Below are 96455 nucleotides of genomic sequence, written 5' to 3'. Positions count from 1 at the left end.
TTAAATATTCCTCCCAGGTATCATTATCTAATTTTCTATACATAAGTAAACCTCCCATTGATAATCTTTTACTTAAGTTTATCAATGAGAGGATATGTTTTCTAGATACTTAATTTTTTACGCTTACGATAAAACTAGGTAATGTAGATATTTTGAAAAATGCTTCTATAACCCAGCATTTACCGTAGATTCTTATTGTTTCTTCATCTGTTAATGTTGTATCTGTAGAAATTAGTGCTAGGTATTTTATAGAGTTAATTCTATTATTTACAAACGCTATTTTTGTCATTATAGGCATATCCTATTCATCTTCACCAAGCTGTGCGATTACAGAAGCTTTAACTTTAGCCTTACCATGTTTTTTCTTTATGTCAGAATACAATGATTTGAGATTATACTTTTTACCTTCATAGGTATAAAAAATTTTGGGCATTGCTTTAACAATTGCTATTGTATGAAGATTTAAATTAAGTGTGTTGATTAATATTTTTGAGTAAGTAAACTAGCTATCAAGTAAAACATAACTTGCTGACAGTGCATAAGCTGCTGCTTGTTTTAATAAGTCAATCATACATCAGGAGATTTTTTTACGGATTCTTCTCTGGTTTTATATCCATTAGATCTTTTATCTACTGAATGTTTAATAGAGCAGATACGATTATTTTCTTTCTCTGAACTCAGTAAAGTAAAAGCTAAGGGTAAGGATGTATTTCCACCAGACTAGCCTAAGGTTAGCAGTCTGAAACCTTTTTTATACTTTCTATCAACATGATCAAATACGTTTGCTAGCAATTCCACTGATTTACTTCTTGCTCTAGTGTAAAATGAATCATCGATGATAAGTACATTAAATCTATCATTAGTTGTCAATAGATCAACTTTATCTTTAATTATTGAAGACTATAATAAGATCAAAAATTTTCTCCAGTTATAGCTAGTAGAATTCAAAAATCTACTTTTGTATTGCTAGAGTCCAACGTTCTAAATAGATTTTTACCAGTAAATATTAGCATAAAAATAAATTTAAAAATCATTATACATGAAAGCCCTTTTTCCTTACGGAAATTAGATTCTCTTAAAAGAGAATTAATCTTATTATTTTTGAAAAATCTATTTATAGTGGAATTAAACTTTTTTCCAGTATATGGTATAGTTGTATTCATGGAGAATATTACTTTCTTGGTTGTTGTTTGTCGTGATTCAATTATACCAAATGGAGGAATGTTCTTCTATTTTTTATACTATAAGTGCGAAAGTTGAGTTCATAATTAAAGGGAGTCTAGTTTCCTGTTAATTAGAATGATTTTTATAGTATCTTCAAAAGAGTCAGAGAATTTTATTTTCTGGCTTTTTGAATTTAGTTATAAAATTTAATATGCTTTGAGGAAAAATTTTAAAGTAAAACTGTGACTTTAATTTAAAACAAATTATTGCTTATATTAAAGTTATACTATAAAATTACGATATATAATTATAAAAAAGAAATTAATTTGAGGTGGATTATGGATAATTTCACAAAAAAAACTTTAGGGGTTTTAGAGGAATTTAAAGATATAAATAAAAAATATTCTTTAGAAAAAAGTAAAGATAATAAATATGTAATAAGAATAAATAAAGAAGGAAAAAGCATATATTTAGGAAGTAAATATAATGTTCAAAGGGACATAGATAAATTTTTAGAAGATTTAGAGAATATAAATCCTTCAAGTATAATAGTGGTTTTTGGATTAGGTTCAGGAGAGCATATAAAGGAACTTTTAAATAACTTAGAAGAAAATAATAAAGTTTTAATCGTAGAGCCAGATATAAATGTGTTAAATAAGTTTTTAGAAGTAGAATCTGCAGAAAGTATAATAAATGATGATAGAATAGCTTTATGTTTATATAAAAAATCAGTAATAAGAGATTTATTTAGTCATAACATAGATGCTACAAGTGTAAAAAATAATATAAAATTCAAAGTGTTTTCTAATTATGATAAGATTTACAGTGAAGAATTTTTAGATATTTTTAATGATTTAAAATTAATTATGGAAAATTCATTAATGGACAATGCTACAACAAAGCATTTTTCAGAAACCTTTACAAAAGCTTTTATAAATAATTTAAAACATATAGTGGAAGCTACCCCTATAAATTATTTTAAAAATGAATTGAAAGGCAAACCTGCCATAGTGGTTTCAGCAGGACCATCATTAGAAAAAAATGTGCATAAATTAAAAGCAGTTCAAGATAATTTTATAATAATAACAGGGGCTAGAAGCTTAGGTACATTAATCAAAAATAATATAATTCCTGATTTTATATGTATGGTAGATCCAATAGAATTTAATTGTAGATTTATAGAAGAATATTTAGAGTATAAAATCCCATTAGTTTTTTATGAAAATACTAGTTACCAGGCTATGAACCTGCATAAAGGTTCTAAGGTGTTATTTTCGGAGAATCCATTGACATCTATTATATTAGAATATAATGTGGATGGATTAATGGTAGGAGGTTCAGTAGCTCATACTTGTACATCTTTTGCAGCTTACATGGGATGCAGTCCTATTACGTTTATAGGTCAAGATTTTGCTTATACAGAAGAAAAACTTCATGCAGATTCTTCTGTATTTAAAGAGAATAATAAAGTGGATGATAAAATAGATTTTATAAAGGTTAAGGATGTTTTTGGTAATTTAGTAAAAACAGATAGAAAATTAAATGCTTATAGAGTTAATATGGAAGAAATAATAGGAAGCTATAGCAATATAAGGTTTATAAATAGTACTGAAGGTGGGGCGAATATGGAAGGAACTAAAGTTCAACCATTAAGTAAAACCATAGAAGTATATGGAAAAGAAAAAATAGAAAAGGAAAAGATACAATATATATTAAGTAACCATATTATTGTAAAAAAAGAGATGATAATAAAATATTTAGAAGAAAGTAAAAAAATATTAAAAGAAATACATGAAAAATCAGAAAGGGCATTAGATTATTCTAATAATATGTATGTAGCTTTTACTCAAAATAAAAATATTAATATAAATAAAACAAATGAAAAGTTAGATAAAATAGATGATTATATAAAGGAAAACAGGGAAAGGATTTTACTTATAAATTCATTATTATTTGAAGTTATAGAAAATGTACTATGTAATCCTGAATATATGCTAAATTCTAAAGATAGTGCAAAAGAAAAGGACATAAAGATTGCAAAAAAAAGTAGAACTCTATACAAGGGAATAAAGGATAAAACAAAGGAATTTATGCCTATTTTAAAAGAGGGAATAAAAAGTCTAAAGGAGGAAGAAGTGTAATGGAACAAAAATTAGACGTTTTAGAAACGGCAACAAACTATATAAACAATTTAAAAGAAGCGATTGATAGTATATTTAATTATATTTCTGAAGGTAAAGAAAGTGAAGCTTTTGGTTTAATAATAGATTTCGCAGAGGGAACAGAATGGTTATCTCAGGTTTTAGTTTTAACCAAAGATATGCATGAAAAAGATCTAAATATAGGTAGATTAAATGATCTATTAAAAGAAGTAGTAGAAGCCATAGAAAATGAAGATTATATACTAGTGGGAGATTTATTTAAATATGAAATATATGAATTTTTAGAAGAAATTCAGTCTAATATTTAATATTAATCTATGAATAATCTTATCATTACCTACGATTTAACAATAACAATATAAAGCGTATAACTTTTATTATGTAGTATCATGTGCTTTTTATTTCAGACTAGATAAGGAGGAAAAATATTTATGTTAAATGAAAAAATTATATTAGTAACTGGTGGTACAGGTTCTTTTGGAAAGATGTTTACGGAAATGGTTCTTAAAAGATATAATCCTAAAAAAATAATAATATATTCAAGAGATGAATTTAAACAAGATTTAATGAAAAAAGAATTTTTATTAAAGTATCCAGATAAAATAGATAAACTAAGGTTTTTTATAGGTGATGTAAGGGATAAGGATAGATTATATAGGGCATTTAATGGAGTTGATTATGTTATACATGCAGCTGCTATGAAACAAGTTCCAGCTTGCGAGTATAATCCTTTTGAAGCCATAAAAACTAATATAGATGGTGCTCAAAATATAATAGATGCAGCACTAGATAGAGATGTTAAAAAAGTTGTTGCTCTATCTACAGATAAGGCAGTAAATCCAATAAATTTATATGGTGGAACAAAATTAGTATCAGATAAGCTTTTTATTGCTGCTAATGCATATTCAGGAGAAGATGGAACTATATTTTCAGTAGTTAGATATGGAAATGTAGCTGGCAGTAGGGGATCTGTAATTCCGTTTTTTAAATCTTTAATAGAAGGTGGAGTTACAGAGCTTCCAATAACAGATTTTAGAATGACTAGATTTTGGATTACTCTAGAACAGGGAGTAGATTTAGTATTTAAAGCTTTAGAAGAATCTAAAGGTGGAGAAACTTACATATCTAAAATACCTTCATTTAAAATTACTGATTTAGCTGAGGCTATGCTTCCAAACTGCAAATTAAAGGAAGTAGGTATAAGAGAAGGGGAAAAACTTCATGAAGTAATGGTAACAAAGGATGATTCAAGATATACCTATGAATATCCTAAGCATTATATAGTATATCCACATTTTGATTGGTGGAATACAGAAAAGTACTTTACATCAGGTGGAAAATTAATAGAAGAAGGTTTCGAGTATAATTCAGAAAGTAATTGTGAGTGGCTTACCATAGAAAAATTAAGAGAAGAAATATCAAAATTAGGATTCTAAAAAGTAATAATATATAGATTAATATATATTATTTATTTGGAAAGTGGTGAGTTTATGAAAGTAGTATGCATTATGCAAGCTAGAATGGGGTCTACAAGATTACCAGGTAAGGTATTAAAAAAAATATGTGGAAAAACAGTATTAGAACATGATATTAACAGATTAAAAAAAATTAATAATATAGATGAAATTGTGATAGCAACTACCACTCTTGAGAAGGATAATGCTATAGTAGAGGAATCAGAAAGATTAAATGCAAAATATTTTAGAGGTTCTGAAGAAGATGTTCTATCTAGATATTATTATGCAGCTAAAAAATATAATGCTGATGCAATAGTCAGAGTTACTAGTGATTGCCCTCTTATTGATTGGGCGGTTAGTGAAAAAATAATACAGTGTTATTTAGATAATATAGATAAATATGATTATGTAAGTAATACCATAGAAAGAACCTATCCAAGGGGATTAGACACAGAAGTATTTAGCTTTAAAGCTTTAGAAAAAGCATTTAAAGAATCTAATTTAGAGAGAGATAGGGAACACGTTACTCCATATATATGGGATAACAGTAATATTTTTAGGTTGTATTATTATAAGAACGATATAGATTATTCAGAATTAAGATGGACATTAGATACTGAAGAGGATTTTGAGCTTATTAATAAAATATATAAATTATTATATCCCAATAAAGGTTTAGAGTTTAAACTTGAGGATATGTTAAACTTATATGACATAGTTCCTGAATTATATAGTATAAATAAGGAAGTGTCCCAAAAACAAATATAAATGTTAATAGTTATTTTAAATATATAAATATATATTAAAAGAGGATTTTAAAAATGAATATAAAATTAAGAAAAGCAATTATAGATGACTGTGTTTTATTATTCAAATGGGTAAATGATGAAGATGTCAGAAATAATTCTTTTAATACTAATAGTATTAAATATGAGGAGCACTTAATATGGTTTAAGAGAAAATTAAACTCACATAATACTTATATATTTATATTAGAAGAAGATGAGAAACCTGTTGGACAAGTTAGAATAGACATTAAGGATTTAAAGTGCTTAATTACTTATAGTATTGATAAAAAATATAGAGGAGGAGGTTATGGTACTAAAATATTATATTTACTAGAACAGGAAATAATAAAAAGTAAATTCAAAATAAATATATTAATAGGGTATGTTAAAAGTGATAATATTTCTTCACAGAGATGTTTTGAAAAAAATGGTTATGAAAAATATATTAAAAAAGACTATGTTGAATATAGAAAAATTTTTGGTAATAAACTTAATATTATAGATGGTTAATATAATTTAAAGATTAATATATGATAAAACCATTAAAGAACAATTTAATTTACTTAGAGTTATAGATAATGAAAGATATCCAGCTTATTTTATGCTTAATGGTAAAAAGTATATTTTAAAAATATACAAGGAGGACTAGTTATGTATAGTAAAATAAATATTAAGGGAAGAGTTATTGGAGATAATGAACCTTGTTATATAATTGCTGAAATGTCAGCAAATCATGCTGGAAGCTATGAGAGAGCTATAGAAATAATAAGAGCTGCAAAAGAATCTGGTGCTGATTGCATCAAAATTCAAACATACACTCCAGATACCATGACTATTAACTGTGACAATGAATATTTTTCTATTAAAAAAGGTACATGGAGGGGCGAAAATTTATATAAGTTATATGAAAAGGCATATACTCCTTGGGAGTGGCAAGAAGGATTAAAAAAGGAAGCAGAAAAAATAGGAATAGATTTTTTGTCTACTCCATTTGATAAAACTTCAGTAGATTTTTTAGAAAGTATTAATGTAAATTTTTATAAAATCGCCTCCTTTGAATTAGTTGATATCCCACTAATAAAATATATAGCATCTAAGAATAAGCCTATTATTATGTCTACAGGTATGGGCACATTAGGTGACATTGAGGATGCTATAAATGCAGTTAAGTCACAAGGAAATGATAAATTATGTTTATTAAAGTGCTCTAGTGCATATCCAGCTATAGCAGATGATATGAATTTAATGACTATGAAAAATTTAAAAGACACTTTTGGAGTATTAGTTGGATTATCAGATCATTCTTTAGGATCTATAGCTGCAGTTACAGCGGTGGCTATGGGAGCTAAAGTTATAGAAAAACATTTTTGTTTAAGTCGAAAAATAGAAAATCCAGATGCTTCTTTTTCCATGGAGCCATTAGAGTTTAAAAAAATGGTAGAGGATATTAGGGCAGCGGAAAGAGCTATAGGAAAAGTGGATTATAGTTTATCTAGTAAAGAAGTTGAAAGTAAAATCTTTAGAAGATCTATTTTTGTTGTAGAGGATATAAAGAAGGGTGAAAATTTTACAGATAAAAATATAAGAATCATAAGACCAGGGGATGGCTTAAAACCTAAATATTATGATAGTGTAATTGGAAAAGTATCAGCTTGTGATATAAAAAGGGGAACACCACTTTCATGGAATCAGGTAATTTAATATGAAAATTGTAATAGCTACTATTAAATCATGGAATATAAAACAGGCTAATAATTTTAAAAGAAATAATGAACATTTACATGATATATTTATTATTACAAATAAAAATGATTTAACATACGAAAAAATATATGATATAAATCCAGATTACATTTTCTTTCCTCATTGGTCATGGATAATAGAAAGTAAGTTATATAGAAATTTTAACTGCATAGTTTTTCATATGACAGACTTGCCTTTTGGTAGGGGTGGAAGTCCGTTACAGAATTTAATAGAAAGAGGTTTAAAGGAAACTAAGATATCAGCTATTAAAGTTAATGAGGGAATTGATACAGGGGATATTTATTTTAAGAGAAAACTTAATTTGAATGGTACTGCTGATGAAATATTAATGCGTGCTTCTGAAATTATTTTTAATGAAATGATACCTGAAATTATTAACAATAAAATAATTCCTGAAAAACAAAAGGGTGAAGTTATAGAATTTAAAAGACGAAAATCTTCTCAGAGCGAAATTCTTACGGAGTTTGATTTTAACACAATATATGATTATATAAGAATGTTGGATGGAGAAGGATATCCAAAAGCTTTTATTCAGTTCGGAAAATATAAGCTTGAGTTTTCAAGGGCTAGTTTAAAAAGTAACAAAATAATTGCTGATGTAGAAATAATATGTGATGAGGATGATTAATATGAAAAAAATACTAGTAATAGCAGCTCATCCTGATGATGAGATATTAGGTGTAGGAGGAACTGTTTTAAAACATACAAAAGATGGTGATGAATGTTTTGGTATAATCTTGGGGGAGGGAATGACTTCAAGATATGATAAGAGGGAATTGGCTGAGAGTCATAGGGTAGAAGAACTTCATGAAGATACCTATAAATCAGCAGAATTTGTTGGATATAAAAATGTATATATAGAAAGTTTACCTGATAATAGATTTGACTCAATTCCATTATTAGATATAGTGAAAATTATAGAAAAATATATAGAAAAAATAAAACCAGATATAATATACACTCATTTTGGTGGAGATTTAAATATAGATCATAAGATAACCTTTGAAGCGGTATTAACGGCTACCCGACCTATTGGAGAAGAGTATGTAAAGGAAATATACGCATTTGAAACAGTTTCTTCTACAGAATGGAATTTTAATAATAATACTAATTTTAACCCAAATTACTTTATTGATGTAACAGAAACTTTGGATGAAAAGTTAAAGGCTATGGAATGTTATCAAAGTGAATTAAGAGAATTTCCACATCCTAGGTCTAATGAAAATTTGAAGCATTCCGCCTTAAAGTGGGGAAGTGTAATAAGTAGAAAATATGCAGAAGCATTTGAAGTTATAAGAATAATAAAATAGGTGAGTATTGTGAAAATAGGAATAAGAGCAGATGGCGGTTCTAAAATTGGTATGGGACATGTTATGAGAACATTAGTTTTGGCTAAGGAGTTATGCAAAAATAATGAAGTTTTTTATATATGTAAGCACGATAAAAAATTTTCAGCTATATATAATCCAGGTGTAGATAGAATTAGGGATTCAGGTTTTCCTGCTAAGGAAATTAAGGAAAATAATATTTTAGAAGAATTAAGCAACATAAAAGCAGATATTCTTATTACGGATAGTTATGATGTGGATGAAATTTATTTTAATGAAACTAAGAAAATGTTTAAACATACTGTTTATATAGATGATATGAATAAGCATTATTTTAATATAGATGTTTTAATAAATCAAAATATAAATGCAAGAGATTTAAATTATAAGGTAAATCATAATACAAAGTTACTTTTGGGACCTGAATATACTATGATTAGGAAAGAGTTTAGAAATTTACCTGAAAAACTTATAGGAGATAAAGTGGAAGATATATTAATAACAGTAGGTGGGGCTGATCCTAATGATGTAACTGGAAGGATATTATCCTATGTTCAAAAACTAGATTTTAAGTTCCATGTAGTTGTTGGACCCTCATTTAATAATATATCTAATTTAAAAAAATATGAAAAAAACAATATAAAATTATATTTTAATGCAAATATGTTTGAACTAATGCAAAAGTGTGATTTAGCCATATCAGCTTGTGGAAGTACATTGTACGAACTTTCAAGTTCTGGAGTACCCACTTTAGGCATTATTATAGCAGATAACCAAATTGGAATAGGTACAAAGTTTCATGATATGGATATTGTCGATAATTTAGGATGGTATAAACAACTTAATAAGGAGAAATTTTTATTTCAGTTAAATAAAATTATAAATGATAAGAATATGAGGCAAAGAAAAAGTAAATTGGGTAGAAATTTAATAGATGGCAATGGTGTAAAAAGAATAAAAGGTATATTAGAAGAATTGTATATACAAGTATAATTTACAAAGTTATAACTCAATATTGGAAGTTTATATAGGAGAAGGAGTGGTATTATGAATATTTTAAATTCTTAAAAAAGGTCTATAAATGTTATGGGCTTGATATATCTTGATTAAGGGTAAAATATGCAAAAGTTTTTTGTATTAATTTAGAACAAACTCTTTAGCTTTGGTAATTTACCAGAGCTTTTTTTATGTGCCCAGCATGGGCACAATCTAATGGGTGAAAGTCGCTAACATGCCGTAAGCGTAAAAAATTAAGTATCTAGAAAACATATCCTCTAATTGATAAACTTAAGTAAAAGATTATCAATGGGAGGTTTACTTATGTATAGAAAATTAGATAATGATACCTGGGAGGAATATTTAAATAAATTTAACTCTGTTAAAGATACAATAACAGTGAAAGATTTCTGTGCTGAAAATAACCTTAATAAGAGTCAATTTTATTACCATAAAAAAAGGGTAGAAAAAGTAAATGAAAGTAATGAAAGTAAAGAAACTATTTTTCAGGCTATTTCTTTGAATAGTAAAATTGATAATATTAAAGAAGATAAATCCACATTAAAAGAAGTGAAAATTAATGTAGGCAATGCTAATATACTTATTCCTGTTAGCGAAGCTACTTTAATAACAGCAATAATTAAGGAGTTAATTCTAAGATGTTAAATATAGATAAGGTAGAAAAAGTCTATCTTGCCTGCGGCTACACAGATTTAAGAAAAAGTATTGATGGATTAGTTATGATAGTGCAAAATCAATTTAAGTTAGATCCTTTTGATAAAGCATTATTTGTTTTTTGTAACAAGCAAATGGATAAATTAAAAATTCTTCACTTTGATGAAGGAGTCTGGCTATATTATAACCGTTTAGAAGCTAATCGTTCACAAATTAATATTAATAAAACAGAAGATATTAGGAAGCTAGAGAATTTAAATTTATTGATTTAAATATAACTTATTATATTAATTTAGATTCAAATAAGAGGACATTAAAAAAACATATTATAGCTAATAAGAAAAATATAACTTATATTGAAAATATAGCTATCCAAGTTTTTGTTAATAGTAGATTTAATATATTAGGTGCTAAAAAAACCAAGGAGTTTTACAAAATTTGGGCTAAAAATCGGTTTTAGGTAAGTTAGATGATATTTGTCTAATTGAAAAAAATAAAAAGAATGAACTAGAGGGATTTGTAACTATTAAAAGGTATAAAGAAATTATTTGTTTTTATATAAATAATAATTAGTGTTTAATTGTTAAATGATAGATATTCACTTTTATGTTTAAAAAGATTGGTTACAAAAGTTGGTAATTGAGGTTCGGAATGAATCATAGCGTAAATAGAAACTTATTACATATGACTAATGGAAATAGGCGTTTGAATTCATTAATTAAATACTAGTTAAAAAATAATTAAAGAAAATTGATCTAAAGAAATCAAAGGTCTAAATTGTATTTTTATTATAGAAGGTGAAATTCAAATGAAAAACCTTTCAAACAAACAAAAAATAGCGTTTATATTTTCTTTAATTTTCTTTTTTACTTCTGTAGCTGTTAAAATTAGAAATTTTAACAGCGCAAGGAGGTATATGAATAAAGAAAAAGCTTTTATGAAGCAGAAAAATAATCCCAATGTAAACCCTAATAAAAATCTTCAAAACAAAGAAGAAGTTAAAAATAGAATAGCAGATATTTGGAGTACTTTAGATGAAGCTACAAGTTATTTAAAAAATAATATAGATAATAAGGATAAAAGAGAAGAGATATCAGATTTAATAGATGATTGCATAAGTGCTTTAAATAGTATAGAAAATACTTCAACAAAAATAAAAGATAAAAATGCTGTTGATGCAACAAAAGATATTAAAAAAATAAAAGAAGATTTTAAGGAACTTAAGAAAGCCTTTACGGAATATAATTTAGATAGATGTAAAAAGATTTTAAATCAAAATAAAAAATAAGGGTAGATTCGAAATGTAATAAAGAACTGATTTTTAATAACACATAGAATAATAGGAGAGTGGGTGTTTTTATGGCTATAAACTATGAAATATCAGAATATATGCATAATAGTATATATTCTAATGCGTTAAATGATAACGCATATAGTTGTAGAAAAGCTAATATATATTTTTCAGAACCAGAATTAGGTATAAATGAAGAAACAGGGATTTTGTTATTTATTGCAGGATATGGTGGAAATGCTATTTCTAATGTCTATAAAAAAATGAGAGAGGAATTTGCTGATAAATACAATTTAGTTACAATACAATCTGATTACTTTGGTTATGAATTTATGCAAAGCAGTAAAAATATTAACATACCGGAAATAGATAAAAAAGAGTTAAGTAAGTTTTTTTCAAATGATGAAATAAAAGAAATTTACAATGAAAATAAGCTGGATTTTAATAAATTAATAGAAATAGGAAAAAAGTATACTATAACTTTAAATGCTAAAGAAAGCTTATCTAATGAGAGTTTATATAATTTTAATGACATGGGAATAATGCAGGCTCTAGATAATATAGTCGCTGTATTAAAGGTGATGTCTATACTGTATGAAAATGGGTATGAATTTAATACAAAAAAAGTTATTATATATGGTCACTCACAAGGGGCTTATTTAAGTTATTTATGCAACAGGTTTTGCCCTACTTTATTTTCATGTATAGTAGATAATTCATCATGGTTGTATCCTCAATATTTAATATATAATAGAATTTGTTATTATTTTATTGATAAGTTAACTTTAAATGTTGAATTTGAATATTTAGCACGAAGATTAAATTTAAATAATAAAATTTTAGAATTAAATTATTTGTATTCTGATTTTGAAAATAATTGTAAAATAATATCCTACCACGGAGTTACCGATAATTTAATAAGTAATGTTGAAAAGAAAAATTTTTGTAGCAAAATAAGACAATGTGATTATAATGAAGTAACAGAAGAAGATGTAGATGGTGAAATTTTCAAGTCTACTAATCATGGATTGGATGCAGATTTTTTAAAGCTGTTTGATTATACCATGGAAAATATAGAATTTGAAAAAGATACATTTTTTAATTTGCCACAAGAAGTACTTATTAGGACAGATGAAAAAGATTATTGTGTAGATTATAAAGATGTGTTACCTTTATTTACAATAATTTAAAATAATTTTATTGAGTATTTAGATTATTAAGGATGGTGCTCTTAATAAAGGCTGACCCTAAATTATACTTTAATAACTGTGAAAGAAATCTTATTAAGATGTAGAGTGGTATCTATGATAATAAATCATAATATAAATGATATAATTGCATATAGAAATATAATATATCATTCATTATTAAAAGATTTTAAATAGTAAAGAAATCCTATTTAAAAACAGTAAGGTACAGATATTAAGATAGCCCTAAAGTTTACCTCCTTTTCCTACGATAAAAATATGTAAATAGAATTTTTAAGGAAAGGATTCCTAATTTATATATTGCAAGGAGGTGTAAGTGTGCAAGTAAGTAGCAATTTATCCGCATTAAACTCCTTTAATAGAGTTACTAAAAATAAAGGGGTTAAAAGTGAGTTAACAGAGAAAATTTCTACAGGCAAAAGAATAGTTAGAGCTGCAGATGATGCGGCAGGACTTGCCATATCTGAAAGTATGAAGGCGCAAATTAGAGGAATGTCCATGGCTGAAAAAAACATTCAAGATGGAATTTCACTAATTCAAGTTACAGAGGGGGCTATGGATGAAATTGATAAAGTTCTTAATAGAATGAAAGAAATGGCCGTACAAGCTTCTAATGATACTTTAACAGATGAGGATAGAAATGCCATAGAGAAGGAATTTTCTCAACTAAAAGATAATATTGACACTATAAGTAGAGACACAGAATTTAATGGTATAAATCTTCTTGGAGGGGATAAAGGCATAATCCTTCAAATAAAGGATACCCCATATATTACATATGAGGTTAAACTTAAAGAAATGTCAACCAATACTTTAGGTATAAAAGATGCTAGTATAACTACAGGGGAAAAGGCTAGTGAAGCTAATGCAAAGATTGATGAGGCTTTAACTAGGTCAATTGCTCATAGAACCACTTTAGGAGTTAGTATGAATAAGCTTCAACATTCTTACAATAATGCTCAAAACTTAGGAAGTAATTTATCAAAATCTTTATCTGGTATAGAAGATATAGATATGGCAACAGCTCTAATGGGAAGTGTTAAGGAAAAAATCCTAGTTGACTATAATCAATCTATGCTATCTGTTGCAAAACAAGATAATGAAAAAGTTAATGTAATACTTAATAAATGGCTTTCTTATTAAAATAGAAAACCCCTAGGATGTAAAATACATCTTAGGGGTTTAAATTTATTTATTATCCTTCTATAAAGTCTTTTACCTTATCTAAATTTTCCTCTGTAGAATCAACTACATGCTCAAAACTATTACCTAAGCCATCTTTTATAATATAAGTTTCTCTTTTATGACTTTTATTTATTCCTAGTCCATGATTTTTAAGTTTATTAATTTTATTTTTTATGTTTTCATAGAAAGAATTAATAGGAGTTTCTTCATTTTTTTTAGATTTAACTAATTGGTATGTTAAAAAGGTACCGGTAGCCATTAATGTACCTAATAATAACTTGGTTTTATTGTTTTTCCTATTTTTCATTTTTATTACTTGGTTATGAAAATCTTAATAAAACATAACCTCTCCTTTCTCATATTTTATTAGAAGTATATCCATTAGCTATTGAAATTAACCAATACTATGTACAGAAAAATAAAATTTTTCAACTATAGTATGTGCTTTTTATAAGCACATATTCTATTTTTTTTAAAGATATAAACTATTGCTTTAATTAACCGAATATATATTGTGATGAAATAGTTAATTTTAATATTTAAACTTAAATAGGGAAAAATAGGAGGGCACTAATGTTAAATAATTTTAAGGTAAAAACAAAGGTTTTAGTTTTAGCATTTTTTATGACTATAGTTATAACTATGGTAGGTGGTATTGGGTATAAGGGATTACTAAGCACAGACAAAAGCCTAGAGAAGATATATAAGGAAAATTTAATTTCCGTAGGAGAATTAAATGATTGTAGAAATCTATCAAGAGCTATTGAAGCAAATATATTATATATAGTTATGTCAGAGGATAGTAATTTGCAAAATGAAAAGATTAAGGATATTAAGAACCGAGAAAAACTTTTCTCAGAAAATATTAAGAACATAGAGGCTGCTGGTATAGATAGTGAAGAAAAAAAGATACTAGGTGGAATGAATAAGGCATGGGATGAGTATGGCAAGCTGAGGGAAGATATTATATCTGATTCATTGAAAGGAAATAAGAAAGAGGCTTTAAATAAGATAGTTAATTCTCAAGCTATAATAAATAATTTTCAGAATAGTTTAAGAGAACTTGCAAATTATAACGTTAATCTTGCAGATAAGACTTTTAAAGAAAGTCAATCAAGTTTTAAAAGCTTGATTAAAAGTTTTATAAGTATATTTTTAATTGCTATTATAGCTAGTGTATTATTTTCCATATACATTGGTAATAGTATATCAAAGCCTTTAGGTAAAGCTGTAGCATATTTAGAACTTCTTGCAACTGGAGATTTTAGTAGAAGTGTATCTAAGATATATATTGAGAGAAAAGATGAAATTGGGGATCTTGCAAAAGCCATGGACAAAATGCAAAATTCTGTAGTTCACACTGTAAGGAGTGTAAAAGAAGAATCTTCATATTCCATGGAGAAAACTGATGAGGTATTTATTCTAGTAGAAGATGTTAAAACTAATATGGATGATATTTCTGCTACAATACAAGAACTTTCTGCAGGTATGGAGGAGACTGCAGCTTCTTCTGAGGAAATGAGTGCAACTTCTCTTGAAATAGAGAGTTCTATAAGTAGTATAGCTGAAAGAGCTAAGGAAGTTGCTGAAAGATCTGTAGATGTTAGTAAAAAGGCTAATAATCTTAAAATAGAGGCAGAGGATTCTAAATCAGATACTTTTAAAATATATAGTGAAAACTCAATAAATTTAAATAAATCTATTGAAAAGGCTAAGGCTGTTGAGAAGATTAATGTACTATTAGATGCTATACTTCAAATAACTAGTCAAACTAACCTACTTGCCCTAAATGCTGCCATAGAGGCTGCAAGAGCAGGAGAGGCAGGAAGAGGATTTGCGGTTGTTGCAGAAGAGGTTAGGAAACTTGCTGAAGAATCTAGTACTACTGCTACAGAAATTCAAAAAATCACAAAGGATGTAGTGTTTTCTGTTAAAGAACTTTCTAGTAATGCAGAGAACATATTGGAATTTATAAACACAAAGGTAGTTAAGGACTATGAAAGTTTTGTAGAGGTAGGGGAAGTTTACAGCATGGATGCAGAATATTATAGAGAGGTTTCAGAGGAGATTAGTGCAACTAGTGATGAGCTTTTAATGTCCATAAAAAATATAATAGAAGTAATTAATAATGTAACTGTGGCAACTAATGAAGGGGCACATGGAGCCACTGATATAGCAGGTAAAACCCTAATAGTTTCAGATAAAAGTAGGGAATTAGAAGAAAGGGCAAGAGATTCTAAGGATAGTTTTGATAAACTTAGTAAGTCCGTAGATGTATTTTCAATTTAAATAAAGCTAAAAATAAAAGTACCCTATAGAATAGACTTTTTTATTGTCCACTCTATAGGGTGTATTTTATTATTTTTTTCTATGCGTTGCTTTTGTATTATTTAAATATATTATAACTAGGATTTTTATATTTTAAAATGCCCAATTACCATTTTTGAATATTTGAATTGTTTTTCCTTCTTTTGTAGTAGCAACTATGTCTAAATCCTCTGTTCCTACCATGAAATCAACGTGAGTTAAGGAATCATTAACTCCAGCTTTTTCTAGCTCTTCTTCATTCATCTTTGTTCCATTTTCTATGCAAACTGAGTAAGCTTTACCTATAGCAAAGTGACAAGAAGCGTTTTCATCATATAGAGTATTGAAGAATATTATATTTGAATTTGAAATTGGAGAATCAAATGGTACTAGAGCTACTTCTCCAAGGTAATGAGAACCTTCATCAGTTTCGATTAAGTGCTTTAATGTAGAAAGACCATTTTTAGCAGTAAAGTCTACTATTCTTCCATCTTTAAAAGTAAGGGAGAAGTCTTCTATTAAATTACCACCATAGTTTAAGGGTTTTGAACTTACTACAGTTCCATTAACTCCTGTTTTAAGAGGCATTGAGAATACTTCTTCTGTAGGCATATTAGCAAGGAATTCTATACCATCTTGTGTATGCTCAGAACCACCAAGGAATATATAACCTTCTGGAAGTTCCACATTTAAGTCAGTTCCTTTATTGTTTTTATAATGAAGAGTTTTTATTTTAGCTGCATTTAAGAACTCTAATTTTTCTCTTAAATTTTTCTTGTGTTCTTCCCAAGCCTTAACAGGATCTTCTTTATCTACTCTAACTATTTTAAATATAGTATCCCAAAGTTTTTTCATAGCTTCTTCTTCTGAAACACCAGGGAAAACTTTTTTAGCCCAAGCTACTGTAGGTATAGATATTACTGACCAAGGATTTTGGTTGCTCATTAATTTTTCATTAAATTCTTTTATTGCAATTCTTCTTGTTTTTTGAGCTTGTGCTAATCTATTTGGATCTACTTCTTTCATAAGTTCAGGGTCAGATGCATGGATGCTTATAAAAGCAGCACCCTCTCTTACATTTTCTATATATAAATCTCTTTCATAGCCAGGCATTGTTTCAAAAACCTCATCTGGAGCTTTCATAAATCTAATCTTAGAGAATTTTTCATCACTCCAATTCATAACTACATCTTTAGCACCAGCTTCATAAGCTATATCGGCTATAAGTCTACTAAATTCTGCACATTCAATAGGAGTATTTATAACTAATTTCTGACCTTTCTGAATATTTACCCCTGATTTAACTGCCAATTCTGCGTATTTTCTTAAAAAATCTTTATTCATAACTATATTGCTCCTTTCAAAAAGTATTAATAATTATTATTATGCACTATTATTATTCTACATAAAATGAAATATTCCTTTCAAAAAAAAATAATTATGAATAAAAAAAGTAATTTACATAAAATATATAAAATTTCAAGTAATTAAACAAACAGAGCACTTCTCTATGAAGTGCTCTGTTTTAAATTACTATAATTAATTAGTAGCAGGAATTTCTTCTTTGTTTTCAGTTTCTTTTTTAGCTGGCCAGTTATATTTTTTAAGGAAAACTTTAAATAATATAAGTTGTGCTATAAAATAAAGCGTACCAGCTATGTAGTAAGGAAGTCTATAACCATCCATTGTTAGTCCAAAAAGACTAAATGCAGGTAGTGACATTACTACACCAGCTACGGCAGAAGATACGGAAGATAATCCTGTTCTAAAGGTAGATTGAAGTCCTGATACTGTAGCTCGTTTATCAGGTTCGACAAATTCCATTATAATAGTATACATAATTGGCATATTTAAGTTCATAAGTCCAGATCTCATAAAGAATGCAAAAGTAAGCATTGGAATCATAGCGCTGCCAAATTTATCGCAGTTAACTATAATAAGCATAAATGGTATTGAAAGCAAAGATGACACGCCAAGGGTTGTAATTCTTCCAAATCTTTTTTCAAAGAATGGGCAAAGCAACATGCCTATAACCATGGCAAAATATTGAACAGACATTACATTACCAATAGTTACTGGATCAAGCTTTAATCCATCTTTAAAGAAGTTAGAGAAAAATGGAGTAAATAATCCTAAACCTAAACCTATAAGTCCAACATACACTAAGTATATAAGAACATCTTTATTTGCGATTTCTTTAAATGATTCCCCAAGTGATTTCTTTTTTTTGTTTTCTTTCTTTTTTTCAACTTCGATTTTGATGTTGGATAGCATAAGTAGTGGAATAATTGAAATCATTGATACTGCACAAACTAATATAAAGAAATATTTATATGCAGCAAATTCTGGAATATTCATGCCAGATTGTATAGCTACAATTATTCTTCCAGATAAGCTAGATGTTATTGCAACTATAAGCCAGTAACCAGCAAACATTAAAGAGTAAATAGTTGATCTTTGTTTTTCCGTAGTGGAAGCATTAATAAGTGGTGCACTAAGTACATCAGTAGCAGCAGCTGGTGGTCCTTGAAATGCTGTGAATACTAAAAGTAAAATGAAACTCTTAGTATATAAAGTTAGCACCATAAATAAGGTGTTAAAAATAGTTCCGAAAATCATCATTTTTTTGAAACCAAACTTATTGTTAAGAATTCCTACTGGGATAGCAGAGATTGCAGAAAACAAAGTTGATACTGCCATCATACTACCTAATTGAACAGTTCCAAAAGATTCTTGAATTAGAACCATATAAGCTGTCCAGTAAGCTCCCCCTTGTAGTGCCCAAAGAAAGTAAGCTAATAGAAATAGCTTTGCATCCTTTGAAGAATTTTTTATGTCGCTTATATAACTTTTTATAGCTGACACAAATAAGCCCCCCCTTTTAAATATTAAATGTAGTTTAAATATTTTAATAACAAACCAATTACAATTATAAGTATGTTTTGGTAGTTCATCAACAACTTTCATAGTACAGAATATGACAAAAAAGTTATAAAAAAATTTAATTGGGATATATTTTTATTTTTTTTAGATAAATAGAATTAAAAAAGTTTCAAAATAAAATCTTAAGCTTCAAGATACTCAAAAAAATTGCAAACAAAAAAGGTAATCTTTGATTAAAACAAAGATTACCTTTTATTAATTTCATTAAAAACAAAATAACTATTTGATTTTTATATAGGTAACAAGTAAATTTTAGTTAGTAGCTGTAGCTTCTTGCATTTCTTCCTTTTCGGATTTTTCAGGCCAGTTATATCTTTTATAGAATACTTTAAATAATATAACTTGAGCTATAAAATAAAGTGCACCAGCTATGTAATATGGAACTCTATATCCATCCATTGTTAATCCCAAAACACTAAATGCAGGAATTGACATTACCACACCAGCTACAGCTGAAGATACTGAAGATAATCCAGTTCTAAAAGTTGATTGAAGTCCTGATACTGTAGCTCTTTTATCAGGTTCAACAAATTCCATGATAATAGTATACATAATAGGCATATTTAAGTTCATAAGTCCAGATCTCATAAAGAAGGAAATAGTAAGAACTGGAACCATAGCACCACCAAACTTATCACAGTTAGCTATAACAAGCATAAATGGTATGGAAAATAATGAAGAAAATCCAAGTGTTGCAATTCTTCCAAATTTCTTTTCGAAGAATGGGCAAAGTAGCATACCGATAACCATGGCAAAATATTGAACAGAAATAACGTTACCAACAGTTACTGGATCTAGTTTTAGTCCAGATTTAAAGAAGTTTGAGAAGAATGGGGTAAATAACCCTAATCCTAAACCTATAAGTCCAACATAAACTAAATATATAAGAACATCTTTATTTGCAACTTCTTTAAATGATTCTGAAAAGGATTTTTTTTCTTTCTTTTCTACGATTTCGATTTTAATATTTGAAAGCATAAGTAGAGGAATTATTGAAATCATTGAAATTATACAAGTTAATATAAAGAAGTATTTATATGCTTCTAACTGATCAATATTCATACTTGATTGAATACCTACAATTATATTTCCAGATAGCTTGGACACAAGTGCAACTATACACCAGTACCCAGCAAACATCATAGAATAAAGTGTAGATCTTTGCTTCTCAGTAGTAGTAGCATTAATAAGTGGTGCACTAAGTACATCTGTAGCAGCAGCTGGTGGTCCTTGAAGCGCTGTAAATACTAGAAGTAATAGAAAGTTTTTAGTATACAGTGTAACTATCATAAATAAAGTATTAAAAATAGCTCCAAAAATCATCATTTTTTTAAATCCAAATTTCTTATTAAGAAGTCCTATTGGTATAGCAGATATGGCAGAGAATAAAGTTGATATTGCCATCATGGAACCTAATTGCACTGTACCAAAAGATTCTTGAATTATAACCATGTAAGCAGTCCAATAAGCTCCCCCTTGTACTGCCCAAAGAAAATATGCTAATAAAAATAACTTAGCATCTCTTGATGATTCTTTTATGTCGCTTATATAGCTTTTTATAGCTGACATAATAAGCCCCCCTTTTATAAAGTTTTTGTAGAAAAATATAATTTCATGTAAAATTATTATACTTATAAAATTTGAATTATGCAAATGTTTTCTATACTTAAATTATGTTAAAAAATCTTACTAAATTAAAAAAAAGGTTATATTATATAAATAAGTTTAATCAAATACATATAAAACAAATAAATATATACTTGAATTAATTTTTGGTGTATTAAAAAAACTATAAATATTCTAATTTTTCTAAAACGATTTAAAACAAAGTTTTTATTTTAATTTTTAATATAAATAACTATTATAGTCTTATAAATACACATAGTTTGATATAATTAAGAATTTATTTTAAGTTATAAGTGAAAAGTCTAAAAATATTTACTAAATAAAATTATTATAATATTTAAAAAATGAAATAAAAAATTTTTAAGTTGCACTTATAAAAATATTAAATAAAATTACAAAAAACTTAAATAAGTTACACAAAGAGAATATGAGTTTTCTAAGTAATTATAAGATAATTGACTAGTGTTTAAATCTTTAATTGAAATATTAATTGTACTATATACAAAATTAAACAATTTGTAGTATAATTCATAATATAAAGACATTTTTTTAACAAAAGTTTATATGGGGGAGATTTTATGAGTAAAGTATTTAGTGGGAAAGATAATAAAAAGGGGGGATCTCTAAAAACTGTAATAACTATTAATTCACTACTTCTTTTTATCTTAGGGATTGTTTTGTTAACTTTCCTAAATGCCAAAATAGCAGTAAAGAGTATAGAAAAAGAAATTGATAGAAGTGGAGAGTATTTGAGCAGGGAATTGGTAAGTAAATTGGAGCAGGGAAAAGAAAGTGAAGAAAAGGTTGAAGAATTATTAGGAAAAAGGGCACTTGCTGTAGCTTATACAGGGGAAAATCTTATTAATTCTGGGAAAAGTGACAAGGAAGTAAATAGTAAGTTAGAGGAACTTACTAAAAAATTAGATTTAGTAGAATTTAATATTTCTAAAGATGGTCAAAATATTTATTCTAGCGACCCTAGAGGTATAGGATGGAAACATCCAAAGGACCATCCTATGCAAGCTTTATTTAGTGGTAAAGAAAAATTTATAATAGAACCTATAAGGAAAAATACTATAGGTGGAGGACTAGTAAAGTTTGCAGCTGTAACCTTATCCAATGGATATTTTGCTCAAGTAGGTATTAAGGCTACAGATGTAGAAAAATTAAGAGAAGAAGTAGGAATGCAGAATATTATTGAAAAATCTGCTAAGATTTCAGATAAGATTAAATTTTTTACTGTTTTTAATTCGGATATGAAAATAATTGCATGCAATGATAAAAAGTATATAGGAGAAGATAGAAAAGATAGCCCTAAGAAAATAGCTGTACAAGAAGGGAAAATTTTTAGGAATAAGTTTTTTGATAAGGATATAGGAGAAAATGTATATAGTATAACCTCTCCTCTTAAAGTAGGGGATAAAATTATAGGTGCTATGGATATTGAACTATCATTACAGGATCTAAAAAATGCTAGGAATTCTTTAATTAAAAGTTCTGTAATTTTAGCCATTTTAGTTTTGGGGGTTCTAGGGTCTATAATAATGTTAATTCTTAGGAAGCAATTAAAGCCACTTAATGATTGTAATAAACAAATAGAGTTGATTTCAAATGGAGACTTTTCTCAAAACATTTTATCTAAATATGAAAATAATAAAAATGAAATAGGGGAAATTGCATATAACATTGAGAAAATGAGAAATAATATAAGGAATATAGCTATAAAATTAAATGAATCTTCAGAAGAGATAAATATGTGTTCTCAAAACCTTTCCGGAATTAGTAATGAGTCTGAAAATACAGTAAGAGATATTTCAGCAGCTATTGAACAAGTTGCTTTAAGTGTTTCTAATGAAGTTAAAGATGTTGAAGAAATTGCTGCAAAGACAGAGGCTTTAGGAGACCATATTGAAGAGAATTATTCTCTAGTAAATGATCTTTATGTTTTTGCACAAAGTTCTAGTGAGATAAGTAAAAATGGTTTAAGTATTATAGGAGAATTAAATGAAAAGGCTATAGAAAGCAATGAAAATATAAATTCCATTAATGAGGTTATTTCAAATGTTAGTAACTATGCTCAAAATGCAGAGTCTATAGTTACTATTATAGATAGCATAGCAGATCAGACAAATCTTTTAGCATTAAATGCTAGTATTGAAGCAGCTAGAGCTGGGGAAGCTGGAAGAGGCTTTGCAGTAGTTGCAGATGAGATTAGAAAGTTATCTGAAGAGACATCAAAGGCTACAGGACATATCAAAGAATTGATAACAAATATACAAAATATTTCTAATAATGCTGTTAAGACCACAGAAGAAGTAAGTAGAATTGTAATGGAAGAAAATGAATCTATAGTAAATACTGAAGAAGTTTTAAATAAGCTTGTAGAGATTCTAAGTGAAATAGGAATAAAGACAAATAAGGTTAAGGAACTTTCTGATTCTATAAAAGACAGTAAAGAGTACATAGTAACTTCTCTAGACAATATAACTGCTGTTACAGAGGAAACATCAGCTAGTACTCAAGAAGTTTCGGCTTCTGTAGAAACGGAAATGAATAATATAGTTAAAATTGCAGAACTATCTGATGATTCAAAAAGAATATCAGAAGAGTTATATAAAATAATGAGCAATTTTAAAATATCCTAGGACACCACTCTAGCTATGAGTTATTAAATATATGTAGTTATCATATACTATAGTATAATAGGTAAAATAGTAAGTTAAATTAAATAATAAAAACATAAAAATCTCTATATTATATAGGGATTTTTATGTCTAAAATTTTCAGGTTTATTATAAATTGAAACTATGGTATAATAATATGAAGATTTTTATTTGTTTTATAAGGGAAGGTGAAAGAAATGGAATTTAAAAAACGTATAAGTGATAAAAGAACAGTAAAAGTTCTTTCTATTAGCTTAATTATTTTCTCTACCATATTTGTATGTGAGAATATATGTAAATTCCATAATAGTGATAATAAGAGTCATTATGTTTATGCACTTCAGTTAGAAGATAACTCTAATGCCGTAAATAGTAATGGGATGAATTTAGTAGACAAAAATGAAAATTGCAAAAAGGATCCTAAACAAGTGGAAGAAGCTATTTTAAAGATAAAGTACCCTATAGTTAATACTTCTTATCTAAAAAATGAAAAGAATTTTGCTGCAAATTGTGATGAAATTAATGTAGTAGCAAATAAAAATAGAAATTTACCTAGAAGCTATGAACCATCAGATTTACTTCCTGTAAAAATAAGATTTACATCAATTAGTTTTAATAAGGAAAATATGCTTAGAAAAGAAGCAGCTATATCTGTTGAAAAACTAGTTAATGATGCTACTATAGAGGGAATATATTTTAAGGGGGTATCAGCTTATAGATCCTATGAAAATCAAGTTGTTACTTACTCATATATTGCAAACTCTAAAGGATATGATTATGCTGATAGGTATTCAGCAAAGCCGGGGCAAAGTGAGCATCAGACTGGATTATCAATAGACCTTGGAATTAGAAGTATGGGATATGACTTAAATCAAAGTTTTGCTAATACCAAAGAAGGTAAGTGGTTAAAAGAGAATTGTTGTAAATATGGTTTTATAATTAGATATCCAAAAGAGAAAACTCATATAACAGGATATTCTTTTGAACCTTGGCATATTAGATATGTAGGTGAAGAACTTGCAACCTATCTTACAGAAAACAACTTAACTTTAGAGGAATTTTATAATATACATTAGTTTGAGTTTATACATAAAATATACAAAGTATTTTTTAAAATAAATATTTATTAATCTTAGTATGAATAAAACCATGCATAAAGGGATAAATTGATTCCTATATATGCATGGTTTTTTGATGTTTAGTTTACCATGCATTATGAAATAGGGATTTTTTAAGGGGGTTTAAAAGTATATTTTAAAAAAAATAGTAAAAGCTAATATTGAACTAAAGATTAGGAGTGGGTAAAGTGGATATAAATTTTAAAAGGCTTCTATACTGTTTTATATGTTTTGGTTTATGTGTAACACTTATAGGGTGCCATGGGAATGTATCAGAAGAAATTAAAAATGGTAAGAAGGAAGATGTATACAAAAATAAGAACATGGATATAAGTTTCAACATACCGAAGACTTGGGAAGATAAGTACAAAATAATTCATATGAAAGATTCTTCAGGAATTAAAAAAGTTATTTTTCAAAAAAAAGATAAAAAATATAAAATTATACTGCTAGAACTTTGGTTAGTAAATGAAAATCAATTAGATGAGTGGAAAGATGTTAGGAAACTTAATGTTATAAAGAAAACTGATAAAGGCATAATTGCCTATTCTAAACCTAGGTTAGAAAGTATAATAGAAAATATAGGTTCTAACGTAGGAAGTAAAAACAAGGAACTGGAAAAAGGGATAAGAGAGATGTATTTATCTAAAGATGACATAATGCAAAGAATTAATTAAATATATTTTTAAACATTAGGGAATATGTTCCATGTTTCATGATTAAGATTTAATAAAATACAACTTATACAAATAAAAAGTTGCAATATACTAAAAATTTAAACAAATATAGATCATAATATATGAGAAGGTCTAAATTTTTAGAAATACAATGTAGAAAAATATCGTACGAAATAAAGTGTAAATAGGAATTAAAAGTGTTAAAAATCTTCTAAAAGTATTTACATTATAGGAAATAATGTATATAATTTTTATTAAACACTAAAATTATATTTTTAGGAGGTGGTTTTACATATGATTTAAAAAAATAAGAAGGTAGATTATAAGAATTTATATATTTAAAAAATCTATTTTCTTAAAATTCGAAATAATAAGTTAATAAGGGTTTTGGTTAAAAGGCTTAATTTGAAAAAATAAGGGGGATATTTATGAAAAAGAATATAATTGAGATTCTAATAAAGAATTATTCAAAAGAATCCAAGTTAGAGTCTTTACGTAGAATTACTAGTGTATCAATTTTAGTTGCAATGCTTACAGCTAACACAGCTAATGTGGTTTTAGCTAAGGATGCAAAAAGGGTAACAGATAATAATATAAATAAAATAGAGAAGCTAAAAAATGCTCCAAGTATAGAAAAAGAAAATAAAGAAAATAATGAAGTTGAACATGCTCTTACGCTAGAAGAGGCACAGGTTAAAGATGTTAAACCAGAAGTTACTTTAAACAAAGCTAACAGTTTAACAGCTTCACCTAGAGCAGTTGCAGCGGCTGCTAAATATGACTTTAGTTATTTAAATACTTTAAGTTATAGTCAACTTACAGAGTTGCTAAAGACAATTCAATGGAATGATATTAATGGTTTATTTGAATATAGTACAGGTTCAGCTACTTTCTTTAAGGATAAAAATCGTGTACAAGCTATAATAAATGCTCTAGAACAAAGTGGTAAAACTTACACTTCAAGTGATATGAAGGGAATACCTACTTTAGTTGAGGTATTAAGAGCAGGATTTTATTTAGGGTTCTACTATGATGATCTAGCTTATTTAAATGATAGGGCTTTCCAAGATAAATGTATACCTGCAATGCTTGCTATTCAAAATAATGTGAACTTTAAACTTGGAACAGCTGCACAAGATGAGGTTATAACATCCTTAGGTAGATTAATAGGAAACGCATCTTCTAATGAACAAGTTGTAAATAATTGTGCTAAGATATTAAAACAATTTATTCAAGGCATGGATGTATATGCTGAAAACTATGCTAAGGGTACAGCAGTTCATACTCTTATGAAGGAAATAGAATATGATTTTAGCTCTGCAACTTACAATAAAAGTCCAAAGGATATGCCTTGGTATGGAAAAATAGATCCATTTGTAGAGGAACTAAAAAACTTAGCTCTTTATGGCAAGGTTACAGAAGGAAATGCTTGGGTAATTAATAATGGGATATATTATTTAGCTAACATAGGTATTTATGCTAATAAAGATAATGAAATAAGAAAAAACCTTACAGATGCTATGAACATGTATACAAAATATGGTGAACAGTATTTTAATGCAGTTGATAGATTATCTGTTATGTATAATGGTATAGATTCCAATGGAAATAAAATAGATATAAATAAAATAGTTAAGGAAGGTACAAATTATTATCTTCCAAAGACTTATACTTTTGATAATGGAAGCTTTGTTATAAAAGCAGGCGCTAGAGTTTCAGAAGAAAAAGTAAAGAGACTTTATTGGGCTGCAAAGGAAGTAAAATCTCAATTCCATAGGGTTATAGGAAATGATAAAGCTTTAGAACAAGGGAATACTGATGATGTTTTAACAATGCAGATATTTAATGATCCTAAGGAATATAAGATGAACACTTATTTAACAGGAATTAGTACTGATAATGGTGGTATATATATAGAAAGCCAAGGAACCTTCTACACCTATGAGAGGACACCAGAAGAGAGTATATATAGTTTAGAAGAACTATTTAGACATGAATTTACTCACTATTTACAAGGAAGATATTTGGTTAGAGGTATGTGGGGTGAAGGGCCTTTCTATGAGAAACCAAGAATTACTTGGTACGAAGAAGGAACAGCGGAATTCTTTGCAGGTTCTACTCGTACAGGAGGAATAGTACCAAGAAAATCAGTAACAAGCTATATACCAACAAATTCAAGCAAAAGATTTAGCTTAAATCAAACTGTAAATGCAACCTATGATAATGGAGGCGATGTATACACTTATGGATTTGCTCTTTCTAATTATATGTATGCAAAAGACATGCCTACCTTCGCTAAAATAAATAAGGCTATATTAAATAATGATGTAACTTCTTATGATAGATATATAAAAGAATTAGCTAATGATAGCAGTAAAAATCAATCATATCAAGCTTATATGCAAAGTTTAGTAGATAATTACAATAATTTAACAGTACCACTAGTTTCTGATGATTATTTAAAAGATCATGGATACAAGAAAGATTCAGAAGTTTATGCTGATATTACAAGAGCTGCTTCTCTTAAAGATGTAAAGACTTCAAAAGAAAACTCTCAATTCTTTAATACATTTACTTTAAGAGGAACTTATGTTGGTGAAGTTTCAAAAGGAGAAAGAGAAGATTGGAATAACATGAGTAAGAAGCTTGATGATGTCTTAAAATCTTTAGGACAAAATTCATGGAGTGGATATAAAACCTTAACTGCATATTTTACAAACTATAAGGTAACAAGTGATAATAAAGTTCAATATGATATAGTATTCCATGGTGTTTCAACTGATAATGGACAAACTGGGAATGAAAATAAAGCACCTATTGTTAAATTAACAGCTCCAAGCACAGGAATAGCTGGAAGAGAAGTTTCATTTAGCAGTAATGGAACTATAGATGAAGATGGAAGCATAGCTTCTTATTTATGGAATTTTGGTGATGGAAAGACAAGCAGGGAAGCAAATCCAGTCCATGTATTTGAAAATGCTGGGGACTATACTGTAACTTTAAGGGTTACAGATGATAAGGGAGCTATGACCACAGAAAGTGTAAGCTTAAAAATAGTTAAAGAAGATACTTCAACTCCTACAGATAAAGAAATGGAACCTAATAATGATTTTAACAATGCTAATGGCCCAATAATAAGTGGAACTAGTGTAAAAGGAATCATGGAAGGAAGAGACACAGAGGATGTATTCTATTTTGATGTAGAAAAAGATGGTGAGGTAACTATAGAGGTGCCTTATACTGGAGACTCACAATTTACATGGCTTGTATATAAGGCTGGAAATGACAACTATTTATCACATGGCTTAGATAAAGGCAATACAAAAACCAATACCTTTAATGCTACTAAGGGAAGATACTATTTATACCTTTATAAATATGATGAAAGTTCTAAAGTATCTTATTCAATAAATTTAAAAGGAAATACATCAACACCAAATCCAAATCCAGAAGAGCAATTTATATATGAAAAAGAAGAGAATGGTTCTATGGATAAGGCAAATATAATTCCTAATTTTAATAGTACTGTTCTTGGTGGATTTGACTATAATGACTCAAATGATTACTATGTCTTTGATGTTAATGAATCAGGCAATGTAAATATAGAGGTTACTAAGCTAGGTAATTTCGGAGCAAACTGGGTTCTTTATAGAGAAGGAGATAATCGAAACTATGTTTCATATGCTAAAGCAGATGGAAATAAATTGGTAAATGGTGTTAATTTATCTAGAGGAAAATACTATTTATGTGTATACAAGACTTCTGGTACTGGTGACTATGAGGTAAGAATACGTAGATAATAAAAAAGTTAGAGTCTCTTAAATTTAAGAGGCTCTACTTTTTTTAAAATACAAAACTCTCCTAGACTTTATTGCATGACTATCCTCTAGTACTCACATCTTCTTCAAAGTGAGCGAAATGAGCAACTAAATACTGGATAAGAAGTTCTAATCTTCATAGGAATAAAGATTTCTTCTGAAGATTAGAACTCTATTTATCTCAAAAATTTAGGGGATGCATATATTAATATTGATATATTAAATACAGGAGGATGATAGAATGATATTTGCGATAGATCCAGGTCATGGAGACATTGGTGGTAATCTAGGGGGTGATGGAGGGGCTATTGGATATTTAGATGAACAAAAAGAAGTTTTAGATATAGCAGAAAAAGTTATAGCTAAACTTATTAAAAGAGGGCATAAAGCTATAAATGTGAGACCTAATAGTGCAATTAGTGTTCGTGATTCCCTTCAAAAAAGATGTGATGGAGCATATAGTGCAGATTATTTGGTAAGTATACATCTAAATGCAGGTGGTGGTCAAGGTAGTGAAGTATATGCCATGTCTAAAGAAGGATATAAACTGGGTGAAAATGTATTAAGTAATCTTGCTTCTCTAGGGTTTAAAAGTAGAGGTACTAAGGATGGTAGTAATCTTTATGTTATAAGACGTTCAAGACCAGTGGCTATTTTAATAGAAGTATTTTTTATAGATAGTATGGAGGATTATGGGAGATATAAATCCTTAGGTTCTGATGCCATAGCAGAAGCTATTGTAAGAGGTTTATTAAAGGAAATTAGTGGGTCACAGTCAGGAAATTCAAGTGAAAATCAAAACAATAACGATAATAAAAACACAGCGCCTAATATAAAAGAACTGCAAAAAGAGTTTAATAAACAGTTCCATGCAGGTTTAGTTGAAGACGGTATATATGGACCTAAAACTCAAGAAGCTGCTAATAGAATATTAGTACTTCCTGGAGCTAGAGGGGAAATTACTAGATGGATACAAAGAAAACTTATATATTTAGGATATAAGGTAGGAAGTTATGGTGCTGATAGTATATACGGTACAGGTACTAGGGAAGCAGTTAGAAAGTTACAATTAGACAAAGGATTGTCAGCCGATGGTATAGTTGGGCAAAATACCTGGAAGGCATTATTAAGTAAGTAAACTATAAAAAAGAAACTTCTCTTAATTATTAAGCATAGGCTTTTAGAGAAGTTTCTTTTTTTATTTTGATTGTTCTTTTAAAAGGTCTCTAATTTCTGTAAGTAGCTCTTCCTCTTTTGAAATTTTAGAAACTGCAAGTTCTTCTACATCTTCTTTTTTTCTAAATCTATTAATCAATCTTACAAATAAAAAAATTGAAAAAGATATAATTAAAAAATCAAATACATTTTGAATGAAGTTACCATAATTAAGAATTATAGGTTTTTCAGAAGCTAATCCATTTAAAGTTAATTTTAAATTTGTAAAGTTAACCCCACCTAAAAGTAATCCTAAAAGAGGCATTATAACATCACTTACTAAAGAAGAAACGATTTTTCCAAAAGCACCACCGATTATAACACCTATTGCAAGGTCAACTACATTACCTTTCATAGCAAACTCTTTAAAATCTTTTAGCATTTTATCCACCTCGATTTAAACAATTATTATTAATAAATAGCAATTATAATTTCATAATGCAATTATAATTTAACATGTTTTTGATGAATTTTCAACCATAAAAAATAAGAGATTAAAAAATGTTTTGTATGGTATAATATTATTGAATTTTACAATTTTCATACTATGTGGAGTAAATCTATCTTAAATAAGAGGTGTATTATAATGAAGATTTTTTTTATGTCGGATATTCATGGATCCTCACATTTTTTAAATAAAGCAATTGAATGTTATAAAAAAGAGGGAGCGCAATATATGGTGATTTTAGGGGATGCACTATATCACGGACCTAGAAACCATATTCCTATGGGATATAATCCAAAAGAGGTAGCTGAAAAGTTGAATTTTTATAGAAATAATATAATAGCAGTAAGAGGAAATTGTGATAGTGAAGTGGATCAAATGCTTATTAATTATCCAATGATGAGTGATTATAATATTATTTTTTTAAATAATAGAAGAATATTTTTAACTCATGGACATTTATATAATAAGGATAATATGCCGCCTTTAGTAGAAGGAGATATTTTTATTTATGGACATACTCATATTCCATTGATTGAAACTTTTAATGGAATAACAATGATAAATCCTGGTTCCATTTCTATACCTAAGGGAGAGAGTGAGAATTCTTATGGTATTTTGGAAGAAGGGGTCTTTACTATAAAAAATTTAGAAGGTAAAATTATACTAGAGGAAGAAATTTAAAGAATATATAAGGAGGGTTTTTAAATGGATATTTTAGAAAAAGTTTTAAACACTTTAAAGGAGTCAGAAGAACCGATGAAAGCAGGAGAAATTGCAGAAAAATCAGGTATAGATAAGAAAGAAGTAGATAAAGCTATTAAAAAGTTAAGGTCAGAAGAAAAAATAGTTTCTCCTAAAAGATGCTACTATACTATTGCATAAATAAATTTAATGTGGTAGTATAAGTTTAGTAATTTTAGAGAAAATTAAATATAAGATTTAGGTTCTATTAGTAGATTAATAGGGAAAGTGGTTAAAATCCACTACAGCCCCCGCTACTGTAATAGATGATGAAACTCAAAAAACCACTGTATGTAAATATGGGAAGGATGAGGAGTAAAGTGATTCTTAAGTCAGGAGACCTGCCTAAATTGTTAAAGTAACCTTCGGAGGGAAGAGTAATACTTATTTTATATCCTATTTAGTATATATTTGCTTTTTATAGGCTTATGAAATTAGAGTCCTAACCTTTATCAGGTTAGGATTTTTTTAATAGGTTTTTATAAGCTTAAGTTAAAGTTTACATATAGGAAAATAAGGAGGAGAGAATATGAAAAATACTAAAAAAATTGGGGTATTTATCTTTTTTCTATTAACCCTATTAACTACCCCTGCATATGTGCAAGCTATGCATATAGCTGAAGGCTATTTGCCAGTAAAATGGGTTATAATTTGGTTTATAGCTTCAGCACCATTCTTTATTCTAGGACTTATAAATTTAAAGAAAGTTTTTAAAGAGCAACCTAATAAGAAAATGTTAGTTGCCTTAGTTGGAGCTTTCGTATTTGTACTTTCAGCCCTTAAAATACCATCTGTTACTGGAAGTTGTTCGCATCCAACTGGAGTTGGTCTAGGTGCAGTAATGTTTGGACCTACAGTTATGACTGTACTTGGAGTTATAGTACTTTTATTCCAAGCACTTCTACTTGCACATGGTGGATTAACAACATTAGGTGCTAATACTTTTTCTATGGCTGTTATAGGGCCCATTGTAGCATATTTTGTATACAAATTGTTTAAAAAATTTGGAGCTAAGCCTTCAGTTGCAGTTTTTGCTGCTGCTGCTTTAGGGGATTTACTAACATATTTAGTAACAGCAATACAATTAGCACTAGCTCATCCAGATCCAGTAGGTGGATTTATGGCATCAGCTACAAAATTTTTAGGAATATTTGCAGTAACTCAAATTCCACTAGCTATTGCAGAAGGACTTTTGTCTGCTATAGTATTTAATTTATTAATGGAATATAAAAAGGAGGGAATAATCGATGGGGAAATCTAAAAAAAGAAATATTATATTATTTATATTAGTTATTGCCATTGTTATACTTCCTCTAATTATAAATTCTAAAGCAGAGTATGGTGGAGCTGATGATGCAGCAGAAGAAGCTATAACTGAAATAAGTCCAGGATATAAACCATGGTTTAGCAGTATTTGGGAACCGCCAAGTGGTGAAATTGAAAGTCTTATATTTGCTGTGCAGGCTTCCCTAGGTACAGGTGTGATTTGTTATTATTTTGGATTTTTAAAAGGAAAGAAGAAGGAACGTGAAGCGCAAGGAAAAGTTATAAACTCTAAAGAAGAAAGAGCAAAATAAGTATAGACTAGTCCATGGACTTTCCATGGACTTTTATATTACATTATTGAGATTTAAATTTAAATTGTGTATAATAGATATCAAAAGATAATAATTTTCATTTAAGGGTGGGGTTAGAAATGGAAACTTCGATGAGTACAAATATAATTACAAGAGATAGAATAATTAGACTTTTTACTGTTCTATTTGGAAGTCTTCTTTATGCTATTTCTGTAAATATGTTTATAACACCTCATAAGTTAATTGCAGGAGGGGTAGCAGGAGTAGCTTTAATACTTCAATATGTAACTAAAATTTCATCAGGGTATTTTGTCTTTATTATAAATATTCCACTATTTATTATTGGAATAAGAGAGCTAGATAAGGAGTTTGGTATATATAGTCTTATAGGAATGATATCCATGTCTATTTTTCTAGTTATTACAAAGGATATTACAACTGTATATGTAATGAAGGATGTGTTTTTATCCTCACTTTGTGGTGGTGCACTTTGCGGTATTGGTATGGGAATAATTTTTAGAAGTAAAGCTTCTGAGGGTGGAACTGATATTATATCTATTATAGTAAGGAAAAGGTATGGACTTAAGATTTCAACTATTACCTTTATAATAAATTTAATCATAGTTGCAGCTGGAGGCTTTTTAGGTACTGTTGAGATTGCAATATATACCATAATATCTATGTATATAAAATCTATGGTTTTAGACAAGGTTATAGAGGGCTTAGATAAGAAAAAGCTTTTATTTGTTATAACTAAGGATCCAGAGGGAGTTAAAAATATTATTCTTACAAAGTTAGGAAGGGGAGTTACTTTCCTTCATGGTGAGGGTGCTTATACAGGTGAAGATAAAAAGATTATTTATTCTGTTATGTCTTCTAAGCAATTAGCAAGGTGTAGGATTCTTATAAACACTATAGATCCAAAGGCAGTAATTACTATTATGGATGTTTCTGAAGTAGAGGGAAAAGGTTTTAAAAAGTCATCATTTTAATTTTTAAAACTCACTCTGTTCAAACATTAAAACTTTTTAACGTAATATTTACTACAGAAATAATGAAATTCTAAAAACTTATTCATATGTGATTACGTAACAATCATATCAACAAAAATATCTAACAAAGCTTAAATTAAAATTATAGCTTTAAATTAATATTTATGGTTTTAAATAACTTGTATTACTTAGTAGTTAATTTACAGATTGCTATTAATTTTACAAGTTATTTTTTTGTGACGTTTAATTGGAGTAATCATATTATATATAAGGAGCAATTTAAAAGGGGATTATATGTTTAGAATTGAAAAGGAGAGTTTTAATTTTAAAACTGTACGAGGATTATCAGAAAATCAACTTAACCAACATTACAAATTATATGAAGGTTATGTAAATAAAACTAATGAAATATGGGGCATATTATCAGAAGATAAAAACCTTGGAGAGGGAAATCAGACTTATAGTAAAGTTCGTTCTTTAATGAGAGGACAAAGTTTTGCATTAGATGGGGTTAAACTTCATGAATTATATTTTCAAAACATATGTAATAGTGGAAGAGGTATTCCTTTATATTTTTTAAAAAAGATAAATGCAGATTTTGGGAGTTATGAAAGATTTCTAGAAATATTTAAAAAGACGGCACTATCTGTTAGAGGATGGTGTATGCTGTGTTTAGAACCTAAGGATTGCAGATTGCATGTATATGGCTTAGATGCTCATGATAATGGACCAGTTATATGTTCTATACCTATAATTGTTTTAGATGTATACGAGCATGCTTATATGATTGATTTTGGTATTGATAGAAAAAAGTATGTTGATGTTTTTATGGATACATTAAATTGGGATATTGTAAATAGAAGGCTTTTAATGGGAGGGAAAATTTTAAATGCCTTGAGAAATTAGTATCATTTTAAATTAGTAAACATAAATTAGTAGTGTAATTTATTTAGGGAGGTTAAATAATGTTAGAAGATTTAAATAAATATGAAAGTCTTGAGTTAGATATGGAAGAGTATGCCATGGTTCCTATTCAAATGAATTTAACTTTCGAAGATAATGAATTTGGTGAACTCACAAGGTCATGTGAAAAGGATGAGGAAACATATTATGAGGGAGAAGATTCTATGAACACATATTTTGAAGAAAATAATTTTCTTGAAAGACAGTTTGAAGAAAAGGACTTTCCTCAAATAGAGTTAGAAGAAAATTACTTCCATGATGAACTAGAGTATATAAACTATCCCTTATTAAGTGATGATGAGTTTCTTAGAATAGAAGAACCATATAATTATGACATTAACATGGAGCAACAATATAGCTATGATATTAATATGAATGAAGAGCCACGTAACTATGATTTTAATATGGAGGAAGAACTTTTAAGAAGTGATGAAGAAATAGTACCTAATTTTGGGGTTCCTTTTTTTATAGAGGAGAAATATTTAGAAGAAGAAGTAATGCATAGAAATGGTAGCGAAGAAGAAATGGAAACCGTGAATAAGGTAAATGAGATATTTAAGAATATAGAGTTAGAGCACCCAAGTGTTACAAGAAAATTAGTTAGATATGGAGTTCCATACAATGAAGCAACTATGATAGTTAGAAAAGTTATTAAATTGACATTGGCGTAATAAAGTTAATGGTTTTTGCATAGGTATTATAAGGGAAAATAGCACTATAGTTTATTTTAGGTAAATCTAAAAGGATTTAAATCTTTTATAAATATGGTGCTATTTTTTTTATTTGTTATTATTTTAATTATAAAATTTAAGAGGAAATTAATCGAATACGTAGAATTTTATAATTAAAGGTAGGAGGTATGAACTATGTTATATATGGTTTTAAATTCAGAAGATATAAGGATAAGTAGTATAGAAAAAGAAGATATAATGTATATAGATAAGGAACTTGGTAGAGACAAATTCTTTATAGAAAATACTAATGTTTATAGCATAGACGACCTATATGAAAGGTTTTTAGAATACTATCTTACGGAAGGTGAATTTTTTCTTAAAATAGAAAATAGCAAAGGTGATTTTTTAGGTTTTTTTAAAGGTAGAGTAGAGTTTAAGGATTATAATGTTGTATGGATAAACTGTTTCGTTATAAAGGAAGAGTATAGAGGAAGAGGATTAGAAGATAAAATATTAGGTGTTATTCTTAAATTTTTAAGGAGTACATATGATGTTAAAACCATATATACAGGTGTAACTAAGGAGGAAAAAAGAAATTTGGCACTTTTCAAAGAAAATGGATTTTATATACTAAGAGTTTCTAAAGAGTTTTATGAAATAAATAATAAGAAGAAAGATATGATAATTTTAGCTAAGGATTTTAAAATATAATTTTGTAAAACTTTAGTAAAGAGTAATAAAGTGATTTATCCTTCATAAAATTGTAATAAGATTAATTTTACTATGGAGGGATAAAGATGAAATATACAAAGTATAATATAAGGGGTGTTAAAAAACCTCAAAAGAATAATAATTTTCTTCTATTAATAGTATTTTGTATTTTGTTGGTTTTTTTATTAGCTACTTTACTAAAAGGACTACTATTTAAAGGTAGTTTAGGAGATAAATTACCAACTTTAAGTATAGACAATTTGAAAAAAGAGTTCAAATTAAAAAAAGATATTCTACAACCTAAAACAGAAGAAAATAAAACTACAAGAATGAATGAGACTGAAGAAAATGATACTAAAAAAGATAATAAAAAGGATATTAGTTCAAATGAAGAAGTAAATAATACTAATGTAGGATTAGAAGAAAATAATATAAAATTTTATTCTGTACAATGTGGAGTTTTTAAAAATGAGGAAAATGCAAAAGCAGTTTTAAATTCAGTAGATAAGATAGGACATTCCTTTATTGTTAAAGAAGGAGATTTATATAAAGTTATAAATGGAGTTTTTGAAGAAACCTCTTCCAATAAAGTCATAGAGGATTTGGGTAAATCAGGTATAGAAGGAGCTAAAATTAAATTTCAGATAAAAAAAGATGGTGGGAACATAGAGAAAATTGGTAAAGTTGTTGATGCTTTTATTAAAGTTCTTAATAAATTAAATGAAAAGGATGTAAAAGAAATAAAGACAGAGGATATAAAAAAGTGGGTAAGCACCATAAATGGTGGAGATAAAAATAGTTCTAATTATAAAAATTTAGAAAATATAAAAGCTTATATAGGAGGGCTTCCTAAGGAATTGAAAAAGAGTGATTTAAAAGAGAATTATGAGTTTTTGTATAAGTTTTTAACAGAATTAAATAAGGAAAATAGATAAAATAGGATAGCTTGTAGCTATCCTTTAATTTTTATTACTGAAAAATTACAAAAGCTTTACAAATATAAAAATTTTATAAAATGAATCCTCATATACTTGTTTATAAATTTATTAAATGATAAACTATATAAGATGTAAAATTAAAACTTATTGATAAATGAGTATCCTTAAGTATTTTAATTGTGCTAATAAATTTAAATTTAATAAATATATTTTATATTTTAAGGTTTTTGTCAATAATTTATTAGGAGTGATAAAGTGGAAATAATACTTGCTTCAGCTTCTAAAAGAAGACAGGAATTATTAAAGGAATTAATTTCTGAGTTCACTATAGTGAAAAGTGACTTTGATGAAGAGAGCATTCCTTTTCATGGTGAACCTTCAAAATATGTAGAGGAAATTTCAAAAGGGAAAGCTTTAAGTGTATATGAAAGTTTAAAGAACAAAAAAGGAAAACTAATAGTGGCTTGTGATACCATAGTTTACCATAATGGGGTAGTATTAGGTAAACCTAAAGACAAAGAAGAGGCCTTTATTATGTTAAGATCTTTAAGCGGAAATACTCATGAAGTTTACTCAGGGTTTACTGTTTATAATACAACTACCGATGAACTGATACAGGAGTCTTTTTCTACTAAAGTAAGGTTTATGAAGCTAAAAGAAAAAGAAATAGAAGACTATATAAACACTGGTGAACCTTTTGACAAGGCAGGTGCTTATGGTATTCAAAGTGGAGCTTCAAAGTTTGTAGAGTATATTGAAGGATGCTATTTTAATGTAGTAGGACTTCCTTTAAATAAATTATATAGGGTGTTTAGGGAAATGGGAGTAATTTCTTAATTAGTTGGGGGTAATTTCTTAAATTGAAAGGTGAGAAATTTATGGAAAATTTAACTTTAAAAGAGTTACCTCAGAATGAAAGACCAAGGGAAAGACTATTAAGATATGGACCTCAAAGCTTATCCAATAGTGAGCTTATAGCTATTATTTTAGGTACAGGAAATAAGGGAGAGAATATTTTATCCCTAAGTTCTAGAATAATAAAAGAAAGAGGAGGATTAAATGGACTTTTAACCTCCACTAGGGAAGATTTCTTAAAGCTTAAGGGAATAGGAAATGCTAAAGCTTCTCAGCTTATGGCTATAGTTGAAATATCTAATCGGTTTAGAAGCTATAGATCAGGAGAGGAATATAAGGTATGTTCTCCTAAAGATGCAGCACAATATGTAATGGAAGAGATGAGGGGGTTAAGTCAAGAAGTACTAAAAGTCATAATGCTTGATACTAAAAATAAAGTTATACATGAAAAAAATGTTTCAATGGGATCTATTAATTCTTCCATAGTACATCCAAGAGAAGTATTTAAAGAAGCCATTTTAAAAAATTCAGCTTCTATAATAATATTTCATAATCATCCTTCTGGAGATCCCTCACCTAGCAGTGAGGATATTAATGTAACTCATAGAATTAAAGAAAGTGGGAAGATTTTAGGTATAGATGTACTAGATCATATAATAATTGGAGATGGACGTTTTATTAGTCTTAAAGAAAAAGGAGTATTATAAAACGAAAGGAGAAAAGTTATGGGATTATTCGGGATTTCAAAGGATATGGGAATAGATTTAGGAACTGCTAACACACTTATATATGTAAAGGGAAAGGGAATTGTTTTGCGAGAACCTTCAGTAGTTGCTATAAATTTAGATAACAACAAAGTTTTAGCAGTGGGGAATGAAGCAAAGGAAATGATAGGGAGAACTCCAGGTAATATTGTAGCCATACGTCCTATGAGAGATGGTGTTATAGCTGATTTTGATGTTACTGAAAAGATGCTTAATTATTTTATAAAGAAACTATGTTCAAAATCTGCTTTTGCTAGCCCAAGAATAGTGGTTTGTTACCCTTCAGGAGTGACGGCTGTAGAGAGAAGGGCAATTGAAGGTGCTACAAGAAGTGCTGGTGCTAGAGAAGTACATCTTCTAGAAGAACCAAGAGCAGCTGCTATTGGAGCAGGGCTTCCAGTAGATGAGCCTACAGGAAGTATGATTGTAGATATAGGTGGTGGAACTACGGAAGTTGCAGTTTTATCTTTAGGTGGTATAGTTACTAGCCAATCTTTAAGAATTGGTGGAGATGAACTTGATGACTCTATTATGGCTTATATAAGAAAAAATTATAATTTAGCTATAGGAGAGAGAACAGCAGAACAAATTAAGCTTTCTCTTGGAACTGTATTTAGAAAAGAGGAAGAAATTAATGAGGAGATAAAGAGTCTAGTTGTAAAAGGAAGAGATTTAATAACAGGACTTCCTAAGAATGTAGAGGTAACTGAAGAAAATGTAAGAGAAGCACTTAGTGAGCCTATAGTATCTATAATAGAAGCTATAAAGGTTACATTAGAGAAGACACCACCAGAACTAGCATCAGATATAATGGATAAAGGTATTACTTTAACTGGTGGTGGAGCATTAATTAAAGGATTGGATAGCTTAATACACCATGAAACTCATATGCCCGTAAGAATAGCAGAATCACCTCTAGACTGTGTTGTAATAGGCGCAGGAAGAGCTTTAGATACTATAGGATTACTGGATAAGAAAAGAAGATAGGCATGAAGTTTTTAAAGAAAAATAAGTTAATAATTATTATAGTAATTTTATGTGTAGGTTTTTTTGCTTTAATAAGCTATACGGGGAAAAAGGATAAGTCTGATGTATTTAGCAATGGTGTAGGAGTTATTTTAAATCCTGTTCAAGAAGTTTTATATAAAGTAAATTCTAAAATAAGAGAGACATTCAACTTTGTATTTAACTATGGAAAAGTTAAAGAAGATAATAAAGCTCTTATAGAAGAAAATAACAAATTAAAAACGAAGCTTATTGAATATGAAGATTTAAAAAGTCAAAATATAAGACTTAAAAAAATGTTAGACTATAAAGAGGATAAAGATAATTATAACTATGTTGGATGTGACATAGTTGGTAGGGTTGGAAACAGTTATTTAGAAGGATATACTATAAATAAGGGTACAAATAATGGGATAAAGAAAAGAATGGTTGCTATAACTTCAGAGGGGCTAGTTGGTCAGGTTACATCTGTTGGAACGAACTGGGCCATTGTTCAAGTTTTAGGGAATGAAAACATTTCAGTAGCAGCATTTAACCAACGCTCAAAAGAAAACAATGGAATAGTAAAGGGGTATAAGGACTCTAATAACAATGTTCTTGCTAGAATAGAAATGTCAAATTTAGAATCAGATATAAAAGAAGGAGATAATATACTTACATCAGGGCTAGGAGACATTTATCCTAAAGGGCTTACCATAGGAAAAATAATTAAAATTGAAGAGGACAAAGGGCAGTTTATAAAGTATGGAATAATAAAACCAGCAGTAAATATGAATAAGTTAGAGGAACTATTTATAGTTGTTTCAAAAGAAACAAGAGAAATTAACAATAAAAATTAAATATTAAGGGGATGCAACTATGAAAAAAGTATTTACAGTTATAGGTTGTGCATTGATATGCTTAGTATTAGATAATAGCTTAGTACCTTTTTTGGGGGTTAATGGATACTATCCTAGTCTTCTTTTAGTTTTTGTTATTTCGTATTCTATATTAAATGATACAAAAGATGCCATTATCTTAGGGAGCTTTAGTGGACTAATGCAGGATGTTTATTTTAATGGTACATTAGGGGTGAATGCATTTTCAAATTTAATAGTTTGTCTTTTAGCAAGTCAGATAGGTAGAACAATTTTTAAAGAAAAATTTCTAATGCCTACTCTAACAAATTTTGTACTTAGTATAACTAAAGGAGTTATACTGTTATTATTGTCTTTCTTTATAAGAGAAACTATTTCCCTTAAGTCTATTATTTTTATTAGCATATATAATTTTATTATAGCTATATTTATGTACAGGTTTTTATTTAAGCTTTCAGAAAAACCATTTATGAAAAATTATTGGAAATTTTAAGGGTGATATAGATGAAAAAAAAGAAAAAACCTTATAATAGATATAATAGTTTTTTGATATGTCTAGTTATTATTAATATAGCTATTATATCTAAGCTTTTTTATCTTCAAGTGGTAAAGGGGGAATTCTATAGTGAAAAGGCAAATTCTAATACTCATAAAATGATATTAAAAACTGCTCCCCGTGGACAAATTCAAGATAGAAATGGAAATATCTTAGCTACAAGTAGACAGAGTTTTATGCTTATTTTTACAGAAACAGAAGAGAGTAAGAAGAGTTTTTATACAACTATAGATAAGGTTATGGAACTTTTAAAAAAAAATAATGCTACTATAGAAGATGATTTCCCGCTTAAAATAGACCCTTTTAGATTTGAGTTCAATGTATCAAGTGAGAGTTCAAGAAAGTGGAGTGAATTAAGATTCAAAAAAGATAGAGGACTAGATGAATATATATTAGAAAAAAAGTTCAAGAAAAAATTTAAGGGCAAAAAGTTAGATGAACTTAAGGAAGAGGAGAAAGCTCTTATTGATGAGGAGCTTAAAAAAGTTTCACCGGAAGAGGTTTTTAACATCCTAGCCACGAAGAGATATGAAGTCTGTGATCTTGTAAAAGAGGATTATATAAAAGAAAAGTGGGACTCCATTCCTGATAAATCTAAAATAGATAAAAAAGATTGGGAAAAAAACACGAACAAGAAATGGAAAGAGTTACCTGATGACTTTAAGGTAAAATATTTAAACAAGAAATATGACCTTAAGACTATAAGGGATTATGTCTTAATTAAAGATAAAATGAAAATGCAAAGTTTCTCTGGGTATAAACTAGTTATTATAGCCAATGATCTAAAAGAGGAAACCGCATATATTTTTGAACAATTACAATCAGATTTACCTGGTATATCAATATTAAAACAACCGATTAGAGAGTATCCTAATAAAGAGCTTGCATCTTCAGTTTTAGGATATATAAGAAAAGTAAACTCTGATGAAAAGAATAAATATGAAGAAAAGGGTTATGATGCAAGTTCAGATTATATAGGAGCTGCAGGTATAGAGGAAAAATATGAAGATTTACTTCGTGGAACTAAGGGACAAGAGAGTATAGAGACTAATAAATACGGAAGAAAGATAAAGACATTAGGAGAACAAACTCCTTATCCTGGAAACAACATTCAGTTAACCTTAGATAGAGATCTTCAAAAGATTACAGAAAAAGCTCTTGATGATCAAATGGAAAAGTTGCAAAAACTAAAGGATAGAAAACCAAGTGGAGACAAAGATGATGCTGATAAGGGAAATGCTACTAGAGCGGCGGCTGTGGTTATAAATGTAAAAAATGGAGAAATACTTGCTCTTGTAAGCAGGCCAGGGTATGATCCAAATTTATTTACAACACCAGGAAAGTTGTCATCAGAAGAATATAAAAAATTCTTTAGTCCTGATCTCGAAAAGTTTGGACGTGAATATATAAGAAAACGAGGACTATTAAACTTAAAAGAGTTTAATAGTAAAAACATTTCTTCTATGAATGCTAAAGAAAAAGAGGAATTTCTTTTAAATCAATTATTTCCACTAGCTAAAGGAATAGAAGGAAATACTACAATTAGAGAAGATACTTATGATATATATCCAAAACCTTTTTATAACTATGCTACAAAGTCACTAGTACCTCCAGGTTCTATATTTAAACCTGTTACAGCAGTAGCGGGGCTTGAAGAGGGAGTTATTAGTGAAAATACTGTTGTATATGATGCAGGTCCTTATAATAAGAGATATAAAGATTATAAAGGTGCCAGCTGGATGTATAACTTGTATAGGGGTAGTCATGGAAGTCAAAATCTAACTAAGGCATTAGCTGATTCAAACAACTATTATATGTATGAAATTGCAGATAGACTTTTTGTAAAAGGCGGAATTGAAACTAAACAAGGATTAAATCTTCTTGCTAAATATGCTTGGAAGCTTGGACTTGGAGCAGATCCTGAAAAAAACCCTAATTACTCTACAGGTATAGAGTTAGATGAAAGTTTTGGACAGGTATATAATTTTGAAAGTGGTAAAAGGACATTATCAGTTCTATATATGTATAATCTTTATAATTATTTATCTCAAGGTACAGCTTCTATTTGGGGGATAAACTTTAAAGGAATAAATATAATTCCAAATGATAAGGAAGACCCTAAGGTGAATGAGATTAAAAAGAAGCTTACAGAGAAAATAAAAACTCAAATGGTTAATGATAATAAAAATATGAAACAATTTCAAGGGGAAATAAGAAAGAGTTTAAAGGAACTAATAAGTTCTTCTAAGGAATTTAGTTCAAAGGGATATACAGATAAAGATATAGAAGGAATGATAAATTCTATACAGTCTTCAGTAAATGATGCTACAGGAGAAATTAAGAGTGGTACGAATCTTTATAATGCATCTATAGGTCAAGGGTTAAATCAATTTACCCCAGTACAACTTGCAAATTACGTTGCTACCTTGGTTAACGGAGGTAATAGATATAAGGCTCATATAATTAACAAGGTTATAGACCCTGATGGAAATATTATAAAAGATTATTCAAAAAATCTTGAGCTTATTGAAAAAGCAAACATAAGCCCTGAAACTGTAAGATCAGTAAAAAAGGGAATGCAAGAAGTTACTGCGGAAGGTGGTACTGCTGCTGGCATATTTAAGGATTTTCCAATTCCCAATGGTGGTAAAACAGGATCAGCTACCTTTAGTAATACTCAGAATGAAATAGGAAGGACTGCTTATGGTAATTACGTCGGTTTTGCACCTTTTGATAATCCTGAAATCGCAGTAAGTGTGGTTATGTTTGATGGCGGGCACGGTTCTTATGCTGCAGAAGTTGCAAAAATAATATATGAAGGATACTTTAAAAATAAAATATTAAAACAAAACTCTAATTATAAATTTACGTATCCGGATATTTTAGGTATAAAAAAAGAGGATAATAATTCAGATAAAAAAGTTAAAGATTCCAAACAAGAAAACACTGATGCAAACAAAAATCAAAATCAAAATCAAAATCAAAATATAAATAACAATAAAAAAAATAATAATAATGTAAATAGCAATAACAATACTAATACCAAAACAGATAACGAAAGCACTAAAGAACAAGAAAATAAAAATCCATAGATATATTAATATAAAAATAGCACTATATGTGCTATTTTTATTGTATTAATAAGAAGGATTTTAGTCATCTCTGTTGAACTATATCTATGTGGTTGTTTTGGAGGTCTTTTATGATTAAAAATAATGGAATTATATTAAAAGGTAATCGTGAAGGCTTAAATATTATTATAAATATGGATGCTTTTAATGATTTTAATGAAATGTCTGAAGTACTTGTTGCAAAGCTTTCAAAAGCAAAAAGGTTTTATAAAGGAAGTACTTTAAAGATTACTACAGAACTAAAATACATAAATGATAGAGACTTAAGAAAATTAAAAGACATATTATTTGAAGAGTTCTTAATTAAAGATTGTATTTTTGAAGAAATTGAAGAAGATAAGAGTAAGATTTTTAATGGTATAACAGAGGGAAGAACTAAGTTTATTTCAAAAACCATAAGAAGTGGACAAATAATAAAGTATGCTGGAAATGTAGTTATTATTGGGGATGTTAATCCCGGAGCTGAAATATATGCAGAGGGGAATATTGTGGTATTAGGTGCTTTAAAGGGACAAGCCCATGCAGGAACTAGTGGGAATTTAAAAGCTTTTATTGCTGCTTTAAAATTACAACCACAGATAATTCAAATAGGAAATATGATAACTCGTTCACCAGAGGATGATATTAAGCCTCTGTATCCAGAGATAGCTAAAATTAAAAAAAGGCAGATAATAGTAGAGCCGTATTTACCTAACAAATACTTGTAGACAGGGAGTGAATTTTATGGGTGAAGTAATAGTCATTACATCAGGAAAAGGTGGAGTAGGAAAAACTACAACTACAGCAAATATAGGTACAGGATTAGCTTCCTTAGGGAAAAAGGTAGTGGTTGTTGATGGAGATACAGGACTTAGAAATTTAGATGTTTTAATGGGATTAGAAAATAGAATAGTATTTACTATTTTAGATGTTATTGAAGAGAGATGTGTTCTAAGAAAGGCATTGATTAAGGACAAAAGATTTGACAGCTTATACTTACTTCCTACAGCTCAGTGTAGAGATAAAGACGATATTACAGCGGAAGATATGCTTAAAATTATTGAAGAATTAAAAAGTGAATTTGATTATATTTTAATTGATTGTCCAGCAGGGATTGAGCAAGGATTTGAAAATGCAATAGCTGGGGCGGATAGAGCTATTGTTGTAGTAAACCCTGAAATAACTTCTGTTAGAGATGCAGATAGAGTTATTGGTAAACTTGATGCAAAAGAAATTTCAGAACATTATCTAGTAGTTAATAGACTAAATTATGAGATGACAAAGAATGGAGATATGCTAGGTGTAGACGATATAATAGAATGCCTTGCAATCAAACTTATAGGTGTGGTTCCAGAAGATAAATCAGTTACTATTTCTACTAATAAAGGGGAACCCATTGTATTGGATTTAAATTCAAATGCGGGTAAAGCCTTTAGCAACATAGGAAGAAGACTTATTGGGGAAGAAGTTCCAATTCAAAACTTTGAGGAAGAATCTTCAGGGTTTTGGGGAACAATAAGACGAATTTTTAAAGGAAAGTAGGAGGTAATACATGGAATTATTAAAGTTTTTTACAGGGAAAAACAGTCCTAAAGATGTAGCATCAAATAGATTAAAATTAATATTAATTCATGATAGGGCAAATGTATCACCAGAGCTTTTAGAAAAAATAAAAGTGGACTTACTAGAAGTCATTACAAAATATGTTGAAATTGATACTGAAGAGTTAGATGTTAAAGTTACAAGGACAGAAGAGGTTGAAGGAAGTTCTCCTGCATTAATTGCTAGTATTCCTATAAAAAAAATTAAGGAATAATTTTTTATGGCTGTGGAATTCATTAATTTTAGATGAATTTCCACAGTCCTTTTCATATAGAATAAAATTTGTGGTATAATCTATTTGTAAAATAATTTGGAGGTACATTTGAAGATGTTTGAAAGGCTGAAGATGAATTCGAAGTTGTGGAAAGAACTAGATTATACTATGTTAATCACTAGTATATTAATAGTTTTATATGGGGTTATAAGTATTTATAGTATAGTTGGCAGTTTAAATGCTAAAAAACAGATAGTTTGGCTTATACTATCTTTAGTAGTAACGTATATAATATTAATTTTTGATTATAAAATTTTTAGTAATTATACTCCTGTATTTTATTGGTTCACAATAATTTTACTAGTAATAAATGATTTTTTTGCAGGAACTGTTGTAAATGGTGCTAAGGGATGGATAATTGTAGGTCCTATAGCTGTTCAGCCTGCGGAGTTTGCTAAGTTGTCTTTGGCCATGATGCTTGCAAAGAAAATAGATGATATGGATGGAGAGATAAATGATATTAAAAATTTTTTCATCTTAGTTGCATATACTTTAATTCCTATGGTTCTTATAGTAATTCAACCAGATATGGGCATGACAATGGTGTGCTTTTTCATGGTATTAGGTATATTTTATGTGGCAGGATTAAATTCTAAGGTTATTATAAGTGGACTTACCAGTTTAGTCTTAATCATAGTAATAGTTTGGAATTCATCTATAATGCCTTCTTATTGGAAAGGAAGGCTTAGTTCCTTTATAAATCCTGAAAAATATGAGAGTACTTATGGACATCAAATTATTCAAGCACAAACAGCTATAGGTTCTGGACAAGTTTTCGGTACAGGGTTTTTAAAGGGAAAGCAGATGAAAATTGTTCCTGAGGCGCATACGGACTCTATTAGTGCTGTTATTGGGGAACAGTGGGGATTTATTGGAATGCTAGTGTTACTAATTTTGTATGGAATTTTAATATATAGAATGATAAAAATAGCCGCCAGTTCAAAGGATAAGTTTGGATCTATTATATGTATTGGCATAGCCTCTTATTTCTTATTTGCCATAATTCAAAATATAGGTATGAACATAGGAATAATGCCAGTGACAGGTATAACTCTTCCCTTAGTTAGTTATGGAGGAAGTTCACTTTTAACTAACTATATGGCTATTGCATTAGTTTTGAATATAGGTATGAGAAGAAAGAAAATTAATTTTTAATATAAGTTTTTTTAAACTTCAAAGTGATTTTAAAATAGATTTCTATTTTAATCATTTTGAAGTTATTTTATTTTGTGGTTACATTCTCGAACATTGCCAGTTCTTTAAAATGGTAGTAAAGGGGTAGTCAACAATAACTAGTTTTAAGGTTTACTGGGGTCCTAAACTTATTTTGGAGTTTAGAACTTTTTTTATCTTTAAGTTATAGCTCAATATTCCTAAAGTATCATATATTAAAGATTCCTTAAATATAATAGAAGGAGAAAAAAATTAGGGGGCGATACATTGGGAAATTACAATATTCTTTATAAGGAATATTATAGAAAAATTAATAATAAAAAAACTCCAATTAGAAATGGCGTGGAGACTAATAAATTTAAAAAAGATGATAATGACTTAAGGACTTATAGATTTAATAATTACAATGAGTATAGTAGGTATAATAAAGAGATACCTTATTTTAAAAAGAATTATATAGAAAAAGTTATAATAAGACATCTTATAGGTACTCTATGTCTTTTTATTATTTTTATAGGGTTAAAGTTAGTGGTAACTCCTGAAACTAAAGATATCTATGGTTTTTGCAAAAATGAGATAACTAGGGAATATAGCATAGAGGATGTAGTTAAAAGCGCAAGAAGCATAGATTATAGAAGGCTAATGAAAATTATTGAAGAAGGAACAGAAAAAATTAAATCATTTAATTTAGAAGAGAAATTAGATTTTTTAAAAATAGATCCGTAAAGACATTAATTTATTACTATATTGGGGGGGAGAGGTTATAAAGTTTACAAAATCTTTTTTTATATATATTTTTATATTGGTTATTATTGGTTTTAAGAGAGAGATATTAAGTTCTCTCATTTTTGTTTTAATTCATGAATTTACCCATTATATAGTAGCTAGATTCTTGAATTTCTCTGCCTACAATATAAAAATTCTCCCCTTTGGAGCAGTTTTAAGTCTTAAGGATATAGATGAGGCTGAACCTTTAGAGGATTTACTAATATCTATATCAGGTCCTTTAATAAATATAGTTTTAGCAGTTATTTTTTACTTTTTACATTTAAAGTTTAAGAGAGAAATTTATAATGTATATTATGTAAGTAATATAGTTCTTGGAGTATTTAACTTAATACCAGCATATCCCCTTGATGGTGCTAGAATTTTAAGAAGTCTTTTAAGTTTAAAGACCTTCTATAAAAAGGCAAATAAAATTACTTTAAATATAAGTATTTTTATTGGAAGTGTAATGTGCTTTGTATATTTTTTATGTTTTTTTAAAGGAATATACAGTATAAATTTGGGGCTTATTTCTCTATTTATTATTTATACTTCTATAAAAGAGAAAGAAAGGGTGGCATATATAATAATGGGTGATATCATAAAAAAAAGAAGTAAATTTTTTAAAAGAGGATATCTAGAAAATAAAAGCATATCACTCTTTTATAAGAAGGATTTACTAAGGGCCTTAGAACTTGTAGATAAGAATAAATACAATAGTTTTTTTGTTCTAGATGAGGAATTAAAATTAATTGGTATAATATATGAGGATGAAGTAATTGAAGGACTTAAAAATTATGGTAATATAACTTTAGAAGAATATTTGCAAATAGAAAAATAGATATATACCTATAAATAATAACTTGTAAAAGTAACACAATATGATAAAATTAAATGATGTAAAAAACATAAGGAGGAATCTAGATGAACAAAATTTCTGATCACATCTTATATAAAGTAGAAAAGCCTGCTAGATATATAGGTGGGGAATTTAATTCAGTAATTAAGGATAAAAAAAACGTAGATATTAGATTTGCTTTCTGTTTTCCAGATGTATACGAGGTTGGAATGTCACATTTAGGAAGTAAAATACTTTATTATACATTAAATCAAAGAGAAGATACTTATTGTGAGAGATCTTATGCTCCATGGCCAGACATGGAAAAAGAACTTAGGGAAAATAATATACCATTATTTACTTTAGAAACTAAGGATTCCTTAAAGGAATTTGATATTATTGCTTTTACTCTTCAATATGAAATGAGTTATACAAATATATTAAATATGTTAAGTATGGCTAATATTCCTTTAAGATCAGAGCATAGAAGGGAAGAGGATCCTATAGTATTCTTTGGAGGCCCTTGTGCTTATAATCCAGAACCACTTTATGCTATTGCAGATTTCTTTGCATTAGGTGAAGGGGAAGAAGAATTAAATGATGTGTTAGATGTTTTTAAAATTTATAAAAAAGAAAATAAGGGGAAACAATGGTTTTTAAGAGAAATAGCAAAGATAGAAGGAATATATGTTCCAAGTCTTTATGAAGTTTCTTATAAGGAAGATGGAACTATAAAGGAGTTTAAACCTAAGTACGAGGATATTCCAAAGACTGTTAAAAAAAGAATAGTAACTAATTTCTCTGAAGCTCCATTTCCGGATAAGTTACTTGTTCCATATACAGAGATTGTTCATGATAGAATAACTGTAGAAACTTTTAGGGGATGTACTAGGGGCTGTAGATTTTGTCAGGCTGGTATGATATATAGACCTGTTAGAGAAAAGACTACTGAAAAGTTAATTGAACAAGCAGAGCAGCTTATTAAGAATACTGGTTATGATGAGATTTCGTTAATTTCTCTAAGTATTTGCGATTATTCAAATATAGAAAATTTAATAAAGGAACTAATAGATAGATATGGAGAGAAGAAAATTGGTGTATCCCTTCCTTCTATTAGAATAGATTCCTTGTTTGTAGAAGTTTTAAATGAAATACAAAAGGTTAGAAAAACAGGTTTAACCTTAGCACCAGAAGCGGGAACACAGAGAATGAGGGATATTATAAATAAGGGTGTCACAGAAGAGGATTTGATAAAATCTGTAAGTTTAGCCTTTAAATCCGGTTGGGCAACTATTAAATTATACTTTATGATAGGACTTCCTTATGAAACTATGGAAGATGTAGTTGGTATTGCAGAACTTGGAGAAAAGGTAGTGCAGCAGTATTTTAATCTTCCTAAGGGAGAGAGAAAGAAGGGCTTAAGGGTTACTTTAAGTACATCCATATTTGTACCTAAACCATTTACTCCTTTTCAATGGGCACCTCAAGATAGAATGGAAGATGTTAGAGGAAAAATTGATAGTTTAAAGAAAAATATAAAGAGTAGGGCTATTGCATATAACTGGCATGAATCTCTTGTAAGTTTTGTAGAAGCTGTATTTGCAAGGGGAGATAGAAGACTTTGTGAAGTGCTTATAAAAGCTCATGAAAAAGGAGCTAAGTTTGATGGATGGAATGAATATTTTGACTTTAATCTTTGGCTTGAAGCTTTTAAAGAGTGCAATGTAGACCCTGAATTCTATGCTTATAGAGAGCGTTCTTATGATGAAATTTTACCATGGGATTTTGTAGATGTAGGGGTTACTAAGGAATTTTTAATTAGGGAAAATGAAAATGCTAAGAAAGAAAATATAACCCCAGATTGTAGGGAAAGATGTGCAGACTGTGGTATAAATAGAAACTTTAAAGAAGGGAAGTGCTTTGAGGGTGCGTTACTTAATAAAATATGGCAAAAATAGCGAAGTAAAATTCATATCTCACTTAGATTTAATGAGAACCATTCAAAGGACTATAAGAAGAGCGGAAATTGATGTAGAGTTTTCAAAGGGGTTTAATCCACATATGTCACTATCCATAGCACAACCTTTAGCTGTTGGAGTTTACTCTAAGGGAGAGTATTTAGACCTTGTCCTACTAAGTGAAGAGAATGAAGATGAGTTAATAAAGAAGCTAAATAAAAATGCTCCTCGAGGTATAGAATTTTTAGAGGCTTTAAATATAGGCGATAAAAAATTACCTCAATCCATGGCTGTAGTAGAGGGCGCTTTATATGTTTTAAAATTTAACTTAAAAAATAATAATAAAGTTGAAGAGGAATTTAATGATTTACTTAAGGAAGATAAGTGGGAAGTTTTAAAAAAAGGAAAAAAAGGCGAGAGGATTATAGATTTAAAATCTTTAATCAAAGATATGAAGTTTTGGGAAAAAGAAGGGGAATTCATATTAAGAATCTTAGTTAGTTGTGGTTCTAGGGAAAATTTATCACCTCAAATTTTAGCGGATTTCCTAAAAGAAAAATGTGGATCAATAGATAAGGATAAATTTGTGGATATTAGAAGAGAAGAGATGTTTTCTATTCAAAATGATAAATATATTTCCTTATTAGATTATTATAAAGATGCAAAGTAGTGATATTATGCAAAAAGTTTATATAGAAAAAAATGAAGATTTCCTAAGAATAGTTATGCTAGATAAAGAGGGGGATATATCCCTCTTTATGATAGACAAAGAAGATGGAACTCCTAAGGTTGGGGAAATTTATTTAGGTATGGTTGAGAGTATAGCCCCTAGAATAGAAGCTTATTTTATTAATATAGATAAGAAAAGGAATTGTCTTCTTCCTTTTAGTAAAGCTCACAAAAAACTTAAAATTGGAGATTATGTAATTGTAGAAATTATAAAAGAAGAATTAGAAGAAAAATGTGCTAAGGTAACTTCAAAATTTTCTATAGGTGGGGAAGCTCTAGTAATCACTTCTGGTAAAGGCAGGGTATTTTATTCAAATAAAATACAAAGTAAATCTTTTAAAAGCAAGACAAAGGACTTAATAAAAGAAGAAAAGTTAGATATTGTATATAGAAAAAGTGCTGAAAATTTAGTGGAAGAGGAATTAATAAATCAATATAAGATACTAAAAGAAAGTTTTTATAATATAGTAAATAAAGGAGAGTATTCTTCTAAAAAAGGATTATTATATAAGAGTTATGGTATTTTAAAAGAGTTTTTATCCACATTAAACTTTGAAGAAAGTTATGAGATAATTCTAAACCACATGGAAATAAAAGAGTTTTTAGAAACTTACAAATCCATGTTAGGGGAAGAATATAAGAGAAAGATTAAAATTGAGTTTTTAGAAAAAAAACATATCTTAGATGAAAACTCAGTGGAAGATAAAATCTTAGATCTTGTACAGAATAAAATTTATTTAAATAAGGGAGCAAATATAGTTATAGATAGAACAGAGGCTATGACTGTAATAGATGTGAACTCCGGTGAAGAAGGATTTAATGGTTCTATAATAGGAAAGAAGAATATAAATTATGAAAGTGCTAAAATTATTCCAAAGGAAATTTTAAAAAGAAATTTAAGTGGAATGATAATAATAGATTTTGTTAATAATAAAAATAAAAGTGAACAAGAAAAAATAATTTCTATTCTAAAAGAAGGTTTTAAAAATGATAGAAATAAAACTTTTGTATATGATTTTACAGAATTAGACTTAATTCAAATTTCAAGAGAGAGAAGGGGAAAGTCTGTATATGAATATCTTCTTCAAAGGTCTAATGATAAATTTATAAGATATGAGAAGCTAGATTTTAACTATTTACTATTTTATATAAAAAATAAACTAAGTATTTTAGAAGCTTCTAAGGGGGATCACATTTATATAGAGGTTCCATCGTACTATGAAATAGAAGTTGTAAGGAAAAGAGAATATATAAAAGAATACTTAAATTTAAATAGTCTTAGCATTTACATAGATTTTAAAAGAAATTTAGATAAGATAAATATAAGGAAAATAATTTTAAATAAAGAAAAAGCAAAGTTAGAAAAATTTAAATTATAGATAGAAGTTTATCTTTACAAAGAAAAAAATTTGTGATAAAATGGCTTTTGTAGGCCGCACACAATGGTTTTTAAAACATTATTTTACTAATGTACCTAAGTGGCGAGATTGGATAGAGGAGGTGCTTTCGATGTATGCAATAATTGCAACTGGCGGTAAGCAATACAGAGTTCAAGAAGGAGACGTAATCTACGTTGAAAAATTGAATGCTGAGGTTGAAGCTACTGTTGAATTAACTGAAGTTTTAGCAGTTGGTAAAGAAGAAGGTTTAGTTGTAGGAAAACCTGTAGTTGATGGAGCTAAAGTTGTTGCTAAAGTTTTAGAGCAAGGAAAAGCTAAAAAGGTTATAGTATTCAAATACAAACCTAAAAAAGACTTTAGAAAGAAAAAAGGCCATAGACAACAATACACTAAACTTCAAGTAGAAAAAATTGAAGCTTAATTATGATTACTGCAAACTTTAAAAGAAAGCATAAAAAAATTGTTTCATTTAAAGTGTCTGGTCATGCCGGATATGATGATTCAGGATATGATATTGTATGTAGTGCCATATCAGCTATATCATTAACTATAGCAAATGGTATTACTGAGATACTTTACATAGACCCTATAATTGAAACATATGATGGTTTTTTGAACTTAGATTTAAGTCATAATTCTGCAGAGCAGATTGAAAAATGTCAAGTTCTTTTGGAAACAATGCTTTTAGGGATAAAGAGTGTGGAAAATATGTATGGAAAATATATCAAGGTAGTTGAAGAGGAGGTGTAACGTCATGTTATTAATGAACCTTCAGTTATTTGCTCATAAAAAAGGAGTAGGTAGCTCTAAAAACGGAAGAGATAGTGAATCTAAGAGATTAGGTGCTAAACGTGCTGATGGTCAATTTGTTCTTGCAGGAAATATCTTAGTTAGACAAAGAGGAACAAAGATTCACCCAGGTTTGAATGTTGGAATCGGCGGCGACGATACTTTATATGCTAAAGTTGACGGCGTTTTAAAGTTCGAAAGAGTTGGTAAAAACAAGAAAAAAGCAAGCGTTTACCCAGTTGAAGTTGAATTAGACTTAGCTGAGTAATTTCTCTAAATAAAGCACCCTCAATTGGGTGCTTTTTTAAAATTATTTTAAATTACAGGAGTCTCTTTATGGAAGAATTGGAGTTGTTTATTGATAAGTTTAGAATTCAAAGGCATGACTTTATGAATATATTGCAAATAATATCAGGATATATTCAATTAAATCAAGAAGAAGAGGCATTGAGTTATATAAATAGTATTAGTAATTTAAATGAACACATAAGCTCTTTATATTCCCTAGGCGATAAATACTTTGCTTTTGCTCTAGAACTTTGCTTTAAAGAAATAGAATTTCATAATAAAAAAGTTGATTTAGAAGTAGAAATTATAGAATTTCAAGATGTTTATTTTAAAAAAAATTTTGAAAAGAAGTATTTGGTTTTAAAAACTTTAATTATGGATATATTAAAAAAAGAGAGTGAAAAAATTTATATATATATTTATGAAAGTAGTAATGGAGTAACCATTAGACTATCAAGTTTCCAGGAGCAAAAGGAGTTTGATGTAGCATTTTTAAATGTTAATGAGGATTATGATTTGTCAGATATAGATATTTTTAAGTCAGAAAAAGATGAAAAACTTAGTTATGAGTTGAATTTAAAAACTGTGTAAGGTAAGGTGAAGAGATGTTTATAGATACAGCCAAGATTTTTGTAAAATCAGGAGATGGAGGAGATGGAGCTATTTCCTTTAGAAGAGAAAAGTATGTAGCTTTAGGTGGTCCTGATGGTGGAGATGGTGGAAAAGGTGGGAGTGTTATTTTAGTTGCTGATAAGGATATGACCACTCTTTTAGATTTCACTTATAAAAAGAAATATTTAGCTAAAGGTGGAGAACATGGAGCAGGATCTAAGTGTTATGGAAAAGATGGTGGAGATTTATATATAAAAGTTCCTATGGGAACTGTTGTTATAGATTATGATTCTGATAAAATTATGGCGGATCTTTCTTCTCATGGAGATACTTGTGTTGTGGTTAAGGGTGGAAAAGGTGGAAAAGGAAATGCTAAATTTGCAACTCCTACTAGGCAAGCACCTGAATTTGCTGAACCAGGAATGCCAGGTGAAGAAAGATATATTAGATTGGAGCTAAAATTATTAGCAGATGTAGGCTTAATAGGATTTCCTAATGTAGGTAAATCTACTCTTTTATCTGTAGTTTCTAAAGCTAGACCTAAAATAGCAAACTATCATTTTACAACATTAAAGCCTAATTTAGGTGTAGTTGCTATGAAAGGGGTAGAAAGCTTTGTAATTGCTGATATACCAGGATTAATTGAAGGAGCTGCAGAGGGCATAGGTCTAGGGATTGATTTCTTAAAACATGTAGAGAGAACAAGGCTTTTAATCCATGTAGTTGACATATCAGGTATTGAAGGAAGAGATCCTGTTGAAGATGTGAAAAAGATAAATGAAGAATTAAAGAAGTATAGTATTAAACTTTGGGATAGACCTCAAATAATAGCTGCTAGTAAAGCAGATATGTTATACGAAGAAGAGTCATTTATAAAATTCAAAGAAGAAATGAATAAAATGGGCTATGATAAAGTCTTTAAAATTTCTGGGGCAACTGGAGAAGGAGTAGAGGCATTAATGAAGGAAGCTGCAAGAATTTTATCTACAATCCCAGTTACAGATTTAGAAATTAGTGAAGCTGATATGTTCGTAGAAGAAGAGAAGAAATTCACATATGAAATAGATAACTCTGTAGAAGGCGTTTATGAAATAACAGGAAGCTTCGTAGATAGACTATTACATGCAGTTAATGTAAATGATGCAGATTCTCTAAGATATTTTCACAAGGTTCTTAAAAACAAGGGTATACTTGACGAATTAAGAGCTATGGGAATAAAAGAAGGAGATCTTGTACGTGTAAATGATTTTGAATTTGAATATATAATATAGGGGAGGAAGCATTATGATAACTTCAAAACAGAGGGCTTATTTAAGATCTCTTGCTCATGGTATAGAACCAATTTTTCAAATTGGAAAAGGTGGTATAGAAGATAATTTTTTAGATCAAATAAGTGGTGCCCTAGAAGCTAGGGAATTAATTAAGATAAATGTTCTAAATAACAGTGGAATTACCGCAAGAGAGGCTAGTGAAATACTTTGTGAGGAACTTAATTGTGAAGGGGTTCAAGTAATAGGTAATAAAGTTGTTATATATAGAAAGTCTACAAAAAAACCTAAAATTGAATTATAATATAAGTAAGTGCTAGCAAAAATCTAGCACTTATTATATATAATCTAATAAATAAAAAGGGGTAATTTTTATGCTTAAAAAAGGGATTTTCGGGGGAACCTTTGATCCTATACATAATGGGCATTTAAATATTGCATATGAAGCCCTGTATGCTTTAAAATTAGATAAAGTCTATTTTATGCCCACAGGTAAGCCTCCACATAAGAATGTGCAAGGTGTTACTTCATCAATTTTAAGATATGAAATGGTGAAAATGGCTATAAGAAGTGAAGAAAAATTTGAGGTTTGTGACTATGAAATAAATAAAAAAAATGAAAGTTATACTTATGAAACTGTATTTTATTTTAAAAAAAATGAAAAAGAAACTGAATGGTATTTTATAACGGGTGCTGACTGTCTTTTTACACTGGAACAGTGGAAAAATATCAAAAGTATATTCACAAACTGTAAACTTGTAGTATTTGAGAGAAAAGGTTATAATAAAAAGGAAATCTTAGAACAAAAAAGGTATATTGAAAACAAATATAATACGGATATTATATTACTTAAAGCACCAGTTTTAGAAATATCATCTACGGACATAAGAGAAAGTATAAAATTAGGTAAAAAGGTAGATTTTCTTATGCCTACAGGAGTATATAATACAATTTTAAATTTTAAATTGTATAAATAATAAGGTTAATTTTAGGTGGCGATATATATGTGGAATGAAGAAGAAATACTTGAATATCTTAAAAAAGTTTTAAAAGAAGAAAGATATAATCACACCTTAGGAGTTGTTAAAGCTTCAGAGGTTTTAGCTAAAAAACATGGATGTGATGTAGAAAAAGCTAAACTTGCTGCACTTTTGCATGATGTTGCAAAATATAAGACAGATGATGAAATTTTATCAATGTTAAAAAAAGAAGGGGTATACATAGATGAACTTTTACAGAAATACCCTCAAATAATGCATGGTTTTTGTAGTGCATATATAGCAAAAAACAAGATGGGCATATATGATAAAGAAGTTTTAGATGCAATAACCTGTCATACTACTGGAAAAGAAAATATGACTACTTTAGAAAAAGTAGTTTGTCTTGCCGATTTTATAGAAGAAGGAAGAAATTATGAAGGTGTAGAAGAACTTAGAAGATTATCTATGGAGAGTCTAGACAAGGCCTTAATTAAAGCTTTTGATAATACCATTACTTATATAATTAATAAGGGTGGGATTCTTTATTTAGATACTATTAAAACAAGAAATTATTTACTAATTAATCTTTAGCGAGGGATATTATGAAAGAAAATAATAAAAGTAGGAGAGTCGATTCTGAAGACCCTAAACCTAAAAAAAAGAAAAAAAGAAAAAAAAAGATATTTAAAAAGTTGCTTTTTTTTGTTCTATTATTTATTTTGGGCATGGGAATATATATTTTTTATAATTTAAGTAGATTAAATGATAATTCAGAAAAATTGGAGTCTTCAATTCCTAAAAATAAGGATTTTGTAAATATTTTAGCCATGGGTGTGGATATAGGAGATCCTAAAAATTCTAATGATCCAAAGAGAACAGACACTATGATGCTTATTAATTATAATGTGAAAAAGGATAGGTTATCTATAGTTTCTATTCCAAGAGATACATATATAGAGGTTAATGGTAACTCAAAGAAGATAAATCAAGCACATGCTATAGGTGGCGTAAAGGAAGCAGTCAATGAGGTCGAGAAGTTACTGAACATTAAAGTAGAGTACTATGGCAAAATTGACTATTCAGGCTTTAGAAAGCTAGTTGATTCTATAGGCGGTATAGATATGGAGATTACTCGTAATATGAAGTATGATGATTATGCCCAAGATCTTCATATAGACTTTAAAAAAGGAACCACTGTTCATATGGATGGAAAAAAAGCAGAGGAATTTTTTAGATGGAGAAAAAATAACGATGGAACAGGATTTGTAGATGGAGATATTGGTAGAATAGGTAATCAGCATGAGTTTATAAATAAGGTTTTTGAAAAAGTAAAAAGTCCCGCTATAATTCCTAGAATTCCTAGCATAATTTCTACCTTACCTGAATATGTAGAAACCAATATGAGTACTAAAGATATGTTATCTTATGCTTTAAGTTTTTCAAAGGTTAAAAATGAAAATATGTATGTAAAAACTTTGGCAGGAGAAGGAAAATATATAAAAGGGGTATCCTATTTTATATATGATCCTAAGGCTAGTGCTGATATAATAAGCTTAATAAGTGATGTTAATTATACTAACTTTGCAAGAGAAAAATTAAAAATAAAGATTTTGAATCAGACAAATAAAGTTGGATTAGCTAAAGATTTTAGTGACCATATATGTGAAAAGGGCTATATAAATGCAACTACAGGAAATATTACTGGAGATGATAAAACTAAAATTGTGTTTTATGGCATGGATAAAGATACAGCTAAGATAATAATGAAAGATTTTAATATAAACAATGTAGAATTTAAGGATGAAAAGAAAGATAAGTTTGATATGGTTATACTTTTAGGCTATGACCATGATTATATAAATAACTAGGAGGAGTTTTAAAATGAAAGAAATCATTTCTACAGAAAAAGCACCAAAGGCTATAGGACCTTATTCTCAAGGTATTGCTTTTAAAGATCTTATATTTACATCAGGTCAATTACCAATAGACCCTACCACAGGAGAGCTTGAGTGTTCTGATATAAAAAGAGCAACAGAGCTTTCAATTAAAAATGTTATTGCTGTTTTAGAGGAAAAAGGCAGTTCCGTAGATAAAGTTATAAAAGCCACAATATTTGTTAAAGATATGAATATGTTTGCAGATATTAATGAAGTGTATGGAAGATTTTTTAGTGAAAACTCACCAGCTAGATCCTGTGTTCAGGTAGCTAAATTGCCAAAGGATGCACTTATAGAAATAGAAGCTATAGCTTACATTTAAAGTAGCTTTGAAAGGAACTTTAAAAAAAGTATGAAGAGTAACTTTTTAGAAATAGAAGTAAAAGAAGATTTGCCTAAGGTAAAGTTGAGGGATTATTTAAAATATAATCATGACCTTTCAACTAGACTTATAAAAAAGGCAGGAATGGAAAAAAGAATTTTAGTAAACGAAGAGATAAAAAAACTTAATTACATAGTAACTAAAGGTGATTATATTAAAATAGATTTAAATAGGGAAGAAAATCAAAATATAGATCCTCAAAATATCCCTATTGATATTGTATATGAAGATGAAGATATTATAGTTGTGAATAAACCTCCATATATGGTAGTTCATCCTACTAAAAGTCATAGGGGTGGAACTCTTGCTAATGGAGTTTTATATCACTTTAAAGAACAGGGAGAGGACTGTATAGTTAGGCTTGTAAGCAGATTAGATATGGACACTTCCGGATTAGTTATAATAGCTAAAAATCAACATTCTCATATGTTTTTATCTAAGGAGATGTCAACAAATAGTGTTGAAAAAATTTACTTAGCTATTGTACATGGAAGATTAAAAGAAAAATGTGGAACTATAAATCAGCCTATAGGAAGACCTTCTTTAGAATCTATAAAGAGAGAAGTAATGGATCATGGACAAAACTCTATAACTCATTATGAGGTTTTAGAAGAGTATGAGGATGATTCCTTAGTAAAATTAAGACTAGAAACAGGAAGAACACATCAAATAAGAGTTCATTTAAGTTATATAGGAAACCCTATATATGGAGATAGTCTCTATGGAAGAGAGGATGATAATTTTATAATGAGGCAAGCATTACATGCTCATAAATTGAAATTTATTCATCCAAAAACTAAGAAGGAGATTACACTAGAATCTCCAATTCCACAAGATATGAAAAATTTAATAGATAAAATAAAAAAATAGTAAGTTCTCTTACTATTTTTTATTTTATATTTAAATCTTTTTTGTTTTTTTCCATTTATTAATTGATAATAAAATTACACTTATAATGACAACACTAATTACTACAACAAGAATTATACCAAATTTTATATAAGGTTTAGCACCGGAATTTTTATTTTGATTTTGAAGGAGTAAAGTTTTTGGAGATGTATGATCATTGCCACTTATAAGTTTTAGTGGATATTCTTTAGTATTAAATTTTATATTTAGTCCTAGAATAAAATCTCCTTTTTTTATATCCTTTTCATTTAATTTTAATTCTTCTAGATTTATAGAAGGTAATGTGAAATCTTCGTATTTAGTACCTTTTTCAATTGTTGAAGAAATATCTCTATCAGATATTATGGATAATTTTTCATTTTTATTAAAATTATATGTATATAGGTTATCACCTTTTGAAATTAATTTCTTAGTTTCAAAGTTATTAAAAGCATAGTTAAATAAAGCTACAGAATCTTTGTAAAATTGCTTATTTGGATCATGGATTAAAGCTACAATATATCTTTCTTCACCTTTTTTAGCACTTACTACGTAAGAATGTAGTGATTGAACAGTATAACCTGTTTTAGCAGCCTCACAAAATTCATAAAAATATTGATTGCCCCTATGAATCATTCTATTTCCATTCCAAAGATGACGAGGTTCCTTAGATTTATTTGTAGGAGGAATATTATATTCAGAGGTTTTTGAAATTTTTATGTACTCTTCATGTTTTATAAGTTCTTTCATTATTAGAGCTAGGTCATGGGCAGAGGTTCTATGTTTATCATCATATAGACCATTGGGGTTTACAAAATTAGTATTATTACACCCTAATTCTTTTGCTCTTTCATTCATCATATTAGAGAAGTTCTTTAAATCTCCTCCAACATGCTCTGCAAGTGCTAAAGCAGAGTCATTAGCAGAGGCCATAAGCAAGGAATATAGCAAATCTTTTACCTTGATTTTTTCTCCATCAAAAATATATATTTTTGAACCATCTTCTTCTTCACATTTTTTACTTACAGTAACTTCCTCCTCTAAATTACATTTTTCTAAGGTCAAAAGTGCAGTCATAATTTTAGTAGTAGAAGCTGGGGGATACTTTTGATTCATATTTTTTTCGTATAGAATTTCCCCGGTATTTGCATTCATAATTACAGCACCATCTGCAGAAACTTTGGGAGCGTCCTTAGATTTTGCATAAATTATATTAGAGCTTATTACTAAAAAAAATAAAGAACTTAAAACTAAAGAAACAATATTATTTAAAGTTTTTTTCATATAATCACCTCAATTTATAAAGAAAAACTATTTATAAATCAGTATATCAAATATTTTATAAATTTGCGAGAAAAAACACTATATTTTTCTTAAAATTTGTCAATAATTGAATATAGAAGAATATAAATTTAGGAGGAAATCATGAAAAAAAAGGACAAAATAGTAGGTAGTTTAGGAATATTAGGAATATGTATAGTACTATTTATAGGTGGCTATATTGTTAATTTAAAAAAAGATAATAAGTATAAAGATGTATTTGAAGATTATGATATAGAAAAAACGGAGACAGTTTATAATAGTAGTAGGAAAAATCAATCTAAAAATAGTAACAGTGAGTCAACGGAGAAAAATAAGAGTAATGAAAAGTCTGAAAATAGTAGGGATAGTATAGTAGTAGAAACATCTAATAATGAAATTATCAAGGTTGATATAAAGGGAGCTGTAAAAACTCCTGGAGTGTATACCTTGAATAAAGACAGTAGAATAGATGATTTAATCAACTTAACTGGAGGTTTTTTAAATGAAGCTGATACATTAGCCATAAATCTTTCAAAAAAGTTAGAAGATGAAGAGTTTATTTATATTCCTAAAAAGGGTGAAAAACTTAGTGAAAACTTACAAAGTGCATCAATGCAAAGAGCTGGAAATAACAGTGGAGGAGGGTCAAAAAATAAAGAAGATAAAATAAATATAAATAAAGCTAGTTTAGAAGAACTTAAGACTTTACCAGGTATAGGAGATAGCAAAGCAAGTAGCATAATAAAATACAGAGAAGAAAATGGTGGCTTTAAATCTGTAGAGGAACTTAAGAATATATCAGGTATAGGTGATAAAACTTTAGACAAATTTATTCATAAGGTAGACATTAAGTAATTATTATTATAAAATATGCTTGAATACTCATGTAATTTTAACAATGTAATTTGTTATAATGAGTGAATTGACGAGGTGATACTTATGAGTAAAAGATTAACTGAACTTTCTAAAACTTCAGGTTGAGCAGCTAAAATAGGGCCGGAGACCCTGTCAAAGATATTAAGCAAGTTACCAAAAATGGAAAATCCTAATCTTATAGTTGGAATAGAAACATCAGATGATGCTGCAGTATATAAATTAACTGATGAACTTGCAGCAATTCAAACTCTAGACTTTTTTACGCCAGTGGTTGATGATCCTTATACTTTTGGACAAATAGCCGCAGCAAATTCTTTAAGTGATGTATATGCTATGGGAGGCAAACCTTCAGTAGCACTAAATATAGTTTGTTTTCCAAATTGTTTAAATATAGAGGTCCTTGGTGAAATTTTAAGAGGCGGAGCTGATAAGGTAATAGAATCAGGAGCTGTTGTTATAGGTGGCCATTCCGTTTCAGATGATGAGCCTAAATATGGACTTTCTGTTATGGGACTTGTTCATCCTGATAAGATTTTAAAAAATTATGGAGCTAAACCAGGTGAAATTTTAATTCTTACAAAACCCTTAGGTACTGGCATTGTGAATACAGCAATAAAAGCAGATTTAGCTTCTAAAAAGGCTTATGATACTGCAGTTAAAGTTATGAGTACTTTAAATAAATATGCTGGGGAAATAATAGCTAGTCATAAGGTTTCAGCTTGCACAGATGTTACGGGTTTTGGAATAATGGGACATTGCTATGAAATGGCTGAAGGATCAGATGTAACTTTAAAGCTCTATGCTAATAAGTTACCTTATATAGAAGAAGCAAAGGAATATGCAGAAATGGGCTTGATTCCTGCAGGTGCCTATAATAATAGAAATTATTTAGAGGGGAAATATGAAATAAAAAGAAAGCCTTCTTGGATAGATGATTTACTTTTTGATCCCCAAACTTCAGGGGGACTTCTAGTATCCTGTAGTGTTGAAGAAGGAGAAAAGCTAATTAAGGAACTAAATAACTTGGAAATAAAATCTTCAATTATAGGTGAGGTAAAGGAATTTAAGGACAAATACATTATTGTAGAATAAAGGAAGTAGGGGATATAATGAAGAATGAATTGTTAAGGAAATTACCTAAAATAGATGAGTTATTAGAAGATGAAAAAATAAAACAAGCAATTACAAAGTCTATGCGAACTTTAGTAGTAGAAGCCTTAAGGGAAGCAATAGATTTTTATAGAAAAGAAATTCTGCAAGATAATATTAAAGAAATTAATAAAGAAGAAATAATAGATAAATCACTAGAGTTATTAGAGCATAAAAATCACAATAAGCTTAGAAAAGTTATAAATGCTACTGGTACAGTTATACATACTAATTTAGGAAGATCTTTATTATGTAAAAAAGCTATAGAGTCAGTTTTAAGTGTAGCTGAAAATTACAATAACTTGGAGTATGAACTTTCTAATGGGAAAAGAGGTTCTAGATATTCTCATATAGAAGAACTATTAGCAAAAATAACTGGAGCTGAAGCTGCAATGGTTGTAAATAATAATGCTGCAGCTGTAATGCTTATTTTGGATACCCTATGTAAGGATAAAGAAGCTATAGTTTCAAGAGGAGAGCTAGTTGAGATAGGGGGATCTTTTAGAGTGCCTGAAGTTATGCGTTATAGTGGTGCGAAACTTGTAGAAGTAGGGACTACTAATAGAACTCATTTATATGATTATGAAAATAATATAACTGAAGATACAGGAGTGTTTTTAAAAGTTCATACATCCAATTATAGAATACTAGGATTTACAGAAACTGTATCTCTAGAGGAATTAGTTAAGGTTGGAGAAGAAAGAGATATTCCTGTAGTAGAGGATATAGGTAGTGGAGTTTTAATTGATTTTTCAAAATACGGATTTACTTATGAGCCTACAATTCAAGAAAGTATTAAAAAGGGTGTTGATGTAGTTAGTTTTAGTGGCGACAAGATGTTAGGTGGCCCTCAGGCAGGAATTATAGTAGGTAAGAAAAAATATATAGACAGAATGAAGAAAAATCAACTCACAAGGGCTTTAAGAGTGGATAAGATGACCTTGGCCGCATTAGAAGCTACACTTAAATATTACCAAGATGAAAAGTCAGCTATAGAAAATATACCTACTTTAAATATGCTATTAAAGGATAAGAATGAAATAAAGAAGTCAGCTTTAAGTTTAAAAAGAAAACTAACAAATAAAGTTAAAAAATTTAAATTCACTATAGAGGAAGAACTTTCTATGGTGGGTGGTGGCTCTATGCCTACAGAAAAAATAAATACATATGCTATAAAGGTAAGTTCAGATAAAATTACTTCAGAAAAAATAGAAGAATTCTTAAGGACATATAAAACGCCTATAATAGTTAGAGTATACAATGGTGAAATTATAATGGATCTTAGAACTCTATTTTCAAGAGATTTTGATATTATAGTAAAAGCTTATATGGATCTAGAAAAAAATATTTAATATTAGTTACCTTTTAAAGGAGAGTGCTTATGAAAAATATAATAATTGGTACAGCAGGACATATAGACCATGGTAAGACTACATTAATAAGAGCACTTACAGGTAGAGAAACAGATACTTTAAGAGAAGAACAGGAAAGAGGAATATCAATTAATTTGGGGTTTACTTTTTTTGATTTACCCTCAAAGAGAAGAGCAGGAATAATTGATGTGCCTGGTCATGAGAAGTTTGTTAAAAATATGCTTGCAGGTATTAGTGGAGTCGATATTGTTTTAATGGTAATTGCAGCTGATGAAGGTATAATGCCTCAAACAAGAGAACATTTTGAGATTCTTCAACTTTTAAATGTTAAAAAAGGAATTATCGTTTTAACTAAGATAGATATGGTAGAACCAGAGTGGGTTAAAATGGTTGAGGAAGATGTAAAGGAGTATTTTAAAGGAACATTTCTAGAACATTCTCCTATAAAAAAAGTATCTTCTAAAACTAAAGAAGGCATAAAAGATCTTATTGAAACAGTGGATAAATTAACAGAAGAAATAGAAGAAAAAGATACAGAAGGTCACTTTAGGCTTCCAGTTGATAGGACTTTTTCTGTTAGCGGTTTTGGAACAGTGGTAACAGGGACTATAATAAGTGGTTCGGTTAAAGTGGGAGATGTAGTTGAGGTTTATCCTAATAAGGTTAAAACAAAAATTAGAAGTATACAAGTTCATGGTGAAAGTAGGGAAATAGGAGAAGCAGGACAAAGATGTGCATTGAATTTATCTAATATAAAGTTAAATGAAGTTAAAAGAGGTTATGTTATTTCAGGTGAAAACTTGATGGAGCCTTCTATGATAATTGATTGTAAACTTTATTATTTAAAAAGCATGGATAAGCCTCTTTTAAATAGACAAAGAGTTAGGTTATACCATGGAACAGATGAAATATTGTGTAGGGTGATTATATTAGATAAGGAAGAACTAAATCCAGGAGAAAGTGCCCTAGTTCAGCTTAGGCTTGAGAGCAAATTGACTTCACAAAGAAATGATAGATTTGTAATAAGAAATTACTCTCCTATGTATACTATAGGAGGAGGAAGTATAATAAATCCTGTGGCTAAAAAGAGCAAGAGATTTAATGAGGATTACTTAGAAGAGCTAAAGATAAAAGAGAGTGGAAAAACTGAAGGAATATTAGAAAACGCCATTAAAAATATGAGTAAGGAGTTTCCAGAACTTAAGACACTTATAAAAGCATTAGGTAAAAATGAACAAAATATAGAAGAGAAGATAAAAGAATTGGTGGTATGTGGTAAGATTATTAAATTAGTTTCCATAGATAATCCTATTTATGTTCATAAAGATTACCTAGAAAAGAAAAGAGAAGAAATAATTAAAATTTTACAAGCATATCATATACAGAATCCATTAAAATTAGGTATGGGCAAAGAGGAGCTTAAAAATAAAGTTTTTGGATTAGGCTTAAAACAAAAAGCTTATGATGAAATTCTTTCTTTATTTGAAAAAGATTTAAATATAAAAACAAGCGAAAATTTTGTATCTATTTATGATTTTTCTATAAAGTTAAATAAAGAGCAAGAAAGAATAAAAAATAAAATTATAGAAGAGTATAAGAGAGATGGATTTAATCCTCCAAAGTTTACTGATATAATAAATACAGAAAAGGATAAAAATACTTTTAAAATGGTTTATGATATGCTAATAGATAATGGAACCTTAGTGAAATTATCAGAGGAAAGCATACTTTTAGAAGAGTATTATAAGAGGGGTAAGGAAGTTATAATTGATTATATAAAGAAAAATGGTAAGTTATCAACTTCAGAGGGAAGAGAAATTTTAAATACGAACAGAAAAAATGCAGTAGCACTACTAGAGCATATGGATTCTTTAAAAATAACTAAGAGAGTTGAAAATGAGAGAGTTTTATATTAATTGAATTTTAATCTAAAAAAATAAAGTTATTATACAATAGTATCAAATTTCTACTTTAATCTACAAAACATACAAAAATACAAAATAAAAGTTTAAGAAAATACAAAAAATTTATTGATTAATAATTATCTATATGATATACTAATGCTTGTGTCAAGGGAGTAGATAGGTGCTGGTGTGCCTACCAGTCTTCAAAACTGAGTTGTCGTGCTAAGACCATGATGGGTGGGTTCGATTCCCACATACTCCCGCCAAAATATAAAAATAATAATATAGACATATAATGACGGGTTAGAATACATAGTTTATGATATCTAACCCGTCTTTTGAATTTTTTGTGAATTTATTATATAATAATATCAGAAGTTTAAAGATTTATTTAACTAAAGTAAAAAGTATAATAAAATGATATAATATTTATAAAGTTAAAACAAAAAATAAAGTATTGAGAGGTATAGAATGAAAAGGTGGTATAGTATTTCACATAAAGAAGTAGTAGAAAACTTAAACTCAGATTTAGATTTGGGGCTTAATTATGACAAAGTAGAAAGGCATAGGGAAGCTTATGGCAAAAACATAATATACACACCTAAAGAAAATTCAACTTTAAAGTTATTTTTCTTAGAACTATTTCAACCCTGGGTAGTAGTTATGATTACTTTTCTTATAATAATTTCATATTTAAATTTAAATGCACTATTATGCATTTCTGCTATTTTAATAACATTTCTTCTAATGAGCTTTTTTTTACTAAAAATAAATAATGAAAAAAAATTAAAAGCACTTGAAGTTTTAAATTCCTCTTCTGTAAGGGTTTTAAGAGAAGGACGAGAAGAAGCGGTGAAAAGTGAGGACTTAGTTGTAGGGGATGTTGTATTCTTAGAAGGGAATACCTATATACCTGCAGATATAAGACTTATAGATGTAAAAAACTTTAAAATAAATGAATTGCCTATAACTGGGATAGATTGTATTATAGAAAAATTTTCAGCAAAATTAGATGAAGAGGACTTAAGTATGGATAAAATGAGCAATATGGTGTTTAAATCCTCTATAATTAAGGAAGGAGAAGCTATAGGTATTGTTACATCTGTAGGTAAGGAAACACAGATAGGGGCCATGATGGAAACCTTAATGCATAATGAAGGAGATAAAAATTTATTTATAAATGATATCAAATCTATATTAAATAAATTTTCATTAGCTGGAGTAGTTTTAAGTTGCATTTGTGGTATTTTTTCGTATTTTCTAAATGTAGAATCATATAAAATCTTAAATATTATAGGTACTTTAATTTATATACTAATACCTATTCAGAGCATAATTTTATTATTAATAACTATATTTATTTATGTGAAAAAGAAAAAAGATATAGGAGTATATATAAAAAATATTTCATCCTTAAAACAGATATCAAAAATAGAAACCTTATTTTTAGATAAGGCAGGTATCTTAACTAAAGATGAAGCTGTAGTATCAAAAATATTTATAGATGAAAAGTTATTGAATGCTAAATCTAAAGATACCTTGGAGGTTCAAAGGTTTTATGATTCTAATAAGGTTTTAGATAGCAAAGAAGTTACTGTCATGAATAGTTTAACTTTAGAAAGACTAATTAACATATCTCTTTTATGCAATGATGCAAAATATGAGAAAGAAAAGGAAATTGAAGAAGGAGATATGAAGGAAATTGCACTTATAAAATTTGGACTTAATAATTTTGTTTATAAGAGTGAGCTTCATAATAAATATCCTAGAGCATTTCAAGTGCCTATAGAGGGGAATAGAGGTATAAAAACTACCTTAAATAAAATAGATGAAAACTACAGGGCAAATGTAGTAGGGAGTTTGGATACTATAATAGAGGGATCTACTTATATACTGAAAAATGGTATAGAAATAGAACTAAAAGCTGAGGAAATAGACAGAATAAAAGAAGGGGCAGTAGATATGGCTCTAGACGGTTTAGACTTAGTTGCCTTTGCTTATAGGAGTTTTAACTATGAACCTTCTATTGATGAAAATATAGAAAGTAACCTTGTGTTTGTGGGGATTATTGGTTTTGTAAATCCAATTAAGTTAGAAACTTATGAATTTAAAGAAAGATGTAATGAACTTAACTTAAATCCTATTATATTTACAGAGGATAATAAGCTTACGGCTAAGGTATTCGGAAAAGAGATTGGAGTTATAGGAGATACAAATGAGATATATTCAGGTATAGAATTTGATTATATGTCTAGTAGAGAGCTTCAAAACATCATATCAAATGAAAGCTTGTTTTCTAAGCTAAAAGAAGAGGATAAAAAACTAATAGTTAAAAACTATAAAGATAAGGGCAAATTTACAGGAGTAGTAGGAAGTAAGCTTATAGAACTTCCTCATATGAGTTATGGGGATATAAGTGTTTCTATGGGAGAAAAGTGTAGTAGCATTATAAAAAAACTTAGTGATCTTTTTATATGTGATATGAATATAAACAAATTTTTTAATACAATATATGAAAGCAGGGAGTTGTTAAAATTTTACAAAGCTTTAATTTATGAGTTTTTTGTGTGTACTAGTTCTCTTGTCTTTTGTGTACTTATGTCCTTAAGTGTAAGCAAGGATAATATTTTAAAACTAGAACAAATTTGGCACTTAAATTTAGTGCTTATAAGTATGAATGGTATTGCTTTATTAATGGAGTATAGAGAGTCAATTTTTTTTAGAGAAGAGTCGTATATAAGTTATGCTACAGAAAAAAATAATATAAGCCTATCATACTTACTTATAAAGGGTTTCTCCATTACACTGGTCTCATTTATATTATATAGTTATGCTCTTAAAAGTTATTCTAATGTGCCGCACAATCTTTTACTTTTATTTAGTTTAGGAGTTGGACTTGCTTTTAGTCCTCTTAATATAATAAAGTATGGTTTAATCTTTAAAAAGCTGTTATCTAATATAGCTATGTTTTTGAATTTAGTATTTATATTTTTTATAGTAAGTTTTGAGGGTATGAGTATAGGGTTTAACTTTGCTAATTTTATGAGAGAACATTATATTTTCATAATAACTACAGTAATACTAAATTACCTAGTAAATATTGCATTTAGGGATAGAAATGTAATAATTGATGATATGTACATGGACTATTATTAAAGTAAAAACAAGCAATTTCAATGTCATTTTTACATATTATATAATAAGTGGAGGGATATTATATGATTAGAATAAGTGAAAATGACATGATTTTTATTCCTATAATAACAGCTATAGTAAATATATTCAAATCTTTAGGTCTAAAACCGAAATTTGCACCAGTGTTATCTCTTGTTATAGGTGTAATAGTTGCTATATTTTTTTCAAATAAGGTGGAGATTAAGCTTAGGGTTTTAAAAGGGATTTTTTTAGGCTTAAGTTCTTCTGGTGTATATACTCATGGGAAAGGGGTCATAGAGGTCTTAGATTCTAAAAGTAGTAAAAAAGATAAAAACAATAAATTGAAAAATTGATGCTAAAAATAGTATAATTTCAGATTAGTGCTATTTAATGATTAAAAATAATATAAGTGGATATAATCTTACTAAATATGAATTAGTATGGAGATATTATATATATGAAAGAAGATGAAATTTTAGTAGGTAATCCACTTATTTATTGCGCTTTTGCATTGTTTTTAGGGTCGTTTGATTATACTATTTTTTATGAGAATGAATTTATAGGTGTAGCTTTTGCTGCATCTTTCTTTATTATAGTGTTTTTAACCCTTAATAAGGAACTTTATTATATGATAATAATATTTTTTATTATGGGTTACTTTATTAATATGATTTATTTCACCACAAACCTGCCAGATAAGAAGGCTAAAATAGTAGTTAATATAATGGAAGATAGGGGATTTATTAAAAGAGCCACTTATAAGGGAAAAGAATTAAACATTTTAAAGAGTAAAGAAAATTTTAAAAAGGGTGATATAGTTTATTTAGAGGGTGAGTTTAAGAGAAATATAGATTTTTCTAGAGGTAATATAGGCGAAATAGAGACAAATTATGCAAAAAAGATTGCAGAAGGAAAACTTTCAAAGGTTAATTTGTTAAAAGAAAATTTATATAAAAAATTTTCAGAGGTGTTAGGTGAAGAAAATACAGGAGTTTTAATGGCACTTTCCTTTGGGGAAGATCAATATATCTCCAAAGAACATAAGGAAGAATTAAAAGATTTAGGGGTTATTCATGCCATAAGTGTATCTGGATTTCACATGGCTATAGTGTTTAAAGTCTTAGATTTTATACCATTTTTAAGCATAAAGAGTTTTATAGCATTTATATATGTATTATTTACAGGGGGTAAACCCTCAACTATAAGGGCTTTTATAATGATATTTATTTTAAAAGTATCACCTAAAATCTTTAAAAGTTATAATGTATTATCAGCATTAAGCTTTTCAAGTTTAATACTACTTTCTATAAAACCTTACTATGTAGTAAATCCAGGATTTGTTTTGTCCTATCTTGCAGTACTTGGAATAATTATATTTAACAATAAAATAAGCCGCAAGCTATATAAACTACCTAAGTTTATTCGAGAGTCATTAAGTTTAACTATATCTAGTCAAAGTTTATCATCTTTTTACTCAATAGCTATATTTAATCAGTACTCTATGGGAGGTTTTCTAGGAAATTTATTTTTACTTCCTTTCTATTCTTTTATAGTAATACTAGGAAATATTGCTTTAATATTTAATAAAGTCCCCTTTATATTTAAGCCTATATGTTATATAATTTTATCTATTATGGAATTATATAATGTTATAGAGAATTTATTATTATGTATAGTTCCAAAGTCTATATATTTAAATTATTTTCATATATTATGCCTAGTGTTTATTATTTTTTCCTATATGCTTATAAAAAAAGGATTTGAATATGCTAAGTTTTCAATTATACCTATTACTATATTTTATTTTTTATCGGTTTTTAATGTATTTCCCCAAATAAATTTTTATAATATAGGAACAAGAGAATGTGCTATAATTAAGTACAAATGGCATAGTATAGCTTTATGTAAGAGTCCGGAAGATTTAAAGAAGATAAAAGAGCCAATAGATAAAAGCTTTATACTAGACGGTGGACAAACAGAGGAAATAATCTTAGGGGATTATGTAATAATAGGTAAAACTAATAAGTCTTTTAAAAACAATATAATTTTAGAGTTTGAAGATGAAAAAGAGTTTTTTGTTATTAGTACGCTACCTAAAAAAAATTTAAATATTTCTTATAGAAATGTTAAAGTTATTGAGGCAAAGGGCAAAAAACTTTATAATAATTATGGGAAATCTTTTGCAAGATTATACTTAATAGAATAGTCAACTTTAGGAGGTAAAGTTTTGATTCAAAATAAAGAGTTTTTAAAGATCTTAAAGGAGAATGACGTTGATAACTGTTATATTTTTTGTGGAGTAGATGAAAATCTTATAAAGGAAAATATTGAAAAGATTAAAAATAAAGCTTTAAATAAGGATTTTATTGAATTAAATTACATACAGTTCCATGGTGAGAAAGTTACAGAAGATGAGATTTTAAATGCTTGTGAAACCTTACCATTTATGAGTGAAAAAAAGATAGTCTTAGTATATAGGGCTAGTTTTTTAGACGAGAGGGATGGAAAAGGTGACTCAGAAAAGGTATATAAATTTCTTGAAAAATACATAGACTCATTACCACCACATTGTGTTTTAATATTATATTATGTGTTTCAATCAGAGAGGGATAAACCAAGTTTTAAGCTTAAGAAATTAGATGGAAAAGCTACTGTGGTAAAAGTAGACAAACTAAAAGGGGAAGAATTAAGAGGAAGAGTTAAAAAGATATTTGAAAGCAAAGGAAAGGACATTTCAAAGTCAGAGCTTTCTATATTTTGTAATGAAATTCAAAATAACATGGACATAATAGAAAATGAAGTTGAAAAACTTTGTACATATACAGGAGAACGAGAAATTACTAAAGAAGATATTTACTTATTAGCACCCCAAAAAAATGAAAATGATATATTTAATTTGGTAGATGCCATATCCCAAAGTAATATTAGAAGTTCTTTAGATATATTAAATGAACTTATATTTAGAGGAGAACATGAGTCTCATATATTATATATGATACAAAGACAATATAAGCTTCTTTTAGATGTTAAACTTCAAATCTTAAAAGGAGAAAATAAGAACACTATTTCCAGGGCTCTTAGATTAAATCCTTTTATTTGTGAAAAACTTATTCATCAATGTAGAGTATTTTCATTAGAGTATTTGGAGATTATGCTAGAAGAGAGTTTGCAATGTGAAAAAAGAATGAAGACTGTATCCTTAGATCTAAAAACAGAAATGGAAATGCTTATAGTAAAGGGCGCAGTTGTAAAGAGAAATATATAGATACAATTATATGTAAAGGTTGGAATGGTTAAAAATAAACAGAGTTTATGGTGGTGTAGTCGCTCTTTTCTCTCCATTTCAAGAAGAGGGAGTATTAGAATGGATAGCCATGGGATAAAAACAAAAACCGGTGAAATCACCGGTTATTTTATTATGCCATTGAATTTAATTTAGCAGAAAGTCTAGATTTTCTTCTAGCAGCTTTGTTTTTATGTAATATATTTTTTGTTGCTGCCATGTCTAAAGCTTTAACTACGTCATTAAATTTAACTGCAGCTTCATCTTTGTTTCCAGCTAAAACAGCAGCCTCGAATTTTTTTATAGTTGTCTTTAAACCAGATTTAACCATTTTATTTGCAATAGCTTTCTTCTCATTAACTTTTATTCTTTTCTTAGAAGATTTAATGTTTGCCATGTATTTCACCACCTTATAATCTAATCGCATAAATATAACTATACAGCTTTGGGGAATTGCTCAATAGTTCATATTAACACGTGATATTATAGCATTATTTTCATTGTACTTCAAGTATTAATTAAAAGTTATTAAATTAGAATACTAATATATTTTTAGGAAAAGCTATTTATATGAGTAATAACTAATATTAAGTATTTAATTTTTCTTTATAAGGAGTGAGAAAATGTTAAAGAATATAAGAACTGACTTGGCATTAGAAGCACAAGAAATATATAAGGAAGAAAATAAAAACTATATTCCCGGCACTGAAGTTAAGGAATATAGTGAAGGCAATATAAAGATTACAGATGTTAAAGTTATAGATGAAAAAGGGGAAGAGATTATAGGAAAGCCTATAGGGTCATATATAACCTTAGAAGTTCCTGATTTTGTACATTATGATAGTGACTCTATGGAAGAGGTTAGTAAGGTATTAGCAAAGACTCTAGGAAATTTAATTAAGCTAGACCCTAGTATGACTGCTTTGGTAGTGGGATTAGGTAATTGGAATGTGACACCAGATGCTGTAGGTCCTAAGGTAGCATCTAAACTTATGGTTACTAGACATTTAAAAGAACTTGTTCCAGATAGTATAGATGAAGGAGTTAGGCCAGTTTGTGCACTATCTCCAGGAGTTTTAGGAATTACAGGTATGGAAACTGGTGAAATAATAAAAGGAGTAGTAGAAAAGATTAAACCCAATCTAGTTATATGTGTAGATGCATTAGCCTCAAGAAGAATGGAGAGAGTAAATAAAACCATACAAATAAGTACTACAGGCATATCTCCAGGTTCTGGTGTTGGAAATAGTAGAAGAGAGATAAGTGAGAAAACTTTAGGGATTCCTGTTATAGCTGTAGGTATTCCAACAGTGGTAGATGCAGCTACTTTAGCAAATGACACTATAGATTTAGTATTAGACCAAATGATAAGTAAGTCTAAAGAGGGAGGACAATTTTACAATATGCTAAAAAGCGTAGATAAAAATGAAAAGGAGATGCTTATAAAGGAGGTATTACATCCTTATGTAGGGGATCTGATGGTTACCCCAAAAGAAGTAGATATGGTTATAGAGTCTATATCAAAAATTATAGCAAATGGAGTTAATATCGCACTTCAGCCTGCCTTAGACTTAGAAGATATAAATAGATATTTAAATTAGGCTCAGTTAGATGAAAATGTTCATATGAAAGTCACCTGATTCATATGAACAAAAATGTCTACAAAACTTTAAATTAAACTAATAGTAATATTAGGAAAATCCTCCTCATATAATTAAATATAAAGTTCTATATGAGGAGGGGTAATGTGAAAAACAAAAATATTAAGTATAAAATAATAAGAGGTAATAAAAAAAGTTTTTTTTCATGTTTAAGTGTAAAACAAAAAAGGAAGATATATTCTTTTTTTATAATAAGTATATTCTTAATAAGCATATTAATTCCAAGTAAAATAAGTGCAACTACTGGTCAAGAGCATATTGAACTATTATATATAAATTTAATTAAATTTACTTTCCCAAACATTAAAACTATAAGTAAGAAGGATACCGGAAGCTTACTTAGTGTGTTTTTAAAAAGGGGTAAAGAGGAAGATTTAATAAATAATGAAGTTTCTTATCTTAAAGAACATAAAGAAGAAACTAAAGAAAGAAGTAATGAAGGGGATAAAAATGATAAAGAAGATATTCAAAAAGATTTGTTTAAGATAGATGATAAGTCTGTTGTTAAATTTGAAGATAATATAAAAGAAGAAGAAATATTAAATAAAGAGGGGAAAGAATTTAAAAATTCACCTTTTAGAAATGAAAAGCGACCTGATAAGCCACAGGTTTTAATATATCACTCACACACACGTGAAGGGTACTTGCCTGGTAAACCACAAGAAGAAGATACCAATCACAATGTTGTTGGAGTAGGAGAGGTAATTAAAAATACCTTGGAGAGAGATTTTAATGTTAATGTAATTCATGATAAGTTAATTCATGATACAACTTATACAAAAAGTTATCAAAATTCTGGGCAGACTTTAGATAAATATTTAAAGCAATATGGTGATTTTGATCTTATTATAGACTTACATAGGGACTCGCTTGATAGTAAGAAACCCTTGGTTTGTTCAGTTAATGGAGAACAGGCAGCAAGATTTATGTTTGTTGTAGCAACGGAGAATCCTAAGTTTGAAACAGGTAATAAAAAGGTAGTGCAAAGCCTTATTAATATAACTAATAAGAATTACCCTGGACTTATAAGAGGACAGGCTGTACTGGCACGTAAAAGAGGAATAGCATATTATAACCAAAATAAGAGTTCTAATGCAGTTTTAATAGAGATGGGGGCTCAGTGTAATAATAGTTCTGAATGCAAAAATACAGGGAAATACTTATCAAGAGTTATTGCTGAGTACTTAAAGACAAAAAAATAATTGTAGAATGAATAAAATTAGTAAAAAAGTACATCCTTATAAATATAAGGAGGTGCTTTTTTGTTAGATAAAAGAAAAAAGGCAATGGCTTTTTTCTTAGCCATAGCTGTATTCATAATAGGTTTTATAAAAGTTAATACAGAAATCACAAAGACCTTAGGAGAGAGTAATACATCTTCAATTAAGATAAACTGTACAGATAATCCTTTTATATTAAAAATTGATTTAAAGAATTATGAAATAGAGTTAAGTAGAAATGTTTTAACAGGTTTTAAGGAAAAGGTACAAAATCTTATAAATTAATTGACAAATACTCTCTATTATATGATATAATTTTAAATGTTAATATTCTAAAGAAAAGACGACCTTCTAAGTATTAAGAAGGTTTTAATTTTATTATTGGGGGTAGAGAGATGCAAAGTAATAGACAGAAATATATAAGAAATTTCTGTATAATAGCTCACATAGATCATGGAAAATCAACACTTGCAGATAGACTACTAGAAAAGACAGGAACCCTTACAGAAAGAGAAATGGATAATCAAGTTTTAGATAAGATGGAACTTGAAAGGGAAAGAGGAATAACTATAAAATCTCAAGCTGCAAGGTTAGTATATGGAGCTAAGGATGGAAATGAATACATATTAAATTTAATCGATACTCCAGGTCATGTAGACTTTAATTATGAAGTATCAAGAAGCTTAGCTGCTTGTGAAGGTGCTATACTTATAGTAGACGCAACGCAAGGAATTCAAGCACAGACCCTAGCTAATTGTTATCTTGCTGTAGATAATGATTTAGAGGTCACACCAGTGATAAACAAAATAGATTTACCAAGTGCAAGACCAGAGGAAATAAAAACTGAAATTCAAGATGTAATTGGTTTAGAGGCTAGTGATGCACCACTAATATCAGCTAAAACTGGATTAAATATAGAAGATGTTTTAGAAGCTGTAGTGGAAAAAATTCCTGCACCTACAGGTGATGAAGAAGCACCATTAAAGGCCTTAATTTTTGACTCCTATTATGATAGCTACAAAGGTGTTGTTAGCTATGTTAGAATTAAGGATGGTGTAGTTAAAAGAGGTTCTACCATAAAATTAATGGCTACAGGGAAAACCTATGATGTAGTAGAAGTTGGTGTATTTACTCCAAACTATCTTAGTGTAAAGGAATTAAGGGCAGGAGATGTAGGATATATCTGTGCCTCTATTAAAAATGTACAGGATGCACGAGTTGGAGACACTATAACAGATGCTAAAAATCCTACAGATACAGCATTAGAGGGCTACAGACCAGCTATTCCTATGGTTTATAGTGGTATATATCCAGTTGATGGAGCTAAGTATGAGGAATTAAAAGAGGCCTTAGAAAAATTACAGTTAAACGATGCCTCATTAAATTTTGAACCAGAAACATCTATAGCCTTAGGATTTGGATTTAGATGTGGATTTCTTGGCTTACTTCATATGGAAATAATTCAGGAAAGGCTTGAAAGAGAATTTGATTTAGATATTATAACTACAGCACCATCTGTTATATATAAAGTATATAAAACTAATGGTGAAGAATTACAAATAACAAACCCTACCAATATGCCAGAACCATCAGAGATATCATATATGGAAGAACCTATTGTAAAAGCGTCTATAATAACACCTTCAGATTATGTAGGTGCAATTATGGAACTTTGCCAAAACAAAAGAGGAGTCTTTATAGATATGCAATATATTGAAACTACTAGGGTTGTATTAAACTATAATATTCCTCTAAATGAAATTATTTATGACTTCTTTGATGCTTTAAAATCAAGGACAAAAGGCTATGCGTCCTTTGATTATGAATTAAAGGGTTATAAAGAAGCTAAATTAGTAAAATTAGACCTTTTACTTAATAAAGATAAAGTAGATGCTCTATCTTTAATTGTTCCTGAAGAAAGGGCTTATGCAAGAGGAAGAATTATTGCAGAAAAGTTAAAAGAATTAATACCAAGACAAATGTTTGAAATACCAATTCAAGCTACAGTTGGAAGCAAGGTAATAGCTAGAGAAACCATAAAAGCAATGAGAAAAGACGTACTTGCAAAATGCTACGGTGGAGATATATCAAGAAAGAGAAAACTTCTTGAGAAACAGAAAAAAGGTAAGAAAAAAATGAGACAATTAGGTAGTGTAGAAGTTCCACAAGAAGCATTTATGGCAGTACTTAAAACTGATGACTAAAAGTAGAGAGGGAAAGTTATGAAGGAAAAATCATTGTATATTCATATACCATTTTGTTCAAAAAAATGCCTATACTGTGACTTTAGCTCCTTTGCTGGAATAGAGTATTTAATGGATGATTATGTTGATGCTCTATGTACAGAATTACTTCTCTATAAAGACTTGTATAAATTTAAAACTATATTTATAGGTGGGGGAACTCCCACCTTTTTAAATATAAAAAATTTAAAAAAGTTAGGAGAAGTTATAGATAAATTAACCAAAGAAACTGATCTTGAGTTTACTATGGAAGCAAATCCAGGAACCTTTGATTTAGAAAAGTTACAGGTTATGAAACTTATGGGGGTTAATAGACTTAGTATAGGAGTGCAATCTTATAACAATAATTTATTAGATAAGTTAGGAAGAATACATACTATTGAAACTTTTAAAGAAAACTACAAACTTGCTAGAGAAGTGGGATTTGACAATATAAATTTGGACTTAATGTTTGGGCTTCCAGCACAGAAGGTAAAAGATTGGGATAAAACCTTAGAAAATATTGTAGGATTAAATCCGGAACATATTTCTTGTTATAGCTTAATAATAGAAGAGGGAACTCCATTTTATAATATGTATAAGGAGAGGGAAGGGCTTCCTGAAGAAGATGAAGAAAGAGTCATGTACAATCATGCCCTAGAGTTTTTAAAAAATAATGGGTACGAACACTATGAAATATCAAATTTTGCTAAAGCTAAAAAACAGTGTAGGCATAATCTAGCGTACTGGGAATTAAAAGATTATTTAGGATGCGGATCTGCTGCTCACTCTTTTATAGATGGATATAGAATAGAAAATATCTCTTCTGTAAATGAATATATATCAAGAATTAAGGCAGGAGAAAAACCTATAAAAAGCACACATAAAAACTCTATAAAAGAGAGTGTAGAAGAGTTTATGTTTATGGGGCTTAGAAAAATAGAAGGCATAGATAAGGAGCATTTTGTAGAATTGTTTAATACAGATGTTCATTCACTTTATGATGAAGTTATAAAAAAATATAAGAGCTTAAATTTATTAGAAGAAGATCAGGTTAATTTAAAACTAACAAAAAAAGGAATAGAGTTTTCAAATATAGTTATGTCAGAGTTTATATTAGATTAAGAGGATTTATTACAGGTAAAGCTGTAAAACTTAAATTAAGGTCATAAAAGAGAGATAAATTAAGATAAACTTAAAAATAAATAGAAATTAAAAACCACATGGTATTGACAAAAAAAATCACTAATGTTATTTTAAAAACATAGTCGTTAGCACTCAATGTTAATGAGTGCTAATAAAGAGGTGATAATGATGGAAGATAGAAAAATAAAGATTCTTGAGGCCATAATTAGAGATTATGTTGGTACAGGAGAACCAGTAGGTTCTAGAACAATTGCTAAACGATATGATTTAGGGGTTAGTTCTGCTACTATTAGAAATGAAATGGCTGATTTAGAGGATTTAGGATATATTCAGCAACTTCATAGTTCTTCAGGTAGGATACCATCAGACCTTGGCTATAGACTATATGTAGATAAGTTAATGCAGATAACGGAGCTTACAGAAGAAGAAAAACAACTTATTCAAAATAAACTTATAGATGTAGCATTATATGAATTAGACAAGGTTGTCAATGAGGCGACAAGAATTTTAACAAACTTAACAAATATGGTTTGTATAGTTAAGACACCATCAGTAAAAAGAAGTTCTATAAATCAAATTCAGTTAATTAGTATAGATAAAAATAAAGTCCTTGTGGTGATAATAACCGATAGTGGATTAATTAAAAATACTATTATAAGAGTAACTGATCCAATAGAACAGCATATTTTACTGAAATTAAACAATTTAATTAATTTAAGACTTTCAAATTTATCCATAGAAGATATAGACCTTGAAGTTATAAATAGTTTAAAAGAAGACTTAAAAGGTCATGAAGATATTTTTAATGCCCTTATTCCTGCACTATATTCTAGTCTTAAGAATATTGAGTCGTCTAAAGTATATGCAGAGGGAATTAATAATATATTGAATCAGCCTGAGTATAGTGACATTAAAAAGGCTAGAGATTTTTTCGAGTTTGTAAATAGCGAAGAAAATTTAAGGCGTCTACTGGATAATAGTGAAGACAGTAAAAATTTAAGAGTAAAAATTGGCATGGAGAATAATTTAAAAGAGGCAAAGGAATATAGCATAATAACTGCTTTTTATGGCTTTGGGGAAAAACCTCTTGGTTCTATAGGTGTAATAGGACCAACTAGGATGAATTATGACAGAGTTATTTCCTCTATTATAAATCTTGTAGAAGAATTAAATATAAATATTTTAAAAATATATAAGTAAGTTTTATTATTATGCAATCATATGAATGGAGGAATGAGGTTTTGGTTAAAAATAATACTGAGGAAAAAATAACTAGAGAAGATAAGGATCATACAGTAGAGAATATGGAAACAAGTTGTGATGCTGAAACTCAGTGTGAATGTGGATGTGAAGAAGAGTGTGTTGAAAAATGCGCTGATAAAGAAGAAACTACAGAAGATAAGTTAAAGAAGGAATTAGATAAACTAAAATTAGAAAATACAACCTTAAAAGATGAAAATAAGTTTTCTTTAAATAAAATTAAAACTCTAGAAGAGAGATATTCGAATTTAGCTTCAGAATATGAGAATTATAGAAAGAGAACTGCAAAGGAAAAAGAAGATATATATACCAATTCTTGTGCGGATATCTTAAAGGAATTTCTACCAGTATTGGATAATTTGGAAAGAGCTATAGAAGCTCAAGGTTCTCTAGAGGAATTAAAAACTGGAGTAGAGATGACTTTAAAAGGATTTAAAGGTGCATTCGAGAAGCTAGATGTTGAAGAAATTTCAACCAGTGAAGGTTTCGATCCTAACTGCCATAATGCTGTAATGCATATTGAAGATAGTCAGTATGGAGAGAGTGAAATAGTTGAAGTATTTCAAAAAGGATATAAGAGAGAAGATAAAGTTATTAGATATAGCATGGTAAAGGTTGCAAATTAAGATAAATAACTTAAAAATCATACATTGAATAAATTTTCGTAAACTAGGAGGTACAAACAATGGCAAAAATTATAGGTATTGACTTAGGTACAACAAATTCTTGTGTATCAGTTATGGAAGGTGGAGATCCAGTAGTAATTCCAAGTTCAGAAGGGGCTAGAACAACTCCATCAGTTGTTTCATTCCAAGCAGATGGTTCAAGATTAGTAGGGCAAGTTGCAAAAAGACAGGCAATTACAAATCCAGATAAAACAATAATATCAATTAAAAGATATATGGGAACTGATCATAAAACAAAAATAGATGATAAGGAATATACACCACAAGAACTTTCAGCTATGATTCTTCAAAAGTTAAAAGCAGATGCTGAAGCATATTTAGGTGAAAAAGTTACAGAAGCTGTTATTACAGTTCCAGCATATTTTAACGATAGCCAAAGACAAGCAACTAAGGATGCAGGTAAAATAGCTGGTTTAAATGTAAGAAGAATTATAAACGAGCCAACAGCAGCTTCACTTGCATATGGACTTGATAAAATGGATACAAACCATAAAATATTGGTTTATGATTTAGGTGGAGGAACTTTCGACGTATCTATACTAGAATTAGGTGATGGTGTTTTTGAAGTTTTGGCAACTAATGGAGACACTAAACTAGGTGGAGATGATTTTGACCAAAAGGTTATAGATTATATGGCAGACACATTTAAAGCTGAAAATGGAATTGACTTAAGAGGGGATAAAATGGCTCTTCAAAGATTAAAAGAAGCAGCTGAAAAAGCTAAGATTGAATTATCTTCTTCAACACAAACAAATATCAATCTTCCATTTATTACAGCAGATGCAACAGGGCCAAAACATATAGATATTAATATAACAAGAGCTAAGTTTAATGAACTTACAGCTGATTTAGTTCAAAGAACTATAGAACCTATTAAAAAGGCTTTAAGTGACTCAGGATTAAGTATTAATGATGTAGATAAGGTTATATTAGTTGGTGGGTCTACAAGAATACCTGCAGTACAAGAAGCAGTGAAAAATTTTACTGGTAAAGAACCTTCAAAGGGTGTTAACCCAGATGAATGTGTTGCTATGGGAGCAGCTGTTCAAGCAGGAGTTCTTACAGGAGAGGTTAAGGATATATTACTTCTTGACGTAACTCCTTTAACACTTGGAATTGAAACTTTAGGTGGAGTTGCAACTCCACTTATAGAAAGAAATACAACGATTCCAGCTAAAAAGAGTCAAATATTCTCAACTGCTGCTGATGGTCAAACATCTGTTGAAATTCACGTAGTTCAAGGTGAAAGAAAGATGGCTACAGACAATAAAACGTTAGGAAGATTTACTTTATCTGGTATAGCTCCAGCACCAAGAGGAATCCCTCAAATAGAGGTAACTTTTGATATTGACGCTAACGGTATTGTTAACGTATCTGCAAAGGATAAGGGAACTGGAAAAGAAGCTAACATTACAATTACAGCTTCAACAAATCTTTCTGATGATGAAATTAACAAAGCAGTAGATGAGGCGCAAAAATTTGAAGAAGAAGATAAGAAGAGAAAAGATTTAATAGATGCTAAAAACAATGCTGATCAAATGGCATATCAAACAGAGAATACTTTAAAAGAGTTAGGCGATAAGGTATCTTCTGAAGATAAGAGCAAAATAGAAGCTAAATTAGCACAACTTAATAAAGTTAAAGATGGAGAAGATTTAGAGGCTATAAAAAAAGCTACAGAAGAATTAACTCAAGAATTCTATGCAGTATCTTCTAAGATTTATCAAGCTGCAAACCCAGAAGGAGCACCTGAAGGTTTTGATCCAAATGCTCAAAATGCAGGAGCAACTGGAAGTAATCAAGGTGGAGCAGATGATAATGTAGTAGATGCTGATTATAAAGTTGATGATGATAAATAGAAGATAAATTTATAGTTTAAAGAGGATTAAGGGATGGGTAAAAACCCTTCCCTTAATTTTAGGTCAAAAACCTTGAGTTATATTGATTTTATCTATATAATAGATTAAGTTGTGATATTTAAGTTAGTAATTAGGTGGTGAAGAAAAGCGTGGCAAGAGACTATTATGAAATATTAGGTATAGAAAAAGGGGCGAATGAAGCTGAAATTAAAAGGGCCTTTAAAAAGCTTGCTTTAAAATACCATCCAGATAGAAATCCAGATAATAAAGAAGCAGAAGAAAAGTTTAAAGAGATAAACGAGGCTTATCAGGTACTTTCAGATCCAGAAAAGAAATCTAGATATGACCAATTTGGAACGGCAGATTTTGGTGGAGGATTTGATGGGGGCTTTGGAGGAGCTGGCTTTGACTTTTCAGACTTAGGAGATATATTTGGAGATATATTTGGAGGCGGTTTTGGAGGTTTTGGGGGAAGATCCAATCCTAATGCTCCAAGAAAAGGAGCAGATATTGAATCTACTATTAATTTAACCTTTGAAGAAGCTGTATTTGGCTGTGAAAAAGAAATTAAAGTAAACAAGCATGAGCATTGTGATACTTGTGAGGGAAGTGGTGCAAAGCCAGGAACTTCATCAAATACTTGTGACAAGTGTGGTGGTACAGGTAGAATAACCATGCAAAGAAGAACTGCTTTTGGTGCATTTTCAACCCAAACTACTTGTAATAAATGTAATGGTTTAGGGACTTATATAGAAGATAAATGTACTACTTGCAGAGGGACTGGGAAAATTAGAAAGCAAAAGAAAATTTCAATTAAGGTTCCTGCAGGAGTTGACACTGGTAATATAATTCCAATTAGAGGACAAGGAGAACCTGGAGAAAATGGAGGTCCTTCTGGAGACTTATATGTAAATATAAGAGTAGCACCTCATAATATCTTTGATAGAAGAGGATTTGATATTCATATAGAACAACATATAAGTGTAGGAAAGGCTATTTTAGGGACACAGATGAAAGTTCCTACAGTAGACGGAGAAGTTGTTTATGATGTTCCAGAGGGAACCCAATCCAATACAGTATTTAGACTTAAAAATAAAGGTGTTCCTAGAGTAAATGGATCTGGTCGTGGCGATCAATATGTTAAGATTATAGTAGACATACCAAAGAAACTTAATGAAAAGCAAAAGGATGCAATTATTCAGTTTATGGAAGCTTCAGGAGAAGTTGCAGTAAATAAAGAGGAGCATAAGGGCTTTTTTAAAAAAATAAAAAAATAAAATTTTAATGGCAGTTAGAGTTTATTTTATAATAACGTCTAACTGCTTTTTAATTATAAAGTTTGTGGATAAAATATAAATAGCAGTTTTTGATTATAGCATTTATAGTAAGTATATATAAAAGATTAAATTGAAGTAGCCCTTATATGTATAATTATTGTAGACATAAAATAATTACAAGTGTAAAATATAAACAGAGTTCTAAGCTTTAGATAGAAGTTTTAATTTTTTAAGCTTAAAATTTATTATCAGATGAAGAGATGATCTTTTCCTCAACTTTATGAAGAGGGGAATTATTATAACAGAATGTTATGTAATAAAAATAATCTAAGTAGTATTAGAAAGGATTGATATTAGTGGAAGGAACTTGGAGAGAGGTTAGAGTGATAACAAAAAGTGAGGCTTTAGAGCCAGTATCAGGCATATTTTATGGGTTAGACTGTAAGGGTGTTGCAATTGAAGACCCTAATGATATATTAGAAAGAGAACAAGGGCCTTTAACTTGGGATTTTGCAGATATAAATATATTAGAATATAAAGGAAATGCTGCAGTAGTAAAAGGGTATTTTTCACAGGAAGAAGATATGGTTAGAGTTATATCTTACATAGAAGAAAAGCTTAAAGAATTAAAGGATTTAGGTATAGATATTGGGGAAGGTAAAATAGAAGATAAAGAAATATATGAACAAGACTGGGCAAATAACTGGAAAAAATATTACAAGCCAACTAAGATAAGTGATAAGGTTGTTGTAAAACCAACTTGGGAAGAATATAAAAAGTCTGAAGATGAATTAATTATAGAATTGGATCCAGGTATGGCTTTTGGAACAGGGACTCATGAAACTACTAGAATGTGCATAAAAGCCTTAGAAGAAAAGGTAGAAAATGAAAGTACTGTATTTGATATAGGAACAGGTTCAGGAATACTTGCAATAGGAGCTAAATTACTAGGGGCTAAAGAAGTTAAAGCTGTAGATTTAGATCCAGTTGCAGTGGATGCTGCACGCAAAAATGTAGAATTAAATAATATAGATGAGATTGAGGTTTTAGAAGGAAACTTAATGAATGTTATACATGGAAAGGCTGATATCGTTGTAGCTAACATTATAGCAGATATTATTTTATTTCTATGTGAAGATGTTAAGAGTTTTCTAAAACCAGGTGGTGTGTTTATATCTTCAGGAATAATTTTAGATAGAAGAGTAGAGGTAGAAGAAAAGCTTAAAGCTGTGGGATATAATATTTTAGAAGTTAAAAATGAAGGTGAATGGGTTTGTATAATAGCTACAATATAGTTTTTAAAAATATATAAGTAGAAAAAATAAATGTATAGGGTGTTACATTTTTCTACAGTATAATTTTTCTAGAAGAGAGGAAAGGATATGCATAAGTTTTTTGTGCCTATAGAAAACTTTAATGAAAATGAAGTTATTATAGTAGGTGATGATGTTAAACATATATATAAGGTTTTACGACTTCCTGAAGGTGAAAAAATCAATATAAATAATTGCAATGGAAAAGAATTTTTATGCGAAATAAAAGAGATTTCTAAAAAAGAGGTTAGAGCTATTATTTTAGAAGAATTAGACTTATCTCTTGAAAACTCAGTGGAAGTCTACCTTTTCCAAGGACTACCAAAGAGTAGCAAAATGGATTTAATAGTTCAAAAAAATACGGAATTAGGTGTAAAAGAAATAACCCCTATTATAACAGAAAGGGTTGTAGTTAAAACAGAGTTAAAAGAGTTTAAAAAATTAGATAGATGGAATAGAATTGCATTAGAGGCATGTAAACAGTGCAAAAGAAGTATAGTACCTAAAATAGGTGATGTTATAGAATTTAAAGACTTAGTCGATTCTCTGGATATATACGATTTAATCCTTGTACCTTATGAAAATGAAGAGGATTATGGATTAAAATATGTTATGTCAAAGGTGAAAAAAGAGGATATAAAGAAAGTTGCTATAATAATTGGACCTGAAGGTGGTTTTGAAGAAAGAGAAATAGAAGAACTAAAGAGAAAAGGAAGTTTTATAATAACATTAGGGCCTAGAATTTTAAGAACGGAGACAGCAGGATTTACAGCGGTATCTCTAGTTTCTTATGAGTTAGGTGATTTAGGAGGAAAAATATAATGAAAGTAGCTTTTTCAACCCTTGGGTGCAGAGTTAATTCATATGAATCTGAAGCCATGGCAGAAAAGTTTATAAAATCAGGATATAATCTTGTATCTTTTGACGAGTTTGCTGATGTATATGTTATAAATACATGTTCTGTTACTAACATGGGAGATAAGAAATCAAGGCAGATGATAGGAAGAGCAAGAAAAAATAATAAGGATGCTATAATAGCAGTGGTGGGATGTTATGCCCAAATTTCACCAGAGGATGTAAGCAAAATTGAAGGGGTAGATGTAGTATTAGGTACAAGAAATAAGAGTGAAATAGTATACTGGGTAAACAGGGCTAGGGAAGAAGAAAAGCAGTTTGTTGAGGTAAAAGATGTGCTTAAAAATAAGACCTTTGATGAACTTAACATAGAAGAATATCAAGATAAGACAAGGGCTTTCTTAAAAATACAAGACGGATGCAATAGATTTTGTTCATATTGTTTAATTCCATATGCTAGGGGAGCTGTTTGTAGTAAAGAGCCTAAAAGAGTTATAGAAGAGTGCAAAAAACTTTCCCAGCATGGTTTTAAAGAAATAATTTTATCAGGGATACATATAGCATCTTATGGCTTAGATTTAAAGGAAGATATGAATCTTGTTAAAATTATAGAAGAAATAAATAAAATTGAAGGTATAGAGAGAATTAGAATAGGTTCTGTGGACCCTAGCTTTTTTAAGGAGAATGTAATAGAAGAATTAGCTACCTTTGAAAAGCTTTGTCCCCATTATCATCTTTCTCTACAAAGTGGTTGTGATGAAACTTTAAAGAGAATGAATAGACCTTATAATACAGAAAAATATAGGGAAACTTTGATTAATCTCAGGAAATATATTAAGGATGTTTCTATAACAACGGATATTATAGTTGGTTTTCCAGGTGAGACTGAGGACGAATTTAATAAAACCTATGAATTCTTAGAAGAAATAAAATTATCTAAAATGCACATATTTAAATATAGTAATAGAAAAGGTACAAAAGCAGACAGAATGGAAAATCAAATAGATGGCAATATAAAAGAAGATAGAAGTACAAAATTAATAGAATTAAATTCTAAACTAGAAAAAGAATTTATGGAAAAATTCATTGGAAGAGAATCTGAAGTTTTATTTGAACAAAAACTTAAAAAAGAACATAATCTATATGAAGGATACACAAGAAACTATATAAAGGTTATTTGTGAAAGTGAGCAGAATATAGAAGGAAAAATTTTAAAAGTTAAGCTAAATAAAGTTGAAGAAGATTATATATATGGTATTATAATATAATAGGTCCTCTATTTTTAAAGGAGGTGAAAGTTTTGTCAGATTGTATTTTTTGTAAAATAATAAATGGAGATATACCATCACAAAAGGTTTATGAAGATGAATTAGTGTATTGTTTTAAGGACATAACCCCTACAGCTCCTATTCATTATTTAGTAATTCCAAAAGCACATATAGCTAATTTAAATGAGCTTACAGAGGAAAATAGTAAGGTTATTTCGCATATTTATATGGTTATTAAAAAGGTAGCTAAAGAAGCGGGAATTAGTGAAAAGGGATATAGAGTTGTTACTAATTGTGGAGATGATGCAGGTCAAACAGTTCACCATATTCATTTTCACTTAGTAGGTGGTAGAAATCTAGGTTGGCCACCAGGATAAACCTAAAATTCGGCTAATTTTATATTGACATATTCTTTGAAAATGTTGTATAATTTATAGCGTGCTATTTATTCCCACAGTAGTTCTAAACTATGCATTAAAATGAGCGGAGGGAGGGATATAGATGTCAGAAATAAAAGTAAGAGATAACGAATCATTAGAAAGTGCTCTAAAAAGATTTAAAAGAGAATGCGCTAAGGCTGGGGTTCTTGCTGAAGTAAGAAAGAGGGAACACTATGAAAAACCAAGCGTAAAAAGAAAGAAAAAATCAGAAGCTGCGAAGAGAAGAAAGAAAAAATAGTTTGTTTTGAAAGAGGGTAAGTTTTAATGTCCTTAAAGGAAGTATTGCAACAAGATTGGAAAGAGGCTGTAAAATCTAAAGATAGATTTAGGGCTAATGTTATTAGCATGGCTAAGGCAGCTATTCTGCTTTATGAAAAGAGTGGTGCTTCAAACGAGGTTACTGATGATATAGTAGTTGATATTATATCAAAAGAGATTAAACAGAGACGTGAAGCTATAGTAGAGTTTGAAAAAGGAAACAGAACTGACTTAATTAAAGCAGCCCAAGATGAAATCGATATTTTATTAAAATACCTTCCTCAGCAGTTGACAGAAAATGAAGTAAATGAAATTATAGAAAAATCAGCTATAGAAGTGGGAGCAAGTAGTATTAAGGACATGGGAATACTAATGTCTGCTGTAGTTCCAAAAACAAAAGGAAGAGCAGATGGTAAATTAGTTAGTACCTTAGTAAAAGAATACTTAAGTAAATAAAAACTTAGACTCAGAGTAATCTGAGTCTTTTTATTTTATAAATAACTTTAAAGTGTCATTAAACAAAGGAAACTTTCATAAATTAAATATGAAAATTTCTTTTGTGAGGTGAAGGTTTTGGGAAATTTAATAAGAAGTTCAAAAGCGAAAATCGCAAAAACTTTGGATATGCCAAGTGAAGCACTTTTGAATGTTCCAAAGTTTACAATAATGGCAGATCAAGAGATAACAGTAGAAAATCATATGGGAATACTGAGTTTTAAAAAGGAAGAGATAATATTAAAAACTTCTATAGGAAAGGTTATTATAAAAGGGGGAGATTTTGAAATATTGTTTTTAGGGGAGAGTACTATAACACTAAGTGGAAAATTTGAAGCTGTAAATTATGAAAGAAGTGATAGTAAAGATGAATAGAGGGAAAATTAGGCTTGAAATAATGTCCTTAATGCCGGAAAAATTTTTAAATACACTTTGGGAAGAAGGCATTTTTATAGAAGGGGCTAAGAAACATAGTATTGTATCCTATACATTTAGCATAAGTCCAAAGGATTTTTATAAGGCACGTGAACTTGCAAAAGATAATAAAGTAAAATTAAAAGTCATTAACTCTTTTGGATTTTTTAGATTAAAAGGAAATTTATTAAAAAGAAAAGCTTTTATATTCGGATTTTTTATATTTATATTTTTAATGTACTATTATTCAACATATATTTGGTCAATAGAAATAAAAACTGAAAACAATGTATCTCCTTATGAGATTAGAAATGAATTAAAGAAGATGGGAGTAAAACCAGGTATTAAAAGAAAAAATTTAAATATAATCAATTTACAAAATAGCATTTTAGAAGGTAACAAAAGTGTGGTATGGGCTAAAGGAACTATAGCAGGAACAAAGTTAAAAATAGATATTTTAGAAAGACAGAACCCACCAAAGATAAAAGAAGATAAATCTCCATGTGATTTAATAGCAAAAAAGGACGGCGTTATACAAAGAGTATATACTAAGGCTGGAACCTCTATAGTAGAAGAGGGTCAAGTAGTTAAAAAAGGAGATGTTCTAGTTTTAGGGGAGCAAGGTAATGAAGAAAGCAGATATAAAGTTAAAGCAGAGGGGGAAGTAATAGCTAAGACATTTTATGAAAAAAAATTAAAACTAAAAATTCCCCAAATAAAAAGGAAGAGAACAGGGGAAACTATTACAAATAAATATATAATTGTAAAGGGTAAGAGAATTTATTTAAAAAACGATTTAAATAAATTCAAAAAGTATGATAAAATAGAAGATAATAAAGGTATAGTAAAAAAAGAAATATACTATGAAATAAAAGAGACAGAGTTTACAAAGGATGATGAAAAATTATTGATAGCAAATGAGTTAAATAAACTATACTCCAGTATAAGAATAAATTTTGACAATAAAATAAAAATAATTCAAAAATTAGAGGATTCAAGTAAGGAAGTTGATATGTGTAATCTAAGAGTACTTGTTATAGCAGAAGAAGACATAGGAGAGGAAAAGACCATTGACATAGAAGAAGAGCATGTGGGGGAAGATACTAAAGATATTACAGATAATAATTAATGTATTTACCTAAATTAAAAGGTGGGAAGCAGTATGATTGAAAAAGAAAAATTGAGTAGTTTTTTAAGTAACAAAAGAAAAAAAGTTATTATTTTTTTTGTTAACTTTATACTAATTTATGGCATACTAATAACATCTGTTTTGCCAGAGAAATATTTTGTAGCTGAAGGAGACATTGCTAAAATTGATATAAAGGCGCCAAGGGATGTGGAGGATGAATTATCTACTAAGGAGAAGAAAAAGGAGGCTATAATCTCTGTTCCAGATCAGTACACCATAGCTAGTGATGTGAAAATTACTTCAAAACAAAATGTAGACTCTATTTTCTCTAAAGTTATGGAAAAGAAGAGTGTTTTAAAAGATACAAAAACTAACACAGAAGAGGAAAAAAAAGAAGCGGATAAAATTAATAAAGATATTATAGTAAACTTAAAAAAAGAGATAGGGATTGATATAAGCGAACCAGAACTTCAGACTTTATTAATGTCTACGCCTAAGGAAATTGAGAGTTTAAAAGATATTATAACAAAAACCTTAAGTAAGCTTTATGATGAATATCAAATAAATGCTGTAATCCCAGTGGAAATAAGTGAAAAGCTAAATAAGTTAGAAACATATGAGAATAATGATAAAAAGGAAGATACAAGTAAATTTAAAGAAACCCTAGAAAAGAGTAAAATAAAAGAAGAAGATAGAAAAAAAGCAGTTTACTTTGTAGATATGGAACTCACAAAATACGATTTAGATAGAAAAGAGAGAACGGTTGCTAAATCAATAATTAGCTCTCAAATTATGCCTAATGTCTTCTATGATCATGCTAAGACAAGAACTTTAAAAGAGGAAGCCCTAAGAAAGGTAGAACCTATTAAAGTAAAGAAGGATCAAATAATTGTTAAGGAGGGTGAACCTGTAACAAAGTATCAAGTGGAACTTTTAAAACAACTAGGATTTTTAGATGATAAAAGTAACTTTCAGTGGTATATATTCTTAGGACTAGCTGTTTTAATTGCTTCGGTACTTTTAGTTGAAGGATTTTATCTTTATAAATATCATAGAAATTCCTACTCTAAGGATAAAATCTTAATTTTAATAAGTATAATTAATTTAGTATCAATTATACTTGCACGAAGTTTAAATTTTGTTACACCTTATTTAATTCCCTTAGCATTTGCACCAATGATATTAACTATTTTAATAGATCATAAACTTGCTATTATTATAAGTGTTTTAAATGGAATTTTTATTAGCATAGCAGTTAAGTTTAATCCTCCAATTTTAATGCTTATAATGTTAAATGCAGTTATAGGTTCTATAGGTCTTAAAAAGCTAGATGAGCGAAGTGATATACTATATTCATCAATTTATATTGCTATAATAAATGCATTAATTACCCTTAGCCTAGGTGTAATTCAATCAAACACTAATATTCTAGATATATTATATAAGGCTTTTGGTATGTTGATTGCAAGTGTTTTAGCAGGGGTATTTACCATAGGATTTTTGCCTTTATTTGAAAGTATCTTTGATATAGTTACTACAATTAAACTACTTGAACTTGCAAATCCCAACAATCCTCTTCTAAAAAGACTTTTAACAGAGGCGCCAGGGACATATCATCATAGTATGTTAGTTGCAAATCTATCTGAGCTTGCAGCAGAAGCCATAGGTGCTAATTCAGTTTTTGCTAGAGTGGCTTGTTACTATCATGATGTTGGAAAATTAAAAAGACCATACTTTTTTAGGGAAAATCAAATGGGCGGAGCTAATCCACATGATAAAATAGGGCCTAACTTAAGTACTCTTATAATTACTTCTCATGTTAAAGATGGGGTAGAGTTTGCTAAAGAATATAAGATTCCAAAGGCAATACAGGATATTATAGTTCAGCACCATGGAACTTCACTTGTTAAATATTTTTATATAACTATGAAAAATAATAGTGAAAAACCAGAAGACGTAATAGAAGAGGATTTTAAGTATCCAGGTCCAGACCCCCTATCTAAGGAAGCTGCTATAATTATGCTTGCAGATGGAGTGGAAGCATCAGTAAGGTCAATTAAAGAACCTAACAAGGAAAAAATAGAGAAAATGGTGGACAATATAATAAAGACAAGGTTAGAAGACGGGCATTTAGATGATTCTGATTTAACTCTTAAGGATTTAAAAAAGATTAAAGAAGCCTTTTTAAAAGGTTTATCAGGAATATATCATGAAAGAATTGAATATCCTAAACTTTCAAATATGACAAAAGGTAAAAATAATAAGAAAGACTAGTAAGGAGAAGAAAATGTTATTAGTTGATAATAGACAGGAAAAAATAAAGTTTGAAGAGGATTTAATTAATTTAATAGAAGATATGATTAAGTATGCTTTGAAAGAAGAAGGGGTAAATTTAGAATATGAAGTGAGTTTAATTCTTATAGATAATAAGAATATAAGAAACATAAATAAAGAGCAAAGAGGAAAAGATATGGTTACAGATGTACTATCATTTCCCATGTTAGAATATCCAGAACATAAAGTATTTAAGGATGTTTATAAAGATTATAAATTCTCTCAGTTTGATTTAGATGAAGGAAAATTAATCTTAGGGGATATTGCACTTTCCTTAGAGAGAGCAAAAGAACAAAGTGAAGAATTTAATCATTCTTTTAAAAGAGAAGTATGTTATCTTATAATCCATTCCATACTTCATCTTCTTGGATATGATCATATGGAAGAATGTGATAAGGAAATCATGAGGAGAAGAGAAGAGGAAATTTTAAAAAGTTTTAATCTTATTCGAGAAATATAGAAATAGTATGTTAGTATGTGACAGTTATATGCTGTCACATATTTTGTATATAAGGCCTAAGATAGTACTAAGATAGTATAGAGCTTTGCATGCAGAAACTATAATTGAATAAATCTAAATCCTATAGTCAATTATATTATTATATGAATATGAAATAATATAATTCATAGTGAAGTAACAAAAAGGATGGTAATTATGAAGAGCAAGAAGTTGGTTGAGAGCTTAAATTATGCTATTATGGGGATTATAGAGAGTATAAAAAGAGAAAGAAATATGCAAATTCATCTTATAATAGGGAGCTTAGTCTTAGCCTTTAGTTTTTATTCAGAGCTAAGTAGAGGAGAAATGATATTGGTGATATTTGCAATAAGCTTTGTTATAGTTTCAGAAATGATAAACACAGCTATAGAGTGTACATTAGATGCTTTAATAGATTATTATGATCCTTTAGTTAAGGCTGCAAAAGATGTGGCTGCAGGAGCTGTATTAGTGGCTGCTATAAATTCTGTTATTATTGGATATATAGTATTTTGGGATAAAGTAAAGCCTATAACAGAGAATATAATGGACAGAATATTAAGTTCAAATCCTCACACTATATTTTCTATTTTAATCGTTGTGACTTTTATAACCTTGGTCATAAAAATAGCTAATGGAAAAGGTACTCCACTCCAAGGTGGCATGCCCTCAGGGCATAGTGCTATAGCTTTTTCCATAGCAACAATTATAGCATATTACTCTAAAGGTGCATTGGTTACTTTACTAGGCTTTATTTTAGCTTTTATTGTAGCACAAAGTAGGGTGGATTCTAGTATACATTCTATTTTAGAAGTTATATTAGGAAGTATTTTAGGGTTTTTATTAACACTTTTAATACTTATATTAATATAAAATACATGATATAATCTTAATACTAAAAGTATACGTAACTATACATTAAGTGACAAATAATATAATCACATATTTACTTAAGACTATAAATGTAAAGGAGACTCTTTATGGAATTTAAAAATTTAATTTCTAGAGCAATAGAGGCAAGAGGAAAAGCCTATGTTCCATATTCAAAGTTTAAGGTTGGAGCAGCATTAATCACAGAAAGTGATGAAATTTACACAGGCTGTAATATAGAGAATGCATCTTATGGTGCTACAAACTGTGCAGAGAGAACAGCAATCTTCAAAGCTGTATCAGAGGGGCATAAAGGCATAAAAGCTTTAGCTGTAGTAGGAGATCCAATGGAATACACTTTTCCTTGTGGTATCTGTAGGCAAGTGATTTCAGAGTTTGCAACAAAAGATTTTAAAATAATAATAGTAAAAAATGAAGAAGAGTACATGATAAAAACATTAGAAGAAATATTACCAAGTGCTTTTACTAAAGAGGCATTGTTAAAATAATATGAAGAAGAAACTAAATTTTATATATTTTTAGGAGGCAAAATGTTTAAATCAGGATTTGTAACAATAATAGGAAGACCAAATGTAGGAAAATCAACTTTGAACAATTTTATAATGGGAGAAAAACTTTCAATTGTATCAAACAAACCGCAAACTACTCGAAATAATATACAAACAATTTTAAATGGAGAAGACTATCAGGTAGTTTTTGTAGACACTCCTGGAGTTCACAAACCAAGACATAAACTTGGAGAATATATGGTTAAAGTAGCAGAAAGTGCTTTAAAGGAAGTAGATTTAGTGCTTTTTATAACTACTCCAGAAGGAACAATTGGGAAAGGTGATGAATATATTTTAGAACAATTAGAAGATTTAAAGGTACCAAAATTTCTACTTGTGAATAAGATAGATGAATATGAAGAGATAAAAGTTGCTGAAACCATAAAAAATTACTCTGAAAAGTTTAACTTTGAAGAAATAATCCCTATATCCGCAATAAAGGGAAAAAATGTAGATATTTTAATAAATGAGATGAAAAATTACCTACCAGAAGGACCAAGGTATTATCCAGAAGATATGGTGACAGATAGACAAGAGAGATTTATAGTTATGGAGATAATTAGGGAAAAAGCCCTAAGACTTTTAGATAAAGAGGTGCCACATGGTATTGCTGTAGAAATCCTTTCAATGAAACAAAATGAAAAAGGTATATATCATATAGAAGCAAACATGCTTTGTGAGAAAGCATCTCATAAAGGGATAATAATTGGGAAAAATGGATCTACTTTAAAAAGAATATCTCAATATGCAAGAGAAGATATTGAGAAGTTTTTAGGTAGTAAAGTTTATCTTAGAGTATGGGTAAAAGTTAAAGAAGAGTGGAGAGATAGTCCAAATTTACTAAAAGAATTAGGATATAAAGAGTAATATTACTTCAATATTAAATTAATTAAAAATTTACATATATTATGTAAAAAAGGTCATGGAATAATTTATAATAAGAGTAGGAGATGATTTCTCTGAGCATATTTAAAACTAGGGGAGTGGTTTTAAAAACTCAAGATTACAAAGAAAATGACAAGTTAGTATGGATTTACACAGAAAATTTAGGGAAGATTTCAACTATAGCAAAAGGTGCAAAAAAAGGTAACAGTAAACTTTCCTCTCCTACTTTACCTTTTTCCTTTTCAAATTTTATTATATATAAAGGGAGAAGTTTATATATAATAAATGAAGCTGAAATTATTCACTCTTTTCAA

At 28.8% G+C, this 96455-nt stretch carries 95 protein-coding genes, 1 tRNA gene and 1 riboswitch (1 of these 97 cut by a window edge); of the genes, 87 read left to right on the top strand and 9 right to left on the bottom strand.

Going from position 1 to position 96455, the window contains the following annotated elements:
• Nucleotides 1–109: 109 nt before the first annotated feature.
• On the bottom strand, nucleotides 110–289 hold the full coding sequence (locus FNZ64_RS09775) for a hypothetical protein (protein ID WP_142414616.1): 180 nt from the start codon (nucleotides 287–289) through the stop codon (nucleotides 110–112).
• Between the two features lie 12 nt (nucleotides 290–301).
• Nucleotides 302–433 carry a hypothetical protein gene (locus FNZ64_RS15030; protein ID WP_279233270.1) on the bottom strand — a complete coding sequence of 44 codons (132 nt, stop codon included), beginning with the start codon at nucleotides 431–433 and terminating at the stop codon, nucleotides 302–304.
• A gap of 1069 nt (nucleotides 434–1502) precedes the next feature.
• Between FNZ64_RS15030 and FNZ64_RS09770 the strand changes: the two genes are divergently transcribed.
• From FNZ64_RS09770 to FNZ64_RS09705, 14 genes are all read left to right on the top strand, one after another.
• Nucleotides 1503–3305 carry a motility associated factor glycosyltransferase family protein gene (locus FNZ64_RS09770; RefSeq protein WP_142414615.1) on the top strand — a complete coding sequence of 601 codons (1803 nt, stop codon included), beginning with the start codon at nucleotides 1503–1505 and terminating at the stop codon, nucleotides 3303–3305.
• The gene (locus FNZ64_RS09765; protein ID WP_142414614.1) at nucleotides 3305–3634 is read left to right on the top strand and encodes a DUF8042 domain-containing protein; all 330 of its coding nucleotides are present in this window, start codon (nucleotides 3305–3307) and stop codon (nucleotides 3632–3634) included. Before FNZ64_RS09770 ends, FNZ64_RS09765 begins: the two co-directional genes overlap by 1 nt.
• Nucleotides 3635–3757: 123 nt before the next feature.
• The gene (gene pseB, locus FNZ64_RS09760) at nucleotides 3758–4762 is read left to right on the top strand and encodes a UDP-N-acetylglucosamine 4,6-dehydratase (inverting) (protein ID WP_142414613.1); all 1005 of its coding nucleotides are present in this window, start codon (nucleotides 3758–3760) and stop codon (nucleotides 4760–4762) included.
• 54 nt (nucleotides 4763–4816) lie between these two features.
• Complete coding sequence (locus FNZ64_RS09755) at nucleotides 4817–5551, top strand: cytidylyltransferase domain-containing protein (protein WP_142414612.1); 735 nt, start codon at nucleotides 4817–4819, stop codon at nucleotides 5549–5551.
• A 53-nt stretch (nucleotides 5552–5604) separates the two neighbouring features.
• Nucleotides 5605–6081 carry a GNAT family N-acetyltransferase gene (locus tag FNZ64_RS09750; RefSeq protein WP_142414611.1) on the top strand — a complete coding sequence of 159 codons (477 nt, stop codon included), beginning with the start codon at nucleotides 5605–5607 and terminating at the stop codon, nucleotides 6079–6081.
• Between the two features lie 141 nt (nucleotides 6082–6222).
• Entirely contained in the window at nucleotides 6223–7272 is a 1050-nt protein-coding gene (pseI, locus tag FNZ64_RS09745; RefSeq protein ID WP_142414610.1) for a pseudaminic acid synthase, read from the top strand.
• Between the two features lies 1 nt (nucleotide 7273).
• Nucleotides 7274–7963 (top strand): formyl transferase, encoded by a 690-nt coding sequence (locus tag FNZ64_RS09740; RefSeq protein ID WP_142414609.1) that lies wholly within the window; start codon nucleotides 7274–7276, stop codon nucleotides 7961–7963.
• 1 nt (nucleotide 7964) lies between these two features.
• Nucleotides 7965–8645, top strand: a complete 681-nt coding sequence (locus FNZ64_RS09735; RefSeq protein WP_142414608.1) for a PIG-L deacetylase family protein — start codon at nucleotides 7965–7967, stop codon at nucleotides 8643–8645.
• 9 nt (nucleotides 8646–8654) lie between these two features.
• The gene (pseG, locus tag FNZ64_RS09730) at nucleotides 8655–9656 is read left to right on the top strand and encodes a UDP-2,4-diacetamido-2,4,6-trideoxy-beta-L-altropyranose hydrolase (RefSeq protein ID WP_142414607.1); all 1002 of its coding nucleotides are present in this window, start codon (nucleotides 8655–8657) and stop codon (nucleotides 9654–9656) included.
• A 327-nt stretch (nucleotides 9657–9983) separates the two neighbouring features.
• Nucleotides 9984–10325 carry an IS66 family insertion sequence element accessory protein TnpA gene (gene tnpA / locus FNZ64_RS09725; RefSeq protein ID WP_142413604.1) on the top strand — a complete coding sequence of 114 codons (342 nt, stop codon included), beginning with the start codon at nucleotides 9984–9986 and terminating at the stop codon, nucleotides 10323–10325.
• Nucleotides 10319–10606: an IS66 family insertion sequence element accessory protein TnpB gene (tnpB, locus tag FNZ64_RS09720; RefSeq protein WP_142414606.1), complete on the top strand. Its 288-nt coding sequence runs from the start codon at nucleotides 10319–10321 to the stop codon at nucleotides 10604–10606. Before tnpA ends, tnpB begins: the two co-directional genes overlap by 7 nt.
• Before the next feature lie 644 nt (nucleotides 10607–11250).
• Entirely contained in the window at nucleotides 11251–11622 is a 372-nt protein-coding gene (locus FNZ64_RS09715) for a DUF8042 domain-containing protein (protein WP_142414605.1), read from the top strand.
• Nucleotides 11623–11693: 71 nt separating this feature from the next.
• Nucleotides 11694–12815 carry a DUF2920 family protein gene (locus FNZ64_RS09710; RefSeq protein ID WP_142414604.1) on the top strand — a complete coding sequence of 374 codons (1122 nt, stop codon included), beginning with the start codon at nucleotides 11694–11696 and terminating at the stop codon, nucleotides 12813–12815.
• 336 nt (nucleotides 12816–13151) lie between these two features.
• On the top strand, nucleotides 13152–13976 hold the full coding sequence (locus FNZ64_RS09705; RefSeq protein ID WP_142414603.1) for a flagellin: 825 nt from the start codon (nucleotides 13152–13154) through the stop codon (nucleotides 13974–13976).
• Nucleotides 13977–14028: 52 nt separating this feature from the next.
• Here FNZ64_RS09705 and FNZ64_RS09700 read toward each other — a convergent pair whose 3' ends face one another.
• Nucleotides 14029–14325, bottom strand: a complete 297-nt coding sequence (locus FNZ64_RS09700; protein ID WP_142414602.1) for a hypothetical protein — start codon at nucleotides 14323–14325, stop codon at nucleotides 14029–14031.
• A gap of 266 nt (nucleotides 14326–14591) precedes the next feature.
• On the opposite strand from FNZ64_RS09700, the gene FNZ64_RS09695 reads away from it, so the two are divergent.
• On the top strand, nucleotides 14592–16307 hold the full coding sequence (locus FNZ64_RS09695; protein ID WP_142414601.1) for a methyl-accepting chemotaxis protein: 1716 nt from the start codon (nucleotides 14592–14594) through the stop codon (nucleotides 16305–16307).
• 132 nt (nucleotides 16308–16439) lie between these two features.
• On the opposite strand, the gene FNZ64_RS09690 is transcribed toward FNZ64_RS09695, so the two are convergent.
• The 3 genes from FNZ64_RS09690 to FNZ64_RS09680 form a co-directional block, all read right to left on the bottom strand.
• Nucleotides 16440–17669, bottom strand: coding sequence for an aminopeptidase (locus FNZ64_RS09690; RefSeq protein WP_142414600.1), 1230 nt, complete (start codon nucleotides 17667–17669; stop codon nucleotides 16440–16442).
• A 195-nt stretch (nucleotides 17670–17864) separates the two neighbouring features.
• Nucleotides 17865–19190, bottom strand: coding sequence for an MFS transporter (locus FNZ64_RS09685; protein WP_185903743.1), 1326 nt, complete (start codon nucleotides 19188–19190; stop codon nucleotides 17865–17867).
• A gap of 330 nt (nucleotides 19191–19520) precedes the next feature.
• Entirely contained in the window at nucleotides 19521–20837 is a 1317-nt protein-coding gene (locus FNZ64_RS09680) for an MFS transporter (protein ID WP_142414598.1), read from the bottom strand.
• Between the two features lie 635 nt (nucleotides 20838–21472).
• Between FNZ64_RS09680 and FNZ64_RS09675 the strand changes: the two genes are divergently transcribed.
• The 5 genes from FNZ64_RS09675 to FNZ64_RS09655 all read left to right on the top strand — a co-directional run bounded on the left by FNZ64_RS09675 (nucleotide 21473) and on the right by FNZ64_RS09655 (nucleotide 30308).
• Entirely contained in the window at nucleotides 21473–23539 is a 2067-nt protein-coding gene (locus FNZ64_RS09675; RefSeq protein WP_142414597.1) for a methyl-accepting chemotaxis protein, read from the top strand.
• Nucleotides 23540–23754: 215 nt separating this feature from the next.
• Nucleotides 23755–24633 carry a M15 family metallopeptidase gene (locus FNZ64_RS09670; RefSeq protein ID WP_142414596.1) on the top strand — a complete coding sequence of 293 codons (879 nt, stop codon included), beginning with the start codon at nucleotides 23755–23757 and terminating at the stop codon, nucleotides 24631–24633.
• Between the two features lie 230 nt (nucleotides 24634–24863).
• Nucleotides 24864–25352 (top strand): hypothetical protein, encoded by a 489-nt coding sequence (locus tag FNZ64_RS09665; RefSeq protein WP_142414595.1) that lies wholly within the window; start codon nucleotides 24864–24866, stop codon nucleotides 25350–25352.
• Between the two features lie 428 nt (nucleotides 25353–25780).
• Entirely contained in the window at nucleotides 25781–29152 is a 3372-nt protein-coding gene (locus FNZ64_RS09660; RefSeq protein WP_142414594.1) for a collagenase, read from the top strand.
• Nucleotides 29153–29411: 259 nt separating this feature from the next.
• A complete protein-coding gene (locus tag FNZ64_RS09655) occupies nucleotides 29412–30308 on the top strand; it encodes an N-acetylmuramoyl-L-alanine amidase (protein ID WP_142414593.1) in 897 nt (298 codons plus the stop codon).
• A gap of 60 nt (nucleotides 30309–30368) precedes the next feature.
• Here FNZ64_RS09655 and mscL read toward each other — a convergent pair whose 3' ends face one another.
• Nucleotides 30369–30776, bottom strand: coding sequence for a large-conductance mechanosensitive channel protein MscL (gene mscL, locus FNZ64_RS09650; protein ID WP_279233269.1), 408 nt, complete (start codon nucleotides 30774–30776; stop codon nucleotides 30369–30371).
• A 195-nt stretch (nucleotides 30777–30971) separates the two neighbouring features.
• Here mscL and yfcE point away from each other — a divergent pair, with 195 nt between their 5' ends.
• The 35 genes from yfcE to FNZ64_RS09475 all read left to right on the top strand — a co-directional run bounded on the left by yfcE (nucleotide 30972) and on the right by FNZ64_RS09475 (nucleotide 60441).
• On the top strand, nucleotides 30972–31514 hold the full coding sequence (yfcE, locus tag FNZ64_RS09645) for a phosphodiesterase (RefSeq protein WP_142414591.1): 543 nt from the start codon (nucleotides 30972–30974) through the stop codon (nucleotides 31512–31514).
• 24 nt (nucleotides 31515–31538) lie between these two features.
• Nucleotides 31539–31715 carry an HTH domain-containing protein gene (locus FNZ64_RS09640; RefSeq protein ID WP_142414590.1) on the top strand — a complete coding sequence of 59 codons (177 nt, stop codon included), beginning with the start codon at nucleotides 31539–31541 and terminating at the stop codon, nucleotides 31713–31715.
• A 42-nt stretch (nucleotides 31716–31757) separates the two neighbouring features.
• A riboswitch (cobalamin riboswitch) is annotated at nucleotides 31758–31937 on the top strand.
• Nucleotides 31938–32103: 166 nt separating this feature from the next.
• Nucleotides 32104–32835 (top strand): energy-coupling factor ABC transporter permease, encoded by a 732-nt coding sequence (locus FNZ64_RS09635; RefSeq protein WP_142414589.1) that lies wholly within the window; start codon nucleotides 32104–32106, stop codon nucleotides 32833–32835.
• Nucleotides 32822–33151, top strand: a complete 330-nt coding sequence (locus FNZ64_RS09630; RefSeq protein ID WP_142414588.1) for an energy-coupling factor ABC transporter substrate-binding protein — start codon at nucleotides 32822–32824, stop codon at nucleotides 33149–33151. The genes FNZ64_RS09635 and FNZ64_RS09630 overlap by 14 nt, the downstream gene beginning before the upstream one ends.
• Nucleotides 33152–33270: 119 nt before the next feature.
• Complete coding sequence (locus FNZ64_RS09625) at nucleotides 33271–34143, top strand: YitT family protein (protein ID WP_243129247.1); 873 nt, start codon at nucleotides 33271–33273, stop codon at nucleotides 34141–34143.
• A gap of 294 nt (nucleotides 34144–34437) precedes the next feature.
• Complete coding sequence (locus FNZ64_RS09620; protein WP_142414587.1) at nucleotides 34438–35049, top strand: superoxide dismutase; 612 nt, start codon at nucleotides 34438–34440, stop codon at nucleotides 35047–35049.
• 59 nt (nucleotides 35050–35108) lie between these two features.
• Complete coding sequence (locus FNZ64_RS09615; RefSeq protein WP_142414586.1) at nucleotides 35109–35777, top strand: hypothetical protein; 669 nt, start codon at nucleotides 35109–35111, stop codon at nucleotides 35775–35777.
• Between the two features lie 195 nt (nucleotides 35778–35972).
• A complete protein-coding gene (locus FNZ64_RS09610) occupies nucleotides 35973–36491 on the top strand; it encodes a GNAT family N-acetyltransferase (RefSeq protein WP_142414585.1) in 519 nt (172 codons plus the stop codon).
• 86 nt (nucleotides 36492–36577) lie between these two features.
• On the top strand, nucleotides 36578–37426 hold the full coding sequence (locus tag FNZ64_RS09605) for an SPOR domain-containing protein (RefSeq protein ID WP_142414584.1): 849 nt from the start codon (nucleotides 36578–36580) through the stop codon (nucleotides 37424–37426).
• A gap of 258 nt (nucleotides 37427–37684) precedes the next feature.
• Nucleotides 37685–38266 carry a Maf-like protein gene (locus tag FNZ64_RS09600; protein WP_142414583.1) on the top strand — a complete coding sequence of 194 codons (582 nt, stop codon included), beginning with the start codon at nucleotides 37685–37687 and terminating at the stop codon, nucleotides 38264–38266.
• Nucleotides 38267–38307: 41 nt separating this feature from the next.
• Nucleotides 38308–38991 carry a RadC family protein gene (gene radC, locus FNZ64_RS09595; RefSeq protein ID WP_142414582.1) on the top strand — a complete coding sequence of 228 codons (684 nt, stop codon included), beginning with the start codon at nucleotides 38308–38310 and terminating at the stop codon, nucleotides 38989–38991.
• Nucleotides 38992–39009: 18 nt separating this feature from the next.
• On the top strand, nucleotides 39010–40035 hold the full coding sequence (locus tag FNZ64_RS09590) for a rod shape-determining protein (protein WP_142414581.1): 1026 nt from the start codon (nucleotides 39010–39012) through the stop codon (nucleotides 40033–40035).
• Between the two features lie 2 nt (nucleotides 40036–40037).
• Complete coding sequence (gene mreC, locus FNZ64_RS09585; RefSeq protein ID WP_142414580.1) at nucleotides 40038–40892, top strand: rod shape-determining protein MreC; 855 nt, start codon at nucleotides 40038–40040, stop codon at nucleotides 40890–40892.
• Between the two features lie 19 nt (nucleotides 40893–40911).
• Nucleotides 40912–41403 carry a rod shape-determining protein MreD gene (gene mreD / locus FNZ64_RS09580; protein WP_142414579.1) on the top strand — a complete coding sequence of 164 codons (492 nt, stop codon included), beginning with the start codon at nucleotides 40912–40914 and terminating at the stop codon, nucleotides 41401–41403.
• 11 nt (nucleotides 41404–41414) lie between these two features.
• Nucleotides 41415–44558, top strand: a complete 3144-nt coding sequence (locus tag FNZ64_RS09575; RefSeq protein WP_142414578.1) for a penicillin-binding transpeptidase domain-containing protein — start codon at nucleotides 41415–41417, stop codon at nucleotides 44556–44558.
• Between the two features lie 110 nt (nucleotides 44559–44668).
• Nucleotides 44669–45304: a septum site-determining protein MinC gene (gene minC / locus FNZ64_RS09570; protein ID WP_423244945.1), complete on the top strand. Its 636-nt coding sequence runs from the start codon at nucleotides 44669–44671 to the stop codon at nucleotides 45302–45304.
• A 16-nt stretch (nucleotides 45305–45320) separates the two neighbouring features.
• Nucleotides 45321–46118: a septum site-determining protein MinD gene (gene minD / locus FNZ64_RS09565; protein WP_142414576.1), complete on the top strand. Its 798-nt coding sequence runs from the start codon at nucleotides 45321–45323 to the stop codon at nucleotides 46116–46118.
• Between the two features lie 10 nt (nucleotides 46119–46128).
• The gene (gene minE, locus FNZ64_RS09560) at nucleotides 46129–46392 is read left to right on the top strand and encodes a cell division topological specificity factor MinE (protein WP_142414575.1); all 264 of its coding nucleotides are present in this window, start codon (nucleotides 46129–46131) and stop codon (nucleotides 46390–46392) included.
• A 114-nt stretch (nucleotides 46393–46506) separates the two neighbouring features.
• Nucleotides 46507–47607: a rod shape-determining protein RodA gene (gene rodA, locus FNZ64_RS09555; RefSeq protein ID WP_142414630.1), complete on the top strand. Its 1101-nt coding sequence runs from the start codon at nucleotides 46507–46509 to the stop codon at nucleotides 47605–47607.
• Nucleotides 47608–47892: 285 nt separating this feature from the next.
• Nucleotides 47893–48351, top strand: coding sequence for a hypothetical protein (locus FNZ64_RS09550; RefSeq protein WP_142414574.1), 459 nt, complete (start codon nucleotides 47893–47895; stop codon nucleotides 48349–48351).
• 76 nt (nucleotides 48352–48427) lie between these two features.
• Nucleotides 48428–49231 (top strand): site-2 protease family protein, encoded by an 804-nt coding sequence (locus tag FNZ64_RS09545; protein ID WP_243129246.1) that lies wholly within the window; start codon nucleotides 48428–48430, stop codon nucleotides 49229–49231.
• Between the two features lie 83 nt (nucleotides 49232–49314).
• The gene (locus FNZ64_RS09540) at nucleotides 49315–51186 is read left to right on the top strand and encodes a TIGR03960 family B12-binding radical SAM protein (protein WP_142414572.1); all 1872 of its coding nucleotides are present in this window, start codon (nucleotides 49315–49317) and stop codon (nucleotides 51184–51186) included.
• Nucleotides 51155–51856 (top strand): TIGR03936 family radical SAM-associated protein, encoded by a 702-nt coding sequence (locus FNZ64_RS09535; RefSeq protein WP_142414629.1) that lies wholly within the window; start codon nucleotides 51155–51157, stop codon nucleotides 51854–51856. The genes FNZ64_RS09540 and FNZ64_RS09535 overlap by 32 nt, the downstream gene beginning before the upstream one ends.
• A 7-nt stretch (nucleotides 51857–51863) precedes the next feature.
• Nucleotides 51864–53294: a ribonuclease E/G gene (locus tag FNZ64_RS09530; protein WP_185903742.1), complete on the top strand. Its 1431-nt coding sequence runs from the start codon at nucleotides 51864–51866 to the stop codon at nucleotides 53292–53294.
• A 130-nt stretch (nucleotides 53295–53424) separates the two neighbouring features.
• Nucleotides 53425–53736: a 50S ribosomal protein L21 gene (gene rplU / locus FNZ64_RS09525; RefSeq protein WP_142414570.1), complete on the top strand. Its 312-nt coding sequence runs from the start codon at nucleotides 53425–53427 to the stop codon at nucleotides 53734–53736.
• A gap of 2 nt (nucleotides 53737–53738) precedes the next feature.
• Nucleotides 53739–54065 (top strand): ribosomal-processing cysteine protease Prp, encoded by a 327-nt coding sequence (locus FNZ64_RS09520; protein ID WP_142414569.1) that lies wholly within the window; start codon nucleotides 53739–53741, stop codon nucleotides 54063–54065.
• 4 nt (nucleotides 54066–54069) lie between these two features.
• On the top strand, nucleotides 54070–54372 hold the full coding sequence (gene rpmA, locus FNZ64_RS09515) for a 50S ribosomal protein L27 (RefSeq protein WP_142414568.1): 303 nt from the start codon (nucleotides 54070–54072) through the stop codon (nucleotides 54370–54372).
• 68 nt (nucleotides 54373–54440) lie between these two features.
• Entirely contained in the window at nucleotides 54441–54983 is a 543-nt protein-coding gene (locus FNZ64_RS09510) for a Spo0B domain-containing protein (RefSeq protein WP_142414567.1), read from the top strand.
• A 14-nt stretch (nucleotides 54984–54997) separates the two neighbouring features.
• Nucleotides 54998–56275 (top strand): GTPase ObgE, encoded by a 1278-nt coding sequence (obgE, locus tag FNZ64_RS09505; protein WP_142414566.1) that lies wholly within the window; start codon nucleotides 54998–55000, stop codon nucleotides 56273–56275.
• A 13-nt stretch (nucleotides 56276–56288) separates the two neighbouring features.
• Complete coding sequence (gene yhbY, locus FNZ64_RS09500) at nucleotides 56289–56576, top strand: ribosome assembly RNA-binding protein YhbY (RefSeq protein ID WP_142414565.1); 288 nt, start codon at nucleotides 56289–56291, stop codon at nucleotides 56574–56576.
• A 70-nt stretch (nucleotides 56577–56646) separates the two neighbouring features.
• A complete protein-coding gene (gene nadD, locus FNZ64_RS09495; RefSeq protein WP_142414564.1) occupies nucleotides 56647–57249 on the top strand; it encodes a nicotinate-nucleotide adenylyltransferase in 603 nt (200 codons plus the stop codon).
• Between the two features lie 27 nt (nucleotides 57250–57276).
• A complete protein-coding gene (gene yqeK / locus FNZ64_RS09490) occupies nucleotides 57277–57843 on the top strand; it encodes a bis(5'-nucleosyl)-tetraphosphatase (symmetrical) YqeK (protein WP_142414563.1) in 567 nt (188 codons plus the stop codon).
• 11 nt (nucleotides 57844–57854) lie between these two features.
• Nucleotides 57855–59120 (top strand): LCP family protein, encoded by a 1266-nt coding sequence (locus FNZ64_RS09485; RefSeq protein ID WP_243129245.1) that lies wholly within the window; start codon nucleotides 57855–57857, stop codon nucleotides 59118–59120.
• Between the two features lie 13 nt (nucleotides 59121–59133).
• Entirely contained in the window at nucleotides 59134–59511 is a 378-nt protein-coding gene (locus FNZ64_RS09480) for a RidA family protein (protein ID WP_142414562.1), read from the top strand.
• Between the two features lie 30 nt (nucleotides 59512–59541).
• Nucleotides 59542–60441, top strand: a complete 900-nt coding sequence (locus FNZ64_RS09475; RefSeq protein WP_142414561.1) for an RluA family pseudouridine synthase — start codon at nucleotides 59542–59544, stop codon at nucleotides 60439–60441.
• Between the two features lie 30 nt (nucleotides 60442–60471).
• On the opposite strand, the gene FNZ64_RS09470 is transcribed toward FNZ64_RS09475, so the two are convergent.
• Nucleotides 60472–61743 carry a D-alanyl-D-alanine carboxypeptidase family protein gene (locus FNZ64_RS09470; RefSeq protein ID WP_142414560.1) on the bottom strand — a complete coding sequence of 424 codons (1272 nt, stop codon included), beginning with the start codon at nucleotides 61741–61743 and terminating at the stop codon, nucleotides 60472–60474.
• A gap of 141 nt (nucleotides 61744–61884) precedes the next feature.
• Here FNZ64_RS09470 and FNZ64_RS09465 point away from each other — a divergent pair, with 141 nt between their 5' ends.
• The 9 genes from FNZ64_RS09465 (at nucleotide 61885) to holA (ending at nucleotide 73484) form a co-directional block, all read left to right on the top strand.
• A complete protein-coding gene (locus tag FNZ64_RS09465) occupies nucleotides 61885–62616 on the top strand; it encodes a helix-hairpin-helix domain-containing protein (protein WP_142414559.1) in 732 nt (243 codons plus the stop codon).
• Nucleotides 62617–62700: 84 nt separating this feature from the next.
• Nucleotides 62701–63729: a selenide, water dikinase SelD gene (gene selD, locus FNZ64_RS09460; RefSeq protein ID WP_142414558.1), complete on the top strand. Its 1029-nt coding sequence runs from the start codon at nucleotides 62701–62703 to the stop codon at nucleotides 63727–63729.
• A 17-nt stretch (nucleotides 63730–63746) separates the two neighbouring features.
• Nucleotides 63747–65138: an L-seryl-tRNA(Sec) selenium transferase gene (gene selA / locus FNZ64_RS09455; RefSeq protein ID WP_185903741.1), complete on the top strand. Its 1392-nt coding sequence runs from the start codon at nucleotides 63747–63749 to the stop codon at nucleotides 65136–65138.
• A gap of 29 nt (nucleotides 65139–65167) precedes the next feature.
• Nucleotides 65168–67075: a selenocysteine-specific translation elongation factor gene (selB, locus tag FNZ64_RS09450; protein WP_142414556.1), complete on the top strand. Its 1908-nt coding sequence runs from the start codon at nucleotides 65168–65170 to the stop codon at nucleotides 67073–67075.
• Between the two features lie 157 nt (nucleotides 67076–67232).
• A tRNA-Sec gene (locus FNZ64_RS09445) sits at nucleotides 67233–67329 on the top strand.
• A gap of 205 nt (nucleotides 67330–67534) precedes the next feature.
• Nucleotides 67535–70219 carry a P-type ATPase actuator domain-containing protein gene (locus tag FNZ64_RS09440; RefSeq protein WP_142414555.1) on the top strand — a complete coding sequence of 895 codons (2685 nt, stop codon included), beginning with the start codon at nucleotides 67535–67537 and terminating at the stop codon, nucleotides 70217–70219.
• Nucleotides 70220–70281: 62 nt separating this feature from the next.
• Nucleotides 70282–70572 (top strand): hypothetical protein, encoded by a 291-nt coding sequence (locus FNZ64_RS09435; protein WP_142414554.1) that lies wholly within the window; start codon nucleotides 70282–70284, stop codon nucleotides 70570–70572.
• A gap of 104 nt (nucleotides 70573–70676) precedes the next feature.
• Nucleotides 70677–72425, top strand: a complete 1749-nt coding sequence (locus tag FNZ64_RS09430) for a ComEC/Rec2 family competence protein (RefSeq protein ID WP_142414553.1) — start codon at nucleotides 70677–70679, stop codon at nucleotides 72423–72425.
• A 21-nt stretch (nucleotides 72426–72446) separates the two neighbouring features.
• Complete coding sequence (holA, locus tag FNZ64_RS09425; protein WP_142414552.1) at nucleotides 72447–73484, top strand: DNA polymerase III subunit delta; 1038 nt, start codon at nucleotides 72447–72449, stop codon at nucleotides 73482–73484.
• 151 nt (nucleotides 73485–73635) lie between these two features.
• Here holA and rpsT read toward each other — a convergent pair whose 3' ends face one another.
• Nucleotides 73636–73899, bottom strand: coding sequence for a 30S ribosomal protein S20 (rpsT, locus tag FNZ64_RS09420; RefSeq protein WP_142414551.1), 264 nt, complete (start codon nucleotides 73897–73899; stop codon nucleotides 73636–73638).
• Nucleotides 73900–74125: 226 nt separating this feature from the next.
• Here rpsT and gpr point away from each other — a divergent pair, with 226 nt between their 5' ends.
• The 23 genes from gpr to recO all read left to right on the top strand — a co-directional run.
• Nucleotides 74126–75103, top strand: a complete 978-nt coding sequence (gpr, locus tag FNZ64_RS09415) for a GPR endopeptidase (RefSeq protein ID WP_142414550.1) — start codon at nucleotides 74126–74128, stop codon at nucleotides 75101–75103.
• Nucleotides 75104–75249: 146 nt separating this feature from the next.
• Complete coding sequence (locus FNZ64_RS09410; RefSeq protein ID WP_185903740.1) at nucleotides 75250–76365, top strand: stage II sporulation protein P; 1116 nt, start codon at nucleotides 75250–75252, stop codon at nucleotides 76363–76365.
• Nucleotides 76366–76425: 60 nt separating this feature from the next.
• Nucleotides 76426–76668: a hypothetical protein gene (locus FNZ64_RS09405; protein WP_142414548.1), complete on the top strand. Its 243-nt coding sequence runs from the start codon at nucleotides 76426–76428 to the stop codon at nucleotides 76666–76668.
• Between the two features lie 110 nt (nucleotides 76669–76778).
• Nucleotides 76779–78587 carry a translation elongation factor 4 gene (gene lepA, locus FNZ64_RS09400; protein ID WP_142414547.1) on the top strand — a complete coding sequence of 603 codons (1809 nt, stop codon included), beginning with the start codon at nucleotides 76779–76781 and terminating at the stop codon, nucleotides 78585–78587.
• Between the two features lie 18 nt (nucleotides 78588–78605).
• Nucleotides 78606–79730, top strand: a complete 1125-nt coding sequence (gene hemW, locus FNZ64_RS09395) for a radical SAM family heme chaperone HemW (RefSeq protein WP_142414546.1) — start codon at nucleotides 78606–78608, stop codon at nucleotides 79728–79730.
• A gap of 189 nt (nucleotides 79731–79919) precedes the next feature.
• Nucleotides 79920–80951, top strand: a complete 1032-nt coding sequence (hrcA, locus tag FNZ64_RS09390; RefSeq protein WP_142414627.1) for a heat-inducible transcriptional repressor HrcA — start codon at nucleotides 79920–79922, stop codon at nucleotides 80949–80951.
• Nucleotides 80952–80962: 11 nt separating this feature from the next.
• Nucleotides 80963–81637, top strand: coding sequence for a nucleotide exchange factor GrpE (gene grpE / locus FNZ64_RS09385; RefSeq protein WP_142414545.1), 675 nt, complete (start codon nucleotides 80963–80965; stop codon nucleotides 81635–81637).
• Between the two features lie 59 nt (nucleotides 81638–81696).
• Nucleotides 81697–83556, top strand: a complete 1860-nt coding sequence (dnaK, locus tag FNZ64_RS09380) for a molecular chaperone DnaK (protein WP_142414544.1) — start codon at nucleotides 81697–81699, stop codon at nucleotides 83554–83556.
• A gap of 149 nt (nucleotides 83557–83705) precedes the next feature.
• Nucleotides 83706–84833, top strand: coding sequence for a molecular chaperone DnaJ (dnaJ, locus tag FNZ64_RS09375; RefSeq protein WP_142414543.1), 1128 nt, complete (start codon nucleotides 83706–83708; stop codon nucleotides 84831–84833).
• 356 nt (nucleotides 84834–85189) lie between these two features.
• Nucleotides 85190–86128, top strand: a complete 939-nt coding sequence (prmA, locus tag FNZ64_RS09370) for a 50S ribosomal protein L11 methyltransferase (protein WP_142414542.1) — start codon at nucleotides 85190–85192, stop codon at nucleotides 86126–86128.
• 87 nt (nucleotides 86129–86215) lie between these two features.
• On the top strand, nucleotides 86216–86968 hold the full coding sequence (locus FNZ64_RS09365) for a 16S rRNA (uracil(1498)-N(3))-methyltransferase (protein WP_142414541.1): 753 nt from the start codon (nucleotides 86216–86218) through the stop codon (nucleotides 86966–86968).
• On the top strand, nucleotides 86968–88269 hold the full coding sequence (gene mtaB / locus FNZ64_RS09360; RefSeq protein WP_142414540.1) for a tRNA (N(6)-L-threonylcarbamoyladenosine(37)-C(2))-methylthiotransferase MtaB: 1302 nt from the start codon (nucleotides 86968–86970) through the stop codon (nucleotides 88267–88269). Before FNZ64_RS09365 ends, mtaB begins: the two co-directional genes overlap by 1 nt.
• Before the next feature lie 32 nt (nucleotides 88270–88301).
• On the top strand, nucleotides 88302–88646 hold the full coding sequence (locus FNZ64_RS09355) for a histidine triad nucleotide-binding protein (RefSeq protein WP_142414539.1): 345 nt from the start codon (nucleotides 88302–88304) through the stop codon (nucleotides 88644–88646).
• A 124-nt stretch (nucleotides 88647–88770) separates the two neighbouring features.
• Nucleotides 88771–88947: a 30S ribosomal protein S21 gene (rpsU, locus tag FNZ64_RS09350; RefSeq protein ID WP_142414538.1), complete on the top strand. Its 177-nt coding sequence runs from the start codon at nucleotides 88771–88773 to the stop codon at nucleotides 88945–88947.
• Nucleotides 88948–88973: 26 nt separating this feature from the next.
• Complete coding sequence (locus FNZ64_RS09345) at nucleotides 88974–89423, top strand: GatB/YqeY domain-containing protein (RefSeq protein ID WP_142414537.1); 450 nt, start codon at nucleotides 88974–88976, stop codon at nucleotides 89421–89423.
• Nucleotides 89424–89540: 117 nt separating this feature from the next.
• Nucleotides 89541–89837, top strand: coding sequence for a sporulation protein YqfC (gene yqfC / locus FNZ64_RS09340; RefSeq protein WP_142414536.1), 297 nt, complete (start codon nucleotides 89541–89543; stop codon nucleotides 89835–89837).
• A complete protein-coding gene (yqfD, locus tag FNZ64_RS09335) occupies nucleotides 89809–91005 on the top strand; it encodes a sporulation protein YqfD (RefSeq protein WP_142414535.1) in 1197 nt (398 codons plus the stop codon). Before yqfC ends, yqfD begins: the two co-directional genes overlap by 29 nt.
• 33 nt (nucleotides 91006–91038) lie before the next feature.
• Nucleotides 91039–93279 (top strand): HD family phosphohydrolase, encoded by a 2241-nt coding sequence (locus FNZ64_RS09330; protein ID WP_142414534.1) that lies wholly within the window; start codon nucleotides 91039–91041, stop codon nucleotides 93277–93279.
• A 13-nt stretch (nucleotides 93280–93292) separates the two neighbouring features.
• On the top strand, nucleotides 93293–93799 hold the full coding sequence (gene ybeY, locus FNZ64_RS09325) for an rRNA maturation RNase YbeY (RefSeq protein WP_142414533.1): 507 nt from the start codon (nucleotides 93293–93295) through the stop codon (nucleotides 93797–93799).
• A 195-nt stretch (nucleotides 93800–93994) separates the two neighbouring features.
• Nucleotides 93995–94690 (top strand): diacylglycerol kinase, encoded by a 696-nt coding sequence (locus tag FNZ64_RS09320; RefSeq protein WP_142414532.1) that lies wholly within the window; start codon nucleotides 93995–93997, stop codon nucleotides 94688–94690.
• Nucleotides 94691–94797: 107 nt separating this feature from the next.
• A complete protein-coding gene (locus tag FNZ64_RS09315; RefSeq protein ID WP_142414531.1) occupies nucleotides 94798–95196 on the top strand; it encodes a cytidine deaminase in 399 nt (132 codons plus the stop codon).
• Nucleotides 95197–95238: 42 nt separating this feature from the next.
• The gene (gene era, locus FNZ64_RS09310) at nucleotides 95239–96123 is read left to right on the top strand and encodes a GTPase Era (protein ID WP_142414530.1); all 885 of its coding nucleotides are present in this window, start codon (nucleotides 95239–95241) and stop codon (nucleotides 96121–96123) included.
• 83 nt (nucleotides 96124–96206) lie between these two features.
• Nucleotides 96207–96455, top strand: the start of a protein-coding gene (gene recO, locus FNZ64_RS09305; RefSeq protein WP_142414529.1) for a DNA repair protein RecO. Its footprint extends 504 nt past the window's final position; only the first 249 of its 753 coding nucleotides appear in the window; it begins with the start codon at nucleotides 96207–96209; its stop codon lies off the right edge, out of view.

It is taken from the genome of Hathewaya massiliensis (assembly GCF_902143515.1).
Taxonomy (GTDB): domain Bacteria; phylum Bacillota; class Clostridia; order Clostridiales; family Clostridiaceae; genus Hathewaya; species Hathewaya massiliensis.
The sequence above is the reverse complement of the archived record's forward strand: the minus strand, read 5'-3'. Positions and strand labels throughout refer to the sequence as shown.

Coding starts and splice junctions, on each gene's coding strand:
- FNZ64_RS09575 (WP_142414578.1), top strand. CDS start 41,415: ATGAAAAAAAAGAAAAAACCTTATAATAGATATAATAGTTTTTTGATA.
- mreC (WP_142414580.1), top strand. CDS start 40,038: ATGAAGTTTTTAAAGAAAAATAAGTTAATAATTATTATAGTAATTTTA.
- FNZ64_RS09700 (WP_142414602.1), bottom strand. CDS start 14,325: ATGAAAAATAGGAAAAACAATAAAACCAAGTTATTATTAGGTACATTA.
- FNZ64_RS09630 (WP_142414588.1), top strand. CDS start 32,822: ATGGGGAAATCTAAAAAAAGAAATATTATATTATTTATATTAGTTATT.
- yqeK (WP_142414563.1), top strand. CDS start 57,277: ATGTGGAATGAAGAAGAAATACTTGAATATCTTAAAAAAGTTTTAAAA.
- yqfD (WP_142414535.1), top strand. CDS start 89,809: ATGAAAGAAGTGATAGTAAAGATGAATAGAGGGAAAATTAGGCTTGAA.
- pseI (WP_142414610.1), top strand. CDS start 6,223: ATGTATAGTAAAATAAATATTAAGGGAAGAGTTATTGGAGATAATGAA.
- FNZ64_RS09590 (WP_142414581.1), top strand. CDS start 39,010: ATGGGATTATTCGGGATTTCAAAGGATATGGGAATAGATTTAGGAACT.
- obgE (WP_142414566.1), top strand. CDS start 54,998: ATGTTTATAGATACAGCCAAGATTTTTGTAAAATCAGGAGATGGAGGA.
- ybeY (WP_142414533.1), top strand. CDS start 93,293: ATGTTATTAGTTGATAATAGACAGGAAAAAATAAAGTTTGAAGAGGAT.
- FNZ64_RS09635 (WP_142414589.1), top strand. CDS start 32,104: ATGAAAAATACTAAAAAAATTGGGGTATTTATCTTTTTTCTATTAACC.
- minD (WP_142414576.1), top strand. CDS start 45,321: ATGGGTGAAGTAATAGTCATTACATCAGGAAAAGGTGGAGTAGGAAAA.
- dnaK (WP_142414544.1), top strand. CDS start 81,697: ATGGCAAAAATTATAGGTATTGACTTAGGTACAACAAATTCTTGTGTA.
- FNZ64_RS09315 (WP_142414531.1), top strand. CDS start 94,798: ATGGAATTTAAAAATTTAATTTCTAGAGCAATAGAGGCAAGAGGAAAA.
- mreD (WP_142414579.1), top strand. CDS start 40,912: ATGAAAAAAGTATTTACAGTTATAGGTTGTGCATTGATATGCTTAGTA.
- grpE (WP_142414545.1), top strand. CDS start 80,963: ATGCAATCATATGAATGGAGGAATGAGGTTTTGGTTAAAAATAATACT.
- FNZ64_RS09465 (WP_142414559.1), top strand. CDS start 61,885: ATGAAAAAAAAGGACAAAATAGTAGGTAGTTTAGGAATATTAGGAATA.
- FNZ64_RS09440 (WP_142414555.1), top strand. CDS start 67,535: ATGAAAAGGTGGTATAGTATTTCACATAAAGAAGTAGTAGAAAACTTA.
- FNZ64_RS09520 (WP_142414569.1), top strand. CDS start 53,739: ATGATTACTGCAAACTTTAAAAGAAAGCATAAAAAAATTGTTTCATTT.
- tnpA (WP_142413604.1), top strand. CDS start 9,984: ATGTATAGAAAATTAGATAATGATACCTGGGAGGAATATTTAAATAAA.
- rpsU (WP_142414538.1), top strand. CDS start 88,771: ATGTCAGAAATAAAAGTAAGAGATAACGAATCATTAGAAAGTGCTCTA.
- hrcA (WP_142414627.1), top strand. CDS start 79,920: ATGGAAGATAGAAAAATAAAGATTCTTGAGGCCATAATTAGAGATTAT.
- selB (WP_142414556.1), top strand. CDS start 65,168: ATGAAAAATATAATAATTGGTACAGCAGGACATATAGACCATGGTAAG.
- rodA (WP_142414630.1), top strand. CDS start 46,507: ATGTTTGAAAGGCTGAAGATGAATTCGAAGTTGTGGAAAGAACTAGAT.
- gpr (WP_142414550.1), top strand. CDS start 74,126: ATGTTAAAGAATATAAGAACTGACTTGGCATTAGAAGCACAAGAAATA.
- FNZ64_RS09435 (WP_142414554.1), top strand. CDS start 70,282: ATGATTAGAATAAGTGAAAATGACATGATTTTTATTCCTATAATAACA.
- lepA (WP_142414547.1), top strand. CDS start 76,779: ATGCAAAGTAATAGACAGAAATATATAAGAAATTTCTGTATAATAGCT.
- FNZ64_RS09430 (WP_142414553.1), top strand. CDS start 70,677: ATGAAAGAAGATGAAATTTTAGTAGGTAATCCACTTATTTATTGCGCT.
- nadD (WP_142414564.1), top strand. CDS start 56,647: ATGCTTAAAAAAGGGATTTTCGGGGGAACCTTTGATCCTATACATAAT.
- FNZ64_RS09715 (WP_142414605.1), top strand. CDS start 11,251: ATGAATAAAGAAAAAGCTTTTATGAAGCAGAAAAATAATCCCAATGTA.
- FNZ64_RS09690 (WP_142414600.1), bottom strand. CDS start 17,669: ATGAATAAAGATTTTTTAAGAAAATACGCAGAATTGGCAGTTAAATCA.
- FNZ64_RS15030 (WP_279233270.1), bottom strand. CDS start 433: ATGCCCAAAATTTTTTATACCTATGAAGGTAAAAAGTATAATCTCAAA.
- hemW (WP_142414546.1), top strand. CDS start 78,606: ATGAAGGAAAAATCATTGTATATTCATATACCATTTTGTTCAAAAAAA.
- FNZ64_RS09605 (WP_142414584.1), top strand. CDS start 36,578: ATGAAATATACAAAGTATAATATAAGGGGTGTTAAAAAACCTCAAAAG.
- FNZ64_RS09620 (WP_142414587.1), top strand. CDS start 34,438: ATGTTTAGAATTGAAAAGGAGAGTTTTAATTTTAAAACTGTACGAGGA.
- FNZ64_RS09655 (WP_142414593.1), top strand. CDS start 29,412: ATGATATTTGCGATAGATCCAGGTCATGGAGACATTGGTGGTAATCTA.
- minE (WP_142414575.1), top strand. CDS start 46,129: ATGGAATTATTAAAGTTTTTTACAGGGAAAAACAGTCCTAAAGATGTA.
- FNZ64_RS09695 (WP_142414601.1), top strand. CDS start 14,592: ATGTTAAATAATTTTAAGGTAAAAACAAAGGTTTTAGTTTTAGCATTT.
- FNZ64_RS09510 (WP_142414567.1), top strand. CDS start 54,441: ATGGAAGAATTGGAGTTGTTTATTGATAAGTTTAGAATTCAAAGGCAT.
- FNZ64_RS09485 (WP_243129245.1), top strand. CDS start 57,855: ATGAAAGAAAATAATAAAAGTAGGAGAGTCGATTCTGAAGACCCTAAA.
- FNZ64_RS09345 (WP_142414537.1), top strand. CDS start 88,974: ATGTCCTTAAAGGAAGTATTGCAACAAGATTGGAAAGAGGCTGTAAAA.
- FNZ64_RS09330 (WP_142414534.1), top strand. CDS start 91,039: ATGATTGAAAAAGAAAAATTGAGTAGTTTTTTAAGTAACAAAAGAAAA.
- pseB (WP_142414613.1), top strand. CDS start 3,758: ATGTTAAATGAAAAAATTATATTAGTAACTGGTGGTACAGGTTCTTTT.
- FNZ64_RS09675 (WP_142414597.1), top strand. CDS start 21,473: ATGAGTAAAGTATTTAGTGGGAAAGATAATAAAAAGGGGGGATCTCTA.
- FNZ64_RS09625 (WP_243129247.1), top strand. CDS start 33,271: ATGGAAACTTCGATGAGTACAAATATAATTACAAGAGATAGAATAATT.
- FNZ64_RS09615 (WP_142414586.1), top strand. CDS start 35,109: ATGTTAGAAGATTTAAATAAATATGAAAGTCTTGAGTTAGATATGGAA.
- FNZ64_RS09765 (WP_142414614.1), top strand. CDS start 3,305: ATGGAACAAAAATTAGACGTTTTAGAAACGGCAACAAACTATATAAAC.
- radC (WP_142414582.1), top strand. CDS start 38,308: ATGGAAAATTTAACTTTAAAAGAGTTACCTCAGAATGAAAGACCAAGG.
- rpsT (WP_142414551.1), bottom strand. CDS start 73,899: ATGGCAAACATTAAATCTTCTAAGAAAAGAATAAAAGTTAATGAGAAG.
- FNZ64_RS09470 (WP_142414560.1), bottom strand. CDS start 61,743: ATGAAAAAAACTTTAAATAATATTGTTTCTTTAGTTTTAAGTTCTTTA.
- FNZ64_RS09750 (WP_142414611.1), top strand. CDS start 5,605: ATGAATATAAAATTAAGAAAAGCAATTATAGATGACTGTGTTTTATTA.
- FNZ64_RS09320 (WP_142414532.1), top strand. CDS start 93,995: ATGAAGAGCAAGAAGTTGGTTGAGAGCTTAAATTATGCTATTATGGGG.
- FNZ64_RS09670 (WP_142414596.1), top strand. CDS start 23,755: ATGGAATTTAAAAAACGTATAAGTGATAAAAGAACAGTAAAAGTTCTT.
- yfcE (WP_142414591.1), top strand. CDS start 30,972: ATGAAGATTTTTTTTATGTCGGATATTCATGGATCCTCACATTTTTTA.
- FNZ64_RS09755 (WP_142414612.1), top strand. CDS start 4,817: ATGAAAGTAGTATGCATTATGCAAGCTAGAATGGGGTCTACAAGATTA.
- FNZ64_RS09770 (WP_142414615.1), top strand. CDS start 1,503: ATGGATAATTTCACAAAAAAAACTTTAGGGGTTTTAGAGGAATTTAAA.
- FNZ64_RS09530 (WP_185903742.1), top strand. CDS start 51,864: ATGCAAAAAGTTTATATAGAAAAAAATGAAGATTTCCTAAGAATAGTT.
- selA (WP_185903741.1), top strand. CDS start 63,747: ATGAAGAATGAATTGTTAAGGAAATTACCTAAAATAGATGAGTTATTA.
- FNZ64_RS09775 (WP_142414616.1), bottom strand. CDS start 289: ATGACAAAAATAGCGTTTGTAAATAATAGAATTAACTCTATAAAATAC.
- FNZ64_RS09365 (WP_142414541.1), top strand. CDS start 86,216: ATGCATAAGTTTTTTGTGCCTATAGAAAACTTTAATGAAAATGAAGTT.
- FNZ64_RS09710 (WP_142414604.1), top strand. CDS start 11,694: ATGGCTATAAACTATGAAATATCAGAATATATGCATAATAGTATATAT.
- yhbY (WP_142414565.1), top strand. CDS start 56,289: ATGATAACTTCAAAACAGAGGGCTTATTTAAGATCTCTTGCTCATGGT.
- FNZ64_RS09680 (WP_142414598.1), bottom strand. CDS start 20,837: ATGTCAGCTATAAAAAGCTATATAAGCGACATAAAAGAATCATCAAGA.
- mtaB (WP_142414540.1), top strand. CDS start 86,968: ATGAAAGTAGCTTTTTCAACCCTTGGGTGCAGAGTTAATTCATATGAA.
- FNZ64_RS09740 (WP_142414609.1), top strand. CDS start 7,274: ATGAAAATTGTAATAGCTACTATTAAATCATGGAATATAAAACAGGCT.
- FNZ64_RS09480 (WP_142414562.1), top strand. CDS start 59,134: ATGAAAGAAATCATTTCTACAGAAAAAGCACCAAAGGCTATAGGACCT.
- FNZ64_RS09640 (WP_142414590.1), top strand. CDS start 31,539: ATGGATATTTTAGAAAAAGTTTTAAACACTTTAAAGGAGTCAGAAGAA.
- FNZ64_RS09475 (WP_142414561.1), top strand. CDS start 59,542: ATGAAGAGTAACTTTTTAGAAATAGAAGTAAAAGAAGATTTGCCTAAG.
- FNZ64_RS09660 (WP_142414594.1), top strand. CDS start 25,781: ATGAAAAAGAATATAATTGAGATTCTAATAAAGAATTATTCAAAAGAA.
- era (WP_142414530.1), top strand. CDS start 95,239: ATGTTTAAATCAGGATTTGTAACAATAATAGGAAGACCAAATGTAGGA.
- minC (WP_423244945.1), top strand. CDS start 44,669: ATGATTAAAAATAATGGAATTATATTAAAAGGTAATCGTGAAGGCTTA.
- rpmA (WP_142414568.1), top strand. CDS start 54,070: ATGTTATTAATGAACCTTCAGTTATTTGCTCATAAAAAAGGAGTAGGT.
- FNZ64_RS09735 (WP_142414608.1), top strand. CDS start 7,965: ATGAAAAAAATACTAGTAATAGCAGCTCATCCTGATGATGAGATATTA.
- rplU (WP_142414570.1), top strand. CDS start 53,425: ATGTATGCAATAATTGCAACTGGCGGTAAGCAATACAGAGTTCAAGAA.
- FNZ64_RS09540 (WP_142414572.1), top strand. CDS start 49,315: ATGAACAAAATTTCTGATCACATCTTATATAAAGTAGAAAAGCCTGCT.
- tnpB (WP_142414606.1), top strand. CDS start 10,319: ATGTTAAATATAGATAAGGTAGAAAAAGTCTATCTTGCCTGCGGCTAC.
- FNZ64_RS09610 (WP_142414585.1), top strand. CDS start 35,973: ATGTTATATATGGTTTTAAATTCAGAAGATATAAGGATAAGTAGTATA.